The 110,601-nt window shown below is 67.6% G+C and carries 106 protein-coding genes, 3 tRNA genes and 4 pseudogenes (2 of these 113 running past the window's edge); 43 read left to right on the plus strand and 70 right to left on the minus strand.

Annotation, left to right across the window (positions count from 1 at the left end):
• Together ESD82_RS14970 and ESD82_RS14975 are read right to left on the minus strand one after the other, a co-directional pair.
• Positions 1–978, minus strand: partial view of a coiled-coil domain-containing protein gene (locus ESD82_RS14970; RefSeq protein WP_024844552.1) — the 5' portion only. 597 nt of this gene lie to the left of the window's left edge; 978 of the gene's 1,575 nt are visible here — the first part of the coding sequence; it begins with the start codon at positions 976–978; the stop codon falls past the left edge of the window.
• A 74-nt stretch (positions 979–1,052) separates the two neighbouring features.
• Positions 1,053–1,607 (minus strand): gamma-glutamylcyclotransferase, encoded by a 555-nt coding sequence (locus ESD82_RS14975; RefSeq protein ID WP_024844551.1) that lies wholly within the window; start codon positions 1,605–1,607, stop codon positions 1,053–1,055.
• A gap of 92 nt (positions 1,608–1,699) precedes the next feature.
• Between ESD82_RS14975 and ESD82_RS14980 the strand changes: the two genes are divergently transcribed.
• A complete protein-coding gene (locus tag ESD82_RS14980) occupies positions 1,700–2,707 on the plus strand; it encodes a DUF2125 domain-containing protein (RefSeq protein WP_147428001.1) in 1,008 nt (335 codons plus the stop codon).
• Between the two features lie 11 nt (positions 2,708–2,718).
• Here the strand turns inward: ESD82_RS14980 and ESD82_RS14985 are convergent, their stop codons facing one another.
• The 11 genes from ESD82_RS14985 to yajC form a co-directional block, all read right to left on the minus strand.
• Complete coding sequence (locus tag ESD82_RS14985; RefSeq protein WP_147428000.1) at positions 2,719–3,654, minus strand: prephenate/arogenate dehydrogenase family protein; 936 nt, start codon at positions 3,652–3,654, stop codon at positions 2,719–2,721.
• Entirely contained in the window at positions 3,654–4,757 is a 1,104-nt protein-coding gene (hisC, locus tag ESD82_RS14990; RefSeq protein ID WP_024844548.1) for a histidinol-phosphate transaminase, read from the minus strand. Before hisC ends, ESD82_RS14985 begins: the two co-directional genes overlap by 1 nt.
• Before the next feature lie 193 nt (positions 4,758–4,950).
• Entirely contained in the window at positions 4,951–5,469 is a 519-nt protein-coding gene (locus tag ESD82_RS14995) for a DsbE family thiol:disulfide interchange protein (RefSeq protein ID WP_024844547.1), read from the minus strand.
• Between the two features lie 13 nt (positions 5,470–5,482).
• Positions 5,483–5,626, minus strand: a complete 144-nt coding sequence (ccmD, locus tag ESD82_RS15000) for a heme exporter protein CcmD (protein WP_024844546.1) — start codon at positions 5,624–5,626, stop codon at positions 5,483–5,485.
• Positions 5,623–6,348, minus strand: a complete 726-nt coding sequence (locus ESD82_RS15005; protein ID WP_024844545.1) for a heme ABC transporter permease — start codon at positions 6,346–6,348, stop codon at positions 5,623–5,625. The genes ccmD and ESD82_RS15005 overlap by 4 nt, the downstream gene beginning before the upstream one ends.
• Before the next feature lie 52 nt (positions 6,349–6,400).
• A complete protein-coding gene (gene ccmB, locus ESD82_RS15010; RefSeq protein WP_024844544.1) occupies positions 6,401–7,057 on the minus strand; it encodes a heme exporter protein CcmB in 657 nt (218 codons plus the stop codon).
• Between the two features lie 55 nt (positions 7,058–7,112).
• Positions 7,113–7,745 (minus strand): heme ABC exporter ATP-binding protein CcmA, encoded by a 633-nt coding sequence (gene ccmA / locus ESD82_RS15015; protein ID WP_147427999.1) that lies wholly within the window; start codon positions 7,743–7,745, stop codon positions 7,113–7,115.
• Complete coding sequence (locus tag ESD82_RS15020; protein WP_024844542.1) at positions 7,742–8,098, minus strand: Mth938-like domain-containing protein; 357 nt, start codon at positions 8,096–8,098, stop codon at positions 7,742–7,744. The genes ccmA and ESD82_RS15020 overlap by 4 nt, the downstream gene beginning before the upstream one ends.
• Positions 8,098–9,090, minus strand: coding sequence for a protein translocase subunit SecF (gene secF / locus ESD82_RS15025; protein WP_147427998.1), 993 nt, complete (start codon positions 9,088–9,090; stop codon positions 8,098–8,100). The genes ESD82_RS15020 and secF overlap by 1 nt, the downstream gene beginning before the upstream one ends.
• Positions 9,091–9,102: 12 nt before the next feature.
• On the minus strand, positions 9,103–10,767 hold the full coding sequence (gene secD, locus ESD82_RS15030) for a protein translocase subunit SecD (protein ID WP_028710318.1): 1,665 nt from the start codon (positions 10,765–10,767) through the stop codon (positions 9,103–9,105).
• Between the two features lie 16 nt (positions 10,768–10,783).
• Positions 10,784–11,116 (minus strand): preprotein translocase subunit YajC, encoded by a 333-nt coding sequence (yajC, locus tag ESD82_RS15035; protein ID WP_024844539.1) that lies wholly within the window; start codon positions 11,114–11,116, stop codon positions 10,784–10,786.
• 286 nt (positions 11,117–11,402) lie between these two features.
• Between yajC and mazG the strand changes: the two genes are divergently transcribed.
• Both mazG and ESD82_RS15045 read left to right on the plus strand, forming a co-directional pair.
• Positions 11,403–12,158, plus strand: a complete 756-nt coding sequence (mazG, locus tag ESD82_RS15040; RefSeq protein WP_051419631.1) for a nucleoside triphosphate pyrophosphohydrolase — start codon at positions 11,403–11,405, stop codon at positions 12,156–12,158.
• A 46-nt stretch (positions 12,159–12,204) separates the two neighbouring features.
• The gene (locus ESD82_RS15045; protein WP_231486744.1) at positions 12,205–13,071 is read left to right on the plus strand and encodes a phosphotransferase family protein; all 867 of its coding nucleotides are present in this window, start codon (positions 12,205–12,207) and stop codon (positions 13,069–13,071) included.
• Here ESD82_RS15045 and dusA read toward each other — a convergent pair.
• The 3 genes from dusA to ESD82_RS15060 form a co-directional block, all read right to left on the minus strand.
• Positions 13,055–14,065: a tRNA dihydrouridine(20/20a) synthase DusA gene (gene dusA, locus ESD82_RS15050; RefSeq protein ID WP_074990643.1), complete on the minus strand. Its 1,011-nt coding sequence runs from the start codon at positions 14,063–14,065 to the stop codon at positions 13,055–13,057. The two genes, ESD82_RS15045 and dusA, sit on opposite strands and share 17 nt — an antisense overlap.
• A 275-nt stretch (positions 14,066–14,340) precedes the next feature.
• Positions 14,341–14,937, minus strand: a complete 597-nt coding sequence (locus ESD82_RS15055) for an outer membrane protein (RefSeq protein WP_244314588.1) — start codon at positions 14,935–14,937, stop codon at positions 14,341–14,343.
• 341 nt (positions 14,938–15,278) lie between these two features.
• Positions 15,279–15,355, minus strand: a tRNA-His gene (locus ESD82_RS15060).
• A gap of 115 nt (positions 15,356–15,470) precedes the next feature.
• Here ESD82_RS15060 and ESD82_RS15065 point away from each other — a divergent pair.
• A complete protein-coding gene (locus ESD82_RS15065) occupies positions 15,471–15,698 on the plus strand; it encodes a DUF6324 family protein (protein ID WP_024844535.1) in 228 nt (75 codons plus the stop codon).
• Here ESD82_RS15065 and ESD82_RS15070 read toward each other — a convergent pair.
• The 8 genes from ESD82_RS15070 to ESD82_RS15105 form a co-directional block, all read right to left on the minus strand.
• Entirely contained in the window at positions 15,679–16,155 is a 477-nt protein-coding gene (locus tag ESD82_RS15070) for an MmcB family DNA repair protein (protein WP_024844534.1), read from the minus strand. The two genes, ESD82_RS15065 and ESD82_RS15070, sit on opposite strands and share 20 nt — an antisense overlap.
• Before the next feature lie 328 nt (positions 16,156–16,483).
• Positions 16,484–17,395: a DUF481 domain-containing protein gene (locus ESD82_RS15075; RefSeq protein ID WP_024844533.1), complete on the minus strand. Its 912-nt coding sequence runs from the start codon at positions 17,393–17,395 to the stop codon at positions 16,484–16,486.
• Between the two features lie 423 nt (positions 17,396–17,818).
• A complete protein-coding gene (locus ESD82_RS15080; protein ID WP_147427996.1) occupies positions 17,819–18,121 on the minus strand; it encodes a hypothetical protein in 303 nt (100 codons plus the stop codon).
• Positions 18,122–18,203: 82 nt separating this feature from the next.
• The gene (gene nusB, locus ESD82_RS15085; RefSeq protein WP_024844531.1) at positions 18,204–18,704 is read right to left on the minus strand and encodes a transcription antitermination factor NusB; all 501 of its coding nucleotides are present in this window, start codon (positions 18,702–18,704) and stop codon (positions 18,204–18,206) included.
• On the minus strand, positions 18,701–19,252 hold the full coding sequence (locus tag ESD82_RS15090) for a 6,7-dimethyl-8-ribityllumazine synthase (protein WP_024844530.1): 552 nt from the start codon (positions 19,250–19,252) through the stop codon (positions 18,701–18,703). The genes nusB and ESD82_RS15090 overlap by 4 nt, the downstream gene beginning before the upstream one ends.
• Positions 19,253–19,256: 4 nt before the next feature.
• Positions 19,257–20,375, minus strand: coding sequence for a 3,4-dihydroxy-2-butanone-4-phosphate synthase (gene ribB / locus ESD82_RS15095; protein ID WP_024844529.1), 1,119 nt, complete (start codon positions 20,373–20,375; stop codon positions 19,257–19,259).
• Positions 20,365–20,949, minus strand: coding sequence for a hypothetical protein (locus ESD82_RS15100; protein WP_147427995.1), 585 nt, complete (start codon positions 20,947–20,949; stop codon positions 20,365–20,367). The genes ribB and ESD82_RS15100 overlap by 11 nt, the downstream gene beginning before the upstream one ends.
• Complete coding sequence (locus tag ESD82_RS15105) at positions 20,949–21,542, minus strand: riboflavin synthase (protein ID WP_024844527.1); 594 nt, start codon at positions 21,540–21,542, stop codon at positions 20,949–20,951. Before ESD82_RS15105 ends, ESD82_RS15100 begins: the two co-directional genes overlap by 1 nt.
• Before the next feature lie 227 nt (positions 21,543–21,769).
• Here ESD82_RS15105 and ESD82_RS15110 point away from each other — a divergent pair, with 227 nt between their 5' ends.
• From ESD82_RS15110 to ESD82_RS15120, 3 genes and pseudogenes are all read left to right on the plus strand, one after another.
• Positions 21,770–23,188 carry a capsule biosynthesis protein gene (locus tag ESD82_RS15110; protein ID WP_407672830.1) on the plus strand — a complete coding sequence of 473 codons (1,419 nt, stop codon included), beginning with the start codon at positions 21,770–21,772 and terminating at the stop codon, positions 23,186–23,188.
• Between the two features lie 149 nt (positions 23,189–23,337).
• Positions 23,338–24,468, plus strand: coding sequence for a polysaccharide biosynthesis/export family protein (locus ESD82_RS15115; protein WP_177209328.1), 1,131 nt, complete (start codon positions 23,338–23,340; stop codon positions 24,466–24,468).
• Positions 24,469–24,472: 4 nt separating this feature from the next.
• Positions 24,473–26,465 (plus strand): annotated as a pseudogene (locus ESD82_RS15120) (capsular polysaccharide biosynthesis protein).
• A 15-nt stretch (positions 26,466–26,480) separates the two neighbouring features.
• Here the strand turns inward: ESD82_RS15120 and ribD are convergent.
• Together ribD and nrdR are read right to left on the minus strand one after the other, a co-directional pair.
• Positions 26,481–27,473, minus strand: coding sequence for a bifunctional diaminohydroxyphosphoribosylaminopyrimidine deaminase/5-amino-6-(5-phosphoribosylamino)uracil reductase RibD (gene ribD, locus ESD82_RS15125; protein WP_147428309.1), 993 nt, complete (start codon positions 27,471–27,473; stop codon positions 26,481–26,483).
• A gap of 14 nt (positions 27,474–27,487) precedes the next feature.
• Positions 27,488–27,952 carry a transcriptional regulator NrdR gene (nrdR, locus tag ESD82_RS15130; RefSeq protein ID WP_024844522.1) on the minus strand — a complete coding sequence of 155 codons (465 nt, stop codon included), beginning with the start codon at positions 27,950–27,952 and terminating at the stop codon, positions 27,488–27,490.
• Between the two features lie 248 nt (positions 27,953–28,200).
• Here nrdR and ESD82_RS15135 point away from each other — a divergent pair, with 248 nt between their 5' ends.
• Positions 28,201–29,325: a TRAP transporter substrate-binding protein gene (locus tag ESD82_RS15135; protein ID WP_147427994.1), complete on the plus strand. Its 1,125-nt coding sequence runs from the start codon at positions 28,201–28,203 to the stop codon at positions 29,323–29,325.
• Between the two features lie 105 nt (positions 29,326–29,430).
• Here the strand turns inward: ESD82_RS15135 and ESD82_RS15140 are convergent, their stop codons facing one another.
• The 5 genes from ESD82_RS15140 to cobU form a co-directional block, all read right to left on the minus strand.
• Positions 29,431–31,317, minus strand: coding sequence for a TRAP transporter large permease (locus ESD82_RS15140; RefSeq protein WP_147427993.1), 1,887 nt, complete (start codon positions 31,315–31,317; stop codon positions 29,431–29,433).
• Entirely contained in the window at positions 31,314–31,937 is a 624-nt protein-coding gene (locus tag ESD82_RS15145) for a TRAP transporter small permease subunit (protein WP_024844519.1), read from the minus strand. The genes ESD82_RS15140 and ESD82_RS15145 overlap by 4 nt, the downstream gene beginning before the upstream one ends.
• Positions 31,938–32,073: 136 nt before the next feature.
• Positions 32,074–32,841 (minus strand): adenosylcobinamide-GDP ribazoletransferase, encoded by a 768-nt coding sequence (gene cobS / locus ESD82_RS15150; RefSeq protein ID WP_024844518.1) that lies wholly within the window; start codon positions 32,839–32,841, stop codon positions 32,074–32,076.
• Complete coding sequence (gene cobT / locus ESD82_RS15155) at positions 32,834–33,790, minus strand: nicotinate-nucleotide--dimethylbenzimidazole phosphoribosyltransferase (RefSeq protein WP_074990641.1); 957 nt, start codon at positions 33,788–33,790, stop codon at positions 32,834–32,836. The genes cobS and cobT overlap by 8 nt, the downstream gene beginning before the upstream one ends.
• Positions 33,787–34,317 carry a bifunctional adenosylcobinamide kinase/adenosylcobinamide-phosphate guanylyltransferase gene (gene cobU / locus ESD82_RS15160; protein WP_147427992.1) on the minus strand — a complete coding sequence of 177 codons (531 nt, stop codon included), beginning with the start codon at positions 34,315–34,317 and terminating at the stop codon, positions 33,787–33,789. Before cobU ends, cobT begins: the two co-directional genes overlap by 4 nt.
• 116 nt (positions 34,318–34,433) lie before the next feature.
• Here cobU and ESD82_RS15165 point away from each other — a divergent pair, with 116 nt between their 5' ends.
• Entirely contained in the window at positions 34,434–34,934 is a 501-nt protein-coding gene (locus ESD82_RS15165) for a HugZ family pyridoxamine 5'-phosphate oxidase (protein ID WP_024844515.1), read from the plus strand.
• Positions 34,935–34,972: 38 nt separating this feature from the next.
• Here ESD82_RS15165 and ESD82_RS15170 read toward each other — a convergent pair whose 3' ends face one another.
• Together ESD82_RS15170 and ESD82_RS15175 are read right to left on the minus strand one after the other, a co-directional pair.
• Entirely contained in the window at positions 34,973–37,267 is a 2,295-nt protein-coding gene (locus ESD82_RS15170) for a glycosyl hydrolase family 28-related protein (protein ID WP_074990638.1), read from the minus strand.
• Positions 37,268–37,407: 140 nt separating this feature from the next.
• Entirely contained in the window at positions 37,408–39,000 is a 1,593-nt protein-coding gene (locus ESD82_RS15175; protein WP_024844513.1) for a lysine--tRNA ligase, read from the minus strand.
• Between the two features lie 89 nt (positions 39,001–39,089).
• On the opposite strand from ESD82_RS15175, the gene ESD82_RS15180 reads away from it, so the two are divergent.
• Complete coding sequence (locus tag ESD82_RS15180; RefSeq protein WP_024844512.1) at positions 39,090–39,512, plus strand: tellurite resistance TerB family protein; 423 nt, start codon at positions 39,090–39,092, stop codon at positions 39,510–39,512.
• An 11-nt stretch (positions 39,513–39,523) separates the two neighbouring features.
• Here ESD82_RS15180 and ESD82_RS15185 read toward each other — a convergent pair whose 3' ends face one another.
• The 7 genes from ESD82_RS15185 to ESD82_RS15215 form a co-directional block, all read right to left on the minus strand.
• Entirely contained in the window at positions 39,524–40,978 is a 1,455-nt protein-coding gene (locus tag ESD82_RS15185) for a D-alanyl-D-alanine carboxypeptidase (protein ID WP_024844511.1), read from the minus strand.
• Positions 40,975–41,580 (minus strand): nicotinate-nucleotide adenylyltransferase, encoded by a 606-nt coding sequence (locus tag ESD82_RS15190; protein ID WP_024844510.1) that lies wholly within the window; start codon positions 41,578–41,580, stop codon positions 40,975–40,977. The genes ESD82_RS15185 and ESD82_RS15190 overlap by 4 nt, the downstream gene beginning before the upstream one ends.
• Positions 41,581–41,583: 3 nt before the next feature.
• Positions 41,584–43,251: a formate--tetrahydrofolate ligase gene (locus tag ESD82_RS15195; RefSeq protein WP_147427991.1), complete on the minus strand. Its 1,668-nt coding sequence runs from the start codon at positions 43,249–43,251 to the stop codon at positions 41,584–41,586.
• A 76-nt stretch (positions 43,252–43,327) separates the two neighbouring features.
• The gene (locus ESD82_RS15200) at positions 43,328–44,461 is read right to left on the minus strand and encodes an OpgC domain-containing protein (protein WP_024844508.1); all 1,134 of its coding nucleotides are present in this window, start codon (positions 44,459–44,461) and stop codon (positions 43,328–43,330) included.
• On the minus strand, positions 44,458–46,623 hold the full coding sequence (mdoH, locus tag ESD82_RS15205; protein ID WP_231486747.1) for a glucans biosynthesis glucosyltransferase MdoH: 2,166 nt from the start codon (positions 46,621–46,623) through the stop codon (positions 44,458–44,460). Before mdoH ends, ESD82_RS15200 begins: the two co-directional genes overlap by 4 nt.
• A gap of 5 nt (positions 46,624–46,628) precedes the next feature.
• Positions 46,629–48,170, minus strand: a complete 1,542-nt coding sequence (locus tag ESD82_RS15210) for a glucan biosynthesis protein G (RefSeq protein WP_244314589.1) — start codon at positions 48,168–48,170, stop codon at positions 46,629–46,631.
• 225 nt (positions 48,171–48,395) lie between these two features.
• Positions 48,396–49,298 (minus strand): hypothetical protein, encoded by a 903-nt coding sequence (locus tag ESD82_RS15215; RefSeq protein WP_024844505.1) that lies wholly within the window; start codon positions 49,296–49,298, stop codon positions 48,396–48,398.
• A 138-nt stretch (positions 49,299–49,436) separates the two neighbouring features.
• Between ESD82_RS15215 and ESD82_RS15220 the strand changes: the two genes are divergently transcribed.
• From ESD82_RS15220 to ESD82_RS15235, 4 genes are all read left to right on the plus strand, one after another.
• Entirely contained in the window at positions 49,437–49,826 is a 390-nt protein-coding gene (locus ESD82_RS15220) for a hypothetical protein (RefSeq protein WP_231486740.1), read from the plus strand.
• A complete protein-coding gene (locus tag ESD82_RS15225; protein ID WP_147427989.1) occupies positions 49,823–50,485 on the plus strand; it encodes a response regulator transcription factor in 663 nt (220 codons plus the stop codon). The genes ESD82_RS15220 and ESD82_RS15225 overlap by 4 nt, the downstream gene beginning before the upstream one ends.
• The gene (locus tag ESD82_RS15230) at positions 50,482–51,822 is read left to right on the plus strand and encodes an ATP-binding protein (protein WP_147427988.1); all 1,341 of its coding nucleotides are present in this window, start codon (positions 50,482–50,484) and stop codon (positions 51,820–51,822) included. Before ESD82_RS15225 ends, ESD82_RS15230 begins: the two co-directional genes overlap by 4 nt.
• Before the next feature lie 46 nt (positions 51,823–51,868).
• Positions 51,869–51,958 (plus strand) — tRNA-Ser (locus ESD82_RS15235).
• Between the two features lie 139 nt (positions 51,959–52,097).
• Here ESD82_RS15235 and ESD82_RS15240 read toward each other — a convergent pair.
• Positions 52,098–52,370: a MerR family transcriptional regulator gene (locus ESD82_RS15240; protein ID WP_036747541.1), complete on the minus strand. Its 273-nt coding sequence runs from the start codon at positions 52,368–52,370 to the stop codon at positions 52,098–52,100.
• 498 nt (positions 52,371–52,868) lie between these two features.
• On the opposite strand from ESD82_RS15240, the gene ESD82_RS15250 reads away from it, so the two are divergent.
• From ESD82_RS15250 to ESD82_RS15285, 9 genes and pseudogenes are all read left to right on the plus strand, one after another.
• Entirely contained in the window at positions 52,869–53,168 is a 300-nt protein-coding gene (locus ESD82_RS15250) for a hypothetical protein (RefSeq protein WP_036765112.1), read from the plus strand.
• Positions 53,156–53,380 (plus strand): hypothetical protein, encoded by a 225-nt coding sequence (locus ESD82_RS15255; RefSeq protein ID WP_147427987.1) that lies wholly within the window; start codon positions 53,156–53,158, stop codon positions 53,378–53,380. The genes ESD82_RS15250 and ESD82_RS15255 overlap by 13 nt, the downstream gene beginning before the upstream one ends.
• Positions 53,381–53,382: 2 nt before the next feature.
• Positions 53,383–54,112, plus strand: a pseudogene (locus ESD82_RS15260) (DUF3800 domain-containing protein).
• Between the two features lie 679 nt (positions 54,113–54,791).
• Entirely contained in the window at positions 54,792–55,277 is a 486-nt protein-coding gene (gene glmS / locus ESD82_RS15265) for a methylaspartate mutase subunit S (protein WP_051419836.1), read from the plus strand.
• Positions 55,278–55,295: 18 nt separating this feature from the next.
• Positions 55,296–56,747 carry a methylaspartate mutase subunit E gene (locus tag ESD82_RS15270; protein ID WP_147427986.1) on the plus strand — a complete coding sequence of 484 codons (1,452 nt, stop codon included), beginning with the start codon at positions 55,296–55,298 and terminating at the stop codon, positions 56,745–56,747.
• Between the two features lie 27 nt (positions 56,748–56,774).
• Complete coding sequence (locus ESD82_RS15275; protein WP_147427985.1) at positions 56,775–58,022, plus strand: methylaspartate ammonia-lyase; 1,248 nt, start codon at positions 56,775–56,777, stop codon at positions 58,020–58,022.
• Positions 58,022–59,182: a CaiB/BaiF CoA transferase family protein gene (locus tag ESD82_RS21840; RefSeq protein WP_167521772.1), complete on the plus strand. Its 1,161-nt coding sequence runs from the start codon at positions 58,022–58,024 to the stop codon at positions 59,180–59,182. Before ESD82_RS15275 ends, ESD82_RS21840 begins: the two co-directional genes overlap by 1 nt.
• On the plus strand, positions 59,179–60,783 hold the full coding sequence (locus tag ESD82_RS15280) for a FumA C-terminus/TtdB family hydratase beta subunit (protein ID WP_167521773.1): 1,605 nt from the start codon (positions 59,179–59,181) through the stop codon (positions 60,781–60,783). Before ESD82_RS21840 ends, ESD82_RS15280 begins: the two co-directional genes overlap by 4 nt.
• 39 nt (positions 60,784–60,822) lie before the next feature.
• On the plus strand, positions 60,823–61,767 hold the full coding sequence (locus tag ESD82_RS15285; protein WP_051419838.1) for a LysR family transcriptional regulator: 945 nt from the start codon (positions 60,823–60,825) through the stop codon (positions 61,765–61,767).
• Positions 61,768–61,789: 22 nt separating this feature from the next.
• Here ESD82_RS15285 and ESD82_RS15290 read toward each other — a convergent pair whose 3' ends face one another.
• The 6 genes and pseudogenes from ESD82_RS15290 to ESD82_RS15315 form a co-directional block, all read right to left on the minus strand.
• Complete coding sequence (locus tag ESD82_RS15290; RefSeq protein WP_244314590.1) at positions 61,790–62,476, minus strand: GntR family transcriptional regulator; 687 nt, start codon at positions 62,474–62,476, stop codon at positions 61,790–61,792.
• 81 nt (positions 62,477–62,557) lie between these two features.
• A pseudogene (locus ESD82_RS15295) lies at positions 62,558–63,720 on the minus strand (NAD(P)/FAD-dependent oxidoreductase).
• 11 nt (positions 63,721–63,731) lie between these two features.
• Entirely contained in the window at positions 63,732–65,165 is a 1,434-nt protein-coding gene (locus ESD82_RS15300; protein ID WP_147427983.1) for an NAD-dependent succinate-semialdehyde dehydrogenase, read from the minus strand.
• Positions 65,165–66,787, minus strand: a complete 1,623-nt coding sequence (locus tag ESD82_RS15305; RefSeq protein WP_147427982.1) for a GMC family oxidoreductase — start codon at positions 66,785–66,787, stop codon at positions 65,165–65,167. The genes ESD82_RS15300 and ESD82_RS15305 overlap by 1 nt, the downstream gene beginning before the upstream one ends.
• Before the next feature lie 156 nt (positions 66,788–66,943).
• Complete coding sequence (locus tag ESD82_RS15310) at positions 66,944–67,765, minus strand: pyrroline-5-carboxylate reductase family protein (RefSeq protein WP_147427981.1); 822 nt, start codon at positions 67,763–67,765, stop codon at positions 66,944–66,946.
• Positions 67,762–68,472, minus strand: coding sequence for a GntR family transcriptional regulator (locus tag ESD82_RS15315; protein ID WP_244314591.1), 711 nt, complete (start codon positions 68,470–68,472; stop codon positions 67,762–67,764). The genes ESD82_RS15310 and ESD82_RS15315 overlap by 4 nt, the downstream gene beginning before the upstream one ends.
• Positions 68,473–68,526: 54 nt before the next feature.
• Between ESD82_RS15315 and ESD82_RS15320 the strand changes: the two genes are divergently transcribed.
• Genes ESD82_RS15320 through ESD82_RS15330 form a run of 3 tightly spaced genes read left to right on the plus strand, consistent with a single transcriptional unit; the run spans position 68,527 to position 70,891 of the window.
• On the plus strand, positions 68,527–69,888 hold the full coding sequence (locus ESD82_RS15320; protein ID WP_074991211.1) for an NAD(P)/FAD-dependent oxidoreductase: 1,362 nt from the start codon (positions 68,527–68,529) through the stop codon (positions 69,886–69,888).
• 23 nt (positions 69,889–69,911) lie between these two features.
• Entirely contained in the window at positions 69,912–70,670 is a 759-nt protein-coding gene (locus ESD82_RS15325) for an electron transfer flavoprotein subunit beta/FixA family protein (RefSeq protein ID WP_147427980.1), read from the plus strand.
• Positions 70,670–70,891 carry a hypothetical protein gene (locus ESD82_RS15330; RefSeq protein ID WP_147427979.1) on the plus strand — a complete coding sequence of 74 codons (222 nt, stop codon included), beginning with the start codon at positions 70,670–70,672 and terminating at the stop codon, positions 70,889–70,891. Before ESD82_RS15325 ends, ESD82_RS15330 begins: the two co-directional genes overlap by 1 nt.
• A gap of 126 nt (positions 70,892–71,017) precedes the next feature.
• Here ESD82_RS15330 and ESD82_RS15335 read toward each other — a convergent pair whose 3' ends face one another.
• Positions 71,018–71,356 carry a transposase gene (locus tag ESD82_RS15335; protein WP_147427978.1) on the minus strand — a complete coding sequence of 113 codons (339 nt, stop codon included), beginning with the start codon at positions 71,354–71,356 and terminating at the stop codon, positions 71,018–71,020.
• 323 nt (positions 71,357–71,679) lie between these two features.
• Here ESD82_RS15335 and ESD82_RS15340 point away from each other — a divergent pair, with 323 nt between their 5' ends.
• Positions 71,680–72,084 carry a tyrosine-type recombinase/integrase gene (locus ESD82_RS15340; RefSeq protein ID WP_407672833.1) on the plus strand — a complete coding sequence of 135 codons (405 nt, stop codon included), beginning with the start codon at positions 71,680–71,682 and terminating at the stop codon, positions 72,082–72,084.
• 29 nt (positions 72,085–72,113) lie between these two features.
• On the opposite strand, the gene ESD82_RS15345 is transcribed toward ESD82_RS15340, so the two are convergent.
• Both ESD82_RS15345 and ESD82_RS15350 read right to left on the minus strand, forming a co-directional pair.
• Positions 72,114–72,190, minus strand: a tRNA-Arg gene (locus ESD82_RS15345).
• Positions 72,191–72,234: 44 nt separating this feature from the next.
• The gene (locus ESD82_RS15350) at positions 72,235–72,717 is read right to left on the minus strand and encodes a GNAT family N-acetyltransferase (RefSeq protein ID WP_024844414.1); all 483 of its coding nucleotides are present in this window, start codon (positions 72,715–72,717) and stop codon (positions 72,235–72,237) included.
• 277 nt (positions 72,718–72,994) lie between these two features.
• Between ESD82_RS15350 and ESD82_RS15355 the strand changes: the two genes are divergently transcribed.
• From ESD82_RS15355 to ESD82_RS15375, 5 genes are all read left to right on the plus strand, one after another.
• Positions 72,995–74,095, plus strand: a complete 1,101-nt coding sequence (locus tag ESD82_RS15355; RefSeq protein WP_147427976.1) for a sulfate/molybdate ABC transporter ATP-binding protein — start codon at positions 72,995–72,997, stop codon at positions 74,093–74,095.
• Positions 74,092–75,090, plus strand: a complete 999-nt coding sequence (locus ESD82_RS15360) for a sulfate ABC transporter substrate-binding protein (protein ID WP_147427975.1) — start codon at positions 74,092–74,094, stop codon at positions 75,088–75,090. Before ESD82_RS15355 ends, ESD82_RS15360 begins: the two co-directional genes overlap by 4 nt.
• The gene (cysT, locus tag ESD82_RS15365; protein ID WP_024844411.1) at positions 75,087–75,932 is read left to right on the plus strand and encodes a sulfate ABC transporter permease subunit CysT; all 846 of its coding nucleotides are present in this window, start codon (positions 75,087–75,089) and stop codon (positions 75,930–75,932) included. The genes ESD82_RS15360 and cysT overlap by 4 nt, the downstream gene beginning before the upstream one ends.
• Positions 75,932–76,756 (plus strand): sulfate ABC transporter permease subunit CysW, encoded by an 825-nt coding sequence (cysW, locus tag ESD82_RS15370; RefSeq protein ID WP_024844410.1) that lies wholly within the window; start codon positions 75,932–75,934, stop codon positions 76,754–76,756. The genes cysT and cysW overlap by 1 nt, the downstream gene beginning before the upstream one ends.
• Before the next feature lie 62 nt (positions 76,757–76,818).
• Positions 76,819–77,562 (plus strand): molecular chaperone DjiA, encoded by a 744-nt coding sequence (locus tag ESD82_RS15375; protein ID WP_024844409.1) that lies wholly within the window; start codon positions 76,819–76,821, stop codon positions 77,560–77,562.
• A gap of 57 nt (positions 77,563–77,619) precedes the next feature.
• Here ESD82_RS15375 and ESD82_RS15380 read toward each other — a convergent pair whose 3' ends face one another.
• The 10 genes from ESD82_RS15380 to hmpA form a co-directional block, all read right to left on the minus strand.
• On the minus strand, positions 77,620–78,459 hold the full coding sequence (locus ESD82_RS15380) for an ATP-binding cassette domain-containing protein (protein ID WP_024844408.1): 840 nt from the start codon (positions 78,457–78,459) through the stop codon (positions 77,620–77,622).
• A complete protein-coding gene (locus ESD82_RS15385) occupies positions 78,456–79,292 on the minus strand; it encodes an ABC transporter ATP-binding protein (RefSeq protein ID WP_024844407.1) in 837 nt (278 codons plus the stop codon). Before ESD82_RS15385 ends, ESD82_RS15380 begins: the two co-directional genes overlap by 4 nt.
• Before the next feature lie 3 nt (positions 79,293–79,295).
• Positions 79,296–80,198 carry an ABC transporter permease subunit gene (locus ESD82_RS15390; RefSeq protein WP_147427974.1) on the minus strand — a complete coding sequence of 301 codons (903 nt, stop codon included), beginning with the start codon at positions 80,196–80,198 and terminating at the stop codon, positions 79,296–79,298.
• The gene (locus tag ESD82_RS15395) at positions 80,195–81,202 is read right to left on the minus strand and encodes an ABC transporter permease subunit (RefSeq protein ID WP_028710609.1); all 1,008 of its coding nucleotides are present in this window, start codon (positions 81,200–81,202) and stop codon (positions 80,195–80,197) included. The genes ESD82_RS15390 and ESD82_RS15395 overlap by 4 nt, the downstream gene beginning before the upstream one ends.
• Positions 81,203–81,274: 72 nt before the next feature.
• Positions 81,275–82,879 carry an ABC transporter substrate-binding protein gene (locus ESD82_RS15400; protein ID WP_024844404.1) on the minus strand — a complete coding sequence of 535 codons (1,605 nt, stop codon included), beginning with the start codon at positions 82,877–82,879 and terminating at the stop codon, positions 81,275–81,277.
• A gap of 314 nt (positions 82,880–83,193) precedes the next feature.
• On the minus strand, positions 83,194–83,379 hold the full coding sequence (locus tag ESD82_RS15405) for a hypothetical protein (protein ID WP_024844403.1): 186 nt from the start codon (positions 83,377–83,379) through the stop codon (positions 83,194–83,196).
• Between the two features lie 358 nt (positions 83,380–83,737).
• Positions 83,738–84,412, minus strand: a complete 675-nt coding sequence (locus ESD82_RS15410; RefSeq protein ID WP_028710610.1) for a DUF2270 domain-containing protein — start codon at positions 84,410–84,412, stop codon at positions 83,738–83,740.
• Positions 84,413–84,503: 91 nt separating this feature from the next.
• Positions 84,504–85,319 carry a DUF72 domain-containing protein gene (locus ESD82_RS15415; RefSeq protein WP_147427973.1) on the minus strand — a complete coding sequence of 272 codons (816 nt, stop codon included), beginning with the start codon at positions 85,317–85,319 and terminating at the stop codon, positions 84,504–84,506.
• Positions 85,320–85,377: 58 nt separating this feature from the next.
• Positions 85,378–86,415: a GlxA family transcriptional regulator gene (locus ESD82_RS15420; protein WP_024844400.1), complete on the minus strand. Its 1,038-nt coding sequence runs from the start codon at positions 86,413–86,415 to the stop codon at positions 85,378–85,380.
• 119 nt (positions 86,416–86,534) lie between these two features.
• Positions 86,535–87,743, minus strand: coding sequence for an NO-inducible flavohemoprotein (gene hmpA / locus ESD82_RS15425; RefSeq protein ID WP_024844399.1), 1,209 nt, complete (start codon positions 87,741–87,743; stop codon positions 86,535–86,537).
• A 122-nt stretch (positions 87,744–87,865) separates the two neighbouring features.
• On the opposite strand from hmpA, the gene ESD82_RS15430 reads away from it, so the two are divergent.
• On the plus strand, positions 87,866–88,309 hold the full coding sequence (locus tag ESD82_RS15430) for an Rrf2 family transcriptional regulator (RefSeq protein WP_024844398.1): 444 nt from the start codon (positions 87,866–87,868) through the stop codon (positions 88,307–88,309).
• A 6-nt stretch (positions 88,310–88,315) separates the two neighbouring features.
• On the opposite strand, the gene ESD82_RS15435 is transcribed toward ESD82_RS15430, so the two are convergent.
• Complete coding sequence (locus ESD82_RS15435) at positions 88,316–89,221, minus strand: LysR substrate-binding domain-containing protein (protein WP_147427972.1); 906 nt, start codon at positions 89,219–89,221, stop codon at positions 88,316–88,318.
• A gap of 121 nt (positions 89,222–89,342) precedes the next feature.
• Here ESD82_RS15435 and ESD82_RS15440 point away from each other — a divergent pair, with 121 nt between their 5' ends.
• On the plus strand, positions 89,343–90,569 hold the full coding sequence (locus tag ESD82_RS15440; protein ID WP_147427971.1) for an aminopeptidase P family protein: 1,227 nt from the start codon (positions 89,343–89,345) through the stop codon (positions 90,567–90,569).
• A 146-nt stretch (positions 90,570–90,715) separates the two neighbouring features.
• Positions 90,716–92,050, plus strand: a complete 1,335-nt coding sequence (locus tag ESD82_RS15445) for an MFS transporter (RefSeq protein ID WP_147427970.1) — start codon at positions 90,716–90,718, stop codon at positions 92,048–92,050.
• A gap of 47 nt (positions 92,051–92,097) precedes the next feature.
• Here ESD82_RS15445 and cbbR read toward each other — a convergent pair whose 3' ends face one another.
• A complete protein-coding gene (gene cbbR / locus ESD82_RS15450) occupies positions 92,098–93,027 on the minus strand; it encodes a LysR family regulator CbbR (RefSeq protein WP_024844394.1) in 930 nt (309 codons plus the stop codon).
• A gap of 93 nt (positions 93,028–93,120) precedes the next feature.
• Between cbbR and ESD82_RS15455 the strand changes: the two genes are divergently transcribed.
• The 7 genes from ESD82_RS15455 to cbbX all read left to right on the plus strand — a co-directional run bounded on the left by ESD82_RS15455 (position 93,121) and on the right by cbbX (position 100,978).
• On the plus strand, positions 93,121–94,113 hold the full coding sequence (locus tag ESD82_RS15455; RefSeq protein ID WP_024844393.1) for a class 1 fructose-bisphosphatase: 993 nt from the start codon (positions 93,121–93,123) through the stop codon (positions 94,111–94,113).
• A gap of 21 nt (positions 94,114–94,134) precedes the next feature.
• Positions 94,135–95,007: a phosphoribulokinase gene (locus ESD82_RS15460; protein WP_024844392.1), complete on the plus strand. Its 873-nt coding sequence runs from the start codon at positions 94,135–94,137 to the stop codon at positions 95,005–95,007.
• A 15-nt stretch (positions 95,008–95,022) separates the two neighbouring features.
• On the plus strand, positions 95,023–97,026 hold the full coding sequence (gene tkt / locus ESD82_RS15465) for a transketolase (RefSeq protein WP_147427969.1): 2,004 nt from the start codon (positions 95,023–95,025) through the stop codon (positions 97,024–97,026).
• Positions 97,026–98,105 carry a class II fructose-bisphosphate aldolase gene (gene fba / locus ESD82_RS15470; protein ID WP_024844390.1) on the plus strand — a complete coding sequence of 360 codons (1,080 nt, stop codon included), beginning with the start codon at positions 97,026–97,028 and terminating at the stop codon, positions 98,103–98,105. Before tkt ends, fba begins: the two co-directional genes overlap by 1 nt.
• 15 nt (positions 98,106–98,120) lie before the next feature.
• On the plus strand, positions 98,121–99,584 hold the full coding sequence (locus tag ESD82_RS15475; protein ID WP_024844389.1) for a form I ribulose bisphosphate carboxylase large subunit: 1,464 nt from the start codon (positions 98,121–98,123) through the stop codon (positions 99,582–99,584).
• A 12-nt stretch (positions 99,585–99,596) separates the two neighbouring features.
• Positions 99,597–99,986 (plus strand): ribulose bisphosphate carboxylase small subunit, encoded by a 390-nt coding sequence (locus ESD82_RS15480; RefSeq protein ID WP_024844388.1) that lies wholly within the window; start codon positions 99,597–99,599, stop codon positions 99,984–99,986.
• A 71-nt stretch (positions 99,987–100,057) separates the two neighbouring features.
• On the plus strand, positions 100,058–100,978 hold the full coding sequence (gene cbbX, locus ESD82_RS15485; protein WP_167521775.1) for a CbbX protein: 921 nt from the start codon (positions 100,058–100,060) through the stop codon (positions 100,976–100,978).
• On the opposite strand, the pseudogene ESD82_RS22630 reads toward cbbX, so the two are convergent.
• The 7 genes and pseudogenes from ESD82_RS22630 to ESD82_RS15520 all read right to left on the minus strand — a co-directional run bounded on the left by ESD82_RS22630 (position 100,902) and on the right by ESD82_RS15520 (position 107,822).
• Positions 100,902–101,527 (minus strand): annotated as a pseudogene (locus ESD82_RS22630) (DUF3016 domain-containing protein). The gene cbbX and the pseudogene ESD82_RS22630 sit on opposite strands and share 77 nt — an antisense overlap.
• Before the next feature lie 93 nt (positions 101,528–101,620).
• On the minus strand, positions 101,621–103,219 hold the full coding sequence (locus tag ESD82_RS15495; protein WP_147427968.1) for a GMC family oxidoreductase: 1,599 nt from the start codon (positions 103,217–103,219) through the stop codon (positions 101,621–101,623).
• Positions 103,220–103,262: 43 nt separating this feature from the next.
• Positions 103,263–104,261, minus strand: a complete 999-nt coding sequence (locus tag ESD82_RS15500) for a branched-chain amino acid ABC transporter permease (RefSeq protein WP_147427967.1) — start codon at positions 104,259–104,261, stop codon at positions 103,263–103,265.
• Position 104,262: 1 nt separating this feature from the next.
• Positions 104,263–105,150, minus strand: coding sequence for a branched-chain amino acid ABC transporter permease (locus ESD82_RS15505; protein WP_024844384.1), 888 nt, complete (start codon positions 105,148–105,150; stop codon positions 104,263–104,265).
• A 1-nt stretch (position 105,151) separates the two neighbouring features.
• Positions 105,152–105,853 carry an ABC transporter ATP-binding protein gene (locus ESD82_RS15510; RefSeq protein ID WP_024844383.1) on the minus strand — a complete coding sequence of 234 codons (702 nt, stop codon included), beginning with the start codon at positions 105,851–105,853 and terminating at the stop codon, positions 105,152–105,154.
• Positions 105,850–106,623, minus strand: coding sequence for an ABC transporter ATP-binding protein (locus tag ESD82_RS15515; RefSeq protein ID WP_024844382.1), 774 nt, complete (start codon positions 106,621–106,623; stop codon positions 105,850–105,852). Before ESD82_RS15515 ends, ESD82_RS15510 begins: the two co-directional genes overlap by 4 nt.
• On the minus strand, positions 106,623–107,822 hold the full coding sequence (locus ESD82_RS15520; protein WP_147427966.1) for an ABC transporter substrate-binding protein: 1,200 nt from the start codon (positions 107,820–107,822) through the stop codon (positions 106,623–106,625). The genes ESD82_RS15515 and ESD82_RS15520 overlap by 1 nt, the downstream gene beginning before the upstream one ends.
• Before the next feature lie 189 nt (positions 107,823–108,011).
• On the opposite strand from ESD82_RS15520, the gene ESD82_RS15525 reads away from it, so the two are divergent.
• Entirely contained in the window at positions 108,012–108,929 is a 918-nt protein-coding gene (locus ESD82_RS15525; RefSeq protein WP_147427965.1) for a LysR family transcriptional regulator, read from the plus strand.
• A 365-nt stretch (positions 108,930–109,294) separates the two neighbouring features.
• Here the strand turns inward: ESD82_RS15525 and putA are convergent, their stop codons facing one another.
• Positions 109,295–110,601: the 3' portion of a bifunctional proline dehydrogenase/L-glutamate gamma-semialdehyde dehydrogenase PutA gene (putA, locus tag ESD82_RS15530; protein ID WP_024844379.1), read on the minus strand. It continues 2,113 nt past the right edge of the window; only the last 1,307 of its 3,420 coding nucleotides appear in the window; its start codon lies beyond the right edge, outside the window; the stop codon is at positions 109,295–109,297.

The following is a 110,601-nucleotide window of genomic DNA, read 5'->3' on the forward strand; positions in this document are numbered from 1 at the left end:
GTCGCGCAACTCGTCGCGGCTGGCATAGAACGCCTGCAAGCCGGCCATCTGCGCCTCGACCCGCTCGATGAAACCGGCCAGAGCCGCCTCGCCCAGCCCTTGCCCCTCCGCGCCGCCCAGGCCGATGCGGGTGAAACCCGACATCCATTCCTCGAGCTCGCGATAGAAGCGGTTCTGGCCATGGGCGACGAACAGCTCCAGCAGCCCGACCACCAGCGAGCCCGCCAGGCCCAGCAGCGAGCTGGAAAAGGCCGTGGCCATGCCGCCCAGCTGCGATTCCAGCCCGGTCATCAGCTTGTTGAACACCTCGAGCCCGGATTCGCCTTCCTGCGGCGCCAGCGCGCGGATCGTGTCCACCACCGCCGGCACCGTGGTCGCAAGCCCGTAGAACGTGCCCAGCAGGCCCAGGAAGATCAGCAGGTTCGCCAGGTAGCGGGTGATGTCGCGCGCCTCGTCGATTCGCGTCGCCACCGATTCCAGGATCGAGCGCGAGGATTCGGTCGAGATCGCGCCCCCCACCGGCCCGCGCTGCCCCAGAAGCGCGGCCAGGGGCGCCAGCAGCCGCGGTGCGTCATCCGGCCCGGCCGGCTCGGCCGCGCTGACCCCGCGTTCGGCGGCGGCGCGGCGCCGGGCGGCGAAACGCTCGATCCAGCTGACAGATTTCACCAGCTCGGCCACCTGCCAGAAGCAGCCCAGCACGCCCATGACGAAGACCGCCAGGATCAGCCCGTTCAGATATTCGTTCGAATGAAAGATCGAGACGATCCGGCCATAGGCGAACCATGCCCCGGCCACGACCAGCACCAGCACGATCAGCATCAGCACGATCTGCCGGACCGGCTGCGAGAATTGCGGTGGCGCCGGGCCGGCCCCGCCCGCGCCCCCGTCGCGCGTCGCCGCCAGCCGGGCGGCGCGAGAGCGGCGGCCTTCCGACGCGGCGGGCGGCCCCTCGGGCGGTTCGGCGTCAGTTCGGGACAAGTTCCACCCCCTTGCTGTTTTCCGGGCCGACTGTAGAGGCCGGACCCGCGCCTGCCAAGCGCCCTCGCGCCTGTCTATTTCCCGCCGGGCTGCAACAGCCCGCGGACCTGCCGCACCAGTTCGGCCATGGCCCGGTCCTCGATGCCCATCTGCGCCAGATGCCGGGCGGTATTGAACAGGTAATCCGCGTTCGGCCCCCGCCCGCCCTGCGCCAGGGCGATGATGCGAGCCTGTTCGTTCAGTTCCAGCGGGCCGGCATATTGGTCATGGTCGCGCCGGATCACATAGGTGATCGCCTCGACGCCGCGGCCGTCCTCCAGGACCAGCGGCAGGAAAAGCTCGGCATAGGCGTTGGTGGTCAGTTCGCGCGCGCGCAGCCCGGCCAGCGTCTCGTCCCAGTCCGGCTCGGCCACGCGCAGGGCCAGGCCCCGGCAATGCGCCCCCGGATCGGCATCCAGGCCCAGCACCAGGCCCGGCCGCTCGCTTGTGCCGCGATAGACGATCGAGCGCAGGCAGAAGCTGCGGGCATAGCCGTCCAGCCTTGCCGGCACCATCTCGGCCACGGGAAAGCCCGGATCCCACATCAGCGAGCCATAGGCAAAGACCCAATGCTCCGGCCGTTCACCCATTCTTTACCCCGGCACCCTAGATAATTCGGTCAGGAAAAACTTAGGACAGCGGGATCGGCGTTCCAAGACGCCATGACATGCGCGAGGACAGGATGCGCCGATTGCTAGCCCCCCTGATCGTTCTGGCCCTGGTCCTGGGCGGCCTGTGGCTGGGTGCAGAAAGCCTGGCGGCGCAGCAATTGCGCCGGATTGCGGCCGGGCAGCCCGCGGCGAAGCTGGAGACGGTGCAGGAATTGCGCGACCCGCGGCGGCTCGGGGTGCGGGCCCTGGCGGTGGAGATGCAGACCGATCTCGGCCGCGTCGAACTGTCGCAGGCCGAGCTTTGGCTCAGCCCGCTGCGGCCCAGCGAATTGCGGCTGGCGCTGCCGCCCCGCGCGGTGCTCGATCCCGGTTCGGGTCCGCTGGATCTGGGCCTCGGCGATGCCGCCGCCCGGCTGCGCGTGCAGCCGCTGAACGGGCTGGCCATGGCCTCGGCCCGGATCGAGGCCGGCCCCCTGACGGTCGAGGGCGCGGCGCTTGCCACGCGGCTGCGTGCCGACGCGGTGCGGCGCGATCTCGATGCGGATGCGCCGGCGGGTGCCGCGGCGGCCTATGACCTGGATATCAGCCTCGACGATCTGGAGCCCGGCCTGTTCGCGACCCTGCCCCTGCCCGGCCGGCTCAGCCTGGCCGCCACCGGGCGGGTCTGGCTGGATGCCCTGCCCCGTCCGGCGACGTTGGACCCCGACCGGTCGCCGCTGCCTGTGGGCTTGCGGCTCGACGATGCCGAACTGCGCCTGGGCGCGGTGCAGGCACGTATCCTGGGCCGGATCGAGGCGGATGCCCAGGGCCGCGCCCGGGGCCGGCTCGTGGTCTATACCAGCGATGCCGAGTCGCTGTTGCAGGCCGCCGCCACGGCCGGGCTCATCCCGCCCAGGGTGGTGGTGCTGGCCGGCACCATGCTGAAGAACATCTCGGACCTGCCGCTCCCCGAGGATGCCGGCCTGCGCTTCCCCCCCGCGGCCAAGGGCGAACTGCGCCTGCCGCTGAACTTCGCCGATGGCAGGATGAGCCTTGGCCCGATGGTGCTGGGCCCGGCCCCGACCTTCCCGCGGCGCTAGGGCCCCCGCCGCTAGGGTTTCGGCGCCTCGCCCGCGGCCAGGCTGCGGCCGAAATCGGGCGCCGCGGTATCCTGCCCGGCCTCGATGATGCCGCGCCGGATCGCCCGCGTGCGGGTGAAGTAGTCGTGCAGGTGCTGGCCGTCGCCCATGCGGATCGCCCGCTGCAGCACGAAAAGCTCCTCGGTGAAGCGGCCCAGGATGTCCAGCACCGCCTCCTTGTTCTGCAGGAACACGTCGCGCCACATGGTCGGGTCCGAGGCGGCGATGCGGGTGAAATCCCGAAAGCCCGCGGCGGAATACTTGATGACCTCGCTTTCGGTGACGCGCTTGAGGTGATCGGCCACCCCCACCATGGTATAGGCGATCAGGTGCGGCGTATGGCTGGTCACCGCCAGCACCAGGTCGTGATGGGCGGCATCCATCGCCTCGACATTGGCGCCCATGGCACGGATCAGCGCCGACAGCCGCTCGACCGCCGCCGGATCGCTGCCCTCGACCGGGGTCAGCAGCCACCAGCGGTTGCGAAACAGCGAGGCGAAGCCCGAGCGTGGCCCGGAATGCTCGGTCCCGGCCAGCGGATGGCCGGGGATGAAATGTGCGCCCGCGGGGATATGCGGCGCCACCGCCTCGATCACCGCCTGCTTGACCGAGCCTACATCGGTCACGGTCGCGCCCGGCTTCAGATGCGGCGCGATCTCGGCCGCGACCGCGCCCATGGCGCCGACCGGCACCGCCAGCACCACCAGATCGGCACCTTGCACCGCCTCGGCGGCGCTTTCGGCCACGCGGTCGACCAGCCCGATCTCGGCCGCGACGGCACGGGTCTCGGGGCTGCGGGCATGGCCTACCACCTCACCGGCCAGCCCCGCCTCGCGCATGGCAAGCGACATCGAGCCGGCGATCAGCCCCAGCCCGATCAGCGCCACGCGATCATAGATCACGGCCATCAATGGCTTCCCGCCCGCTCGGCCATGAACTGCCCGATGACATGGGCCACGCGCCGGCACGAGGCCTCGTCGCCCACGGTGATACGCAGGCAATGCGGCAGGCCGTAGCCGGCGACGCGGCGCACGATCAGCCCCTGAGCCTTGAGATAGTCGTCGCAGGCCTCGGCCGTCCCCGCATCGGCAAAGCGCGCCAGGACGAAATTCGCGCAGGACGTATCCGAGGGCACCCCCTTCTCGGCCAAGGCCTCGGCCAGCCAGGCGCGCAAGCGGGCGTTCTCGACCTGGCAGCGGGCGATATGCTCGCGGTCGCGCATGGCGGCTTCGGCGCCCTCCAGCGCGACATTGGACAGGTTGAAGGGGCCGCGGATGCGGTTCAGCACATCGACGATCTCGCGCGGGCCATAACCCCAGCCGACGCGCAAGCCCCCAAGCCCGTAGATCTTGGAAAAGGTCCGGGTCATGAACACGTTGGGCAGCCGGCTCGCCAATTCGGCGCCGCCATCGTAATCCTCGACATATTCGGCATAGGCGGCATCGACCACCAGGATCGCCTGCGGCACGGCGCGGGCCAGCCGCTCCAGTTCCGGCAGGCCGATCATGGTGCCGGTCGGGTTGTTCGGATTGGCGACGAAGACCAGCCGCGTGCGCTCGGTAGCGCCCGCGATCAGCGCGTCGATATCGGTGACGCGGTCGCGCTCGGCCACCTGCACCGGGGTCGCGCCGGCGGCATGGGCCGAGATGCGGTACATCAGGAAGCCGTGCTCGGTGAACAGCACCTCGGTCCCCGGCCCGGCATAGGCCTGGCACAGGAAATGGATGATCTCGTCCGAACCCACGCCGCAGATGATACGGTCCGGGTCCAGCCCATGCACCTCGCCGATGGCGGCGCGCAGCCCGGCATGGTCGGTATTGGGATAGCGATGCAGCGCATGGGCGGCGCGGATCACCGCCTCGCGCGCCTTGTCCGACGGCCCGAAGGGGTTCTCGTTCGAGGAAAGCTTCACGACATTCTCGACCCCGGCCACCTTCGAGGCCCCGCCTTCGTAAAGCGAGATCTCCATGATGCCGGGTTGCGGAGCGATGGTCGTCTGGTTTTGCGACATGGCGGCCCTCTTGCAAGCCCGGCCGTCTTAGCGCCCGAAGAAAGGCTTGGAAAGCCTTGTCGGCCCGTGGCCTTCACCGTTTTCCAAATACTTCCGCGACAGTGCGCAGGCTGCGCCGACGGCGCCGCGCGCGCCCCAGGCTTCTTCGTTCCGAAAATACCCCAGCAAGGCCGCAGCCAAGCCGGCGCCGCCGTCACTCGGCCGCCAGCGCCTTTTCCAGCTCGGGCAGGAATCGGTTCGTGTAATCCTCGCGCACCAGCGGCCCGGCATGGCGGTAAAGGATGCGTCCCGAGCCGTCGATGATGAAGGTTTCGGGCGGCGCGGTCACGCCCCAATCGATCGCCACCCGGCCGCGCGGATCGGTGGCCAGCGCGTGATAGGGATCGCCATGTTCGGACAGGAACCCCAGCGCGGCGCCCTCGGGATCCTTCAGGTCGACACCATAGACCGGCAGCCGGGCCGAAAGCTCGGTCAGCGTCGGATGCTCGGCGCGGCAGGGCGGGCACCAGCTGGCCCAGAAGTTGACCAGCTTCACCCCCGGCTGGCGCAGCATCTCGTCGGTCAGCTGCACCTTGCCCGGCAGCGTGGTCTCGCCGACCGCGGGCGCCTCGCGCCCGATCATGGCCGAGGGCAGCGCGTCGGGATCGTCGCGCAACAGCGCCCAGCCGGCAAGAGCGGCGAAACCGGCAAAGACCGCCACCGGCAGCAGCATCATCGGCGATATCCTAGCCACGGCGTTCATGCTCCTGCAATTCGCGGCGGGCGCGGGCATTGGCCAGCACGGTCTGGACGACGATGCCGACCAGCAGCACCAGGCTGGCGCCATAGGCGGCCAGGACGGTCCCGGCATATTTGCCAAGTTCTGTCATGCGCGGTTCTCCCTTGCCAGCAGGGCCGCCAGGCGGCGGCGGCGGATCTCGGTCCGGGTGCGGACCAGCAGCAGCGCCAGGAACAGCAGGAAAAACCCCGCCATGGTCAGGTAGAGCGGATAGCGATAGACCGCCGACATCCGCTCGCCCGGCGCCATGGACAGCGAGGCGCCCTGATGCAGGCCCTGGTTCCAGAAGTTCACCGCATAGCGCGACAAGAGCGCAAAGACCGAGCCGACCAGGCACAGCACCCCGGTCAGGTCGGCGGCGCTGTCGGGATTCTCGACCGCCCCCCACAGCGCCATGTAGCCCAGATAGAACAGGAACAGGATCAGGAACGAGGTCAGCCGCGGATCCCATTCCCACCAGGTGCCCCACATCGGCTGGCCCCAGATCGCCCCGGTGATCAGCGCGATCAGCGTCATCACCGCGCCGACGGGCGCAGCCGCCTTGGCGGCCAGCGCGCTGACATGGTGGCGCCGCACCAGCCAGATCAGCGAAGTCACCAGCATCATCAGCCAGATGTTGATCGCCATCAGCGCCGCGGGCACGTGCAGGAAGATGATCTTGACCGTCGATCCCTGCTTGTAGTCCTGGGGCGTCAGGAAGCCCCAGACCAGCCCCGCCACGGTGCAGACCGCAGCAGCCGCCACCACCCAGGGTAGCACGGCGCCCGAGGTGCGCATGAACTTGACGGGGTTGGCATATTCCCAGATTGACATGTTCGCTTCCTAAATCGGGCGCGGCGCCCGCTCAAGTGGCCAGTGGTCGCGTTCACCGCAGATTGACACGCAGCGCAGCGGCTGCGGCAAAGGGTGCCAGGGCCAATGTGGCCAGCGTGATCGCCGCCAGGAAGACCAAAGGCGTCACCGGATCGGCCCCTGCGGCACCTCGCCGCACCGCCTCGGCCCCGAAGATCAGCGTCGGCACGTAAAGCGGCAGCACCAGGAGCGACATGAGCAGCCCGCCGCGGCGCAGCCCCACCGTTACCGCCGCACCGAAGGCGCCCAGCATCGACAGCGCCGGCGTGCCCAGCATCAGCGAGGCGACCAGCCAGGGATAGGCCGGCCCCGGCAGATGCAGCAGCAGCCCGAAGACCGGCGCCGACAGCGCCAGCGGCAGGCCCGTCACCAGCCAATGCGCGACGGCCTTGATCGCCACCGTCCCCTCCAGCGGCAGGGGCGCGGTGGCCAGCAGGTCCAGGCTGCCATCCTCGAAATCCAGGGCGAAGATGCGGTCCAGAGACAGCAGGCAGGACAGCAGCGCCCCCACCCACAGGATGCCCGGCGCGATGCGGGAAAGCTGGCCGCCCTCGGGGCCGACGCCGAAGGGAACCAGCGTGCAGACGATCAGGAAGAATGCCAGCGCCAGGCCGAAGCCGCCGCCGGCGCGCGTGGCCAGCCGCAGGTCGCGGATCAGCAGCGCCTTCATCCGCCCGCCCCCGTCCGGCCATTGCTCATCCGCCGATCCTCCACCCGCCCGCTCCTTATCCGAATGCTTCGTTGAAGCCGGCCGGCCTGGCTTCGCGGCGGGCCTGGCTGGCGCGATAGGGGCCAAGCTCCAGGATCTCGGCCTCGGGCAGGCCCAGTTCGATATGGGTGGCAATCACCGCCGCCCCGCCCCGGCCCAGATGGGCGCGCAGCATGGCGGCGAACAGCGACACCGAATCGCGGTCCAGCGACACCGTCGGCTCGTCGAGCAGCCAGACCGGGCGGCCCGTCACCATCAGCCGCGCCAGCCCCAGCCGCCGCTTCTGCCCGGCGGACAGCGCATGGGCCGGGCGGTCGGCCAATTCGCGCAGGTTCATCGCGTCGAGCGCCCCGGCAATATCCTCGCCGCCAAAGATCTCGGCCCAGAAGCGCAGGTTCTCGGCCGCACTCAGCGCCGGCTTCAGCCCGTCGGAATGGCCGGCATAGGCAATGGCGTCGGGTGCGGCCTCGATCACTCCCGCCACCGCCGGCTGAAGCCCCGCCAGGCTGCGCAGCAGCGTGGTCTTGCCGATGCCGTTCGGCCCGCGCAGCACCAGTGCCCCGCCGGCGGCAAGGTCGAAGCTGACGCCCTCGACGGCACGCAGCCCGCCGCGCGCCACCGCCAGGTCGCGGACCGCAAGCAGGCTCATAGCGGGACCAGCGCGCAGGCCACGCGCCGGCCCTCGGACAGCGTGACGTTGTAGCTGCGCGCGGCCGAGGGCGAGCTCATCGGCTCGGCCATGATCCCGGCCGCTTCCAGCGCGGCGGCCAGCTCGGGCGGCGGAAAGGCGATCTCGGCCCCCATGCCCAGGAAAAGCACGTCCACCCGCCCGGCCAGCGCCAGCAGGGCGGCACGGTCATCCAGCCCGCCCCAGGGCTGCACGCCCTGGGCGGTGACGATCACCGCGCCGTGATGCGCCACGCCGCCGACGCGAAAGAAGCCGGGGCCGTAGCCGTCCACCGGCACGGCCCCGGAAAATTCCGTCGGCACCATCATGGGCATCAGGGCGCATCCCGGAAGGCGGCGGGAATGTCCTCGCCCGGCGCCTTTTCGCTGGGACCGGGCTTGGACCAGTCGCGCTTGACGCCCAGCCACAGCACGATGTTCTTGGCGACATAGATCGTCGAATAGCAGCCCACGATCACGCCCCAGAGCATGGCGATGACGAAGTCGCGGATCACGTCGCCGCCGAAGATCAGCATCGCGGTCAGCGCGATGGCGGTGGTGACGGCGGTCATGATGGTGCGCGACAGCGTCTCGTTGCAGGTCAGGTTCATCAGGTCGAGCAGCGGCCGCGTCTTGTACTTGATCAGGTTCTCGCGCAGCCGGTCGAAGACCACGACCGTATCGTTGCACGAAAAGCCCAGCGTCGTCAGCAGCGCCGCGATGGTGGTCAGGTCGAAGCGCAGCTGGAACAGCGAGAACAGCCCGACCGTCAGCAGCACGTCATGGATCAGCGAGATCACCGCCCCCAGCGCGAACTGCCATTCGAAGCGCAGCCAGATATAGAACATGATGCCGATGGTCGCCGCGCCCACGGCATAGAGCGCAGTCTTGATCAGCTCGCCCGAAACCTTGGGCCCGACCGATTCCACCGCGGCAAAGACCACCTGCGGATCGACGGTGTGCAGCGCCGCCTCGATCTCGTTCAGCTGCTCGGGCGTGACCGATCCGGTCTCGTCCGTGGTGCCGATGCGGATCATCGCCACATGCTTGGTGGTGCCGAAGGCCGGGTCGAAGACCTCGGTGATCGAGACGTCGCCCAGGTCCAGGTCATTGAGCGCCTGCCGGTAATCGCCGACATCGAAGGCCGTCGGGCTTTCGGTGCGGATGGTGGTGCCGCCCTTGAAGTCGATGCCGAAGTTCAGCCCCATCACCAGCAGCAGCAGGACCGAGCCGACCATGGCCGCGGCCGAGACGCCGAAGGTCAGCCATTGCCAGCGGAAGAAGTTGAAGCTGGTATTGTCGGGAACGAGTTTCAGACGAAATGCCATGGTCCTGCTCCCTTACAAGATCAGTTCTTTGGGCTTGCGCCATTCCAGCCAGAACACGATCATCAACCGCGTCAGGTAGATGGCGGTGAAGACCGAGGTGACAAGGCCGATGGTCAGCGTGACCGCAAAGCCCTTGACCGGACCCGAGCCCAGGAAGAACATCACCGCGGCCGCGATGAAGCTGGTGACGTTGGCGTCGATGATCGCCGACATCGCCTCGCCGAAGCCGTCGTCGATGGCCTTGACGATGCGCTTGCCGGCGCGCAATTCCTCGCGGATGCGTTCGTAGATGATGACGTTGGCATCGACCGCCGTGCCGACGGTCAGCACGATGCCGGCGATGCCCGGCAGGGTCAGCGTCGCCCCCATCATCGACATGACCGACAGGATCAGGATGACGTTGACGATCACCGCGATCGAGGCGAAGACGCCGAACAACCCGTAGCTTGCGACCATATAGGCCACCACGGCGACCGTGGCGATGATCGAGCTGAGCCGGCCGGCGTCGATCGAATCCTGCCCCAGTTCCGGGCCGATGGTGCGTTCCTCCAGGAAGGTCATCTGCGCCGGCAGGGCGCCCGCGCGCAGCAGCACGGCCAGCCGGGTCGATTCGTCCACGTTCATCGCGCCCGAGATCTGGCCCGAGCCGGTGGTGATCGCCTGCCGGATCACCGGCGCCGAGATCACCTGGTTGTCCAGCACGATGGCGAAGGGCTGGCCGATATTGGCCGAAGTATAGGCCCCGAATCGCTTGGCGCCCGACGGGCCGAAGCGGAAATCCACCGCCGGCTGGCCGTTCTGGTCGAAACTGGGCCGGGCGTCGGTCAGTTCCTCGCCGGTGACGACCGGGTTTTCCTCGATGACATAATAGACGCCGGGCTCGTCCATCGAGGGCAGCAGCACGTTGCCGGTGCCGGGACGCGCATTGGCGTCGGCGGTGCGGCTGACCACCGGGTTGAAGGTCAGCTTCGCGGTGGTTCCGATCAACTGCTTGAGTTCCTCGGCCGAGCCGATGCCGGGCACCTGGATCAGGATGCGGTCCTTGCCCTGGCGCATGATCGTCGGCTCGCGCGTGCCGACCTCGTCGATGCGGCGGCGGATGATCTCCAGCGACTGCTGCACGGTGCGGTCGTCGGTCGCGGCCTTTTCCGCGTCCGAAAGCTGCACCGTCAGCCGGTTGCCCGAGGCCGAGATCGCCAGGTCGCTCTGCCCCGCCCCGGTCAGCGAGGTGACGGGCACGGCCAGGCCGCGGGCGATCTCGACCGCCTTCGCCATCTGATCGGGGTTGCCGATCTCGACCGCCAGCTGGCCCTCGGGCGCTTGGACGCGGCGGACGGCGCCGACCACGTCGCGCTGCGCCGCCAGCGCGTCGCGCAGTTCCGGCCAAAGCGCATCCATCCGCGCCTTGTAGACATCCTGGACATGCACCTCGCCCAGAAGATGGGCGCCGCCGCGCAGGTCGAGGCCCAGATTGACCAGCCCCGAGGGCAGCCAGTCCGGCCAACCGGCGCGGGCGGCGGCGTCTTCCTGGGATTCGAACCCGTTGCGTTCGGCGGCGGTGACGGCGTCGTTATGCTGCTCGACCTTGGTATAGAACAGGTTCGGCATGGCATAGAGCAGACCCAGGGCGACGAGCCCCAGGATCAGCAGACGCTTCCAGAATGGGATGTCCAGCATGGCGGGATGCGGTTCTTCAGCTGTTGGCGGCGGCGGGTTGGGTGCGGTTCACCAGCCCGGTCACGGTCGAGCGGATGACGCGGACCTTGACGCCGGGAGCGATCTCGACCTCAAGCTCGTTGTCGCGCACCGAGGTCACCTTGCCGATCATCCCGCCCTGGGTGACGATCTCGTCGCCCTTTTTCAGCGCCTCGACCATGGCGCGATGTTCCTTCACGCGCTTCTGCTGCGGGCGGATCATCAGGAAATACATGATGACGAAGATCAGGATGAGCGGCAGGAACGAGGCGAGTCCTGCAGCGCCGGAAGCGCCTCCGGCGGCCTGGGCATAGGCGGGGGTCACGAGCATTCAGTCTATCCCTGTGCTGACGTTCTCCGGGAGATCCCCCGGCGGAATTGGCGCGCACCCTATCCGCGGCTCGGACCGATGGCAAGAAAGCCCGGACCTTGGCGCGGGGCGGGTGCGACCTGGGCGCGCCGTGGACATGGGGCCGCGCATGTGGCAGGTCAATGCGACGAGCCGACCAAGGGAGATCACGATGGCCGAGGACAAGGCGCCCCACCCCGCGCCGGACCATCCCGCACTGGCGCGCGATGCGACGGACCGCACCGGAATCCGCCGGCTGCTGGCGATCATGGCCGCGCTGCGCGATCCGCAGACCGGCTGTCCCTGGGACATCGAACAGGATTTCGCCTCGATCGCGCCCTATACCATCGAAGAGGCGCATGAGGTCGCCGACGCCATCGCGCGTGAAGCCTGGGACGAATTGCCCGGCGAGCTGGGCGACCTGCTGCTCCAGGTGGTTTTCCACGCGCAGATGGCGGCCGAGGCGGGCATGTTCGACTTTGCCGATGTGGTCGAGAAGATCTCGGACAAGATGATCGACCGCCACCCGCATATCTTCGGCAACGAATCCCGCGACAAGTCGGCCGCCCAGCAGATCAGGGATTGGGAGGCGATCAAGGCCCGCGAACGCGCGGCCAAGGCGGAACGCGGCGTGCTGGACGGTGTGGCGCTTGGCCTGCCGGCGCTGACCCGCGCGGTCAAGCTGCAGAACCGCGCCGCCCGCGTCGGCTTCGACTGGCCGGGCCCCGCCGAGGTGCTGGACAAGATCACCGAGGAAAGCCGCGAGCTGGTCGAGGCCAGGGGCGGCTCCGATCACGCCCATTTGACCGAGGAATTCGGCGACCTGATGTTCGTGATGGCGAATCTGGCCCGGCATCTGGAGATCGACCCCGAGGAGGCGCTGCGGCTGGCCAATGCCAAGTTCACCCGCCGCTTCCGCGCCATCGAGGCCGCGCTGGCCGCCCAGGGCCGCCGCCCCGAGGACAGCGACCTGGCCGAGATGGACGCGCTGTGGAACGAGGCCAAGGCTGCCGAACGCGCCTGATCCCTCGGCCGCCCTGCCGCCGCTGGCCGGGATCGAGCCGCTGCGCGTGGTCCGCAACCGGCCCGACCGGCTGGTGGTGCAGATCCGGCTGGACGGCCGGCCGGCTTGGCTCAGGCAGTTCCGCGGCGCCGATCCGCCCGCCGGCGTGGCACGGGCGCAGGCGCGGCTGCGCCAGGCGGCCGAGGTGCTGGGCCAGGATCTCGACGCCGTCGCCCCGCCCCTGCTGGCGCTGCCCGAACAAGGCATCCTGATCACCGCCCCGGCACCGGGCCGGCCCGTCGCGCATCTGCTGGCCGAGGCCGGCCCGGCAGAGCGCGCCGCGCTGATCGCCCGCATGGGGTCATGGCTGCGCCGCCTGGCCAGCGCGACGCGCAACCGCGGCACGTTCGGGCCGCGCTTCTGGCTCAATGGGCTGGAGGCCCGGATCGCCGCCGCTTCGGGCGACTGGATCGACCGCGACCTGGTGGCAGGCCATATGCAGCGGATGCGGGCCGAGGCCGCCCGGCTGCGCGGCGCCGCGGTCGAACGCGGGCTTTGCCATGGCGACCTGACGCCCGACAACCTATTCGTGGACGAGCCCCGGCCCGGTGCGCTGCGGCTGACCGCCATCGACATGCAAGGCGCGACCGAGATGGCGCTGGCCCGCGACATGGCGCGGCTGCTGGCCTGGCTGGAAAGCCGGCGCGAGCAGCCGCCGGCACTGGTGCGGGACGGCATCGCCCTGCCCGACTGGCAGGCCCTGACCGGCGTGCCCGGCCTGCTGGCACCGGACCAGGCGCCGATCCTGCGCTTCCTGATCGGGGAGGTGATGCTGGCCTATTACCTCGACAGCGCCCGGCAGCGGTTGCGGCGCCGGGCCCTGGTCCGGGCAATGCGGGCCTGGGCCAAGGCCGAGGTCACGCCGGCGCCATGACCTCGGCCAGCGCCGCGTCATAGACCGCCAGCGCCTCGGCCCGGTCGCGGGCCCGCGATGCGCCTTCGGACAATTGCCGCCGCCAGCCGCGCGCGCCGGGCCGGCCATGGAACAGGCCCAGCATGTGCCGCGTCGCCTGATGCAGCCGCCCGCCCGAGGCCAGATGCGCGTCGACCAGCTCGCGCAGCGCCCGCGCCGCCTCCAGCGGATCGGCAAAGCGCGGCTTCTCGCCCCAGAGCCGGTCAGCCTCGCCCAGCATGTCCCATGGCTGGTGATAGGCCGCGCGCCCGACCATCACCCCATCCATCGCCCGCAGGTGATCGCGCACCGCGTCGAGCGAGGCGATGCCGCCATTGATCGACAGGTGCAGGTCGGGAAACGCCTGTTTCATGCGATGCACCAGCGGATAGTCCAGCGGCGGGATCTCGCGATTCTCGCGCGGGGACAGGCCCTGGAGCCAGGCCTTGCGGGCATGGATGGTCATGCGGCGCACGCCCACGTCACGCATGCGGGCGATGAAATCGGGCAGCACCGCCTCGGGCAGCTGATCGTCCACGCCGATACGGCATTTCACCGTGACCTCGACCGGGCTCGCTGCAACCATCGCCGCGACGCATTCGGCGACCAGGTCCGGCCGGGTCATCAGCACGGCGCCGAAACAGCCCGACTGCACCCGGTCGCTGGGGCAGCCGACGTTCAGGTTGATCTCGTCATAGCCCCAATCGGCGCCGATCCGCGCCGCCTCGGCCAGCTGCGCCGGGTCCGAGCCGCCCAGTTGCAGCGCCACCGGATGCTCGGCCGCGTCGAAATCCAGCAGTTTCGCCCGGTCGCCGTAAACCAGCGCCGGGGCGGTCACCATCTCGGTATAAAGCAGCGCGCGGCGCGACAGCAGCCGGTGGATGCGCCGGCACAGGCTGTCAGTCCAGTCCATCATCGGCGCGACGGAAAGCCTTGCGCTGTTGTTTCTGTTGATGAAATCTTCCGTTTCAGCCATTTTTAGCACTTGCTGCGCCGCTTGATCCCGTCTCGTTCCCGCCTGCGCCTGCCAGGAACGCAGGGCCCATGGCAAATCCCAGGGAACCATCACCCGAGCGCCGTTCCTGGGACGGCATCGCCGTCTATACCGCACCGGCACCGGCTGCGCCACCTTGGGGATGCGGCCGCCGAAATCATCAAGAAGGCTTCCTGCATATTGAAAAGCCGCCCATCCGGGCGGCTTTGATTGTCGCGACAACTCTTGGCCGGTCATAAACGGCCGGCCGGGTTTTGTCAGAACCGATACGACGCCCGGATCTGGACCATATCCGCATCAAGGTCGATGTTGGTGCCGTCGATATCCGAGAAATCGGCATGGCTGTACTCCAGGCCGGCCGAGAAACTGTCGGTCAAAAGGAAATCGGCGCCAATGCCATAGGTCAGGCCGGTTTCCTTGGCATCCTCGTCCGAAAGACGCGCGGCACCCAGGGTCACATAGGGCTGGAACTTGCCCATGTCGTAGCCGGCACGGGCGCGCAGGCGCCACAGGTCCGCGCTGCCGTCGAAATCGTCATGCTCGACATTGTTGTAGTCCAGTTCGCCGCCCAGGACGAACTGGCCGAAATCGTGCAGATAACCAGCATGCAGGCCAAGCGCGTCGAAATCGCCCGCATCGACCGTAACGCCGGGGACCGAGGCGTCGAGGCTGCCCTGCCCGTATTGAAGACCGGCATAGAACCCGGTCCAATCGACATCGGCACGGGTTTGAGCGACGGCAACCGGCTGCTCAACGACAGGAGCGACATATCCCCCGGCAAAGGAGGCGCCCGCAATAAGGCTGGCCAAGGCGGCATAGAATGCAGTTTTAAACTTCATATCTCCGTAAGTCATGCGAATGCTCGCCGGCGACGCATACTGGCAAAGCCGTGCCCGGAAAAGCGGCAAGGAAGCGGAGAGGCGCGATGTGATATTTTTATGACACGCGCATTTGCATGCCATGCCTGCGCCGGGGTTTTCAAACCGCGCCCGACGTTTCCGCGCCCATAAAACGAATGCCGGGAACAGGCCATCCTTGCGGCGGCACCGCAGGCCGCCTGCCCCAAGCAACCGAACGGGGCCCTGCCCTCCTGGAGCGGGAATCACGCGGGCGCAAGCCGTACTGCATTCGGGCGGGTCGTCCCCGGCAGGGTTTGCGATCCGTCCGGCTTCTTCTGCTTGGTGCCTGGTTGCGATGGTACCGCCTCCCCGGCTCGAACGGGGGACCCCCAGATCCACAATCTGGTGCTCTAACCAACTGAGCTAAGGCGGCACAGGCGGGTATCTAGCGCCAGCCACCGGGCTGCGCAAGCCCGTCTTGCCGGAAATTCGCATGCGGGTTAAGGAAAATCCCCGGATCCACGAGGCCGGGCGCCAGGAGAGACAGCATGAGCATCAACAGCCAAAGCGACATCGCCGCCAATCTTCAGATCGGCCCCACCGACCGCGGCATGGTCAGGATCTATGTCGAGGCCGAGAATGTCGACCTGCCGCTGGACTTCGACCCCGACGAGGCCGAGGAAATCGCCGAGGAGCTGCTGGCCGCCGCCGAGGCCGCGCGCAGCATCGGCGGCCCCTCGAAACCCGGCAAGGACGTCAGGAAGCCGCGCCGCTGATTCCCATCGGATCGGTCAGCGCCAGCAGCCGCGCGGTCGAGACGCGGGCGATATCGCGCAAAAGCCGGCTGCGCCGCGCCCCGGCCAGCCGCGATTCGGGGGCCATGCGAACCAGCTCGGCCCCCCAGCTGTCGGCGCGGATCAGGCCCGAACCCTCGGGCAGCAGGTCTTCGGGGAAATCGGCATCCACCGCCCAAAAGAAGCGATCGCAGAACTCCAGGTAGCCCTGCCATTTGCGGTCCGAGATGAAATCGGCCCGGCAGCTCTTGCATTCGACGACCCAGATCTCGCCCTTGGGCGTGACCGAGATCACATCGACCCGCAGCCCGCCCGCGGGCACGAATTCCGGCAGCGCGGCATGGCCCAGCCCGGCCAGCATCCGCGTCACCCCGCGCGCCAGCCGCTGACCCGGCAGGGCGGGCAGGACATCGGCGGTCGGATCGGCAAGGCTGGTCATGCACCCACCATGAACGAAAGGGAAACATTGCGCAAGCCCACCCCGGCCTTGCGGCGTGTCGGCCGCCGTCCTATCTATGGGGCTGGCGGGTTTCTGCTCTTCTCGTGTGCGGCCATCTTTCTCACTGGCCTATAACTTCACCGAGGGGGCTGGCTCTGTCGGGGCCCTGGTCCCGTTATCCGGCGCCCACCTGGATATCCAGGCTTTCGGGGAAACCTGCGCCGCCACGGTCGCTGCGGTTCCCGCCACCGCCTTTCCCTGCGTCGCCAATAAAAAAAGGGCGACCCGAAGGCCGCCCCGGAGAGAGGAGGGATCTTCTTCTGCCTGGTCAGAAACCGTAGACCAGCGACACGCCCAGCGTGTTGTCGGTGCGGATCGCGCGGTCCGAGACATATTCGGTCTTGTAGGACACGCGGGTCGCCAGGGCATCCGACATCTTGAAGTTCAGCCCCAGCTCGTTGGTAGCCGTGTCGTTGCTGTCCGAGGTCAGATAGTCGGTGTCGTTGGTCAGGAAGAAATTCTCGTTGATGCGGTGATAGAACCGCGACGACAGGATGTAGCCGACTTCGGTGTCGGAAACGAAGGGATCGTCGGCGGGTTCATCCAGGTCGACCTTCTTGGTGTAGCGCACGCCGACACCGGCCTGCACGCGCCAGGCGGTGGTGTCGCTGTTGATGATCCGATAGCCCGGACCCACGCCGAGGAAGGCGTCGCGCTTCAGCCGGCCCTCCTGGTCTGCGATCTCTTCGGCGGTCAGCCCGTCGAAATCGCCGGCCAGCCCGTCGGTCGCCACGCGACCCAGGGCAAAGGCATAGAAGCGGTCGTTGATGTTGTAGAGACCGTCATAGATGACATAGGTCTTTTCGGTATCGGTATCGCCGTCGTCATCCTCGCCATATTCCAGCAGGATGCCGACCGATTGCGAGAACGCGCCCTGGTTGTGCGACAGGCGGCCGGCCAGGCTGAAGTCCTGGTTCTCGTTGTTGCCGGTGCGGCCGGCATAGGTCAGCGCGACCGAGCCGAAGGTGCCTTCGCGGCGCTCGGGATTGCCGAAGCGATAGGCGTCGGACGAGCGCTCGAAATCGTCGCGCACCGCATCCTCGACATCGCGCATCTGTTCGTTGACTTCCGTGATCCCGGCGGCGTCGGCGCCCGTGGCGATTTCGGATTGCGCGAAGGCGGGGGCCGAAAATGCGGCGGCCAGGGCCGTGGCACCGGCGAGGTAAGCAAGCGTCTTCATTGTATCAGTCCTTTTCCGAACCGTTTCGTGTCCGTGGCGCCGCCCTTGCGGAACCACGAGCATCTCTGCTGGCTCAGAGGTAGAACCGTCATGCCCGACGATAAAGAGGTCCGGAAAACTGCGCCGAACCTCGCAAAAACGTGAAATTCGGCGGGAACCTGCCCATCGGCGGAAAACGGATCATGCGAAATCGTGATGAAACCTTTTCGCCCGCAGGTTGCACGGCAATTTTTGCCCCGGTCTCAGCCGGGTAACAGGACACCACATGGCTCACGAAATATGACAATCTTCCACGTTGCGGCAGCCGGCTCGGATTGCACAAAAAAAAGGCGCCCGATAGGCGCCTTTCCGAGATGGAATTGTTGCGAAAGGTCCACAGTGGCAAGGCAAAAATGCAGCGCCGCTTCCGAGCCGCCGCGGCGATCAGCGCGGGCCTGCGGCGGGGACCGAGGCCGGCGCCGGACGCCGCCGAATCCGCTGCCGCAGGCCGCCGCCGCGGCCTTCCTTGCGGGCCATCAGCATGATCCGGATGCCGAACTGCACCCCCGAAAACAGGATGGTGTGAAAGACGACCAGCATCAGCACCGCCATCCAGCCGCCGCGCGTGGCCGTCACCAGGTGCCGCAGCGTGCCGACATCCAGCGCCAGAAGCAGCGCGGTGAACACCAGCGCCAGCGCGAAGCCGATGGCGATGCTGACGATGTAAAGCCGGACGAGTTGCGGCATCTTCTTTCCCGGAACAGACAAGCCTGGCCATTCTAGCGCGGATCGCGGCAGAGCCCGAGAAGAAAATCCCGCGCGCCCCGCGTCAGAATGCCTCGGGCCGGGCTTCGCGCGCCATATGGTCCAGCACGGCATTGACGAATTTCGACTCGCGCCCCTCGGCGAAGAAGGCCTGCGCCAGGCGGACATATTCGGCGATGACCACCTTGGGCGGGGTCTTGGGCGTCACCAGTTCGGCGCCCGCGGCACGAAAGACCGAGCGCAGCACCGGGTCGATGCGGTCGATGGGCCATTTTGCCACCAGTGCGCGGTCGGTCATCTGGTCGATCCTGGACTGCCAGGTGACGGCATCGTCGACGATTCGGGTGAACAGCGCCTGATCCGCCTCGGCCGAGACGATGTCGTCGTCCTCGTCCTCGCGGCCGATGCGCCAGTTCAGGAACTCGCGCTGCACCCGGTCGGCGGACTGGCCGCCCGCCTCCATCTGGAACAGCGCCTGCACCGCATAAAGCCGCGCGGCCGCGGCGCGGGCCTGCCGCGCCTGCCGGTCGCCGTCGCGGCGCGTCTTGTCGCCCGGCCCGCTCATGCGTTGCCCGGCCCGTCGATCTCGCCGGCCAGCCGGATCACGTCGCGCGGCACCGAGGCATCGCCGCGCGGCGATTGCCCGGCCCAGCCGCGCTTGAGCGCGATCAGATGCAACGCCGCCGCCGCCGCGCCGCCGCCCTTGTTCTGGCCCTGCGGATCGGCGCGGACCTCGGCCTGGGCGGTGTTCTCGACCGTCAGGATGCCGTTGCCGATGCAATGGCCCTGCAGGCCCAGCAGCATCAGCCCGCGCGAGCTGTCGTTGCATACGGTGTCGTAATGCGTCGTCTCGCCCCGGATCACGCAGCCAAGCGCGACATAGCCGTCATAGAGATTGCGCCCGCCCGCCAGGGCGATGGCCGTGGGAATTTCCAGCGCGCCGGGCACCTCGACCAGATCGACGGTGGCGCCGGCGGATTCGGCCACGGCGCGCGCGCCGGCGATCAGCCCGTCGGCGATCTGGCGGTAATAGGGCGCGACCACGATCAGCAGGCGCGCGCCGCCCTCGATCCGGGGCAGCGGCAATTGGTCATGTTCGATGCTGGCGGCCATGGCGTCACTCTTTGGGAATCGAACGGGTGGAATGGATCGAAAGCCCGTAGGCGTCAAGCCCGACCACCTTCACCGGCGCCGAATTGGTCAGCACCACCAGCTCCGACAGCCCCAGCGCCGAGAGGATCTGCGCCCCCAGCCCGTATTGGCGCAGCACATGCGAGGAGACCTCGTCCTGGCGCGGCAGGCGCGGCTCGAGGTCGCGGAACAGCACCACCACGCCCCGGCCCTCTTCGGCGATGATGCGCATGGCGGCGTCCAGGGTGCCGGCATTCTCGCGCCCGATCCCCAGGACGTCGTGCAGCGGGTCCAGCACATGCATGCGCACCGGCACCGGGCCGGGCGCGGTCAGGTCGCCCTTGGTCAGCACGATATGCTCGGCCCCCGAGGTCTCGTCGGCGAAGATGCGCATCATCCAGTCGCCGCCATGGATCGAATGCACGGCGCGCTGGCCACGCTCGGCGATCAGGTTGTCGTGGCGGCGGCGATAGGCGATCAGGTCGCTGATGGTGCCGATCTTCAGCCCGTGCTTTTGCGCGAATGCCACCAGGTCCGGCAACCGCGCCATGGTGCCGTCCTCGTTCATGATCTCGCAGATCACGCCCGAGGGATTCAGCCCCGCCAGCCGCGCCACGTCGACGGCCGCCTCGGTATGGCCGGCGCGCACCAGCACGCCGCCCTCGCGGGCGCGTAGCGGAAACACGTGGCCGGGCGTGGCGATGTCGGCCGCGCCCTTGCTGGGGTCGATGGCCACCGCGACGGTATGGGCGCGGTCATGGGCCGAGATGCCGGTGGTCACGCCCTCGCGCGCCTCGATGGACATGGTGAAGGCGGTTTCGTGCCGGCTGGAGTTCTTGGGGCTCATCAGCTGCAGGCCGAGCGCGTCGATGCGCGCGCCGGGCAGCGACAGGCAGATCAGCCCGCGGCCATGCGTGGCCATGAAATTGATCGCCTCGGGCGTGGCCATCTGCGCGGGGATGACCAGGTCGCCCTCGTTCTCGCGGTCCTCGTGATCGACCAGGATGAACATGCGGCCGTTGCGGGCCTCGTTGATGATCTCCTCGATGGGAGAGATCGCGTCGGACCAGTCGCGCTCGACCGGTCCCGGCTTTTCATATTGCATCCGCCGCTCCTGCAAAGAACTTCCGACCGGTGACGAAACCCGCCAGACCGCCCGCCACCATCATTTCCCGCTCATGTTCGGTCTCGCCGATCATCAGCACCGCATCGCCGGGCAGGCCCTGCGCCCGCAGCCAGCTTTTCATCCTGTCCCGGACCGCCGACCAGCTGTCGCCGAAGGGCGGCAGCCGTTCGGCCGAGACCGCCCCGATCTGCACCGCGATCGCATCCGGCGCAAGCCCCGGCGCGCAGCCCAGATGCGGCACGGCCGCGCTTTCAGCGATGCGCCGGCGCTCGGCCGCGCCGACGGGCTGCCCGTCGCGGAACACCCCCAGCGCATTCGTCGAATAGAGAAAGGCCACCAGGTCGCGCCCGGTCGTCGCCCGCACCCCGGCATAGGTCTTGTAGTCCAGGCCCAGCGCCTTGGCCCGGCGCAGCTGCAGGCGCAGGCGCACCACCTCGACCGGCAACCGCGCGCCCAGCAACTCGCGCCGCGCCACGGACCAGGCATGGGCACGAAAGCCGCGCCCCGCCTCGGGGGACAGCGCCGGGCCGCGGTTATGGCCGATCCCGGCCATCACCCCGCCTCGGCCAGCCGCGCGACATAGCGCGCCAGCGTGTCGATTTCCAGGTTCACCGCGTCGCCCGGCCGCGCCGCGCCCCAGGTGGTCACGGCCTGGGTGTGGGGGATGACGTTCACGCCGAAACGCTCGCCCTCGACCTCGTTCACCGTCAGCGAGGTGCCGTTCAGCGCCACCGAGCCCTTGGGCGCGATGAAGCGCGCCAGCGCCCTGGGCGCGCGCAGGGTGATACGGGTGCTGTCGCCCTCGTCGCGCATCTCCTCGATCAGCGCGACGCCGTCGACATGGCCCGAGACGATATGACCGCCCAGCTCGTCGCCGACGCGCAGCGCGCGTTCCAGGTTCAGCCGCTTGCCGGGCGCCCAGCCGTTCGCACCGATATTGGTCTTCGAGATGGTCTCGGCCGAGATGTCCACGTCGAACCAGTCCGCCCCCTTCTCGACCACGGTCAGGCAGATGCCGTCGCAGGCGATCGAGGCGCCCAGATCGACCCCCGCCATCTCGTAATGGCAGGAAATCCGCGCCCGCATGTCGCCGCGCATCTCGACGCGGGAAACCTCGCCGATATCGGTGATGATGCCGGTAAACATGAACGCTCCCTTCCTGTGGCTGCCAGAGAACTAGAGCCTTGGCGCATGATCTTCAAGCAAAGCCGCAGCCGCGGCGCCACGTCGGTTAAGCAAAATCAGGAAAGGCCGTGACAGCGGCGGGATTTTGGTGCAATCAGGGGGCATATGACCTCGGTGGCTGGGCCCCGCCTGCAGCGAAAAGCCCGAATTCCTGAAAAAAACAACACCAGGCTCATATGCTGAATTCCATGACCGCCCCTCGCCATTTCCGCGATCTGCGCGCCGCCCCGGCGCCCGCGGCTTCCCCGCGCCCGCTTGCCCCGCCCGATCCGCCGCCGCAGCAGCAGCGCAAGCTGGTCCCGGTGGCGGCGACCGCCGCCTTGCCCGCCGGCAAGCGCGTCTTCCTGATGTTGCAGGGGCCGCACGGCCCGTTCTTCGACCGCGTCGGCCGGCTGTTGCGCGATGCCGGCGCCCAGGTCTGGCGCGTCGGCTTCAACGCCGGCGACGAATTCTTCTGGTCCGACGCGCCCCGGTTCATCCGCCACGGCAGCGGGCCCGAGGACTGGCCCGACCACCTGGACCGCATCATCACCGAAAAAGGCGTGACCGACATCGTGCTTTACGGCGACGTCCGCCCGGTCCATGGCGCCGCGCGCGAGGCGGCGCGGCGCCACGACCTGGTGCTGCATGTCTTCGAGGAAGGCTATCTGCGCCCTTTCTGGATCACCTATGAGCGCGGCGGCTCGAACGGGCATTCCGCGCTGATGCGCATCCCCCTGCGCGAGATGCGCAACGCGCTGCGCAACCGCGTGGCCGAGATGCACCGACCGCCGGCGCGCTGGGGCGACATGCGCCAGCACAAGTTCTATGGCGCGCTCTATCATTTCCTGGTGCTGGTGGCGAACCGCCGCTATCCCGGCTACCGCACCCACCGCCAGATCGGCGTGTTCCAGGAGTTCCGGCTGAACCTGCGCCGCTTCCTGCTGACGCCCTTTCATGCCCTGGCCCGCATGCGCGAGGCGGGCGCGGTGCGGCGCGGCGGCTTTCCCTATGTGCTGGTGCTGATGCAGCTGGAACATGATTCCAACTTCGTCGCCCATTCCCCCTATCGCCGCATGTCCGAATTCACCGACGAGGTGCTGACCGCCTTCGCCCGTTCGGCGCCGCGCCATCACCGCATCGTCTTCAAGGCGCATCCACTGGAGGACGGGCGCGGCGGCATCCGCCACGCCATCCTGACCAGGGCCCGCGACCTGGGGATCGAGGACCGGGTCCATTTCGTGCGCGGCGGCAAGCTGGCGCGGCTTCTGAACCAGGCCCATGCGGCGGTGACGGTGAACTCCACCGCCGCGCAGCAGGCGCTGTGGCGCGGGTTGCCGGTCAAGGCCATGGGCAATGCGGTCTTTGACAAGCCCGGCCTGGTTTCGGACCAGAGCCTCGACGAATTCCTGTACGATCCGCGCCCACCCCATGCGCTGGCCTATCGCCGCTATCGCGACTTCCTGTTGGAAAGCAGCCAGGTTCCGGGCGGCTTTTACGCCGCGCGGTCCCGCGCCCACGCGCTGCGCATCGTGGTGGACATGATCCTGGCGCCCGAGGATCCCTATCAGGCGCTTTTCGCCGGGCGCGGCAAATATCGGCAACAGATGGACGGCAAGGACGATTGAGCCGGGTAAAAATATGGAAAACCCCCGGTTGCTGGGTTAACGTGCGGCAAAATACGACCTGCGATCCGGGAATCGCACGAGAGGACAGGAGCAACAGTTTGACGCAAGCCATTTTTTCGCCTCTTCGGTCCGGCGCGGCGCCGGTCCGCATGCGCCGCAACCTTGGCTCGCGCCTGGCACGGGCGGCTATCCTGGGGGGGATGCTTCTCGTCTCGGCTTGCGGCCTGCCGCGCTCGGGCCCGACAAAGGGCCAGATCATGTCCGGCGCGGTGGAAAAGGGCGGCAGCACGCATATCGTGCATGTCGACGACCGGGTGAACCGGGCGGCGAACTATACCCCCGCCTATGGCTTCTCGGCCGATTTCCGCAATGCCGGCACGGTCGCCGCCGACGACATCCGGCCCGGCGACGTGCTGGGGCTGTCGATCTGGGAAAACGTCGATGACGGGCTGCTGGCCTCGATGGGGACAAGCTCGACCCAGCTGACCGAATTGCAGGTGGACAGCGAGGGCTATATCTTCGTGCCCTATGCCGGCCGGGTGCTGGCCGCCGGCAACAGCCCCGAGCAGCTGCGCCGCATCATCACCCAGAAGCTGGAAACCCAGACCCCCGATCCGCAGGTCATGGTCACGCGCGTCGCCGGCGACGGCGCCACCGTCTCGGTCATGGGCAAGGTCACGGCGCAGGGCGTCTATCCGATCGAGCGCCCGACCCGCACGCTTTCGGCCATGCTGTCGCGCTCGGGCGGGGTCTCGATCGAGCCCGAGATCGCCGTGGTCACGGTCAAGCGCGGCAATTCTAGCGGCAAGGTCTGGCTGCGCGACCTGTATTCCAACGCTCGCAACGACATCGCGCTGCGCCCCGGCGACGTGATCCTGGTCGAGGAGGACGAGCGCAGCTTCACCGCGCTCGGCGCGCTTGGCGGCCAGACCAAGGTGCCGCTGGGCAATGAACAGATCAACGCCATCGAGGCGGTGGCGATGGTCGGCGGGCTCAGCACCTCGCTGGCCGATCCAAAGGGCGTCTTCGTGCTGCGCGATGAGCCGCCGGCGGTGGCCCGCGCCGTGCTGGGCCGCGGCGACATCCAGGGCAGCCAGCGCGTCGCCTATGTGCTGGACCTGACCAAGCCCGACGGCATGTTCCTGGCACGCGATTTCGTCATCCGCGACGGCGACACCGTCTATGTGACCGAGGCGCCCTTCGTGCAATGGCGCAAGACGCTGCAGTCGATCCTGGGCACCGCCACCGAGGTCAGCGCGGTGGACAGCGCCTTCGAGTAAGGGCGTGGAGCAGAATGACCATGCCGCCGGGGATTCCCGGCGGCTTTTCATATGCAACGGCGGTTTCCTAACCCGGCCGCGCCTGCGCCGCATCCTGCAGCTGGCCGGCTGGTCGCTGCGCATCGGCCTGCCCGGCCCCGGCGATCATGTCGGCATCTGGGGCGACAGCCCGACTGCCTGGCGCGGCAAGGCCCTGGCCGCCCGCCGCGGCGCCCGGCTGGTGCGGATCGAGGATGCCTTCCTGCGCTCGGTCCTGCCGGGGCGGGCGCGCGGCCCGGTGGCGGGGCGCGGGCCCATCGGGTTGCTGATCGACCCCTCGGGACTGCATTTCGACCCCGATACCCCTTCGCTGATCGAAACCCTGGTGCATGCGCCCGCCACACAGGCGCAACTGGACCGCGCGCGACAGGGAATCGCGCGGCTCATCGCCGCCGACCTGTCGAAATACAACGCGCATCTGCCCCAGGTCGCACCGCCCGCCGGCGGCTACGCGCTGGTCATCGACCAGACCCGCGGCGACGCCTCGCTGCGCGGGGCCGGCCAGGCGGATTTCCGGGCCATGCTGGAGGCCGCGCGCGACGAGAATCCCGGCCTGCCGCTGGTGGTTCGCAGCCACCCCGAGACCGCGCGCGGCCTGCGTCCCGGCCATTTCAGCCCCGCCGACCTGCGCCCCGGCGAGATCCTTTGCGACAGCGCCGTCTCGCCCTGGGCGCTGCTTCGGGGCGCGGCGCGGGTCTATGCCTATTCCTCGCAGCTGGGCTACGAGGCGATGCTGGCCGGCCACCGGCCGCGCATCTTCGGCCGCCCCTTCTATGCCGGCTGGGGCCTGACGGATGACCAGCACCCGATTCCGCGCCGCCGCCCCGCCAGCATCGAGCAGCTTTTTGCCGCCAGCCACCTGCTTGCCCCGGTCTGGTATGATCCCTGCCGGGACCGGCTGACGGATTTCGAGGGCGCGCTGGCGCAGATCGAGGCCGAGGCCCGCGCCTGGCGCCAGGACCATGCCGGACACCTGGCCCATGGCATCCGGCTGTGGAAACGGCCCTTCATGGCACGGTTCTTTGGCAGCGGCCGTGGGGTGCGCTTTGCCGCCAAACCGGGGCCGGGGGTGACGATGGCCTGGGCGGGGCGGGCTGACCAGGTGCCCGGCGCGCTGCGCATCGAGGACGGCTTCCTGCGCTCGCGCGGGCTGGGGGCGGCGCTGGTCCCGCCGCTGTCGCTGGTCGCCGACGACCTGGGCATCTATTACGACCCCGGCCGCGAAAGCCGGTTCGAGCGGCTGATGGCCGAGCCCCTGCCCCCCTGGCGGGGGCGAGCGGGCGCTGCACCTGGCCCGGCTGCTGGTCGAGGCCGGGATCACCAAATACAACCTGTCCGGCGAGCCGCCCGACCTGCCGCCCGGCCGCCGCATCCTGGTGCCGGGCCAGGTCGAGGACGATGCCTCGATCCGCCTGGGCGCGGGGCGCGAGCGCAGCAACCTGGCCCTGCTGGAACGCACCCGGGCCGAGAATCCCAACGCGGTGCTGGTCTACAAGCCGCATCCCGATGTCGAGGCCGGGCTGCGTCCCGGCCTGGTCCCCGAGGCCGAATTGCGCCGGCTGGCCGATGTCGTCGCCCGCAACAGCGCCGCCGACGCGCTGATGGGCCAGGTCGACGAGGTCTGGACCATGACCTCGACCCTGGGGTTCGAGGCGCTTCTGCGCGGCCTGCCCGTCACCACCTTGGGCGCGCCCTTCTATGCCGGCTGGGGGCTGACCCGCGACCTGGGGCCGGTGCCGGCGCGCCGGCAGGTGCGGGCCGATCTGGCCAGGCTGGCCCATGCCGCGCTGATCGCCTATCCGCGCTATTACGACCCGGTCAGCCGCCTGCCCTGCCCGCCCGAGGTGGCGCTGGACCGGCTGCGCGACCCGGCATTCGGTGCAGGCGGCCCGACGCTGCGGCTGCTTGCCAAGGCGCAGGGCGTGCTGGCCGGCCATGCCTGGATCTGGCGGCGCTAGGCCGTGATCAATTGATCAACAGCCCACCGCTTCATCGCGCAGCCAGCGATGCATGACATCGAGCCCGATCCGGCGCGTCTCGGCCAGCCGGAAGCGCGGCGCGTCGGCCAGGCGCTCCAGCCCCAGCACGCCGATGCCGGCGCGGCCGTCGCCGCCCAGCACCAGCCCGGCGCTGTAGCCGATCAGCTGGTCCACCAGCCCCGCGCGCAGCAAGGCGGCCGCCAGCACCCCGCCGCCTTCGCACAGCACGCGGGTCAGGCCGCGGGCGCCGAGTTCGGCCATGACATCCTCGGGCCGGCCGGCGAGTTGCCAGAGCGGGCCATGCCGCAGCCCCTCGGCCGGCAGATCGGGCAAGGGGCGCGACGAGAGCACGATCCGCACCGGCTGCCGCACCGGGCCGAAGCCGCGCACGTTCAGCCCCGGCCGATCGGCGCGCGCCGTCTCGCCGCCGACCATCACCGCGTCATGGGCCAGGCGCAGGGCGTGGACATGGCGGCGGGCCTCTGCCCCGGTGATCCATTGGCTTTCGCCCGCTGCGGTGGCGATGCGGCCGTCGAAACTGGCGGCGAGCTTCAGCGTCAGCATCGGCCGGCCGCGCTGGATGCGGCTCAGGAAGCCCTGCTGCACCGCGCGCGCCTCGGCCTCGCAGACCCCTTCGCTCACCTCGATCCCGGCGGCGCGCAGGATGGCATGGCCGCGGCCGGCCACGCGCGGGTCGGGATCGGTCAGCGCGGTGACGACGCGGGCGACACCCGAACGCAGCAGCGCCTCGGCGCAGGGCGGGGTCTTGCCGTGATGGGCACAGGGCTCCAGCGTGACATAGGCAGTGGCGCCTTGCGCCGCCTCGCCGGCCTGGGCCAGCGCCATTGCCTCGGCATGCGGACGCCCGCCGGGCTGGGTCCAGCCGCGCCCGACCACCACGCCGCCCCGCACCAGCACGCAGCCCACGGCCGGGTTGGGCCAGACATTGCCCAGGCCGCGCCGGGCCAAGGCCAGCGCGTGCCGCATGTGGCGCCGGTCGATCACTCCTCGGCCGTTTGCGGGCGCAGTTCCGAGACGAACTTGTCGAAATCGTCCGCCGCCTGGAAGTTCTTGTAGACGCTGGCAAAGCGCACATAGGAAACCGTGTCGATCCGGGCCAGCGTCTCCATCACGATCTCGCCGATGACCTTCGAGGGGATGTCGGTGTCGCCCATGCTTTCCAGCCGGCGCACGATGCCCGAGATCATCTGGTCGATGCGCTCGGGTTCGATCGGGCGCTTCTGCATGGCGATGCGGATCGAGCGTTCCAGCTTGGCGCGGTCGAAATCCTCGCGCCTGCCGTTGGACTTGACCACGACCAGATCGCGCAGCTGCACCCGCTCATAGGTGGTGAAGCGGCCGCCGCAGGCCGGGCAGAAGCGGCGCCGGCGGATCGCCACATTGTCTTCGGCCGGACGCGAATCCTTGACCTGCGTATCGACATTTCCACAGAAAGGACAGCGCATCCCTTGTTCCCCCAAAGCCCCGGACCCCTGCCAGTATAGGCAAGCCCAAACCGCTTGGGTAGTGCGTTGAACGTCCCACAAGATCGGCGATGCCACGCACCCGCCGGCCTGACGCTGCGGCAATTGCGCAAGCGCGGTGCAGAAGCGGCAAAAACCCGGCACTGGCGTCTCGACAGGCTGTTCGGTCGCATGCAACATTCGCCGCGATATCGGCCGCCAGGAGAGGGCCGATCAACGCGGAGGAACCCATGAAGACAACCAACCAGTTCGGCCGGCGCGCCTTTCTGACCCGCGCCACGGTTGGCGGCGCGACTGCAGCGGCCGGGGCTGCGCTTGCCGCGCCCGCCATCGCGCAGGAGATGCCCGAGGTGAAATGGCGCCTGACCTCGGCCTTCCCCAAGTCGCTGGACACGATCTATGGCGGGGCCGAGGTGCTGTCGAGATACCTGTCCGAGGCCACGGGCGGCAAGTTCCAGCTCCAGGTCTTTGCCGGCGGCGAGATCGTGCCCGGCCTGCAGGCCCAGGACGCCGTCACCGACGGCACGGTCGAGGCCTGCCACACCGTCGGCTATTACAGCTGGGGCAAGGATCCGACCTTTGCGCTGGGTTCGGCCGTGCCCTTCGCCCTGTCGGCCCGCGCCATGAACGCCTGGCAGTATCACGGCGGCGGCATCGATCTTTACAACGAGTTCCTGGCCAACCATAATATTTTCGGCCTGCCGGGCGGCAATACCGGCGTGCAGATGGGCGGCTGGTTCCGCAAGGAAATCAACGCCGTGAGCGATCTTCAGGGCCTGAAGATCCGCGTCGGCGGCTTTGCCGGCCGGGTGCTGGAGCGCCTGGGCGCCGTGCCGCAGCAGATCGCCGGCGGCGACATCTATCCGGCGCTGGAAAAGGGCACCATCGACGCCTCGGAATGGGTCGGCCCCTATGACGACCTGAAGCTGGGCTTCTTCAAGGTGGCGCCCTATTACTATTACCCCGGCTGGTGGGAAGGCGGCCCGACGGTGCATTTCTTCTTTGCCAAGGAGAAATACGAATCGCTGCCCGAGAACTACAAGTCGCTGCTGCATACCGCCTGCCGGGCGGTCGATGCCGACATGCTGCAGAAATACGACCACCTGAACCCCACGGCGCTGAAGGAACTGGTGGCCTCGGGTGCGCAGCTGCGCCCGTTCAGCGCCGAGATCCTGGATGCCTGCTACAAGGCCGCGAACGAGGTCTATGCCGAGCTGGAGGCCTCGAACGCGCCCTTCAAGAAGATCTGGGATTCGATCAAGGTGGCGCGGGGCGAGTGGTATCTCTACAACCAGACGTCCGAATATACCTATGACACCTTCATGATGATCCAGCAGCGCAACGGCACGCTCTGAACCGGTGCCGGGTTGCAATCGGGCCGCCGCGAGAAATCGCGGCGGCCCTTTTCGTTTCAGGCAGCGACAAAGGAAAAAGGCGGCCCCAAGGCCGCCTTTCCCCTGTCAGTTTCCTGCCGGTTGCTGCGGGGCCGTCAGACCCGGCGGCGGACCGGAAAGGCCGCCCAGCCCACCCAGGTCGGGCGCGGCGGGGGCTGGCGCCGTGGCGCCATCCGCCGGGGCGGGCGTAGCCGGAGCCGGGGTTGCGGGCGTGCCGAAATCCGGCGGACTGTCTAGCCCGCCCGGGGCGGGAATGCCGCCCGGCGCAGGGCCTCCGGGCGCGGCCGGCTGGCCGAAGGGATCGCCCAGACCGCCAAGCCCGCCCAGGCCCCCAAGCCCGCCGCCGCCCGAGGGGATCTCGATGCGGACATTCGAAGTGTCGACCACCGCGCCCTTGTAATGCATGACCAGCCCGGGGAAGGCCATGACGACGGCGACCATGACCAGCTGGATGCAGACATAGGGCACCGCGCCCCAATAGATCTGCCCGGTGGTCACCGGCTGCATCATCTGCCCGGTGACCTTGTCGCGATAGGGCGATTTCGGCGCCACCGAGCGCAGGAAGAACAGCGAGAAGCCGAAGGGCGGGTGCATGAAGCTGGTCTGCATGTTCACCCCCAGCAGTACGCCGAACCAGATCAGGTCGATGCCCATCGCCTGCGCCGCCGGGGCCAGCAGCGGCACGATGATGAACGCGAGCTCGAAGAAGTCGAGGAAGAAGGCCAGCAAAAAGACCAGCACCGACACCGCGATCAGGAAGCCGTATTCGCCGCCGGGCAGCGAGGTCAGCAGATGTTCGACCCAGATATGCCCGTTCACGCCGTAGAAGGTCAGCGAGAACACCCGCGCCCCGATCAGGATGAACATGACAAAGGCCGACAGCCGCGTGGTCGCCAGCAGCGCCTGGCGGATCACGTCATAGCTGAGCCGGTTCTTGACCCCTGCCAGCAGCAGCGCGCCGACCGCGCCCATGGCCCCGCCCTCGGTCGGCGTGGCGATGCCCAGGAAGATCGTGCCCAGCACCAGGAAGATCAGCGCCAGCGGCGGGATCAGCACGATGATGACCTGCTGCGCCAGCCGCGACATCAGGTTGATCCTCAGCGCCCGGTCCAGCAGCGCCAGCACATAGATCACGATCACTGCCAGCGCCGGCGCCAGGATGTCGGCATCGCGCCCATGCGTCGGGTAGAGCCAGCGGAAGGCCAGCCAGGCCCCGCCGACGGTCAGTGCCAGCGCCACGAAAAGCGAGGTCACGCCCGAGCCCAGCGTCCGCGCCTCTTTCGGCAGGGCCGGCAGGCTGCTCGGGCGGATCAGCGACATCACGAAGATGTAGGACAGGTAGATCCCGGTCAGCACCAGGCCGGGGATCAGCGCGCCCTTGTACATGTCGCCCACCGACCGGCCGAGCTGGTCGGCCAGCACGATCAGCACCAGCGAGGGCGGGATGATCTGCGCCAGCGTCCCCGAAGCGGCGATGGTGCCCGAGGCGATGCGCCGGTCATAGCCATAGCGCAGCATGATCGGCAGCGAGATCAGCCCCATGGCGATGACCGAGGCCGCGACCACGCCGGTCGTCGCCGCCAGGAGCGCGCCGACGATGATCACCGCATAGGCCAGGCCGCCGCGGATCGGGCCGAAAAGCTGGCCCACCGTGTCCAGCAGATCCTCGGCCATGCCGGATTTCTCCAGCACGATGCCCATGAAGGTGAAGAAGGGGATGGCCAGCAATGTCTCGTTCGACATCACCCCCCATAACCGCTCGGGCATGGCGTTCAGCAAGGGCCAGCTGAGGTTGATGTTGCCGCCCGACAGCGGCGCCAGTTCGACGCCGATGACGAAGAACAACAGCCCGTTCGCCGCCAGCGCGAAGGCCACCGGATAGCCGAAGAGCAGGAAGATCACCAGCGAGGCAAACATGATCGGCGCCATGTTCTGCGCGATGAAGACCATCATTTGCGAGTCTCCTCGCCCGGTTTCTCGTCCTCGATCGCCGCCTGCATCTCGCGCACCATGATGTCGCCCTCCATGGCGGCGGCCTCATGGGCCGAGACGAAGGGGGTGGGATCCTCGATCAGGCCGCGCATGACGGCGATCTTCTTGATGATCTCGGAAATGCCCTGGAAGAACAGCATGATGAAGCCGGCCAGCAACAGCATCTTGGCCGGCCACAGCACCAGCCCCCCGGCATTGGTCGAGACCTCGCCCCGGTAATAGGAGCGCATCGCCCAGGGGTAGAGATACCAGATCATCAGCGTGACGAAGGGCATCAGGAAGAACACATGCCCGATCAGGTCAATCCAGTGCTGCCGGCGCCGCCGCCAGAGGCCGTAGATGATGTCGATGCGGATATGCTCGTTCTCCTTCAGCGTATAGGCCGCGGCGCCCAGGAAGGCGGCGCCATAGAGATACCATTGCAACTCCAGCCAGGCATTGGACGAGGTGTTCAGCACCTTGCGGATGACTGCATTCCCGGCGCTGACCAGCACGGCGACCAGGATCAGCCAGCTTGCGCTGCGGCCGATGGCCGAATTGACGCGGTCGATGCCGCGAGAAAGCCCCAGCAGGGCACCCATATGAAAAACCTCCCCCAAAACTATGGCCGCCTCTTGCCGTGGCGGGCGGCGGATAATCCCGACCTTTCATGTAGCCGTTTGGTATGAGTGAAGTGCGAAAACCCGTCAAGAAAAAGGCGACGCGACGTAACGGCGCTTAGGCCAGGGCGGTCATGGCCACCAGCCCGGCCGCCTCGCCCGCCTGCTGCATGGCCCCCAGCACGTCTCCGGTCTGCCCGCCAAGCGCCCGCATGGCCCGGCGCGCCAGCCAGAACTGCGCCGCCGCCACCGCCGCGGCTGGCACCAGCCAGCCCGCCGCCGGATGCGGCAGGCAAAGCGCCGGCGGCAGCAACGCGGCGGCCCCCAGCACCAGGGCGGCGAGCATCGCGCCGCGCGTCGGCCGCCCGGCCGCATGGCCCAGCCCGTCGCGCCGCGCGGGCGGCATCAGCCCCAGCCCAAGCGCCATTCCCGCGCGCGAGGCCGCCGCCAGCCCGGCCAGGGCCGTCGCCGCCAGCCAGGGATCGCCCAGCAGCGCCGCAATCGCCGCCACCCGCAGCCCCGTGACCAGGACCAGCGCCAGCACGCCATAGCTGCCGATGCGGGAATCGCGCATGATCTCCAGCCGCCGCTCGCGGGTCGCACCGCCGCTGCCATCGGCGCAATCGGCCAGCCCGTCCTCGTGCAGCCCGCCGGTGGCCAGGATCATGGCGCCGACCGCCAGCAGCGCCGCGACCATCCCCGGCAGCCCGGCGAAGGACGCCAGCCCCAGCACGGCGGCACCGACCAGCCCGACCGCCAGCCCCACCAGCGGAAAGGCCCAGGCGGCCCGCGCCAGCGTCGGCGGCGAGGCGGGCAGAAGCCGCCCCACCGGCAGCCGGGTCAGCCAGACCAGTGCCAGCGCCGCCTCGGCCAGCAGCCTAGCCAATCCCGGCCTCGGCAAAAGTGGCCATGCCGTTGTGGCATTCCAGCGCCGCGCGCAGGATCATCAACGCCACCGCCGCGCCCGTGCCCTCGCCCAGGCGCATGTCCAGCGTCACCACCGGCTTTTTCTGCATCACCGCGATCAGCCGGCGATGGCCCGGTTCGGCGCTTTCATGGCCGATCAGGCAATGGTCCAGCGCATTGCGGTCGTTGACCAGAAGCACGCCCGCCGCCGCCGAGCAGATGAAGCCGTCCAGGATCACCGGGATCCCCAACTCGCGCGCGCGGATCACCGCGCCGCAAATCGCCGCCTGCTCGCGCCCGCCATAGCTGCCCAGGATCGAGGCCGCCGTCGCCGCGCCCTTGTGGCGCCTGAGCCCGGCCTCGACGGCACGCAGCTTGTTGGCCAGAACCTCGTCATCAGCGCCGGTGCCGCGCCCGACCCAATCCTCGGCGCTGCCGCCGAAGGTCGCCGCCGCCAGCGCCGCCGCGACTGTGGAATTGCCGATCCCCATCTCGCCCAGCAGGATCACGTCGGCCTCGGGGTCGACGGCGTTCTTGCCGGTCTGGATGGCGGCGACCAACTCGTCGACCTCCATCGCCATGCCTTCGGTGAAATCCCCGGTCGGCCGGTCCAGGTCCAGCGCGATCACCTGCAACCCGGCGCCGGCCAGCCGGCACAGCTGGTTGATCGCCGCGCCGCCCTGACGGAAATTCTCGACCATCTGGGCGGTGACTTCGACCGGGAACGGGTTCACGCCCTGCCGGGTGACGCCGTGATTGCCGGCAAAGACCAACGCCTGCGCGCGCTCGATCTTTGGCCGCTCGCGCCCCTGCCAGCCGGCCATGAACACCGCCAACTCCTCGAGCCGGCCCAGAGAGCCGGGGGGCTTGGTCAGCTGGTCCTGGCGGTCGCGGGCAGCTTGGGCGGCGGTTTGGTCGAACTCTTTCACGATGTCCCTCTTTGCGGTTTAAGGCGCAGCGGCAGGCCGCTGACGGCCATCCAGACCTCGTCGGCGATCGCGACCACGGCCTGGTTCATCCAGCCATGCTCGTCGCGGAAGCGGCGGGCAAGCGCGTTTTCGGGCACGATGCCCAGCCCCAGCTCGTTCGTCACCAGCACCACCGGGTCCTGCTGGGCGTCCAGCGCCCGGCACAGGGCGCGGATATGCGGGTCGGGCTGGCCCTCGGCCATGAGATTGGACAGCCACAGCGTCAGGCAATCGACCAGCCGCACCCCCTGCCCGTCCGTTCGCGCCAGCGCGCCGGCCAGGTCGCGCGGCTCCTCGACCGTCTGCCAGCCGCTGCCGCGCCGGTCGCGATGCAGGCCGATGCGCTGCGTCATCTCGTCGTCCCAGGCCTCGGCCGTGGCGATGTAGATGCGCGTGCCCTCATGCGCGGCGGCAAGGCTTTCGGCCAGGGCGGACTTGCCCGAGCGGGCGCCGCCGGTGACCAGAGTGATGCGCGGGTGCTTGCTCATGACGCCGTTGTTTCACAAGGCCGGGCGCTGCGAAAGCCGGAAAGCGCCGCCAAAACGCCGCATTGCCTTGCAGGTTGCGGTTGCCTGGCGGGCCGCGGCCGGCGCAGCATGCCGCCATGAAGATCGACCCGATTCGAGAAACCACCGACGAGGCCCGCGCCCTTGCCCGGCAATTGCTGGGGTGTGCGCGCCATGCCAGCCTGGGCACGCTCGACCCCGAAACGGGCGGGCCGCTGGTCACGCGCATTGCGCTGCAAACCGATGCGGATGGCGCGCCGCTCGCGCTGCTTTCGGGGCTTGCCGCGCATACGCGCGCGCTGGCGGCCGATCCGCGCGCCGGGCTGCTGATCGCCGCCGAGACCGCCAAGGGCGACGCCATGACCCATGCGCGGCTGTCGATCCTGGGCCGTGCCGCGCCGGTCGCGCCGGACGAGGCGCGCCGCGCCCGCTGGCTGGCGCGCGATCCCAAGGCCAAGGTCTATCTGGACCTGCCGGACTTCCGCTTCTGGCGGATCGAGCCGGTCTCGGCCCTGTTGAACGCGGGCTTCGGCCAGGCGTTCCGGCTGCGACCTGCCGACCTGCTGGAACCGGACATGCCGAAACCCCCGGCAGAATGATCCGCCGGGGGCCAAGGGCTTGCGTTCTGGGCGCGCGCCTAGTCCGGGTTGTCCATGCGCAGCCGCAGGCTGACCGAGCCGCGCACCGCCGCGCCCCAGTTCAGCGCCACCTGTTGCCGCGTCGTTCCCTGCGCGGTCTGCACCCAGGGCATCTCGGCCACGCGGGCATTGGCGGCATTGGTGATCTGGCTGGTGGCAATGATCGACTGGACGTTGCGCACCCAGCCATTGAAGGGCAGCGCCTGGTCCACCGTCACCAGCCAGCGGTTCGAGGCGCTGGCCTGGTTGTGCGCCACGTCGACCGGATTGGCGACATAGCTGTTCACGCCGTTGAACATGTTGCCCTGGAACTGGATGTTGCGCATGCGCTGATAGTTCAGGTCGGAGAATGTGGTGTCCACCTTCTCGATCCGGGCGATCTTGTTGAACAGCGACTTGAACACATTGCCCATCACCGCCAGCCCATGGATGAAATGGCCACTGCCATAGGGCTTGACCACCAGCCAGTTGAATCCCAGCGTCGTGTTCGAGGCCAGGAAGGTGTTGCCGGTGATCGTCAGCCCGCCAAAGGAATACTCGCCGCCGTCGAAATTCGGATAGGCGTCGTGTTCGTTCGTCCACTCGATCGAGCAATTGTCGATATAGTTCCCGGTCACGGTCGTCTGCACATTGGTCTGGGTCAGCACCAGCCCGCCGAAACGCACGCCGTTCTGGGCATTGTCGCCCTGGAACCAATGGTTGCCCTCGATCATGTGGCCACCGCCGTTCATCACCGCGAAATGCGCGAAGCGGATGAAGCGGCTGTGGCGGATCTTGGCATCGTTGTTGTTGACGTTCAGCGCGACGGTGGTGCGGTTCTGCGCCAGGTCGCCCATCTCGTTTGACAGGAACTCGCAGCGGTCCACCAGCATGCCCTGGCAGGCCGAGCCGATCGAGGTGATGCCGCGATCCCTGGGCCGGGTGAAATAGCAATCGCGGAAGCAGTTCATGTTGCCGGTCTTGGCCAGCATCACGCCGCTGGCATTGCCCTCCAGCAGGAATTCGATGTCGTCGAAGTTGAAGCGGCTCAGATGCTCCATCCCCGAGAAATCGAAGGCATAGCGATAGCGGCTGAAGCTATAGCTGCGCGTCCCCGCCCCGCCGTAAAGCGGCAGCGACAGCGTCAGCGTCCCGGCGGCGACGTTCCGGGCCAGGACATAGACTTCACGCCCGACGCCGTTGCCGCTGACGCGGGCGCCGACCTCGATATTGGCGATATTGGCGACCGCCGAAAGCACCTGCGGCTGTGCCGGATTATAGGTCGCGGCCGATGTCACCACCCGCGTATCCCAGGCCGGGCCGGCCAAGATGCTGACCTGGCCGTTGGCGATGACGCGGCGGTTGGCAAAGCTGGTCATGCCCGGCACCGCATCGGCGATGGTGATCGGCTCGGACAGGTGCACGTTGCGGCCGCAGAGGTCCAGCACCGCATGGTCGGTAAAGCCCAGCAGCGCCTGAAGCGCGCGCTTCATCCCCTCGGTCTCGTCGCCGAAGGCGGCGGCATAGGTCGGAAAGTCGAAGCTGCGCATCAATGCCAGCCGCGCCGTGCGCGGCATGCTCAGCGTGCCGACGAATCGGACTGGCGAAGACAGGCTCAGGTCCGAGCCGATGCGATAGCTGCCCTCGGGCACCAGCACCTGCCGCCCGGCCGCGGCCTGGTCGGCGGCGATGAAGGCGGCGCGGTCGTCGGTGGTCCCGTCGCCCATGGCGCCGAAATCGCGCACGTCGACCCAGTCCAGCATTCCCGGCACGAAAGCCGCCGTCACGTCCTCGATCATCACGCTCTCGATGCGGATCGAGCCGTTGTTGTCGCCGGTCAGGTCCAGGCCGAAATGGCCGAAGGTGGCGGCGCGTCCCCAGGCCATGTCCACGCCCTCGCGCCGGCCGGTGCCGACGATGGCCGAGACCTCGACCACCTGCCCATAGCCCGGCAGCGTGACCGAAGGGCCGGTCTGCGGCACGCCCGCCACGTTGTTGCCGGCGGCATTGCCGGCGAAGGCGGCGATGCGGACCTGGGGCAGGTTGCCCGCGACGGCCTTGACGCGCGCCGAGATGCGCAGATAGCTGCCGGGATTGATCGGCGTGCGCTGCATGTAGCGAACCTGCGTCACCGCCTCTTGCTTGAGGATTTCCAGGCAGCTGCCGAAATCCTCGTCCGCCGGCACGATGGCCGCGTTCGCCGCCCCCGCCCAGGTCGGTGATCCCGCCCTGCCATCCGTCCGGGACCACTGATCCAGGCCCAGCCGGAAGGCGCGCGGCATCAACGACTGGTTGCCGATAATCGCAATGGTCATGCCAATTCTCCCCTAATCCAGAACGTGCAAGGCGGTTGCCCGCGCGGTCCGTCAGGAATTTGGCAATCTCGCGTTAACCGGTCGTTAACCATGCGCGCGCGGCAACGAGGCCGCGCGCAACATGAAATTCCCGCGCCGGTTCAGGCGGTTGGCTCTGCCGCCAGCTCGCCGGCCAGGGCCCGCTCGATCAGGGCGCGGGTTTCATCCACGCCGTAAAGCGCGATGAAGCCGCCGAAGCGCGGTCCCTGGTCGGCACCCAGCAGCACCTGGTAAAGCGCCTGGAACCAGTCCTTCATCGGCTCGAAGCCATGTTCGCGGCCGATGGCAAAGACCATGGTCTGCAAGGTCTCGGCATCGGCGGGCTGGTTCCATGCCGCCAGCCGCCCGGCCAGATCCTCCAGCGCCCGCCGCTCGACCTCGGTGGGCGCGCGGTAAGTCCGCGTCGGCGCCACGAAATCGTTGAAATAGCGCACCGCGAATGCGGCCGCCTGGTCCAGCGTCGGGTTGGTCTCGGGGCTGGCCTCGGGCGCATAGCGGCGGATGAAGCCCCAGAGCCCCTCCTTGTCCTTGGCGCCGGCCACCGAGGCGAGGTTGAGCAGCATCTGGAACGGCACCACCATGTCCGATTCCGGCACCTTCCCGCCATGGATGTGCCAGACCGGGTTGGCCAGCTGCTGCTCGACCGTCTGGTCGGGATAGGCGCGCAGCTGCTGGTGGTATTCGTCCACCGCCTTGGGGATGACGTCGAAATACATCCGCTTCGCGGTCTTTGGCTTCTGGAACATGAAATAGCTCAGGCTCTCGGTCGCCGCATAGGTCAGCCACTCGTCGATGGACAGGCCATTGCCCTTGGACTTGCTGATCTTCTGGCCGTGCTGATCCAGGAACAGCTCATAGGTGAAATGCTCGGGCGGCCGCCCGCCCAGGATCTTGCAGATGCCGTCATAGATCGGGGTGTTGGTGGAGTGATCCTTGCCATACATCTCGAAATCGACATCCAGCGCCGCCCAGCGGGCGCCGAAATCCGGCTTCCATTGCAGCTTCACATGGCCGCCAGTGACCGGCAGGGTCAGCTCCTCGCCGTCCTCGTCGTCGAAGGTGATGGTGCCGGCTTTCGCATCGACATGCTTGATCGGCACGTAAAGCACCTTGCCGGTCCTGGGGCTGATCGGCAGGAAGCAGGAATAGGTCTGCTGGCGTTCCTCGCGCAAGGACGCCAGCATGACCTCCATGATGGCGTCGTATTTCTCGGCCGCCTTCAGCAGCGTCTCGTCGAACCGGCCCGCCTTGTAGAACTCGGTCGCGCTGATGAATTCGTATTCGAAGCCGAAAGTGTCCAGGAACCGGCGCAGCATGGCGTTGTTATGCCCGCCGAAGCTGTCATATTCGCCGAACGGGTCGGGCACCGTGGTCAGCGGCTCTTGCAGGTGCTGGCGCAGCATCTCCTGCTGGGGCACGTTGTCGGGCACCTTGCGCATGCCGTCCATGTCGTCGGAAAAGCAGAACAGCCGCGTCGGGATGTCCGAGATGATCTCGAAGGCGCGGCGGATCATGGTCGTGCGCGCCACCTCGCCGAAGGTGCCGATATGCGGCAGGCCCGAGGGGCCATAGCCGGTCTCGAACAGCACATAGCCCTTTTCGGGATCCTTCTTCTCATAGCGTTTCAGCACGCGGCGGGCCTCCTCGAAGGGCCAGGCCTTGGATTTCATCGCGGCGTCACGCAGGGCGGTCATTTTCGGGTCTCCATTGGCTCGGAACTTCCCCGTATTGAAACGCCGCCGGATGGTCAATAATTACCCCCGGAAACGCAAGGAGAAATGCCATGACCGACAGCCTGCCCTCGTTCTCGCCCTGCGACGCGCTGGTCGCGGTCATGGTGGCGGTCTCGGCCTCGGACCAGAACCCGCGCACGGCCGAGCTGGTCGCCATCGAGCGCGCGGTGAACCACACGCCCGTCTTCGCCGATTACGACATCGACCGCATCCGTGCAGTGTCGCAGACCGTGGTGACGCTGTTCGAGGAGGAGGACGGGCTGGACGCGCTTTTCGGCCTGGTGCGCGCGGCGCTGCCGGAAAAGCTCTATGACACCGCCTATGTCCTGGCCTGCGACGTCGCCGCCTCCGACGGCCGGCTGGGCGAGATCGAGGCCGAGATGCTGGCCGAGATCCGCGACCAGCTGGACATCGAGCGCCTGCACGCCGCCGCCATCGAACTGGCCGCCCGCGCACGCCACCGCCTGCTTTAAAGCGGCCTGCTTTAAAGCGTCGCCCCCTGCGCCGAGGCGACGGGGGGCTGCGCGGCGAACTCGCCCAGCCAGCCCTCGATCAGCGCCTGTTGCAGCGCCTTGGAGCGTTTGGTCCAGCCCGTGACGCCCTCGGGCAGTTCCTGGCCTTCGCTGGCGGCGCGGCGCGGCTCGTCACCGGTCAGGATGGCGAAGGCCAGTTCCCGCCTCCCGGGCCTCTGCGCATAGCCCGCCAGGTTCGAGACGAAGTTCAGCGTCCCGGTCTTGGCCTCGATGGCGATGTCGCTGTCCTTGCGCTTGCCGCGCGCATCGCGCAGCGGGATCGGCTTCATCAGCCCGCGCAGGTTGCGCCTCTGCCCCGGCCCCGCCATCAGCGCGGCCAGCATCCGCGCATCGACCCGATTCAAGGGCGACAGGCCCGAATGGTCGTGAAAGGCGAAATCGCCGCCGATCCCCTGCCCGCGCAACCATTCCGCCATGGCCGCGGCCGAGGCGGCCGGGTCGTCCGCCCGGCTGGCGGCAAGGCCGATGGCCTCGGCGGTCAGGTTGGTGGAATATTCCAGCATACCCTGCACGATCTGGCGCAGGGGCGGGCTGTCATGGCGAGCGGTCTCGGCCCCCTCGGGCAGGATCTCGATCACCTCGGGATTGGGCAGCGCCAGCCCGCGCGCGCGGCACAGCGTCTGGAACACGTCGCCCGCGTAAAGCTCGGGGCGGCGGACAGGCAACCAGCGGCTGCCGGACTTGCCCAGGCTGCGGCGCGCGATGGTCCAGCTTTCCAGCTTGCCCGCCTCATAGGTGAACAGCGGCAGCCCGCGGTCCACCGCCGCGATCGCGGCCGTATAGGCCCTGGGCGACAGCTTGCGGCCCCGCGCCTGCAGGGACAGCCGATAGCCCTGTTCGCCCTGCCGCCAGTCCAGGTGCACGCGGTTGAAGTTCAGGATCATCCCCGAGATCGAGGGGTTGTAGGGCAGATGCTCGTCCTGCGCCGGGTCCAGCCGGCCGATCCGCGGCAGCGCGCCGCCCCAGACGGCGAATGCGGTCGGCGCCGGCCGGCCGGCGGCCTTTTCATCGGCGACGGTTGCGGCGGCCAACTCGTCCAGCGCATCGGTATCCAGCACCGGATCGCCGCCCCCGGCCAGGATCAGCATGTTGCCGGCCCGGATGACGCGGGTCGCAAAGCGATGCCCCTCGCCCAGCCGGTCCAGCGCGTAAAGCGCCGTCACCGCCTTGAGCGTGCTGGCGGGCGCCATGGGCTGATCGGCCTGACGCTGGGCCAGCACCTGCCCCGAGACCGGGTCGACCACCGCATAGGCCACCGCGCCGCCCAGCCCCGCGGCGGCGATCAGCGCCTCGGGGTCAAACCCCCTGGGCCGCATCGCCGGCCTTTGCTGCGCCGACGCCATGCGGGGTGCCAGGGCCAGCAGCCCCAGCCCCGCCACGAAGCCACGTCGCGTCCATCCGTTCATGCGCGTCCTTTCGGCCCCAGCGCGCGGATCGCGCTGGAACTCAGCTTGTTCAGCGGCAGGTTTATCATCGCCCAGGCCGGCGGCCTAGCGCGGGCGAGTTCACGGGCGCGCGACTCGGGCAGCCGCGCGCGCCACAGCAGCCGCGCCGCGCGCGAGAACCGCGCCGGCATCCGCCAGCCCGGCCGCGCGATGACGCCGATCGGCACCCGCACCGCAATGTCCTGCCAGCGGTCCCAGCGGTCGAACTGCACCAGGTTGTCGGCCCCCATCAGCCAGACGAAGCGCACGCCGGGGTAAAGCCGTTGCAGGGCGGCGATGGTGTCGCGGGTCATGCGGGTACCCAGTTTCGCCTCGATGCCGGTGATCGCGACCCTGGGGTCGCGCATGATCCGCCGCGCCCGCGCGATGCGCTGGTCCAGCGGCGCCGGGCCGTGGGGCTTCAGCGGATTGCCGGGGCTGACCAGCCACCAGATCCGGTCGAGGCCGAAGCGGCGCAGCGCCTCATCGGTGATATGCACATGGCCTTCATGCGCCGGATCGAAAGAGCCGCCCAGCAGACCCACGGTCATGCCGGGCCGCGCGATGGGAAATCCCGCCCGCATACCCTAGAACAGGCCCTGCACATGGCCGTCGCCGTCCAGCCCCACGCGCAGCGCCGAGGGCTCGCGCGGCAGGCCGGGCATGGTCATGATGTCGCCGCAGATCGCCACCACGAATCCCGCGCCGGCCGACAGCCGCACCTCGCGCACCGGGATGGCAAAGCCCTCGGGCGCGCCAAGCGCCGCCGGGTCGGCGGAAAAGGAATATTGCGTCTTGGCCATGCAGACCGGCAGATGGCCATGGCCCGCCCGCTGCCATTCCTCCAGCCGCTCGACGATATGGGGCAGGAACTCGACTTCGGCAGCGCGATAGATGCGCTTGCAGATGGTCTCGATCTTTTCGGCCAGCGGCATCTCGTCGGGATAGAGCGGCGCGAAATCCGCGCCGCCCTCGGCCAGTTCGACCACGGCGCGGGCCAGATCCTCGGCACCCCGACCACCCTCGGCCCAGTGCCGGCACAGCACCGCCTGCACGCCATGCGCGCGGCAATAATCGGTCAGCGCCGCGATTTCGGCCTCGGTATCGCCCGAGAAATGGTTGATCGCCACCACCACCGGCAGGCCAAAGCGGCGCAGGTTCTCGATATGGCGGCCCAGGTTGGCGCAGCCTGCCCGCAGCGCCGCGACATTCTCGGCCCCCAGGTCGGCGCGGGCCACGCCGCCGTTCATCTTCAGCGCCCGCACAGTCGCCACCAGCACCGCCGCGTCAGGTTGCAGCCCGGCCAGCCGGCACTTGATGTTGAGAAACTTCTCGGCCCCCAGGTCGGCGCCGAAACCGGCCTCGGTCACGACATAATCCGACAGCGCCAGCGCCGTGCGCGTCGCCATGACCGAGTTGCAGCCATGCGCGATATTGGCGAAGGGCCCACCATGGACGAAGGCGGGATTGTTCTCCAGCGTCTGCACCAGGTTCGGCTGCAGGGCGTCGCGCAAGAGCACGGTCATGGCGCCCTCGGCGCCCAGGTCGCGCGCCGTCACCGGCCTGCGGTCGAAGGTCTGGCCGATGACGATGCGGCCCAGCCGCGCCTGCAGGTCGGCCAGATCCGAGGCCAGGCACAGGATCGCCATCACCTCGGAGGCGACGGTGATGTCGAAACCGCATTCGCGCGGCACGCCGTTGGCCGGCCCGCCAAGCGCGACCACCACCTGCCGCAGCACCCGGTCGTTCATGTCCATGACCCGCCGCCAGGTCACGCGGCGCGGATCGATGCGCAGCGCGTTGCCCCAGTGGATATGGTTGTCGATCATCGCCGCCAGCAGGTTATGCGCGCTGGTGACGGCGTGAAAGTCGCCGGTGAAATGCAGGTTCATGTCTTCCATCGGCACGACCTGCGCATGACCGCCACCCGCGGCCCCGCCCTTCATGCCGAAATTCGGCCCCAGCGAGGCCTCGCGGATGCAGACCGTGGCCCGCTTGCCGATGCGGTTCAGCGCGTCGCCCAGGCCCACGGTGGTCGTGGTCTTGCCCTCGCCCGCCGGGGTCGGGTTGATGGCGGTCACCAGGATCAGCCGGCCCTGAGGCCGCCCGGCCAGCGCGGCGATGGTCTCATGCGCGATCTTGGCCTTGTCGTGGCCATAGGGCAGGAAATCGGCCTCGGTCAGGCCCAGCCGGCCGGCGACCTGCGCGATGGGCAGCTTCTGCGCCTCGCGGGCGATCTGGATGTCCGATTTCATGATTCCTCATTCCTCCTCGGTCTGCGGCGGACAGTTGAGCGGTTGGGGGCGGCCAAGGCAAGCCGCGCGGCACGCCCTAGCCCAGCCCGAGCCTTGCCCGCAACGGCGGCAGCCAGGTTTCCCGCCGCATCCAGACCGCCGATATGGTCCAGAAGGCCACGACCAGCCAGAGGTCGATGGCCAGCCGCAGCCAGAAGTTCAGCGGCCCCGCCGGCGCCGACATGTCCAGCGCATCGCCCCAGATCGACAGCATCACGCAGGCGATAAACGAGAAAAGCCCGCCGCGCCCGATCTCGGCCAGCGCCTCGCCCGGCGCGGTGGCGGCCATCCAGGCAAAGGGCCGCGCCAGGGGCACCGCGACGATCCAGCTTGCCGCAAGAATGGCGGTGAAACGCATGAAATCCAACGACCATTTGTCGATGCCGCCGGTGATCTGGCGCAGGAACTGGCTGACGGGCTTGGCCGGCGCGCCGATCTTCCAGGCGATCACGATGGTCAGACCGAACAGCAGCACGCCGACCGACACCCAGGTCAGCAATGCCGAGTGGCGCCGCAGGACCGGCATGATCCGCTCGCGAAACGCGCCCATGGCGACGCCGGCAAAGAACAGCATCTGCCAGCCGAAGGGGTTGAACAGCAGCCCCGGCCCCGGCCGCTGGTTGGGGATCAGCGCGTTCAGCGGCAAGGCAAAGATCCAGACCACCACCGAAACCGCCATGGCAAGCCAGGGCCAGCGCAGCATGAAGGGCACCGTCACCGGCACGGTGGCGATCAGCAGCACGTAAAGCGCCAGCACGTCGAGCAGGTTGGGCTGCATCCACATCAGCGCCACGGTGGCGACATAGCCGATGGGATGCTCGACGATCCAGCGCGCATATTGGAACCAGACCGCGGTATGGTTCATCTGCAGCTTGAACAGCAGCGCCGAGAACAGCGCCAGCAGGATCGCCCCGGCGATCAGCGCCAGCCAGACCTGCGCGGCGCGGCGCAGGAAGCGGATCTGCGCGGCCCGGCGTCCCTCGCGCGCCTCGACCTTGACCCAGACCATGCCGACCAGGAATCCCGACAGCAGCACGAACAGCTCGGCCGCGTCGAAGACGGCGAAATTGGTCAGCGTCAGCTTGCGCAGCACGCCGATCGGCATGTGGTCCAGCATGATGCAGACCAGCGCATAGCCGCGCAGCATGTCCAGGGCGACGATACGGTTCATTGTGGCAACTTCGCGAAGGCTTCGATCAGTGCGCGGTTCTCGATCAGCGCCAGCTGCTCGGCCGGGCCGAGGAAGCGCAGCGCCTGCGCCTGCGAGGCGGCATGGCCGATCTTGGCCTCGGCCGAGATGGCATCCAGCCGCTCCTCGACCGGGACGCGCGGGGCTTCGGGCAAAAGCGCCAGGATGTGCGCGCGCAGCGCCGCATCCCGCCCCAGCGCCCCCAGGCCGTCGCGCGGCAGCCCGCCGGCAATGCGGAAATCCAGCATGTTTGCGGCGGTCAGCAGCTCGGGCGGCTCGCGCTCCTCGGGGGTGACAAGCAGGCCCTGCCGGCGTGCCCAGCGGCCGAAGACCGGGCTGGCCGACCAGCGCGAGGTCAGCGGCGACAGGATCAGCCCGGCCAGGATCGGCGACAGCCAGACCAGTTGCCAGGGCGACAGAAAGGCCAGCACCACCAGCGTTGCGATCCCCAGCGCGACATGCAGCGCATGGCGGCGCAGCACGACATGCCAAGGCGGCATCTGCCCGGCGCGGACCTGCGCCTCCCAGCCGGAATCGCGGCCGCGCAGGATCTCGATGATCTGCCGGGTCTGGATCAGCATCTGCACCGGCGCGATCAGCGCCGAAAGCACGATCTCGAACATGGCCGAGGCCAGAAGCCGCACATTGCCGCCCGAATCCTTGGCCAAAGGCCGCAGCCAGGCGCGGAAGATGGCGATGAACTTGGGCACCAGCAGGAAGGACATGGCGGCGACGAACAGCCACAGCATCCGCACCGGGTCGAAGGTCGGCCAGGTCGGGAACAGCTGGTAGGTCTGCGGGAAATAATCCGGCCGCGACAGCAGCACATTGGCCGACAGCGCCAACCCGACCAGGATCATCATCAGCCAGATCGGCGACATCAGGAAGCCCAGGATGCCGATGACGAAATGCACCCGGCTGATCCAGGCGAAGCCGCGCGAAAAGATCAGCCGCGCATGCTGCAGGTTGCCCTGCGCCCAGCGGCGCTCGCGCACGGCCATGTCCAGCAGCGTCGGCGGGCAGCCTTCGAAGCTCTGGCGCAGGTCGTGGTCCAGCCGCACCTTCCAGCCGGCGCGCCGCAGCAGCGCGGCCTCGACGAAGTCGTGGCTCAGGATGGTGCCGCCAAAGGGCGGCCTGCCCGGCAGTTCCGGCAGCCCGCAGCATTGCGCGAAGGCCTCGACGCGGATGATGGCGTTATGGCCCCAGAAATTGCCGCTGTCGCCCGACCAGGCGGCGACGCCGCGGGCAATGGCGGGCCCATAGATGCGGCCGGCGAATTGCGTCAGCCGGGCGAAGATGGTCTGGCCGCCGACCAGCATCGGCATGGTCTGGATCAACCCGACCGCCGGATCGGCATTCATCCGCGCCGACAGCGCCCTGATCGTCGCGGCCCCGACCACGCTGTCGGCGTCCAGCACCACCATCTGGTCGTAGCGCCCGCCCCAGCGGCGCACGAAATCGCCGACATTGCCGGCCTTGCGCCCCTTGTTCGAACGGCGGCGGCGATACCAGACCGGCACCGGCGAGATGTCGCGCAGCCGGCTGATCGCCGCCATCTCCTCGAAGACGGCCCGTGGCTCGTAGCTGTCCGACAGCACGAAGATCTCGGCCCGATCGCCCAGCCCCTCGCGATGGAGGTCGCGCGCCAGCGCCGCCAGCAGGCCCGCCGTCGCCGCCGCATTCTCGTGATAGACCGGCATGACCACGGCGAGGCGCGCCTGGTTCGGCCCCTCCGGGGTGCGCAGCCGCCGCGCGAAGATGCCCGAGACCATCGAGGTAAAGGAAAACCCGACCCAGGTGAAGGTCAGCGCGAACAGCACCAGCAGCACCGATTGCAGCCAGGTCATGTTCGCGCCGAAGGTCAGCATCATCTGCCGCCAGCCCAGCCAGGCGATCGCCGCCGCGCCGCCAAAGGCCGTCAGCCGCGCCGCAATGGCACCAGGCGAGGGCCAGCGGCTGTCCGGTCCCAAAGGCGGGCGGCCGCGGAAATCCTGCTCGGGCATGTCCAGCGGCGCCTCGGGCGGCGTCGCCGGGCCTTGGAATTGCGGCAGGTCCAGCGCCTCCCAGCCGTCATCCGCGGACAGAGGCAGGGACCGGGTCCGGCTGGCCGGATACCGGTCCGGCTTACTGTGGGGCGCGCCCATGTCGCTCACTCGCGCGTCCAGCGGGCGATCCAGGTCTCGCTGAGCGGGCCTTCGGGGCCGTTCAGCACCGCCGAAAGATCGGCCAGCTTGGCGCCTTCGGGCAGGTATTCGAAGGCCAGCCGCATCCGGCCCTGCTCGGGCAGGCGCAGCAGATAGCTGTGCCCGATCCGCCCGGCCGAGGCGCGCAGCTGCGGCACCGGATCGTCCGAGCCGAACAGCCCCAGGTCGAAATCGACGATATAGGTGCGGCCGTTGGGATTGTTGATCGCCTTGCCGGACATGGTTTCGACAACGCGGGAAATCGGTGCGCTGTCAGGGACTTCCGCTGCAAATGTCAAAATGTAGTTGAAGTCGTAGCGATTGCCCTTGCGCAGCGTGTCGGCCGGCTGCCAGAACGAGACGATATTGTCGTTGAACTCGTTCTCGACCGGGATCTCGATCAGGGTGACGGTGCCCTTGCCCCAGTTGTCCTGCGGCGCGATCCAGGCCGATGGCCGTTTTTCATAGCGCGCCTCGGCATCCTTGTAGGATTCGAAGTCCCGCGCCCGCTGTGCCAGGCCGAAGCCCAGCGGATCATTGTCCATGAAGGCCGAGACCTGCAATGTCCTGTGTCCCGACAACACCCGCCAGAGCCGCTGCTCGCCCCCGGTCAGCATCTGCAAGCCGTCGCTGTCATGCACGGCGGGTCGATAATCGTCCACGCGCGAGCGGTCGGCCGGCCCGAACCAGTACATCGAGGTCAGCGGCGCGATGCCGGCGTTGCGCATGTCCTGGCGCGGGAACAGCGCGACGCGGGTGTCGAAGACGGTCTCGGCGCCGGGCGTGATGCGGAACTCGAAAGCGCCCGAGACCGAGCGGCTGTCCAGCAGCGCATGAACCAGCACGGAACGGTCCTGGGGTCCGGGCTTGTGGATCCAGAAGCCGCGGAACAGCGGGAATTCCTCGCCCTCGGCGCTGCCGGTGCCGATGGCCAGACCGCGTGCCGACAGGCCGTAAAGGGTGCCCCGCGACACGGCGCGGAAATAGCTGGCGCCCTGGAACACGGCGATCTCGTCCATGACATCGGGCCGGTTCAGCGGCGCGCGGATGCGAAACCCCGACCAGCCCATGTCGCCCAGCGTCTCGTAATCGACCCCGTCGGGGAATTGCGCCGGGTCGAAGTCGAACATGTGCGGATCGAAGCGGACCGGGATCACCACCCCCTCCTCGACCAGCGCGATGTCCACCGGCTCGTGGAAGATCGCGCCGGGCGGCAGCAGGTCCAGCGCGAAATCGCGGCTGCCGGCCCAGGGATCGCGATCGCGGCGGAACCGGATGCCGCGATACTGGTCATAGGTCAGGTTGGCGAAGCTGCCGACCAGTTCGGCATCGCGGTATTCGTAGGGTTTGGCGGCCAGTTCCCTGGCCATCGCGGCGACATCCTCGAAGCCGAAGGGCTGGGGCGCGGCCTCCTCGGCCGGCGCGGCGGCGGCTTCCGGCTGGGCTTCGGGGCCTTCCTGCGCCAGGGCCGCCCCCAGCGAGGCAGAAAGCGCGCTGACAGCCGTCATGGCCGCACCGGCAGAAAGGACAAATTCACGACGACGCATCGACCGACCCCAATGTTTCGGGCAGGAAAGCCCGGAAATTCCGGGGGGATTTCGCATTGCCGCGCGCATCAGGCAAGCCTTTTCGCGCCGAAAGGCAGGGTCTTGCCGAGAGTTGATCGGAATCGCCGCGCCAAAGGGCCGCGCCGGCTGGAAAGCCCGCGCGGCCCGATGCGCCTGCAACCTGCCTCAGCGGTTGATTTCCCGCGTGACCTGCCCCTTGGGGTTCAGTTCGACCGCGACCGGCTCGCCCTCGGGGTTGACCGCCTGGGCCACGACGCGCGGCCCGTCCTGCATGATCTCGCCGATGCGGCTGTAGCCGGCCGAGGTCAGCGCCATGCGCACCTCGCCCCGGTCAAGCTGGACCGGCGCCAGCGCCCCCTGGCGCTGCGGCGCGGGCGCCTCGGGTGCCTGGGGCGCGGCGCCGGCGGGCGGCGGCGGCATGTCGCGCCCCGGCCCGCGATCCCAGCCGCGCTCGGCCCCGCGATCCCCGCGCGGCCCATGATCCCAGCCCCGCGGGCCGTCGCCGCGGTGATGGCCGCGGCGCTTGTCTGCGCGGTCATGGTCGCGCTTGCCGTGCCAGCCCTTGCCGCGCTCGGCATCGCCGCGGCCAAAGCGCATCAGCGTGCCGTCCTGGGTAAAGGCCGCCCGCGCCCCCAGCTTGCCGTCGCCCTGCCCGGCCAGCATCACCCCGCGCTCGCCCGAAAACACCGCCTTCAGGCCGCCCAGCTCGCCGAAAACCGCGCTGTCGCGCACGGGCTGCGGCACCAGCTGATCGACCAGTGCCTGCGGCAGCACGCCCTCGCCCTTGGCGCGCAGGCCGCGCAGCTGGCCCTTGTCGTCCAGCATGGCGTCGATCTGCGTGCCGTCGGGCAGCTTGCCCTCCAGCCGGGTGGCGCCGCGCGGGCCGCGCTTGCTGGTCACGTCGGTCAGCCCGGCATCCTGCAAGGCCCGCGGCAGCGCGACCGGCGCCTGGGCCTGGGCTTCGGCCGCGGGCGGGGGCGCGGCGGGCGTCTCTTGCGCCAGCACGGGGGCCGAGAACGCCGCCAGCAGGGCCGAAAGCGCGATCGAGGTCGAGAGTTTTCTGCTCATCTCTGGTTCCTTCCTTATCGGGGCATCCTGATCGGCCCCGGACGAATCGGGTGATAGCCCCAGTCGCGCCAACCAAAGACCAACGACCCGTTTGGCTTTCGTTTGGATTTCCCCCATTACATAGGGCCGATGAACCGCATGCGCATCATATCCCTGTCGTTGCCCGTCGCGCTGGCGCTGGCGCTGAACGCGCTGGCCGAGGATCGCGGCCACGACCGCGGCCCGCCCTGGCCCGAGGATTGGGCGCCCGAGTTCGAAAGCCTCCAGCGCCACGATTCCCGCATCCTGCCGCTCAACCGCGCCGCCGAAATCGTCGCGGAACGGTTCCGCGGCCGGCTGATCGCGGCGCGCATCGTGCCGCCCACCCCCGACGAGCGGGCGAAGGGCGTGATCCTGGTGCATGAGCTGCGCCTGCTGACGCCGAAACGGGACGTGCTGCTGATCCGGCTGGACGCGCATGGCGGCGATTTCCTGGAGGTCGCGGGCGCGGGCCTGACCGATGCCCGGCGAAAGGGGACGAAGCCATGAAATGCCTGATCGTCGAGGATGACCCGACGCTGTCCTCGCAGCTGGCAGCCGCCATGCGCGACGGCGGCTTTGCCTGCGACATCGCCGCCGACGGCACCCAGGGCGAGTTCCTGGGCTCGACCGAGACCTACGACCTGGCGATCCTGGACCTGGGCCTGCCCGGCCTGCCGGGGATCGAGGTGCTGACCCGCTGGCGCGAGGGCGGCGTGACCATGCCGGTGCTGATCCTGACCGCGCGCGGCGACTGGACCGACAAGGTGGCGGGGTTCCGCGCCGGCGCGGACGATTACGCGGTGAAGCCCTTCCGGCTGGAAGAGGTGGTGATCCGCGCCCAGACCCTGGTGCGCCGTGCCGCCGGCCATGCCCAGGCGGTGATCAAGGCCGGGCCGTTGCGGCTTGACACCCAGCTGGGCGTCATCACCCGCAACGGGCTGGCGTTGAAGCTGACGGCGTTCGAGACCCGCATCCTCGCCTATCTGATCCATCACCAGAACCGCGTGGTCAGCCGCAGCGAATTGTCCGACCACCTTTACGATTCCGCCGCCGACCGCGACTTCAAGTCCATCGAGGTGGTGATTGGCCGGTTGCGCAGGAAGATCGGCGAGGGCCTGATCGAGACCCGGCGCGGCGAGGGCTATGTGCTGAGGACCGCCGCTTGATCCTGCCGCGCGATTCGATCCGCGCCCGGCTGATCGGGCTGGCGGCGCTGCTGACCGGGGTGGCGCTGGTCGCGGGCTATCTTGCCATCGCCGCGATCCTCGAGGATTTCATCACCGGCCGCTTCGACGCCGAGACCGGGGCGGTGGCCGATGCCTTGATCGCCGGCGCCGGGATCGACGCGGACGGCCGGCTGGTTGCCGGCCCCGCCCCGACCGATCCGCGTTTCCAGATGCCGCTGTCGGGCTGGTTCTGGCAATTGACGCAGGACGGCCAGGTGGCGGCGAAATCGCCCTCGCTCTTCGACAACGTGCTGAACCCGCCCGAGGCGGATTTCCAGGGCGGCCCCGGCCTTGGCCCGGCCGGCGAGCCCTTGCGGGTCGCGCGCCATGTCTTCACCCTGCCCGGCTCGGCCTCGGTCCTGGCCGTGACCGTGACCGCGCCGCGGGCCGAGATTGATGCCGCCATGGCACGGCTGCGCCGGCCGCTGGCGATCTCGCTGGCCGTGCTGGGGCTGGCGCTGGCCGCGGCAAGCCTGCTGCAAGTGGCTGCGGGGCTGCGCAGCCTGGACCGGCTCGGCCGCGACCTGCGCCGCATTCGCGCCGGCCAGGCCGAGGCGCTGCCCCTGCCCGCCGTGGCCGAATTGCGCCCCGTCGCCGCCGAGATCAACGCGCTGCTTGAGCAGAACCGCGCCGTCCTCGCCCGCGCGCGCGAGCATGTCGGCAACCTGGCGCATTCGCTGAAGACGCCGCTGGCGGCGCTGGACAATGCGCTGCCGCCCGACCATCCCGGCCACGCGTTGATCGCGCGCATGGACCGCCAGATCGGCTGGCACCTGCGGCGCGCGCGCAGCTCGGCCGCGCCGCGGCTGCTGGGCCAGCGCACCCCGGCCGCACCGGTCATCCAGGACATCCTGCTGGTGCTGGGCGGCCCGATCCGCGAGGCCGGCCTGCGGGTCGATATCTGCGCCGATGCCGATGCCGGCTTCGCCGGCGAGCGGCAGGATCTCGAGGAGATGATCGGCAACCTGGTCGAAAACGCGGTGAAATGGGCCTCCTCGGCGATCCGCATCACCGCGCGGGTCGACGGCGACCAGCTGCACATCCTGATCGAGGACGACGGCCCCGGCATGTCTGATCAGGATCATGCCCTGGCGCTGACCCGCGGCGCCCGGTTGGACGAGGCCGGCCCGCCCGGCACCGGCCTTGGCCTGGCCATCGTCGCCGACCTGGCGGCGCTGCATGGCGGCGCGCTGATGCTGGATCGCTCGGCGCTGGGGGGATTGTGTGCGGGGTTGCGGCTGCCGGCGGCTGTCGCTCCGACGGCGCGGCGCGGCTAGATTCCGCTTGCCTCGCCCCTTGCACCAGCCTATCCCGGCGCGGCCTGGAAGCGTGGCCGAGTGGTTTAAGGCTCTGGTCTTGAAAACCAGCGTGGGGGAGACCCCACCGTGGGTTCGAATCCCACCGCTTCCGCCATTTCCAGTTGATATTTATAAGAAAAATTGCCATTCAGGCGATATACCCGCCATAAAGCCCGCCTTTATATTTGCGGTTGGCTGCTACCGATTGCGGTCGTGAGTGATGCGGATGGGCCACGCCTTGGGATGGATTGGGGCTAGCCTCTTCCCCGCCCGCGCGATCTGTCGCTGGGCCGTGAGCGCACCAGGACGGTTGCCCCGTGGCGGCTGCTTTCGATCTGCCCGGCGGCGATCCAGTTCATCACCGTGCGGCGCGTCACGCCCACTTGCTCGGCATATTCGTGGGCCGTCACCCATTCAGGCATGGGCGACATGCGCACGGCGCGGATCTCGTTGCGAAGTGCAACCAGTTCGGCCTTTATCTCGGCAAGCGCGTCGGGATCGACAGCGATCAGGATTCGTTCGGACATTTGCGGCCCTTTCCGCAAGGATTTCTGCATCTGGGGGCTGAGCGCCCGAGAACGCCCATTCAGAGATGCGCGGGGCGTCATTATAGCGAAGCCAAGGTCGCCATCCAGCGCGCTCATCTTGGACACAGGTAGGGTGAGGCATAAGCCGCCGCCCCGCCCTGTAGGCTTGACGGTCATCTGGCCATCGCTCAGATTGTGGGAGCTAGGGCAGTCAGAGCGAGAAAATGGCGAGACGAGGCAATGTTCAGCCGATATTCGTGCGGCTCGAAACTGCTGCAAAGCTCCTTGATATGACGCCAAAGGAGTTCGCCGACCTTGTTAATCATGGGTCTTTGCCCGGTCCCTGCAAGATAGGGACTCATCAGCGATGGTCCGTCGAGCAAATCAAGGCAATCGTTGACGGCACGGCCATCCGGCTTGAGGATGAGTTTGAGGCGTAGGAACGGCCAGCAACCCCATCAGAGGGCCCGCCGCTCCCCCGGCCGAGAGGAACAGAACATGCGTTTCACGACAAGCTTGATCATCGCGTCGGCGCTGATGGCGCCAGCCCTTCCAGCGTCCGCTGCACTGAGCGGCTACTGGGACAGTTCGAAAATCCTGCATGCGGTGCTGGGCGACAACCGGCTGGCCGACGCCCTCAAGCAGCAGCCCATCGAGCGCATCGAAAAGACAGCCGAGGGATACGAGGTCAGCAGCCGGGATTGCACGGTGCAGGTCAGGGTCACATCCAGCGTGCCTGACCATCCGGGACCGACCCGCCACACCCTCAGCATTGGCAAGGGGCGGTGCCAGCAGTAATGCCCGAGTTGAGCACCGAGGACGCTGAACAGATCGAGGACGCCCTGCGCGCTGCGCTGCTGGACGTGCTGGTGAACATGGGAAAGGTGCTGCTGACGACGCCGGAAGGGCGGGCCGAGGCGGCACGGTCGATGCTGGACCAAGCCGAGCGAGCGCACCCTGCCGTGGCCGCGGTGTTCAGGGAGGCGGCGGAGAAGGTGAGGGGCGCATAGTCGTGGAATATTCTGATTACATTGTATTTGTTGACGAGAGCGGCGACCACAGCCTCACCTCCATCGACCCGGAGTTCCCGGCCTTCTCGCTGGCATTTTGTGTAATCAAGAAGAAGGACTATTGCGAGAAAATCATCCCAGCGGTTCAGGGGCTCAAATTCAAGTATTGGGGCCACGACTCCATCGTTCTTCACGAGCACGAAATTCGGAAAACTAAGGGCGACTTCGCTTTTCTGCGCACGGATCCAAACGTCAGAGCGGCCTTTATGTCTGATCTGTCCCAGATCATGGCCGATGCCCCATTCCAGATCATCGCATCGGTGATCGACAAGCACGGGCTTGTGGCGCGGTATCCTCGACCGTGGAGCCCATATAGGCTCGCCTTACAATTCTGCCTTGAGCGGCTCTTGCTGTTTTGTAGGGAGATTCAGCAGACCAACAAGACAACGCACGTGGTATTCGAGTGCAGGGGCCCGTCCGAAGATCGGGATCTGGAACTGGAGTTCCGCAGGGTTGTCGCCGGAGAACGAGACTGGGGTTGGGTTCAATCGAAACTTTGGAGATGTTGATTTTCAACCAATTTTCTCAAAGAAATCAGAGAACTCAGTTGGCTTGCAACTCGCAGACCTGACGGCCAGACCTATAGCGATAAATGTGCTGCGCCCTCAGCAAGCCAACAGGGCTTTCGATATCATCGCCCCGAAAATCAGGAATCGGAAGACATTCCCATGAACGAGGAGGCCCCAGACATGCCGGAGCCCCCTAGTCGACCGGGAAAAGCCCAATCCTTGCCATCAACATAGTGATTGGCACTATGGATTGCAACGATTCTGGGGGCCTTCTAGGAACGCAGTTGAACATGCGGTAACGACACCGCCCCGCTCCGGCGGGGCTTCTTCGTTCTGGGCCTGTGGAAGGCCAACATATATCAACGCCGAATCGCATCCCATGATGGCCCTGCAGCGAAGCAGGAGCACATCATGGGCAAGAAGCGAGCAACAACAGATCTGTGGCTGGCAAGGATGGTAGCGGTCCTTGCCATCATAAGGCAAGTCATCTGGATAGCCGACAGGGTTCTGTGACAGAGTGCAGTGATAGGGCTTCGTGCTGCGCGCACCGTCAGGCTGTTGATCGATGCCGGCGCCGATGTCGAGCATGCTGGCCGAAAAGCTCGAACAGCTGCCCGAGGCCGCCTGCCAGCCCGGCGATCACCGGCAACATCATGTCGGTGGATGGAAATGGCCAGCATTTCACGGATCGGTCCCATGCCTGCGATGCAGGCCTGCATAAGCGGCCGGCACGAAAAAGATAAATATTTATTACCTGTCAATAATGTTCATTCACAAAACTTGACCCAACGGGGGTGATTCCCCTACCCCTCGGCGCAGGTTCATTGCGAAGGGGAGGAACCATGCTGGAGGCGGTCTCGGAATACCGGGTCATCCTGGGGGTCATCGGCGCCGATTGCCATGCGGTCGGCAACAAGATCATCACCGCCGTGCTGAGCCGGAACGGTATCGAGGTGGTGAACCTGGGCGTCATGGTCAGCCAGGACGAGTTCATCCAGGCTGCCATCGAGGAAAGGGCCGATGCCATCCTCGTCTCGTCGATCTATGGCCATGGCGAGATCGACTGCCAGGGCTTGCGCGATCGCTGCGAGGAGCGCGGGCTGGGCGAGATCCTGCTTTATGTCGGCGGCAACCTGGTGATCGGCAAGCGCGCCTTCGCCGAGGTCGAGCAGCGTTTCCTCGAGATGGGCTTCGACCGGGTGTTTCCGCCGACCGTGCGGCTCGAGGATGTGGTCGAGCTGCTCAAGACCGACATCCAGAGCCGCCGCCCGCTGGCCTATGGCCACAACTCCGCCGCCTTCGGCATCACCGAACGCCTGTCGGCCTGATCCAGCATTTCCGAACCCATGACCGAGATCACCAATACCCGCCTGGACGACGCCACATTCGACGCCGAGCGCCGCGAGGTGCTGCAGACCTGGTCCACCGGCCCCGATGTCGATTTCGACGCCGGCGTGCGCCTGCAGGAGGCGCTGCCCGAGGCCAAGCGCTTCCCGCTGGCGCTCAGCCGCGCCGATGCCGAGAACCGCACCCTGCTGCAACCCCGCGCCGGGGTGGCCCTGCTGCGCGAACATATCGTGCTGCTGAACGGGCTTGCCCCCCATTGCGACGTGCTGCCGACGACCATCGACGCCTATACCCGCCACAACCGCTATGCCGAGGCGCAGGAAGGCATCGACCGCTCGCGCGCGGCAGGCACCTCGCTGCTGAACGGCTTTCCGGCGGTCAACCATGGCGTCGACGGCTGCCGGCGGCTGGTCGAGGCGGTGGAAAAGCCGGTGCAGGTCCGGCACGGCACGCCCGATGCCCGGCTGCTGGCCGAGATCACGCTTTGCGCCGGGTTTTCCAGCTATGAGGGCGGCGGGATCTCCTACAACATCCCCTATGCCAAGCGCGTGCCGCTGGAACGCTCGATCCGGCACTGGCAATATTGCGACCGGCTGGTCGGCCGCTACGAAGAGGCCGGCATCCGCATCAACCGCGAGCCCTTCGGCCCGCTGACCGGTACCTTGGTGCCGCCCTTCGTCTCGCATGTGGTGGCGATCCTCGAAGGACTTCTGGCGCTGGAACAGGGGGTCAGGTGCCTGACGCTGGGGTACGGCCAGGCCGGCAACCTGGTGCAGGACATCGCCGCGCTGCGGTCCTTGCGCAAGCTGGCGCATCACTACTTCCTGAACGCGGGCTATGGCGATTACCAGCTGACCACCGTCTTCCACCAATGGATGGGCGGTTTCCCCGAGGACGAGGCGCAGGCGACGGCGGTGATCTGCCTGGGGGCGCTGGTCGCCAAGCAGGCCCGCGCCACCAAGATCATCGTCAAGACCCCGCACGAAGCCAGCGGCGTGCCGACCATGGAGGCCAACCAGGCCGGGCTGAAGGCGACGCGGCAGATGGTCAACATGATCGCCGACCAGAACCGCGTCGATGGCCCCGAGATCAATGCCGAGGTCGAGATCATCGAGGCCGAGGTCCATGCCGTCATGCGCCAGATCCTGAAGCTGGGTCGCGGCGACATCGCCCGCGGCGCGGTCGAGGCCTTCCGCGTGGGCGTCATGGACATCCCCTTCGCGCCCGCCGCCGCCAATCTGGGCAAGCTGACGCCGGTGCGCGACAATCACGGCGCCATCCGCATCTATGACGCGGGCAACGTGCCCCTGCCCCGCGACGTGCTGGCCTGGCACCGCGACAAGATCGCCGAACGCGCCCGCGCCGAGGGCCGCGAGGCCTCGTTCAACATGGTGGTGGACGATGTCCGCGCCATCTCTGCCAGCAAGCTGGTCGGCCGCCCCGCCGCCTGACACTCCAGACAAGCCGAGAGACATCACATGCACATCAGGAAAGTCCATTTCGCGCCGGGCTTCGCCTCGTTCTATTTCGACGACCAGGCGGCCATCAAGGCCGGCGCGCCCATGGACGGGTTCGTCTATAGCGGCGCGCCGCTGACCGGCGGCTTCGACGGCATCCGCCAGCGCGGCGAAAGCATCTCGATCCTGCTGGAGCTGGAGAACGGCCAGATCGCCGAGGGCGATTGCGCCGCCGTGCAATATTCCGGCGCCGGCGGACGCGATCCGCTGTTCACCGCCGCCCGCTTCATCCCGCTGCTGCGCCGGCATCTGGCGCCGCTGCTGGAAGGGCGCGCGGTCGGCAGCTTTCGCGACAATGCCGCCTTCTTCGATGCACTCGAGGTCGAGGGCCGGCCGCTGCATACCGCGATCCGCTACGGCCTGTCGCAGGCGCTGCTGGACGCGACCGCCAGGGCCACGGGACGGATGAAGTTCCAGGTCATCTGCGACGAATGGGATCTGCCGGTGGTGGCGGCGCCGCTGTCGCTGTTCGGGCAAAGCGGCGACGACCGCTATGCGGCGGTGGACAAGATGATCCTGAAGCGCGTCGATGCGCTGCCGCACGGGCTGATCAACAACGTGGAAAAGAAACTGGGCGAGACCGGCGCCAAGCTCGCCGAATATGTCGGCTGGCTGTCGCAGCGCATCCGCAGCCTGCGCTCTGACGCCTCCTACAACCCGGTGCTGCATATCGATGTCTATGGCACCGTCGGGCTGATCTTCCAGAACGACGCCGAACGCATCGCGGATTATCTGGCCTCGCTGGAAAAGCGCGCCGCACCCTTCCGGCTTTATATCGAGGGGCCGGCGGATGCGGGCTCGAAGCCGGGGCAGATCGCGCTGCTCGCCGCGATCCGCAAGGCGCTGGCGGCGCGGCGAAGCAATGTCAGGATCGTCGCCGACGAATGGTGCAACACCTATCAGGATGTGGTCGATTTCGTCGATTCCGGCTGCTGCGACATGGTGCAGATCAAGACCCCCGACCTGGGCGGCATCCACAACACCATCGATGCGGTGCTTTATTGCAAGGCCCGCGGCGTCGAAGCCTATCAGGGCGGCACCTGCAACGAGACCGACATCTCGGCCCGCGCCTGCCTGCATGCCGCGCTCGCCACCCGGCCCGACCGGGTGCTGGTCAAGCCCGGCATGGGCTTCGACGAAGGCATGACCATCGTCGCCAACGAGATGAACCGCGTCCTCGCGGTGCTGGAAACGAGGCGCGCAAGCTGATGACGGCCACACCTCTGCAACCCTATGCCGGCCTGCTGGTCGTCTCGCTGGAACAGGCGGTGGCGGCACCGCTGGCCTCGTGCCATTTCGCCCGGGGCGGCGCGCGGGTCATCAAGATCGAGCGCGAGACCGGCGATTTCGCCCGCCAATACGACAGCGCGGTCAAGGGCACGGCCTCTTATTTCGCCTGGGCCAACCACGGCAAGGAAAGCCTGTGCCTGGACATCAAGGACACGCGGGACGCGGCGCTGCTGCACGACATCCTCGACCGGGCGGATGTGTTCATCCAGAACCTCGCCCCCGGCGCCGTCGCCCGCGCGGGCTTCGGATCCGAGGCGCTGCGCCGGCGCAATCCGCGGCTGATCATCTGCGACATCAGCGGCTATGGCGAGGACGGCGCATACCGCGACATGAAGGCCTATGACTTCCTGGTGCAATGCGAAAGCGGGCTGGTGGCGGTCAACGGCGCGCCGGGCCATCCCGGCCGCATCGGCGTCTCGGTCTGCGACATCGGCGCCGGCATGAACGCGGTCATCGGCATCCAGAAGGCGCTTTACGCCCGCAGCATCACCGGCGAGGGCAGCGCGGTGAAGCTGTCGCTCTTCGACACCGCCGCCGACTGGATGACCGTGCCGCTGATGCATGCGGTCTATGCTGGCAAGGCGCCGCAGCCGGCCGGGCTGCACCATCCCTCGATCGCGCCCTATGGCGGCTTTCGCACCGCCGATGGCGAGGTGCTGGCGATCTCGGTCCAGAACGAGCGCGAATGGGCCAGCCTCTGCGAGGGCGTCTTCGGCCGGCCCGAGCTGGCCCGCGACCCGCGTTTCTGCGACGCCGCGCGGCGGGTCGCGAACCGCGCCGCGCTGGACGCCATCGTCGCCGGATTCTTCGCCGCCCGCAGCCGGGCCGAGCTGGAATCCCTGCTGCGCGAAGCCGCCATCGCCTATGGCGCGGTCAATTCGGTGGAGCGCTTCGCCCAGCATCCGCAACTGCGCCGCGCCCCGGTCACGCTGGAGGACGGGGCCGAGGCGCATCTGGTCGCCCCGCCCGTCCGCCACAGCTTCGAGCCCGAGACCCCGCATCTGGGCCGCGTCCCGGGCTTGGGCGAGCACAGCGCCGCCATCCGCGCCGAATTCGCCCGGATCGGAGAGACGGCATGACCCGGATGGTCCAGCTTGCCGAGACACCCTTCCGCCACCTCGGCACCGACGGGCTGACGGAGATGCGGGTCGGCGACGAGTGCTTCCTGCGCGTCTCGGCCGAGGCGATCCGCCGGCTGACCGTCGCCGCCTTCGGCGATGTCTCGCACCTGCTGCGCCCCGGCCACCTGGCGCAGCTGTGCGCCATCCTCGACGATCCCGAGGCGTCGCAGAACGACCGCTACGTGGCGCTGGAGCTGATCAAGAACGCGGTGATCGCGGCCGGGCGGGAATTTCCCAGCTGCCAGGACACCGGCACCGCCATCGTCACCGGCAAGAAGGGTCAGAACCTGCTGGTCCGGGGCGACTTGCACCAGGCGCTCAGCGACGGCATCCGCGACACCTGGGCCAGCCGCAACCTGCGGTTTTCGCAGATGGCGCCGCTGACCATGTATGAGGAGAAGAACACCGGCACCAACCTGCCCGCGCAGATCGACATCGAGGCCGTGGGCGGGGACGCGCTGGAACTGCTGTTCATGGCCAAGGGCGGCGGCTCGGCCAACAAGACCTTCCTGTTCCAGCAGACCCGCCGCCTGCTGGAGCCCGAGCGGCTGCTGGCCTTTTTCGACGAAAGGATCCGCACACTGGGGACCACGGCCTGCCCGCCCTATCACCTGGCCATCGTCATCGGCGGGCTGTCGGCCGAGCAATGCCTCAAGACCGTCAAGCTGGCCTCGGCGCGCGAACTCGACGGCCTGCCGACGACCGGCAGCCCGGACGGCCGCGCCTTCCGCGACCTGGAACTGGAGGGCCAGATCCTCGGCCTGACCCGCGCCATGGGGCTGGGCGCACAATTCGGCGGCAAGTATTTCTGCCATGACGTGCGGGTGATCCGCCTGCCCCGCCATGGCGGCAGCCTGCCGGTCGGCATGGGGGTCAGCTGCTCGGCCGACCGGCAGATCCGCGGCCGCATCGACCGCGACGGGCTCTGGCTGGAGGCGCTGGAGCGCGACCCGGCCCGCTTCCTGCCCGAGGGCGGCACGGGCGGGGCGGCGCCCGCGCGCATCGACCTTGACCAGCCGATGGATGCGATCTGCGCGGCGCTGTCGCAGCTCACGGTCGGCACGCCGGTGCTGATGTCGGGCACGATGATCGTGGCCCGCGACCTGGTCCATGCCGAACTGGCGCGATTGATGCGCGAGGGCAAGCCATTGCCCGGCTATCTGCGCGACCATCCGGTCTATTACGCCGGCCCGGCCCGGACGCCGCAGGGCCATGCCTCGGGTTCCTTCGGGCCGACCACGGCGGCGCGCATGGACCCCTATGTGCCCGAGCTTCAGGCGCAGGGCGCGTCAAGGGTGATGATCGCCAAGGGCAACCGCGCCCCCGAGGTGGTGGCCAGCTGCAAGCGGCATGGCGGCTTCTACCTGGGATCGGTCGGCGGCGCCGCGGCGGTGCTGGGCCGCGACGTGATCAAAAGCGTGGAGGTGCTCGATTTTGCCGAGTTCGGCATGGAGGCGGTCTGGCGCATCCGGGTCGAGGATTTCCCCGCCTTCGTCGTCACCGACGACAAGGGCAACGACTTCTTTACCCGCAAGCCGGACTTGACCGCGCCCGGCTGACGCGCCACCAGTTCAACCGGGGCAATACGGGGATGCGGATTGGACGAGGCCGGCGAAAAGATCACCTTGCGGCAGATGCAGATCTTCCTGGCCGCCGTCGAAAGCCGCAGCTTCAACCGCGCGGCCGAAAAGCTGTCGCTGTCGCCTCCCGCGGTCTCGATGCAGATGAGCCGGCTGGCCGAGGCGCTTGGCGCCACGCTGTTCGTCAAGGACGGCCGCTCGGTGCAGCCGACCCAGACCGCCACCGCCCTGGTTCCCTATGCCGAGCGGCTGGCCGAGACCCTGCGCGAGGCGGTGCATGTCGTCGAGCAGATGCAGGGCCGGCTGGACAACCAGGTGCGGGTGGCGATGGTCTCGACGGCGCGGAACTTCGGCCCGCAGCTGGTGCAGCAATTCCTGCGCCAGCGCCCCGCGGCGCAGGTCGAGATCAGCATCGCCAACCGCGACGGCGTGATCGCCCAGTTGCAGGAGGACCGGGCCGACCTGGCGCTGATGGGCCGCCCGCCGCGGCGGATCGAGGTCACGGCCCACCAATTCGCCAAGCACCCTTACGTGCTGATCAGCAATCCCGAGCATCCGCTGACCCGCTTTCGCCGCATCCGCCGCGCCGATCTGGTCATGCACCGCTTCCTGGTGCGCGAAAGCGGCTCGGGCACCCGCATGGTGCATGAGCATTTCTTCCGCGAGGCCGGCCTGCCGCTGCCGCCGGCGCAGGAGATGGACAGCAACGCCAACATCAAGCAGGCGGTGATGGCGAACATGGGGCTGGCCTTCCTCTCCGCCCACACCATCGCGCTGGAGCGGCAGGCCGGCAAGCTGAGCGTCTTGAGCGTCGACGGCATGCCGCAGCTGCGCGACTGGTTCGTGGTCTATCCGCGCCGCAAGACGCTCGGCCCGGCCGCGCGCGAGTTCCGCGACTTCGTCACAACAGACGGCCCCGCCTTCATGCGCCAGTTCTTCGGAGAGGATTACGGCGCGGAATAGCGCCGGAAAAGCGGGCAGAAGTTCACCTGCGGCGCAATCGCGCGGCGGTTTCCTTCTTCGTCGTCTCGATATGCTGGCGCATCAGATCGACGGCTTTCTCGACCTCGCCGGCCTTGCAGGCATCCAGAATCCGGTGATGTTCCTGATGCGGCCTTTCTAGACCAGAGGTCTCGGTAACCAGCAGGCGGGTCACGGGGCCGATACGGGCGCGCAGATCGTCGATCATCTGAAGCAGCAGCGGGTTGTCGCAGGGGTCGTAAAGCGCCTGATGAAAGCGGACATTCAGATCGCTCCAGGTCGAGATATCCGTGCTTTCCCCATATTCGGCAAGGATCCTGTCCGCCTTGTCGAAATCCGAATGGACCATGTGCGGGATGGCGAGTTCCAGCGCCTTGCATTCCAGCGCCACACGGATGTCCAGCAGGTTGAGGATTTCGTGCGGCGTCAATTCCCGCACCGTCGCCCCCTTGTTCTTGCGAAAGGTCACGAAACCATCGACCTCCAGGCGCAGCAGCGCCTCGCGCACCGGGATCTTGCTGACTCCGTGGTTGCGGGCAATCTCATCCTGGCGCAAAGGTTCTCCCGGCAGCAGATCCCCTGCCATGATCGCGGATTTGAGCGCGTCGTAAATGGGCTCTGCCGTCACCTGCGTCGCCTTGTTGCCTGACATCCAATCGCTCCTACCTATGAACGTATAATATTTCTCCAAATATGATGCGTTCTGCCGAAATAAACAACATCCCGGATGGGTCCAAGGCCATCCGGGATGTGCATTCGCGCAAGTGTGCGATCAGATGATGCCGCGTTCCGGCAGAGGCTTGTTGTCGAGCAGTCGCTGCCAGCCCAGACGGGACAGGTCGATGGTCTCGTATCGCCCCTTCAGGATCAGTTCGGCCATCGCCCGGCCACAGCCCGGAGCATGCATCAGCCCGTGACCGGAGAACCCGGCCAGCATGTGAAAGTTGCCCAATCCGTCGGCACCGGGACCGATGATGACATTGCCGTCGAAATCGTTCTGGTCATACAGGCCCGGCAACGTCGCCTTGCATTTCGTCTTCTCGAATTGCGGGAAACGGTGGGCGAGCGCCGGCCAGACCACGTTCTCGAAATAGTCGTGATCGGGCTCCATATTGTAGCCGCGCGGCTCCAGCAGGGTCGGCACGCCGCCGGAATAGCCCTTGCCCTCTGGGCGGAAGGCCAGCCGTTCGGGATCCTTGAGATAAGGCAGCGGCTCGATGGGGTCTTCGGATTCGAAATAATGCTCGAAGCGGCGCAGCGGCTCGATCGGCACGCTGAAGCCCAGCATGGCACAAGGTTCCTTGGCCCAGGCACCGGCGGCGTTCACGACATGCCCGGCCTCGATCCGCAGGCCGGATGCGCAGGTGATCGCGGTGACCTGCGCCCCCTGCCGTTCCAGCCCCGTCACTTCCTCGGCCAGAAACTCGGCGCCGAGCGATTGGGCCTTCTTGCGAAAGCCCATCAGCACGGAATGCGGGTCCAGCCATCCGTCATCGGGCGAAAGTACGGCGGCGCCAAGGTCGCCGACATACATGGACGGGAAACGGTGCTTGATCTCGTCCGGCTCCAGCCAGATCACGTTGCAGCCGAGGCTCTGCTCGGTATCGTAATTCTCCTTCAGCATATCGGTCGCCGACGGGGGACGATGAAGATATAGCCGCCCTTCTTGAAACCGATCTCGGCGGGTTGCCCATCGATCGCCATGGTCTGCGAGAAATTCTCGAAGAAGGGAATGGAATAGTTTGACAACTCTATATTTTCAGGAAGAGAGAACAGCCGCCGAACCCCGCCCGAGGCACGCGGCGTCGAGGCGATCTCGTAGGTCGGGTCGCGTTCGATCACCGTGACGCGAACGCTCGGGTCCATCGTCCTGATGTAATAGGCGACTGCCGAGCCCATGGCGCCGCCACCAATGATTGCCACATCCGTTTTCATCTTGTCGGTCCTTAGAGAAATTTTTCCGAAACCATCTTGGTGCGCAGATAGGCGTCGAGGCCTTCCATGCCGCTTTCGGCGCCGTAGCCGGATTCCTTGATGCCGCCGAAGGGCGTTTCCGCCTCGTGGACCGAGGTGTGGTTGATCCCCACGGCCCCGGCCTCCAGTGCCGCCGAGGCGCGCGCGATGGTGCCGGGCGATTGCGAGAACACATAGGCGGCCAACCCATAAGGCAGCGCATTCGCGCGCGCGATCACGGCGTCGACGTCGTCGAAGGGCACGAAGGCCGCCACCGGGCCGAACGGCTCCTCATGCATCAGCCGCGCGTCATCGGGCACGTTGGCCAGCACCGTCGGCGCATAGAAATACCCCGGCCCCTCGAGGGCCTCGCCACCCAGACGCAGTTCAGCGCCGCGTTCGACGGCATCGGCCACCAGCGAGGCGATCGCCTCGCGGCGCTTTTCGGTGATCATCGGCCCCATCTGCGCCCCCTCGGCGCCATTGCCGACGGTGACCTGCCTGCTGCGCTCAACAAACGCGTCAACAAAGCGGTCGAAGATGTCGCGATGCACGAAGAAGCGGGTGGGCGAGGTGCAGACCTGCCCGGCATTGCGGAATTTCGCCGCCACCAGCCGCTCGACCGCATTGTCGAGATCGGCATCGGCAAAGACCAGGACCGGGGCATGACCGCCAAGCTCCATCGTGCAGCGTTTCATCGTATCCGCCGCCATGCGCTGCAGCAGCTTGCCCACCGGGGTCGAGCCGGTCAGCGAGACCTTGCGGGGGATGGGCGAGGCGATCAGGTGTTCAGAGACCTCGGACGGCACGCCATGCACGATATTCAGCGCCCCCGCCGGCACACCCGCATCGACGAAGCAGCGGCCGATGGCGATGGCCGTGGCCGGGGTTTCGTCCGAGGGCTTGACGATGATGCTGCAGCCGGCCGCCAGCGCCGCCGCCATCTTCAGCGCCACATTGCCGCCGGGGAAGTTCCAGGCCGCAAAGCCGAGCGCGACACCCACCGGCTCGCGCAGCACCAGCTGGCGCACATCGGTCGCCCGCGCCGGAACCACGCGGCCATAGGCGCGCTTGGCCTCTTCGGCATACCATAGCACCGCATCGGCGCAGAAGCCGACCTCTCCCGCCGCTTCCGCCAGGCTCTTGCCGTTCTCGGCGGTCAGGATGCGGGCGATCTCGTCCTGCCGCTCCCGGATCAGTTGCGCGGCGCGGGCCAGGACTTCGGCGCGATGGGCGGCAGTGGTATCCTTCCACGAGCGCCAGGCGCGGTCGGCGGCATCCAGCGCCCGGTCCAGATCGGCAGGCGCCGCATGGGCCAGGTTCGCGATGACCTCTTCCGTCGCCGGATTGATCACAGGAATGGTCGCGCCGGTGGCGCCCTCGACCCATTCGCCACCGATCAGCATGGGGATGGTTTCGACTGTCATCACTGCTCCTTTGCCGCCGGGCGGCCTTGGGATTGAAACGGGGCCCGGCCGCGAATCGCATCGGCGAGCTTCTCGGCGATCATGTAGGTGGGGGCGCTGAGATTGCCCGTCGTCACCCGCGGCATGATCGCGGTGCAGACGATGCGCAGGCCGGACAGTCCGTGAACCAGCCCGCAGGCATCGACCACGCCGTCCGCAGGCGATGCGCTCATGCGGCATGTGCCCGAGGGATGATAGCTGGTGCCGATGGCGCGCTTCGCCCAATCGAGGATCTCGGCATCGGTTTGGGCCGAGGCGCCGGGACTGACCTCCTCGCCGCGGATTCCCTCCCAGGCGGGTTGCGAGAACAGATCGCGCGCCAGCCTGACCGAGCGGATCAGATCCTTGCGGTCCGCCTCGGTCTGCATGTGGTTGAAGACGATCTCGGGCGCGGCGTGCGGATCGGCCGAGCGCAGCCGGACATAGCCGCGCGAAGTCGGACGGGACAGGTCCATCCACAACTGGAAGCCGGGAAAGACCTTGACCTTGCCGTTCACCACGCGCCGCGCCAATGGCAGGAATTCCAGCTGGAGATTGGCGTAATCTGCCCCGTCATGGGTCTTGAGGAAGGCGCCCGCCTCGAAGAAGTTCGAGGCCCCCAGCCCGCGCCGGAACAGCAGCCATTCCAGCCCCAGCCGCGCCTGGCCGATCAGCCCCAGTTCGGCGACCAGCGTGTCCTCGCGCCGGGCCGCATATTGCAGGTTCACGCCGGGATGGTTTTCCAGATTGCGCCCGACATTGGGCTGATCCAGCACCACCGGCAGTCCAAGCTGGCGCAGCTCGTCCGCCGGACCCACGCCCGACAGCAGCAGCAGCTTGGCCGCGCCCACGGTGCTGGCCGCAACGATGACCTCCTTGCCGGCCATCAGCGTCTCGCCATTCGTCAGCTCGACGCCGACGGCGCGGTCGCCGCGAAACAGGATGCGCGCGACATGGGCGCCGGTGCGCAGGTGCAGGTTGCGCCGGTTCTGCGCGGGCTTCAGATAGGCATCGCTGGCGCTGCAGCGGCGGCCCTTGCCGATCAGCACCTGCGCGATATGCATGCCTTCCTGCTCGCCCGAATTGTGATCGGCCGGGCGCGGATAGCCCGCCTGTTCGCCCGAGCGCATGTAGACGTCGAACAGCGGATGCCGGGCCGGTGCCCGGCTGATCTGCAGCGGCCCGTCGCCGCCGCGCGTCTCATTGGCGCCCTCGGCGAAGGTTTCCATCTTGCGGAAATAAGGCAGGACATCGCCCCAGCCCCAGCCCGGCAGGCCCTGGTCGCGCCAGCCGTCGAAGTCGCGCGGGTTGCCGCGGTTGAAGATCATCGCATTGATCGAGGTCGATCCACCCACCACCCGGCCGCGCTTCTCGTCGATCATCAGCCCGTCCAGCCAGGGCTCGGGCCCGGCCTGCTCGCCCCAGTTCAGCGCCTTGTTCTGGTAGACGAAGGGAATGGCGGCAGGCATCGCGATCAGCAGACCGCGATCCGAACCGCCTGCCTCGAGAAGCAGCACCTCGGTGCCCGCGTCCTCGGTCAGCCGAGAAGCGAGAACGCAGCCCGCGGCCCCTGCCCCAACGATGATGTAATCAGCCGTGTCCACTTTTCCCTCTGATCCTGGGCATCATCATTTGGTCCGCAGCCTCGCTAGCCCCGGCGTGCACTTTCAACAGATTCTTCTGAAAAGACTCGCATAATATTATCTGTTCTTTCAAGATTGTATACTATCATCGGAAATATAATTCCACCTCCCTCCCCGTCATGCTTCCGCTGCCAGCTCCAGGGCGCGCGCATGCGCCCGGCGCAGGGTTTCGGGAACGACCGCGGGCAAGGCGGAGGGATCCTCCAGCGCGGTCAGACCGGCCTGTGTAGTGCCATTGGGGCTGGTGACGGCGCGCTTGAGCGCAGCGGCGTCGCGATCATCCTCCGACAACATCCGGGCCGCGCCCAGGAACGTCTGGCGCACCAGCCGGTCGGCCAGCTGCGGATCGACCCCGGACCGCTCTGCAGCAAGGATCATTTGCTCTGCAAAGGCAAAGATGAAACCCGGCCCGCAGGCGAATACGGGATTGGCCAATTCGAAGCTTGCCTCGTCCTCTACCCAGTCGAACAGACCAAGCGCGCCGAACAGGTCTTCGACAAGTTTGCGTGTCGCCGGACTGACGCTTTCCGGCCTGACACAGCCAAGGGTGGCGCCGGCAGCAAGCATGGCGGGCAAGTTGGGCATGGTCCGCGCGATCCGCTCGTGCCCGATTACCGAGACGAGTCGTTCCAGGGGGATGCCCGCCATGATCGAAACCACATCGCTTTGCGCCATGATCTGCATCAGCGCCGGATCGAGCGCGCCGAAGACCTGAGGCTTTACCCCAAGAATGACCAGATCCGGTTTCAGCTCCGCGATCTCATCGGCAGTTGCGTGCAACGCGACCGGCGCCCCTGCGGGCAGCAGGCTGCGAGCGCGCTCCAGATCCGGGTCCAGCGCCACCAGACGGGCCTGCGGCACATGGGTGACGGCGCCGCCGATGATCGACGCCCCCATATTGCCACAGCCGATGAACAGAAGCGTGGGTGCGTTAGTCATTTTGTATCTCCTTGCAGGGGGATGGCGCCGAAGCCGCGGCGGCGCAGCCGGGCGGCCATTTCCCGTTTCGTTGTCTCGATATGCCGGCGCAGCAGGGATACGGCGCGATCGGCGTCCTGCGCCTCGCAGGCCAGAAGGATCTCGAGATGCTCGTCCTGAGGCCGCACATGGCCGGTGGCACGGGTCATCTCGTGCTGGATATACGGCCCGATACGGTGCTGCAGGTCCGAGATCATGCGCAGCAGCTCGGCATTGTCCGAGGGCGCGTAAAGCGCCTGATGAAACGCCAGGTTCAGAGCACTCAGCCGCACAACATCCGTAGCTTGCGCATACTGGTCGAGCACGCGGCGCGCCTCGGCCAGATCCGAGGGCCCCATCTGCGGAATCGCCAGCCCCAGCGCCAGACACTCCAGGGCGACGCGGATGTCCATGATGTTGAGGATTTCGGGGGCCGACAGACCCCGCACCGTCGCGCCGCGATTCTTTCTCAGCAGCACATAACCATCGATCTCCAGCCGCAACAGCGCCTCCCGGACCGGGATCTTCGACACGCCATGCAGTCGCGCGATCTCGTCCTGCCGCAAAGGCTGGCCCGGCGCCAGTTCGCCGGAAAGGATCCCGGTCTTCAGGGCCTGATAGATCGGTTCCGCAGCAGAGCGAATCTCGGTTTGCATAATTACATCCGCTCCTGTGATTTCGTCTTGCATAGTAATCCTGATCGTATACGATAAAGTCAAGACGAATAATATTCCGGAGACCACATGACTGCAACCGAATCATCTGTCGCAATCGTCGGAACAGGCATCATCGGAATCGCCTCAGCCTATTACCTGTGGAAAAATCACGGCATTCAGGACATCGTCCTGATCGATCAGGGGCAGCCGTTGGGTTTCACCTCGGCTCAGTCGGGCGACAACTATCGCAACTGGTGGCCCTCGACCCTGATGATGAACTTCACCGATCGCTCCATCGACCTGATGGAGCAGCTTGCGGATGAGACCGACAACCGCTTCGCCATGACCAGGCGGGGTTACATCCTGGCGACAAGGCAGCCGGGCATGCAACCCATCCTGGATCAACTCACCGCCTGCCTGGGCGACAAGTCCGATTCGCAGATCCGGTATCACGACCGCAACAGCAGAAGCTATTTTCCGCCCGTCAGTGCAGACTGGCGGGAAGCGCCGGACGGCTTCGACTTGCTCAGCGATCCGGCCCTGATCCGGGGCTGCTTTCCGTCGCTGGACAGCGATGTGAAGACGATCCTGCACGTCAGGCGCGGCGGCGATATCTCGGGCCAGCAACTCGGCCAGGTCATGCTGGAGCAGTTGCAGCGGGCCGGTGTCCGACGGGTCGCCGGCATGGTCGCCGGAATCGGCCAGGACAAAGGCTTCGTGATCCAGTTGAACGCGGAAGGCGAAGCCACGTCCATTCGCGCCGAGCGCATCGTCAACGCGGCTGGCCCCTTTGCGGGCGAAATCGCCGAGATGCTGGGCGTCTCGCTGCCACTCTACAACGTGATGCAGCAGAAGATCGCTTTTCCCGATACAGAAGGGGCAATTCCCCGCGACCTGCCCTTCACCATCGACATGGATCGGCAGTCGATCGACTGGGATCCGGAAGACCGCGCAATTCTGGCCGAGGATCCCTCGACCGCGCATCTTGCCCTGGAGATGCCCGGCGCGATCCATTGCCGTCCCGAAGGCGGCATGAACAGCAACTGGCTCAAGCTGGGCTGGGCCTATAACGAGACGGCGCAACCCGCGGATTGGACGATCCCGCTGGACCCGCGCTTCCCTGAAATCGTGCTGCGCGGTGCTGCGCGCCTGAACCCCGGCCTCAAGGCCTATTACGGTAAGCTGCCGCGCCAGATGTCGCATTATGGCGGCTGGTATACCCGCACCCGGGACAACTGGCCGCTGATCGGCCCGATGGGACCGGAAGGCGCTTTCATGGCCTGCGGTCTTTCGGGTCACGGCACGATGGCGGCCTGCGCCACCGGAGAACTGCTCGCCTCCTGGCTCACTGGGGCGGCCTTGCCAGACTATGCGCAGCCTTTCTCCATGCAACGCTTCACCGAATCCGGTTTGCGGCAGACCGCCGAGCTGGAAACCGGCCTGCTCTAATTCTTTGAATCGGAAAGAGGATCATGAAAATACTTGTCCCCGTGAAGCGGGTGATCGACTACAACGTGAAGGCGCGGGTTCGCGCGGATGGCACGGGTGTCGATCTGGCGAATGTGAAGATGTCGATGAACCCGTTCGACGAGATCGCGGTGGAGAAGGCGATCCGTCTGAAGGAGGCCGGCCAGGCCGAGGAGATCATCGCCGTCAGCATCGGCGTGAAGCAGGCGGCCGAGACGCTGCGCACCGCGCTGGCGATGGGCGCCGACCGGGCCATTCTCGTCACCGCCGCCGATGACGTGCATCAGGACATCGAGCCCTTGGCGGTGGCGAAGATCCTGGCCAAGGTCGCCGAAGCCGAGGGCACCGAGCTCGTCATCGCCGGCAAGCAGGCCATCGACAACGACATGAACGCCACCGGCCAGATGCTGGCGGCGATCCTGGGCTGGGCGCAGGCCACCTTCGCCTCGAAAGTCGAGATCGAGGGCGGCAAGGCCAAGGTGACGCGCGAGGTCGACGGCGGCCTCCAGACCATCGCGGTGGCGCTGCCGGCGGTGGTCACCGCCGACCTGCGGCTGAACGAGCCGCGCTATGCGAGCCTGCCGAACATCATGAAGGCCAAGAAGAAGCCCTTGGAGGAAAAGACCGCCGGCGATTACGGCGTCGACGTCGCGCCGCGTCTCGAGGTGGTCTCGGTGCGCGAGCCCGAGGGCCGCAAGGCCGGCATCAAGGTCGGCTCGGTGGACGAGCTGCTGGGCAAGCTGAAAGAAGCGGGGGTGATCTGATGGCTGTTCTGCTGCTTGGGGAAGTGACGAACGGGGTGCTGAACCGCGATGCGACGGCGAAGGCGGTGCAGGCGGTCATGAGCCGCATCAGCCGCCGGCTGCGCGTGACGTTCACGGCATGGCCTTCGTTGTGCAGGGGCCGGGTCATCTGCTGCACGCCGGCATCTGCTGCACGCCGTAGCAGGGCGTTTCCGGAAATTGCCGGTCGATCAGCCGCATAGGGGCGAGGTTCATCCCGGTCTCGTCCCTTGCTGCGCAACAGGACGCGGACCGCGAAATCGAGGACCGCGGGATCGACAGCAGGCGGCATGGCGCCCCGAGCGACAGCGCGGGACGGGAGCGTTCAATCATCGCGTTCGGGATCGGCCTTGAACCGGTGGCGGCTTCGATCCCTCGTCACTGGCCGGTCCAGGGCCTGGGCTTTCCGGACAGGAAGCGTTGGCGCCGGCCGGCTCCCCGATCCGGGCGTGCAGCGACCGCATCGTGGCCTCATCGATCTCGGCCTTCTTCCCGCCGCGTTCGAAGATGTCCGACGCCCCTTCGAGCAGCGCCTTCTTCCATTGATGGATCATCGTCGGGCGCACGCGGTATTCCGCGGCCAGCTCCGGCACGATGCGCCCGCCCTTCACGGCTTCCGGCGCCACCCGAGCCTTGAAGCCCGCGTCATGGTTCCTGCCTTTCGGCATCGTCCGATCCCCTCGTCCCTGGAGACCAGAAGACGGCGGATCGCAGCTTGCCTCACTGGCCGATTCTCGGCGGATGGCTCATAATCCCAACGACGGGATCAAGAGGCTAAAAGCGACGGTCATATCCCTTGGGATGAAGATCAGATCGCGAAATTCCGGGAATACCGGGCCGTCGGCACCATGAAGCGGCTGGCCTTTGAGTTGATCTACTGGACCGGTGTCCGCGTGTCGGACGCGATCCGGCTGGGGCCGCGCAATCACGCAATATAGACAACGACGGCTGGCTTTTCTTTTCCCAGGGCAAGACCGGCCGGGATGCGGTCATCCCGTTCAACAGAAAACTGCCCGAGTTCGCGGAACCGACGGCTGGCGATCTGGCTTTGCTTCACTCATCGATCAGCGCCCGCAACAAGCGGCGCATCACCTATCTTCACGCCCGGCGAGGTGCGTCCCGCTCGTCCAAGTCCATTTCGCAATGGTTTGCCGCCAAGGCACGCAAGGCAGGCATCGAGGATCGCACCGCTCACGGGCTACGGAAAAGCCGGGCCGAAGCCCTGTTCGAGAACGGTGCGACCATGGCCCAAGCACAGACATGGACCGGCCGTAAAGACCCCCGGATGCTCCAGCACTACGCCGATAAATACGACAAGCGGCGTGCGCTGTCGCGGACGGATGGGGAACGGAAAGTTCCAACTTCCGAGATCAGGTTCAAAAAAGGAAGAAAATAATGTGAGTTATCAACGCCAAAATGAGGCGATGGCGACCCCGCCAGGACTTGAACCCGGAACCTAGCGCTTAGAAGGCGCTTGCTCTATCCAGTTGAGCTACGGGGCCGCATGGCGGCAGTCATGGCGCAGGATGGCGGCTGAATCAACCGCTCAATCCGTACCACGCAGGTCAATCGTCATGAAGACGCTGTTCGGATCGGGCCGGTATTCGCCAAAGGGCGGGCATTCCACGAAACCCGCCCGCGCATAAAGCCCGCGTGCAGCGATGAAGGTGGGCTGCACCCCGGTTTCCAGGCTCAGCCGCGCCATGCCCTCGGACCGGGCATGGTCGACCAGCGCCTGAAGCATGCGGTGCGAATGGCCGCGGCCGCGCGCCTCGGCCAGCACATGCATCGACTTGATCTCGCCATGATCCGGGGCGATGAGCTTGACCGCGCCCATGGCCAGGGCCACGCCGCTCTCGCGCAGCACGAAAAAGGCGATCTCGGGGCCCTCCAGCGCCGCACGCGGCAGCATGTGGATCGATTCCGGCGGCGTGTCGGCATGCATGTCGGCGGTGTGGCGCTGAAACAGCAGCGCCAGATCCTCGCCCAGGGGGCTTTCCCGCCCGATCACCAGATCCCCGCCATCCATCGCGCCATCCCTTTGCTGCTGCGCACCGGACCCTAGCAGCGGCCGGCGCGATTGCGAAGCCCCGCGCGGCCCGGCGGCATGAAAAATAAGGAAGAATACGCGCGCCAGCCCCTTGCGGCCCGGACGCTTTCCGCGCCGGGCCGGCGGCAGGGGAACAGCGGTCCGCCGCCCGGCCAGCCTTGGGAAAACATTCGCCGCCCGCCGGGGCGGCCGGGGCCCGCCCGGCTTGCCCGGCCCCGGCCCGCCCGCTACCTCTGGCGCGGAAACGGAGGCGCCCATGTCCATCGTCATCGAGCACATGACCAAGAGCTTCGACGGCACCGCGGTGCTGCGCGGCATCGACCTGACCATCGAATCGGGCGAGCTGGTGGCGCTGCTCGGCCCTTCGGGCTCGGGCAAGACCACGCTGCTGAAGATCATCGCCGGGCTGGAATGGCCGAATTCGGGCGGGCTGGTGGTGCATGGCGCGGACTGGCTGCACCTGGCGGCGCAGGACCGCCGCATCGGCTTCGTCTTTCAGCATTACGCGCTGTTTCCGCATATGAGCGTGCGCGACAACATCGCCTTCGGCCTGACCGTGCGGCCGCGCGCGCAGCGGCCGGGCAAGGCGGTGATCGCGGCCAAGGTGGATCAGCTGCTGGAGTTCCTGCAGATCGCGCATCTGGGCGACCGCTACCCGGCGCAGCTTTCGGGCGGGCAGCGGCAGCGGGTGGCGCTGGGGCGCGCGCTGGCCATCGAGCCCACGGTGCTGCTGCTGGACGAGCCCTTCGGCGCGCTGGACGCCGCCGTGCGCCGCGACCTGCGCGCCTGGCTGCGCCAGGTGCATGACGAGACCGGCTCGACCACGATCTTCGTCACCCATGACCAGGAGGAAGCCTTCGAACTGGCCGACCGCGTGGTGGTGATGGGCGAGGGCCGGATCGAGCAGATCGGCAATGCCGACCAGATCCACGACCACCCCGCCAGCCCCTTCGTCGCCCGCTTCATGGGCGCGACCATCGAATTGCCGGTGGTGCTGCAGGCCGGCCGGGCCGAGGCGCAGGGGCTGGATAGCAGCCGCCTGCCGCGCCGCGCCCTGCCCGATGGGCCGGCCACGCTGTTCCTGCGCCCAGCCGACGTGACGCCCCTGGCCGATCCCGCCGGGCGCTGGCAGATCACGCATCGCACCAGCAACGGCGCCCTGCTGCGGCTGGAGCTGACCGACGGCACCGGCCAGTTCGGCATCGACCTGCCCCGCCGCGCGCCCGAGGCGCAGGGGCTGATCGCCGGCACCCGCGTCAACCTGCGCCCCGAGGCGGGCACGATCTTTCCCGGCCCGCGCGCCCTGGCTCCCCAGGCGGCCGCCACCGCATTCCCCCGCAAGGAGAAAAGCCTATGACGATCCGCAAGCTTCATGTCGCCGCGCTGGCGCTTTTGCTGGGCACCACCCCGGCGCTGGCCCAGGACAAGATCCTGAATGTCAGCTATGACATCGCCCGCGAGCTGTTCGAGGCGCTGAACCCCGAATTCCAGGCGCATTGGAAGGACAAGACCGGCCGCGATGTGACCATCGACCAAAGCCATGGCGGCTCGTCGAAACAGGCGCGCGCCATCCTCGAGGGGCTGCCGGCCGATGTCGTCACCTTCAACCAGGAAACCGACGTGGACGTACTGGCGCAGAACGGCCTGGTGGCCGAGAACTGGCGCGAGGCGCTGCCGAACGGCGCCTCGCCCTATTTCTCGCTGCCCGCCTTCCTGGTGCGCGAGGGCAATCCCAAGGGCATCAAGGACTGGTCGGACCTGGCGCGCGACGACGTGCAGGCGGTGTTCCCCAATCCCAAGACCAGCGGCAACGGACGCTATACCTATCTGGCCGCCTATGCCTATGCCCTGACGCAAGAGGGCGGCACGCCCGAAAAGGCGCAGGAATTCGTGGGCAAGATCTTTGCCAATGTGCCGGTCTTCGACACCGGCGGCCGCGCCGCCACCCAGACCTTCGCCGAGCGCAACATCGGCGACGTGCTGATCACCTTCGAGGCCGAGACCAAGGGCATCGCCAAGCAATACGAGCCCCAGGGCCTCGAGGCCGTGACCCCGGCGACCAGCCTTTTCGCCGCCTTCCCGGTCGCCGTGGTGGCCGAGAACGCCGAAAAGAACGGTTCGGCCGAGGTCGCGACGGAATATCTCAACTGGCTCTACTCGCCCGAGGCGCAGGAGACGCTGGCCGAGAACCACTATCGCACCACCGACGAGGCGGTGACGGCGAAATACGCCGGCGAGTTCCCCGAGGTGAAGCTCTTGACCGTGGACGAGGTCTTTGGCGGCTGGCAGAAGGTGCAGGAAGAGCACCTGGCCGAGGGCGGCATCCTCGACAAGGTCTTCGTCAACCAATGAGCGCCGCCGCCGCGCCCATCCGCGCGAAACGCGTCTTGCCGGGGTTCTCGCTGAGCCTCGGCACGACGCTGCTTTACGTCGCGCTGGTGATCCTGATCCCGGTGGTGGCGCTGGTGCTGAAGGGGGCCGAGATCGGGCCGGCGCGGTTCTGGGCCATCGTCACCGCGCCGCGCACGCTGGCGGCGCTGCGGGTGACGCTGACCGCCGCCGCCGCGGCCACCGTCTTCAACGCCTTCTACGGCCTGCTGATGGCCTGGGTGCTGACGCGCTACGACTTTCCCGGCAAGCGCATCCTGGATGCATTGATGGACATCCCCTTCGCCCTGCCGACCGCGGTCGCAGGCATCTCGCTGACCGCGCTCTATTCGGCGAACGGCTGGTTCGGCGCGCCGCTGACCGGCGCCGGCATCGAGTTGGTCTATACGCTGGGCGGCGTGATCCTGGCGATGACCTTCACCTCGATCCCCTTCGTGGTGCGCGCCATCCAGCCGGTGCTGGAGGATCTGGACCCGGCGCTGGAACAGGCGGCGATGACGCTGGGCGCCCGGCCCTTTGCCATCTTCCGCCGCGTGGTGCTGCCGGCGATCCTGCCCGCGTGGCTGGCAGGCTCGACCGTGGCCTTCGCCCGATCCCTGGGCGAGTTCGGCGCGGTGGTCTTCATCGCCGGCAACCTGCCCTTCAAGACCGAGATCGCGGCGCTGCTGGCCTTCATCCGGCTGGAGGAATACGACTACCAGGGCGCCGCCGCCATCGCGCTGGTGCTGCTGATGTTCGCGCTGGTCCTGCTGGCGGTCTCGAACCTGATCCAGTTCCGCGCCGCCCGCCACCTGGAGGCCCGGTGATGACCACCGTCGCGCTGACCCACGCTCCCGGCCAGAGCCGCGCGGTGCCGCGGCTGCTGATCGCCCTCGCCTTCGCGCTGACCGCGATCTTCGTCGTGGCGCCCCTGGCCTTTATCTTCTGGCGCGCCTTCGCCGAGGGCTGGGCGGTCTATCTGGCAAACATCGCCGACCCGCTGGTCCTGCATGCGATCTGGCTGACGGCGCTGGTCGCGGTGATCGTGGTTCCGGTCAACATCGCCTTTGGCATCGCCGCCGCCTGGGCCATCGCCCGCTTCCGCTTTCCGGGGCGCAAGCTGTTGATGGTGCTGATCGAGATCCCCTTCTCGATCTCGCCGATCATCGCCGGCATCTGCTACCTGCTGCTTTACGGCCGGCAGGGCCTCTTGGGCCCCTGGCTGGCCGCGCATGACCTGAAGGTGATGTTCGCCCTGCCCGGCATCGTGCTGGTCACCATGTTCGTCACCGCCCCCTTCGTGGTGCGCGAGGTGCTGCCGCTGATGCAGGCGCAAGGCTCGGAACAGGAACAGGCGGCGGTCACGCTGGGCGCACGCGGCTGGCAGGTGTTTTCCCGCGTCACCCTGCCCAATATCCGCTGGGCGCTGCTTTACGGCGCCGTGCTGTGCACGGCCCGCGCGGTGGGCGAGTTCGGCGGCGTCTCGGTCGTTTCCGGCTCGATCCGCGGCCAGACCAACACCCTGCCCCTGCAGATCGAGCTGATGTTCAACGACCTCAACACCACCGGCGCCTTTGCCGCCGCCTCGACCCTGACCGTCATCGCGCTGGTGGTGCTGGTCGTCAAGGCGGCGCTGGAAAGCCGCAGATGACAGCCCGTAACTGGCGGGAATGTCAGTGGACTTGACCCGCCAGCCCGCCTAGGCTGCAGCCCATGGACGCCGCGATCAAGGACCAGAAACAACCCTGCCCCGAACTGCCGAAGCCCCGCAGCTTCTGGCAGCGCATCGCCGACCGGCTGGCGGCGATCGTCGGCGCGCGCCGCCCGGCCACCCCGCCCGAGAGATCGGTGGCCTTCACCATCGCCGTGATCGCGCTGGGGGCCAAGCTCGCCAAGGCCGACGGCGCCGTGGCCCGCTCCGAGGTGGCGGCCTTTCGCCGCGTCTTCATCATCCCGCGATCCGAGGAAAAGAACGCCGCCCGCGTCTTCGACCTGGCGCGCCAGGATGTCGCCGGCTTCGACGCCTGGGCCCGGCGCATCGCCCGCATGTTCCCGCCGGGCGACCCGGTCCTGGCCGATGTGATCGAGGGGCTGTTCATCATCGCCGTCGCCGACAGCGACCTGCATGAGGCCGAGATCGTCTTCATCGACGAGGTGGCGCGCATCTTCGGCCTGCCCGCCGCGCAGGTGGCGGCGATCCGCGCCCGCCACGACCGCCGGCAGGGCTGCCCCTCATGCGAGGTTCTGGGCGTGACCCCCGACACGCCCTTGCCCGAGGTGCGCCGGCGCTGGCGCGAACTGGTGCGCGAAAGCCATCCCGACCGCGCCCTGGCCCGCGGCCTGCCGCCCGAGGCGATCCGCCTGGCCGAGGCCCGCACCCGCGCGCTGAACGAGGCATGGGAAAACTTCCGCAACATGCACCCGAAGGGCTGCGCCGGCCCCAGCCTGTCGGCCTAGGGACAAGGCATTGGCCGGGGTGCGCGCATGGCCTGCGCGCACCCCGGCCCAGTCGCCTCAGGCATGCGCAGCGCGCAGCGCCTTGCGACGCGCCACGCGCTCGCGGATCGCCTCGATATCGGTGACCGGGGTCGCGGCAAAGAGTTCGCGCGTATAGGGGTGCCTGGGATCTGCGAAGACCTCGTCGCGGCTGCCCTGCTCGACCGCCTCGCCCTTGTGCATCACCAGCACGTCGTCGGCGATGTAGCGCACCACCGACAGGTCGTGGCTGATGAACACATAGGCCAGGTTGAACTCCTCCTGCAAGTCGGCCAGCAGGTTCAGCACCTGCGCCTGCACCGACAGGTCCAGCGCCGAGACCGGCTCGTCCAGCACCAGCAGCGTCGGGTTCAGCATCAAGGCGCGGGCAATGGCGATGCGCTGGCGCTGCCCGCCCGAGAACATGTGCGGATAGCGGTTGAACACTTCGGGCGGCAGGCCGACCTTGGCCAGCATCTCCTCGGCGCGGCGGCGGCGCTCGGCGGCGGGGGTATCGGTGTTCAGAAGCAGGGGCTCCATCAGCACGTCGCCGATCTTCTGGCGCGGGTTCAGGCTGCCATAGGGGTTCTGGAACACCATCTGCACCTTAGAGCGCATCTCGCGCGTCAGCCGCGCCTTGCCGATGTCCACGGGCTTGCCGTCGATCATGAGCTCGCCGCCCGAGGCCGGATCGATCAGCGCGATGATCCGCGCCAGCGTCGACTTGCCCGAGCCGGATTCGCCGACGATGGCCAGCGTCTTGCCGCGATCGACCGAAAAGCTGATGCCCTTGACCGCGCGCACCGTCTTGGCGGCGCGGGTCAACGATCCGGGAACGTGATAGTCGCGGATCAGGTTGCGGCCTTCGACGACACTCATTGCGGGGCCTCCTCAAGGAAGCTGCCGACGGTGGGCAGCCGGTCGCCCGTCGCATTCTCGGGCAGGGCCGAGAGCAGCGCGCGGGTATAGGGATGCGAAGGCGCCTCGAACAGCGTCAGCACCTCGGCCTCTTCCATCTTCTTGCCCTTGTATTGCACCTGGACGCGGTCGGCTGTCTCGGCCACCACGCCCATGTCGTGGGTGATCAGGATCAGCGCCATGCCCGTCTGTTCCTGCAACTGCATCAGCAGATCCAGGATCTGCTTCTGGATGGTCACGTCCAGCGCCGTCGTCGGCTCGTCCGCGATCAAGAGGCGCGGCCCGGTGGCGATGGCCATGGCGATCATCACCCGCTGGCACTGGCCGCCCGACATCTGGTGCGGATAGCTGCGCAGCTTTTCCTCGGGCTCGGGGATGCCGACCTGGCGGAACAGTTCCAGTGCCCTGGCCCGCGCCGCGCGTTTCGACAACCCCGCGTTGAAGCGCAGCACTTCCTCGATCTGGTAGCCGGTGGTGAAGCTGGGGTTCAGCGAGGCGATGGGTTCCTGGAAGATCATGGTGATCTCGCGCCCGATGATGCGGCGGCGCTGGCGCGGGGTCATGCGCAGCAGGTCTTGCCCGTCGAAGCTCATCTCGTCGGCGGTGACGGTGGCGGTATCGGGCAAAAGCCCCATCGCCGCCAGCATCGACACCGACTTGCCCGAGCCCGATTCCCCGACGATGGCCAGCACCTCGCCCTTGTCCACGGTCACGTCGATGCCGTCCACGGCGGTGAAGCTGCCGGTCGAGGTAGCAAAGCGCACGGTCAGGTTGCGGATTGTCAGCAAGGCCATGGCTCAGCTCCGCTTCAGTTTCGGGTCGAGCGCGTCGCGCAGCCCGTCGCCCATCAGGTTGATCGCCAGCACCGAGACCAGGATGGCGAGGCCGGGGAAGGTGACCACCCACCAGGCGCGCAGGATGAACTCGCGCGCCTCGGCCAGCATGGTGCCCCATTCCGAGGCCGGCGGCTGCGCCCCCATGCCGAGGAAGCCGAGCGCGGCGGAGTCGAGCACCGCCGAGGAGAAGCTCAGCGTTGCCTGCACGATCAGGGGCGCCAGGCAATTGGGCAGGATGGTCTTGAACATCAGCCGCAGGTTGCCCGCGCCCGCCACCTTGGCGGCGGTGACATATTCGCGTGCCTTTTCCCCCATCACCGCGGCGCGGGTCAGGCGGGCGAAATGCGGCTGGTAGACGATGGCGATGGCGATCATCGCATTGGTCAGCCCCGGCCCCAGCACCGCGACCAGCACCAGCGCCAGCAGCAGCGAGGGAAAGGCCAGCACCACGTCCATGACCCGCATGATGACGGTGTCCACCCAGCCGCCGAAAAAGCCGGCGACCAGCCCGATGATGATGCCGCCGGTGAGCGCGATGGCGACGACGACAATGCCGATGAACAGCGAATATTGCGCGCCGTGGATCAGCCGCGACAGCATGTCCCGGCCCACCGCATCGGTGCCCAAGAGGAAGCCCGCGCGCCCGCCATCCTGCCAGATCGGAGGCACCAAGAGCGCGTCGCGATATTGCTGCGTCGGGTCATGCGGCGCGATCAGCGGTGCGAAGATCGCCGTCAGCACCAGCAGGATAAAGACCACGAGCCCGATCACCGCGCCGCGGTTCTGGCTGAAATAGAACCAGAACTCGCGCAGCATCCGGCGGCGGATGGCCGCGTCCGAAATCTTGACGGTGGTATCGGTCATTTGTGCCGGATCCTCGGGTTGATGAGACCATAGGTCAGGTCAACGATCAGGTTCACGATCATCACGATGGCGGCGATCAGGAGCAGGCCCGACTGCACCACCGGATAGTCGCGGCGGCTGATGGAATCGATCATCCACTTGCCGATGCCCGGCCAGGAAAAGATCGTCTCGGTCAGAATGGCGCCGGCCATCAGCACGCCGACCTGCAAGCCGATGGTGGTGATGACCGGGATCATGGCATTGCGCAGCGCATGGACGCCGATCACCCGGCGCGACGACAGGCCCTTGGCGCGGGCGGTGCGCACGTAATCCTCGCCCATCACCTCCAGCATGGCGGATCGGGTCTGGCGCGCGATCACCGCCAGCGGGATGGTCGCCAGCACGATCGAGGGCAGGATCAGGTGGCTCAGCGCCGAGGCGAAGGCGCCCTTCTGCCCCGAGAGCAGGCTGTCGACCAGCATGAAGCCCGTCACCTGCGGAAAGAAATACATCAGCGAGATGCGGCCCGAGACCGGAGTCCAGCCCAGCACGCCCGAAAACAGGATGATGAGCAAAAGCCCCCACCAGAAGATCGGCATCGAAAACCCGACCAGCGCCGCGGTCATCGATATCTGGTCGAACCAGCTGCCGCGCTTGATCGCCGCGATCACGCCCACCGGCACGCCGATCACCGTGGCGATGATGATGGCCACCAGCGCCAGCTCGACCGTGGCCGGAAACAGCGCCAGGAACTCGGTCAGCACCGGCTTTTTCGTCACCAGCGAATTGCCCAGGTCGCCCTGGAGCAGGTTGCCGAGATAATGCAGATATTGCTGCCAGACCGGCTTGTCATAGCCAAGCTGCGCCGCGATCTGGGCGTAACGCTCGGGCGAGACGCCGCGCTCGCCGGCCATCAACAGCACCGGGTCGCCGGGCAGCAGCCGGATGAAGCCAAAGGCCACCAGCGTGATCCCGATCATCGTCGGAACCAGGTAAAGCAGTTTCTTGAGGATGAATCTGAGCATCGAACCCTAACCTAAGGGCCGTGCAAGGAGGTTTCCCTGCACGGCCGCGAGAGTTTCAATCCGGGCGCGACCTTATTCGGTCAGGTCCACGGTGTCGAAGGCATAGTCGCCCAGCGGCGATTGCACGAAGCCGGTCACGTTCTTGGCCATCGGCACATATTGCGTCGAATGTGCCAGCGTGGCCCAGGGCGCCTCGCGCTTGAAGATGACCTGCGCCTCTTCGTAAAGCTTGACCCGCTCGTCATGGTCCGAGGTCGCCTTGGCCTTGGCCAGCAGGTCCGAGAACTCCTGGTTGCACCAGAAGGCGCGGTTCGCGCCGCCCGGATTGGCCGCGGCGCAGCTGAGCAGCACCGACAGGAAGTTGTCGGGGTCGCCGTTGTCGCCGGTCCAGCCCAGGATGACGGCGCCCTTGCGGCCTTCCTCCATCGACTTCTTCAGGTACTCGCCCCATTCGTAGCTCACGATCTCGACCTTGACGCCGACCTTGGCGAAATCGCTCTGGATCAGCTCGGCGGTGCGGCGGGCATTGGGCATGTAGGGGCGCTGCACCGGCATGGCCCAGACTTCCATGGTCAGATCCTTGACGCCGGCTTCCTCCAGCATCGCCTTGGCGGCCTCGGGGTCGTATTTGTCGTCCTCGATGGCGTCGTTATAGGACCACATGGTCGGCGGGATCGGGTTCTTGGCGACCTCGGCATTGCCTTGATAGACGGCGTCGATCAGGGCCTGCTTGTCCATCGCCATGTTCAGCGCCTTGCGGACCTGCGGGTTGTCGAAGGGCGCGACGGTGGTGTTATAGGCCAGATAGCCCACGTTCAGGCCGGGCTGCTCGTCCAGCTTGAGGTTCGGGTCGGCGCGGATCTCGTCCAGGTCGGCGGGCGCCGGATAGGGCATCAGGTGGCATTCGCCGGCCTTGAGCTTTTGCAGCCGCACCGAGGCGTCGGGGGTGATGGCAAAGACCAGGTCGTCGATCTTGGGTGCCTCGCCCCAGTAATCGGCGTTCTTCTGGTAACGGATCACCGCGTCCTTCTGATAGGCGACGAAGCGGAAGGGGCCGGTGCCGATCGGGGCGTTGTTCAGGTCTTCGCGGGTGCCGGCGGCGTCCAGCGCGTCGGCATATTCCTTGGAGACGATCGAGACGAAGGGCATCGCCACATTGGCCAGGAACGGCGCCTCGGGCTGGTTCAGGGTGAATTTCACCGTGTGGTCATCGACCTTCTCGATGGACTTGATCAGCTTGTCCATCTCCATCGAGGAATAATACTCGTAGGTGATGCCGGGGATGTATTCGTGCCAGGGATGGTCGGCGCTGGCCTGGCGCTCGAAGGTGAAGATCACGTCGTCGGCGTTGAAATCGCGCGAGGGCGTGAACTTGTCGTTGGAATGGAACTTCACCCCCTGGCGCAGGTGGAAGGTGTATTCCAGCCCGTCCTCGGACACGTCCCAGCTTTCGGCCAGGGCCGGCTCGATCTCGGTGGTGCCCGGCTTGAACTGCACGAGGCGGTTGTAGATCGCATGGCCCGAGGCATCGAAGGTGGTGCCCGAGGTATAGGGCGCGGCGTCGAAACCCTCCGGCGAGCCCTCCGAGCAATAGACGAAGGTCTTGGCATGCAGCGGCGCCGCAGCCATCAGGGCAAAAGCCGATGCCGCAAGCATCCGGGTGGAGAAGAGTGACATAATGCCTCCCATGTCTAGAGATATTCCCTGATCCTGATGCAAACGAATCTGCCTGACAGGTCAAGTGCTTTGCCGGGCATGATCGTCGTTTTGCCGCGATGACGCTGCGAAACGCCGAAAGCATCGGGCAAATCTTGGCGTTCAGCCGGCCAGGCACCGGGCAGGAGGGGCCGGCCCCGGACGTGAAAACAGACAGAACCGGACTGTTCAGGCATTGCCGCCCCGCCGTATCGGGACGGGGACGGGATGATTCTCGGCGCACCATTCGCGGATCGGCAAGACACGAGGGGCAGGTCCGCGCCGGCGCCGGGACATCACCCGTCGTCGCTGCGTTTCAAGAAAAGCGCCGCGAAAAGATAGATCCCTGCCGCACCGAACAGGAAGGCCCAGAAGAACGCGCCACTGGTTGCCTCGAACCCCGCCCAAAGCAGGGGCAGCAGGACGCAGAGGACACGGACCCAGAGCGGGCGGAAGAACGGGTGTTCGGGATCGACCAGCATTCCGCCAACCTAGCCGGGCCGGGCAGGATGCGCCATATCCTTCGGCGCCTCGGAGCCGGTGGATTGACATTGTGCCGGGTGGCGCCTCTCGGGATCCAGCCCCATGGCGCCTGCCCTTCTTTCTTGCCCAAATATCCCGGGGGGACGTTTCCTGCGCCCCGTCGAGGGGCGCAGGAAACGCGGGGGGCAGCGCCCCCGAAGGCCAGCGGCGCAGCAGATCCATCCGGCAGCCGGCCGCACGGTCGGGACATGGATGGTGGCGGCCTTGGCCATCTCCTCGATTTCGGGCGCTTCGTCCTGCATTCCGGCGAGGGGATGCGTGACCAAACCCGTGTGGCCTTGCATCAGCCCGCCGGGTTCACCCCATGCCCAGCGGATCCTGGCGCCAGCGGGCGCGCTTGCGGTCCTCGCCCAGGCTCCACAGCGCAATGGCGCCCCAGGACAGGCAATAGGCCAGCCCGATGCCCAGCACCAGCCAGCCCGGAATCGGGCCGATGGCGGCGCGCTCCAGCAATTCGGCCGCCGATTGCAGCGGGGTCGGATGCACCCCCAGCTTGCCCAGATAGGCCACGGTCTGGATCAACAGGATCCAGAAATAGTTGCGCCGGATGCGCCGGCCGATGGCGGTGCGCAGGCTGACGTGATAGGCGGGGCGGCGATAATCCTCGGCCAGCCGGTCCTGCCAGCCTGTGTCCAGCCGCAGGTCGCCGTCGCGCAGCATCGGCGCCATGAAGTTCAGCTCCATCCAGCGGCAGCGCGCGCGCCAGACGTTGAAATAGCGATAGCGCCGGGCCTCGAGCATCAGGAAGAAGATGATGAGGATGCCGACCAGCACCAGCGGCAGGGGCGATGCCTGGGGCGAGGAAAAGGTGATCGACAGCGCCACCCCCAGCGTCACCACCGACCAGTTCGTCGTGGTGTCGAGCCGCGTGCGCCAGATGGTCGAGCGATAGATTTCGGCCCGGTAAAGATGCGCAAGCGCGCCGATTTCCGCCGTGTCCAGCGGCTTGCGGCCGTTCTGCTGTCCGTCCATGCGCGTTCTCCCTGCCTTGCAGCTTGGCAGGGGCGGATCGCACGGGCAAGCCCCTTGGCCGCGCCGAAAGCGGAACGGGATCGCGGCGGCTTCAGCCCAGCCGCTCGATCAGCGCCATGGCGGCTTGCGGATTATGCGCCTTGTGGCCGCCGATGACGTAAAGATAGACGTCGCGCGGCCCCGAGACCGGGTTCGGCCCGACATGCTCCAGCCCCTCGGGCAGTCCGCCCGCCGCCCAGATCCGCACCCTTTCCGCCCAAAGATCCAGCGCCGCCGGCGCATAGCCCAGGGCCTTCTCGGCGCTGGTGCCCATGATGCGCACATAGACGAAGGGCGCGGTCGGATCGGCGATCTGCGGATATTTGCCATCCGCCGCGACCACCGCCGCCACGCCATGCTCGCGCAGCATCTCGGTGAAGACGGGCGTGCGGAAGCTCTGGTGGCGCACCTCGACCACGTGGCGCAGCGCCCTGCCCCCGGCCGCGGCCGCGGCCGGCAACAGCTTCAGGAAGGCCCGGAAATCGTCGGGCTCGAATGTCTTCGTCGCCATGAACTGCCAGTTGATCGGTCCCAGCTTGTCGCCCAAGAGCATGACCCCGCCCGACAGGAACCGCGCGATGGTTTCGCCCGCCTCGGCCAGCACCTTGCGATTGGTGGCATAGCGCGGCGCCTTCAGCGAAAAGACGAAATCCTCGGGCGTCTCGTCATGCCATTTGCGAAAGCTCTCGGGCTTTTGCGCGCCGTAATAGGTGCCGTTGATCTCGATCGAGGTCAGCCGGCGGCTGGCATGTTCCAGCTCGCGCCGCTGCGCCAGCCCCGCGGGATAGAAGCTGCCGCGCCAGGGCTCGTAGGTCCAGCCGCCGATGCCGATGCGGATGCGTCCCGCCGCCACCCTGCCCTTGTCCATCCGATACCCTCCTGCGCTGGCGATTCGGCCGATCATAGCGCAGGGCGCGGGCCGCGCCCTAACCCGGCCGCTTGCGCGTCAGCGAGAACTTGTGGGGCGAGATGCCGTATTGCCCCCGGAACACCTTGGAGAAATACGAGGACGAGCCGAAACCGCAGGCCACCGCCACCTGCATGACGCTGAGATTGGTCTCGGTCAGCAGCGAGCGGGCATGTTGCAGCCGCACCTTGTTGAGATATTGCAGCGGCGTCGTGTCCAGGTAGCGCTGGAACAATCGCTCCAGCTGGCGGCGCGAGATGCCCAGGTGGCTGGCGCATTCGCCCAGGTCGATCTCGTCCTCGACATGGGCCTCGATATAGGCCACGGCGCGGATCAGGTGGTCGTTTCGCGTGCCCAGGCGGACGGAAAGCGAGCTCAGCTGTTCGTCCTCGCCGCGGCGGATCTGGCCCAGCAGGCACATGTTCATCACCGCCTGGCCCAGTTCGGCGCCGTAGTAATCCTCGATCAGCTTCAGTGCCAGCTCGGCCGAAGCGACGCCGCCGGCGCAGGTGACGATGCGGTCGTCGATGCAGAAGATGCGCCGCTCGGGCGCCAGGTCCGGATATTTCTCGGTGAAGTTCGGAATGTTTTCCCAATGCAGGGTAAAGCGGCGGCCGTTGAGGATGCCGGCGCGGGCCAGCGCATAGGCGCCGGTGCAAAGCCCGCCCACCGTGCCGCCGTGGCGCCATTGCTTGCGCAGCCAGTCGGTCAGTTCGGCGCTGCATCCCGCATCCGGCTCGACCCCGCCGCAGACCAGCACGTAATCCGAGGCCAGGGCCTCGGACAGCGGCGCGTCGGGCAGAAGCGGCACCCCGTTCGAGCAGGCGATCGGCGCGCCCGTCTCGCTGTGGATGCGCCATTTGAACAGCACCTGCTCGGTCAGCTGGTTGGCCACCCGCAAGGGCTCGATCGCCGAGGTGAAGGCCAGCATGGTAAAGCGCGGCATCAGCACGAAGGACACGGTGATCGGCGCCCGGGCCGGCGTCGAAAGCTTCACATGGGCAATGCCCCGCGCGATATAGCGTTCCCTGTCGTCAGCAGCAGATTGCGGCACCATGGTTTCCCGAATGCTGCGCCCGGCCGGAGGACCGGGCGTCCGTTCCGCATTGCCACAAGCCACGGCGCGCTGCCAAGCCCCTTGGCAAGCGGCCGGGCCATCGGCGTCCGGACCCCGCCTCAGGCAACCAGCAATTCGTCGGCCGGGCCGAAGAACTCGTAATGGATGCGGTCCGAGGGCACGCCGGCCAGCGACAGGGCGGCCACCGCCGCCCGCAGGAAGGGGCGCGGGCCGCAGATATAGTAATCCGCATCGCCCGAAGGGGTGTTGGCCAGCAGCCATTCCTCGGTGATCAGCCCGGCATGGTCGTAGTCGCGGCCGGCGACCTCATCCGCCAGCGGCGTCTGGTGGAAATCGGTGACGGTGATCTGCCCCCGTCCCTTGGCCAGCGCGCGGACATGGGCGCGCATCGCATGGGTCTCGCGGTCATGGGTGCCGTGGATGTAATGCACCGGCACCGGCGCGTCCGATTGCACCAGCGCCTCCAGCATGGCGACCATCGGCGTCAGGCCCACACCGCCCGACAGCAGCACCACCGGCCGCTTGGGCCGTTCGGGCAGGAAGAACTCGCCCGCGGGCGCGGCCACCTTCAGCACCGTGCCCGGCCTTTGCTGGTGCAGCCAGCCCGAGACCAGCCCCTGCGGCTCGCGCTTGACCGAGATGCGATAGGTCTGGCCGTTCGGCGCAGCCGAGATCGAATAGTTGCGCTTGGCCGGGGCATGGCCGGGGATCTCCAGCCAGAAGGTCAGGTACTGGCCCGGCTTGTGCGCCATCACCGGCCCGCCATCGACCGGGCGCAGGATAAACGAGGCGATGGTGCTGCTTTCGCGGATCACCTCGTCGATGCGGAACTCGCGCCAGCCGTTCCAGCCGCCCGCGACCGCCAGCTGCTCGTCATAGATCCGCCGCTCGCGCGCGATCAGGATATTGGCAAGGAACCAATAGGCCTCGCCCCAGGCATCCAGCACCTCGTCGGTGGCCGCATCGCCCAGCACCGCCTGGATGGCGCCCAAGAGCGCCTCGGCGACATGGGGGTAATGCTCGGGCAGGATCTGCAGGCCCACGTGTTTCTGGGCGATGCGCTCGACCGCGGGGACCAGCGCCGTGACGTTGTCGATATTGTTGGCATAGGCCAGGATCGCCCCGGTCAGCGCGCGCGGCTGCGCTTCCGAACCGCCCTGGTGCGACTGGTTGAACAGGTCGCGGATCTCGGGGTTCTGGAACATGCGCGCATACATTTCGCGCACGATGTCAAGGCCATGCGCCTCGAGCCCAGGGACAGTGGCTTTGACCAGGGCGATGGTCTGCGCGCTCAGCGGCTGCGGCATCGGGCTTCTCCTGCTAGGTTGCGCGGCGGGGGTCGGCCGCGACTCAAAACATGTATTGCGGATACATGTATCTTTGCCGCCAGAAACATGCAATCAGGATACATGTTTTATCGGAGGCCGCGATGCGCCTGACGCGCTATACCGATTACGCCATGCGCGTGCTCTTGTATCTGGGCCGCGAGCCCGAACGGCTGTGCTCGATCGGCGAGATCGCGCAAGCCTATGGCATCTCGCAGAACCACCTGATGAAGGTCATCAACGACCTGGTGCATGCGGGCTTTCTGGCCAGCCTGCGCGGCCGCAACGGCGGCATCCGGCTGGCGCGGCCGCCGGCCGAGATCAATATCGGCGCGCTGGTGCGCCATACCGAGGACGATTTCGACCTGGTCGGCTGCACCAGCTGCATCATCGCGCCGGCCTGCGGGCTGACCTCGGTGCTGGACGAGGCGATGGCGGGCTTCATGGCGGTTCTGGACGGCTACAGCCTGGCCGATGTGCTGGCGCGGCGGCCGGATTTCTCGCATCTGCTGCACCCGGTGGCGCCGCGCGAGCCGGCGCGGTCCTGACCCGGATCAGCCGCCCGGCCCGGCATCCCTTTCGTGGAACGCCCAGTCCTGGAAGGCCTGGGCGTTCTCGGCCAGGTCGGCAGGCTGCGGATCGTTGGCCAGCAGGTAGTAGCCATAGTTTTCCTGCACCGTCACCGGCGACAGCTGCACCAGCCGGCCGCTGTCGAGGTCGTCGCGGATCATCGCCAGCGGGCACAGCGCCACGCCCTGCCCGGCCAGCGCGGCAGCGCGCAGCAGGTTGAAATCCTCGAAGACCGGCCCGGCCTCGTCCGGGTCGATGCCCTCGCCCGCCCGCGAAAGCCAGGCGCGCCAGGCCGAGGTGTCGGTATCGTGCAAAAGCCCCGCCGCCTTGATCGCGGCGGCCGGGGGCGGCGCCTTGCCGAAAGCGGGCAGCAGCGCGGGGTTGCAGACCGGCGCGCTTGCCCCCGGCAGGAAGCCCAGCACCCGCACCCCCGGCACGGCCGGCGGGCCATCCGAGAAGACGAAGGCGAAATGCGTGCTGCGAAAGTCGATCTCCTGACCGTGCATGGCATAGACCACCCGCAGCGCCACCTCGGGATGCGCCTGCCGAAAGCGCGAGAGCCGCGGGATCAGCCAGCAGATCGCCACCGAGGGGATGGCGGCGATCACCAGCGGCTGCGTGCCGCCGGCCATGCGCACCCGCTTGCAGGCAGCCTCGATCTCGGCCAGCGACAGGCTCAGCGTCCGCGCCAGTTCCTGCCCGCGGGGCAGGATGCGCGGCCGCGGCCCCGAGCGGTCGAACAGCGCGACCCCCAGGAATTCCTCAAGGTGGCGGACCTGATGGCTGACCGCCGACTGGGTGACGAACAGCGCCTTCGCCGCCTCCTTGAAGCTTTTCAGCCGGGCCACCGCCTCGAAGGCGCGCAGGGCGTTCAGCGGCAGAAGCGACATCGGCGTTCCAAAACTGTTTGAGATTTTCTCAAGTGAAGCATGAGAAACCGTCTTTTGACAAGCGGCCTTGCGGAACCGATCCTGCCGCCATCCGAACCCCCAAAAGACAAAAGGACATCCCATGCAACGCGACAGGCTCCAGAGTTTCGTCGGCAATGGCGAGAAGGCGGTCCCGACCTTCTCGGCCACGGAAATGCAGCGCCGCCAGGATGCAATCCGGGCGCATATGGCGCAGGCAGGCATCGATGCGGCGCTGTTCACCTCGTATCACAACATCAATTATTACGCCGATTTCCTCTATTGCCAGTTCGGCCGCCGCTACGGGCTGGTGATCGACCATGACAAGGCGACCACCATCAGCGCCGGCATCGACGGCGGCCAGCCCTGGCGGCGCAGCTTCGGCGGAAACGTCACCTATACCGACTGGCAGAAGGACAATTATTTTCATGCGCTGCGCCAACTGGCCGGCCAGGCCCGACGCATCGGCATCGAGTTCGACCATGTCAACATCGACCTGCTCGACCTGCTGAAGGCGGAGTTTCCCGGCGTCGCGTTCGTCGATATCGCAGCGCCTGCCATGCGGCTGCGCATGATCAAATCGGCCGAGGAGATCGCCCATATCACCGAGATGGCCCGTATCGCCGATCTGGGCGGCGCGGCCTGCGTCGAGGCGGTGGCCGTGGGCGTGCCCGAGCATGAGGTGGCGCTGCATTCCACCGCCGCCATGGTGCGCGAGATCGCGAAAACCTGGCCCCATGCCGAACTGCTGGACAGCTGGACCTGGTTCCAGTCCGGCGTGAACACCGACGGCGCCCACAACCCGGTGACGAGCCGCAAGATCCAGCGCGGCGACATCCTGTCGCTGAACTGCTTCCCCATGGTCGCGGGCTATTACGTCGCGCTGGAGCGCACGCTCTTCGCCGAGCAGGCCAGCGACGAACATGTCCGGCTGTGGGAGTTCAACTGCAAGGTCCATGACCGCGGCAAGGAATTGCTGGTGCCGGGCAAGAAATGCTCGGAGATCGCGGCCGAGCTGAACGAGATGTATGCGGCCGAGAACCTGCTGCAATACCGCAGCTTCGGCTATGGCCACAGCTTCGGGGTGCTGTGCCACTATTACGGCCGCGAGGCGGGGCTGGAGCTGCGCGAGGATTGCGACACGGTGCTGGAGCCCGGCATGGTCGTCTCGATGGAGCCGATGATCACCATCCCCGAGGGCATGCCCGGCGCCGGCGGCTATCGCGAACACGACATCCTGGTGATCGAGGAAGGCGGGAACCGCAACATCACCGGCTTCCCCTATGGACCCGAGCATCTGATCGTCAGGGGCAAGGCCAAGGCCGCCTGATCCCCCGCCGCCCGCCGGACCATCCGGCGGGCGGATCGCGTAACGGCGGTTGCGACCGCCGCCACCGGCCCGCATCCCCCGCGGGCCGGGCCGAAAGGCCATTGCCGGCAGAGGAGGCCGGCAGGAACACCCAAGGGAGGGTAACAATGTCCAATCCAACGCTCGCCGCGGCGGCCGACATGCCGCAGGATGCGGCGCAAGACACCGAGGTTTCGCCCGACGTGGTGAAGAAGGTGCTGGGCGCCAGCTTCGTCGGCAATTTCGTCGAATGGTTCGACTATGCCTCATACGGCTATTTCGCCACCGTCATCGCCCATGCCTTCTTCCCCGAGATCGCGCCGACCAGCGCGCTGCTGGCGACCTTCGCGGTCTTTGCCATCTCGTTCATCATCCGCCCGGTCGGCGGCATCATCTGGGGCGCGATCGGCGACCGGGTCGGCCGGCGCACCGCGCTGTCCTGGTCGATCCTGATCATGTCGGGCGCCACCACCGTCATCGCGCTCTTGCCGTCCTATCACCAGATCGGCCTGCTGGCGCCGGTGCTTCTGCTGCTGGTGCGCATGGTGCAGGGCTTTTCGGCGGCGGGCGAATATGCCGGCGCCACCTCGTTCATCGCCGAATATTCCCCGACCCATCGCCGCGGCCTTTACACCAGCATCGTACCGGCCTCGACCGCAGCGGGGCTGCTGGCCGGTTCGCTGATGTCGGCGGGGCTCTTCGCCTTCCTGGACGAGGCGCAGATGCAAAGCTTCGGCTGGCGCATCCCCTTCCTGCTGGCGCTGCCTCTGGGCTTCATCGGCCTTTATATTCGGCTGCGGCTGGAGGACACGCCGAAATTCCGCGAGCTGGAAAAGACCCATCACGTCGAGGCCACCCCGGTGCGCGAGCTGTTTCGCAACCATCGCCGGCAGATCGCCATCGCCTTCGGCGTCACCTGCCTCAACGCCGTGGGCTTCTACCTGATCCTCAGCTACATGCCCACCTATCTCTCGACCGAGATGGGCATGGGCAAGGCCCAGGCCTTTCTGGCCACCAGCATCTCGCTGGCCAGCTACATCTTCCTGATCTTCCTGATGGGCATGCTGTCGGACCGGCTGGGGCGCAAAACGGCGCTGATCACCGCCTCGGTGCTGTTCATGGGCCTGACCGTGCCGCTGTTCAGCATGCTCGACGGCGCGAGCTTCGCCACCATCGTGCTGATCCAGATCGCCTTCGGCGCACTGCTGACCATTAACGACGGCACCCTGCCCTGCTTCCTGTCCGAGATCTTTCCGACCCGCGTGCGCTATTCCGGCTTCGCCTTCAGCTTCAACACCGCGAATGCGCTGTTTGGCGGCACCGCGCCCTTCGTCGCGACCTGGCTGATCAGCGTGACCGGCAGCAAGCTGGCCCCGGCCTGGTATCTGGTCGGCGCCGCCGGTCTGGCGCTGGTCGCCATGCTGATGGCGCGCGAGACCGCCGGCAAGCCGCTGGAGGACTGACCCCGCAAGGCAAGCGCCGGCCGCAGGCGATCCGCCGCGGCCGGCGCTTACGATTCGACCGTGGGCAGGAAGCCGCCCTTCAGCCCCAGGACATGATCATGCACGCGCCGTCCCGCCGGCGACAGCGCCATGTCCTCGCGCCGGATCAGGAACCAGTTGCGCTGGATCGGCAGCCCCTCGGCCTTCAGCGCCACCAGCCGGCCGGCGCGCAATTCCTCGGTCACCGTGTGCTGCGAGATCAGCGCGATGCCCAAGCCCGCGATCACCGCCTGCTTGATGGTCTCGTTCGTGCCCATCTCGACCATGCGCCAGGGCGTGCCGTCGCCGATCCGGTCCAGGAAGCGCGTCATCAGGATGCGCGTGCCCGAGCCGGGCTCGCGCGCCAGATAGGTCTCGGCCAGGAGATCGCGCGGCGTCGCCGGATCGGCGGCGGCCAGCGGGTGATCGGGGGGCGCCACGATGATATGGGGATGCGGGCCGATGGGCTCGGCCACCACCGCCGGGCTGCGCGGCGGCCGGCCCATGATCGCCAGGTCCAGCGCCCGCGAGGTCAGCCACTGGATTACCGCGTCGCGGTTGCCGATGCGCAGCGTCACCTCGACCTCGGGCAACGCGCGGCGCAGGTCGGCGACGAGGCGCGGCGCGAAATACTTGCCGGTCGAGACCACCCCCAGCGAGACATTGCCGGTATGGCCGCTTTGCAGCGCCGCCACCCGCCGCGCGCAGGTTTCAAGCGCGATGGCGATCTGCGCCTCGGCTTCCAGCACCGCCCGCCCCTCTTCGGTGGCAAGGAAGGCGCCATGCTCGCCCCGGATCACCATGGGGGCGCCGAGCAGATCCTCCAGCGCACGCAGCTGGCTGTGGATCGCGGGCGGGCTGAGGCTCAGCAGCCCCGCCGCCCCGGTCAGCGAGCCGCTGTCGATGACGGCGCGCAGCACGCGCAGCTGGCGCAGGGTTATGGCACTGATCCGCTTCATTCAGAATTTCCGAAATACATTTTTGTATTATTAAATGTTCCTTAAAATCTGGACATGTCAACAAGAAGACGGGACGCGCCAGAGGAGGGGCAGATGACCGCCGAGACAATCCAGACCGACCGCATTCCCGAGGAGTTGCGCCCCGTGATGCGGGCGATGGCCGAGGCCGGGGCCCGGCTTGCCGCGATCATCCGCCGGGGTGGCGACCTTGCCTCGCCGGTCGGGACCAATGCGGATGGCGACGGGCAGAAGGCGCTGGACGTGATGGCGGACGACCTGTTCCGCCAGGCGCTGGCCGGCGCGGGGGTGCGCTGGCTCGCCTCGGAGGAACAGGACGAGGCCGTGGCGCTGGACCCCGCGGGCCGGCTGGCCGTCGCCATCGACCCGCTGGACGGCTCCTCGAACATCGACACCAATGTCTCGATCGGCACGATCTTTTCGATCTATCCCGCCGAGGCGACGGCCGAGGCCAGCTTCCTGCGCCCGGCGCGCCAGCAGATCGGCGGGGGCTACATCATCTACGGCCCGCGCTGCGCCATGATGGTCACGTTCGGCGACGGCGTGCAGCATTACGCGCTGGACCCCGACAGCGACGGCTTCCGGCTGGTGACGGCCCGGCAGGAGATGCCCGAAAGCGCCCTGGAATTCGCCATCAACGCCTCGAACTACCGGCACTGGCCGCAGCCGATCCGCGCCTATATCGACGATTGCCTGGCCGGCAGCGACGGCCCGCGCGAACAGAACTTCAACATGCGCTGGATCGCCTCGCTGGTGGCGGAAACCCACCGCATCCTGATCCGGGGCGGCGTGTTCCTGTATCCCGGCGACGCGCGCGAGGGCTACGGCTCGGGCCGGCTGCGCATGCTTTACGAATGCGCGCCCATCGCCTTGCTGGTCGAACAGGCCGGCGGTCGCGCCACCGACGGGCTGGTCCCGATCCTCGACCAGGGCGCGGCGCGCCTGCACCAGCGCACGCCCTTCGTCTTCGGCTCGGCCGAGAAGGTCGCCCGCATCGCCGCCTATCACGAACTGCCCCAGACCGAGGTCTCGGCGCTGTTCGGCCATCGCGGCCTGTTCCGGGCCTGATCTGGAAAAAGAAGGGACACCATGAGCAAGAAACACCCGATCATTTCCGTCACCGGCTCGTCGGGCGCGGGCACCACCACGATCAAGAACACCTTCGACCAGATCTTCCGCCGCGAGAAGATCACCGCCGTCAGCATCGAGGGCGACGCCTTCCACCGCTTCGACCGCGCGGCGATGAAGGCCGAACTGGCGCGCCGGACCGAGGCGGGCGACCACACCTTCAGCCATTTCAGCATCGAGGCCAACGAGCTGGAGCGCCTGGAACAGGTGTTTCGCCATTACGGCCAGACCGGCACCGGCCAGACCCGGCATTACGTCCACGACGACCGCGAGGCCGAGAAATACGGCACGCCCCCCGGCCAGTTCACGGCATGGGAGGATTTCGCCCCCGGCTCGGACCTGCTGTTCTACGAGGGGCTGCATGGCGCGGTCCGCTCGGACGGCATCGACATCGCCGGCCAGGCCGACCTGAAGATCGGCGTGGTGCCGGTCATCAACCTGGAATGGATCCAGAAGATCCACCGCGACAAGGCCAGCCGCGGCTATTCGACCGAGGCCGTGACCGACGTGATCCTGCGCCGCATGCATGCCTATGTGCATGTGATCTGCCCGCAGTTCACCGAAACCGACATCAACTTCCAGCGCGTCCCGGTGGTCGATACCTCGGACCCGTTCATCGCGCGCTGGATCCCCACGGCGGACGAAAGCCTGGTGGTGATCCGCTTCAAGAACCCGCGCGGCATCGATTTTCCCTATCTGACCTCGATGATCCAGGGCTCGTGGATGAGCCGCGCCAATTCCATCGTCATTCCGGGGCCGAAGCTGGACCTCGCCATGCAGCTGATCCTGACGCCGATGATCCTGCGTCTGGTCAACGAATCGAAACGGGCCTGAAGGGAGGGAAAGAGGATGAACCAGATGGCAAGGATCGACACCGGTATGGAGGCGCAGATGGCCAATGCCATCCGCGCGCTGGCGATGGATGCGGTCGAGGCCGCGAAATCCGGCCATCCGGGCGCGCCCATGGGCATGGCCGACGTGGCCGCGGTGCTGTTCAACCGCTTCATGAAGATCGACCCGGCGGATGCCGCCTGGCCCGACCGCGACCGCTTCGTGATGTCGGCGGGCCATGGCTCGATGCTGGTCTATGCGATCAACCACATGCTGGGCTATGACGACATGGACATGGACCAACTGCGGAATTTCCGCCAGCTGGGCGCGCGCACCGCCGGCCATCCCGAATACGGCCATGCCAAGGGGATCGAGACCACCACCGGCCCGCTGGGCCAGGGGCTAGCCACCGCCGTCGGCATGGCGCTGGCCGAGCGGATGATGAACGCCCGCTTCGGCGACGGGCTGGTCGATCACTGGACCTATGTCATCTCGGGCGACGGCTGCCTGATGGAGGGCATCAGCCACGAGGCCATCGACTTTGCCGGCCACCAGCGGCTGGGCCGGCTGATCCTGATGTGGGATGACAACGGCATCACCATCGACGGCCATACCGACCTGTCCACCTCGACCGACCAGATGGCGCGCTTTGCCGCCGCGAGCTGGCATGTGCAGGCGGTGGACGGCCATGACCGCGAGGCGGTGGCCGCCGCGATCGAGGCCGCGCGGGCGGATGAGCGCCCCTCGCTCATCGCCTGCAAGACGGTGATCGGCTATGGCGCGCCCAACAAGCAGGGCAGCCACGACGTGCATGGCGCGCCGCTGGGCGCCGACGAGATCGCGGCGGCGCGCGCGCATCTGGGCTGGAACCATTCGCCCTTCGAAATACCCCAAGACATCCTGGACTCCTGGCGCTGTGTCTCCGCGCGAGGGGCCGAGGCGCGGTCAGCATGGCAGAAGCGGCTGGAAACGTCCCCAGATCAGGGCCGTTTCAACGCCATGCTGGCCGCGCCCGATGCGGCGGCGCTGCGTAGCGCCATCCGCGACTATACGGCAAAGCTGGCCGCCGACCGGCCCAAGGTGGCGACCCGCAAGGCCTCGGAAATGGCGCTGGAGGTGGTGAACGCCACGCTGCCGAACACGGTGGGCGGCTCGGCCGACCTGACCGGCTCGAACAACACCCGCAGCAAGGGCATGGTCTCGGTGACGCCGGCCGAGCGGCTGGGCCGCTATGTCCATTACGGCATCCGCGAACACGGCATGGCCGCGATCATGAACGGCCTGGCGCTGCACGGGGGCTTTGTCCCCTATGGCGGCACCTTCCTGGCCTTTTCCGACTATTCCCGCCCGGCGATCCGGCTGGGCGCGCTGATGGGGGTGCCGGTCGTCCATGTCATGACCCATGACAGCATCGGCCTGGGCGAGGACGGGCCGACCCACCAGCCGGTCGAGCATGTCGCGGCGCTGCGGGCGATCCCGAACCTGATGGTCTTCCGCCCCGCCGATGCGGTCGAGACCGCCGAGGCCTGGGAGATCGCGCTGACCGCGCCCGCCAGCCCCTCGGTCCTGTGCCTGTCGCGCCAGAACCTGCCCGCCGTGCGGCTTAAGGCCGATGACGAGAACCTGAGCCGCCAGGGCGCCTATGTCCTGCGCGAGACCGAGGGCGCGCGCGACGCGACGCTGATCGCCACCGGCTCGGAGGTCGAGATCGCGCTGGAGGCCGCCGATCTGCTGGCCGCGCAGGGCGTGCGCGCCGCCGTCGTCTCGGCCCCCTGCTTCGAGCTGTTCGCCCAGCGCCCGCAGGCCGAACGCGAAGCGGTGCTGGGCCGCGCCCCGCGCATCGGCATCGAGGCGCTGATCCGCCAGGGCTGGGACGGGCTTTTCCTGCGCCCCGGCGACGGTTTCATCGGCATGGCCGGCTTTGGCGCCTCGGCCCCCGCCCCCGCGCTTTACCGGCATTTCGGCATCACCGCCGAACGTGCCGCCGACCTTGCCAACCAGCTTATCCAGGGAGGAAAGTGATGGCCCTCATCACGCTGCGACAGCTTCTGGACCACGCCGCCGAGCATGGCTACGGCGTGCCCGCCTTCAACATCAACAACATGGAACAGGGGCTGGCCATCGTGAAGGCGGCGGCCGAGGTCGATGCGCCGGTGATCCTGCAGGCCAGCCGCGGCGCCCGTTCCTATGCCGGCGACATCATGCTGCGGCGCATGGTCGAGGCGCTGGCCGAGATGAACCCGACCATCCCGATCTGCCTGCACCAGGACCACGGCAACAACCTGGCCACCTGCATGTCGGCGATCCGGCACGGATTCACCAGCGTGATGATGGACGGCTCGCTGCATGAGGACATGAAGACGCCCGCCGATTACGACTATAACGTCGCGGTGACGGCCAAGGTCTCCGAGGCCGCCCATGCCGTCGGCGCCTCGGTCGAGGGCGAGCTGGGCGTGCTGGGCAGCCTGGAGACCGGCGAAGCCGCGGCCGAGGACGGCTCGGGCGCCGAGGGCAAGCTGGACCACAGCCAGCTTCTGACCGACCCCGATCAGGCGGTGGATTTCGTCGCCCGCACCCATTGCGACGCGCTGGCCATCGCCTGCGGCACCAGCCATGGCGCCTACAAGTTCAGCCGCAAGCCCGATGGCGACATCCTGGCCATGCATGTGATCGAGGCGATCCACGAGCGCCTGCCCGGCACGCATCTGGTCATGCACGGCTCCAGCTCGGTGCCGCAATATCTGCAAGACCTGATCAACGAGGCCGGCGGCCAGATGCCGCAGACCTATGGCGTCCCGGTCGAGGAGATCGAGCGCGGCATCCGCCACGGCGTGCGCAAGGTGAATATCGACACCGATTGCCGCATGGCGATGACCGGGCAGTTCCGCAAGATCGCCCGCGACAAGCCCGATGAATTCGACCCCCGCAAGTTCCTGATCCCGGCGATGAAGGAGCTGACGGCCCTGTGCCGCGACCGCTTCGAACGCTTCGGCACCGCGGGCCATGCCAGCAAGATCAGGGTCATCCCGATGGACGAGATGGCCAAACGCTACGCGTCGGGGGCGCTGGACCCGGCAATCACTGGCGCGAAAGCCGCCTGAGGAGGAGGAAGCCCGATGAACGAGATGAGCAAGTCGGAAATCACCGACAAGAAGAAGCGCTATGCGGCCGGCGTGCTGAAATACGCCCAGATGGGCTATTGGGACGGCGACTACCAGCCCAAGGACACTGACATCCTGGCCCTGTTCCGCATCACCCCGCAAGAGGGCGTGGACCCGATCGAGGCAGCGGCGGCGGTGGCCGGCGAAAGCTCGACCGCGACCTGGACCGTGGTCTGGACCGACCGGCTGACCGCCTGCGACCAGTATCGCGCGAAAGCCTATAAGGTCGAGCCGGTGCCGGGCACGCCGGGGCAGTATTTCTGCTATGTCGCCTATGACCTGATCCTGTTCGAGGAAGGCTCGATCGCCAACGTCACCGCCTCGATCATCGGCAACGTCTTCAGCTTCAAGCCGCTGAAGGCCGCCCGGCTGGAGGACATGCGCTTCCCGGTCGCCTACATGAAGACCTTTGCCGGCCCGCCCACCGGCATCGTGGTCGAGCGCGAGCGGCTGGACAAGTTCGGCCGTCCCCTGCTGGGCGCCACCACCAAGCCCAAGCTGGGGCTGTCGGGCAAGAACTACGGCCGCGTGGTCTATGAGGGGCTGAAGGGCGGGCTCGACTTCATGAAGGACGACGAGAACATCAACTCGCAACCCTTCATGCATTGGCGCGACCGCTTCCTCTACTGCATGGAGGCGGTGAACAAGGCCACGGCCGCCACCGGCGAGGTCAAGGGGCACTATCTCAACATCACCGCCGGCACCATGGAAGAGATGTATCGCCGCGCCGAACTGGCCAAGGAGCTGGGCTCGGTCATCGTCATGGTGGACCTGATCGTCGGCTGGACCGCGATCCAGTCGATCTCGAACTGGTGCCGGCAGAACGACATGATCCTGCACATGCACCGCGCCGGCCACGGCACCTATACCCGGCAGAAGAACCACGGCATCAGCTTCCGCGTGATCGCCAAGTGGCTGCGCATGGCCGGGGTCGATCACCTGCATACCGGCACCGCCGTCGGCAAGCTGGAAGGCGATCCGATGACCGTGCAGGGCTATTACAACGTCTGCCGCGAGACGGTGAACGCGGTCGACCTGCCGCGCGGCATCTTCTTCGAGCAGGACTGGGCCAACCTGAAAAAGACCATGCCGGTCGCCTCGGGCGGCATCCATGCCGGGCAGATGCACCAGCTGCTGGACCTGTTCGGCGACGACGTGGTGCTGCAATTCGGCGGCGGCACCATCGGCCACCCGATGGGCATCCAGGCCGGCGCGACCGCGAACCGCGTGGCGCTGGAGGCCATGGTCCTGGCGCGCAACGAAGGCGTCGACATCGCAAACGAAGGCCCGGAAGTCCTGCGCAAGGCCGCCAAATGGTGCAAGCCGCTGGAGGCGGCGCTGGATACCTGGGGCAACATCACCTTCAACTATACCTCGACCGACACCTCGGACTTCGTTCCGACCGCGTCCGTCAGCTAAGGGAGAGATCACATGCGTATCACTCAGGGCTGCTTTTCCTTCCTGCCCGATCTGACGGACGAGCAGATCCGCGACCAGGTGGAATACATCCTGTCGCGCGACTGGGCGGTCGGGATCGAGTGGACCTCCGAGCCGCATCCCCGCAACACCTATTGGGAGATGTGGGGCAACCCGATGTTCGACCTGAAAGACGCCAAGGGCGTGATGATGGAGCTGGACGACTGCCGCAAGGCGCATGGCGACAAGTATATCCGCATCAACGCCTTCGACAGCACGCGGGGATGGGAGACGGTGATGATGTCCTTTATCGTCAACCGCCCGGAAAGCGAGCCGAGCTTCAGAACCTGGCGCATGGAGGCCGATGGCCGGCACATCCGCTACACGCATGAGATGGTCGGCTGACACCACTGCCGGACCGGGGGGCCGTCTGCCCCCCGGACCCCCGAGAGTATTTGCGAAACGGAGAAAGGCTGATGGACGGCGATATGGGCGAGACGCTGGCGACCGTGGATCTGAAGGCCGAGTATGAAACCTCGGGCGTGCGCGAGATCCTGGACGAGCTGGACCGCGAGTTGATCGGGCTGGCGCCGGTGAAGCAGAGGATCCGCGAGACGGCGGCCCTGCTCTTGGTGGACCGGGCGCGGCGCGACCTGGGGCTGGCCCATGAGACCCCCACCCTGCACATGAGCTTTACCGGCAATCCGGGCACCGGCAAGACCACGGTGGCCTTGAAGATGGCCGGGCTGCTGCATCGCCTGGGCTATGTGCGCAAGGGCCACCTGGTCAGCGTCACCCGCGACGACCTGGTCGGGCAATATATCGGCCATACCGCGCCCAAGACCAAGGAAGTCCTGAAGAAGGCCATGGGCGGCGTTCTGTTCATCGACGAGGCCTATTACCTCTACAAGCCCGACAACGAGCGCGACTATGGCCAGGAGGCGATCGAGATCCTGCTGCAGGTGATGGAGAACAACCGCGACGACCTGGTGGTCATCATGGCCGGCTATGCCGACCGGATGGACCGTTTCTTCGCCGCCAATCCGGGTTTCCGCTCGCGCATCGCCCATCACATCGAATTTCCCGATTATACTGACGAAGAGCTGGGGCGGATCTCGGCCGCGATGCTGGAGAACCAGGGCTATGTTTTCGACGAGGCCGGGCGGGCGGCGATGGAGGACTATATCCGCCTGCGCCGTGACCAGCCGCATTTCGCCAATGCCCGCTCGATCCGCAATGCGCTGGACAGGGCCCGGCTGCGCCAGGCGAACCGGCTGTTTTCCGGCGATGCGCCGGTCGATGCGCGCACCCTGTCCACCATCACCGAGGCCGATATCCGCGCAAGCCGGGTTTTCTCGGGCGGGCTGGATGTCGATGGCGGGCGCATCGAGGGTTGAACGCCTGCCGGGGCTTGCCGGTCAGCCGGAAAGGCAGGCGCCGGCGGGTCGCTGCGGCGCGGCGAAGGCCTTGCAGAACCAGTCCTGCACCATCCGCACGGACGAAGCGCCGGCTGCCGCCATGCCCGCGCGGGTCCGAAAGACAGTTCATGTCGGTCAGCCGTTCTTCAACCGCGCGGATGGTGGCGCCGTCCTGCATCAGCCGGTAGCGCAGGTGGATGCGCGGCGGGGTGGCGGCGCGCAGGATGCGCACGTCGTCAAAGCCGGTGCGCCTGGGTTCGAACTCGCCCGCCAGTCGATGTCCAGCACCTCGATGGCAAGGCTCTGGCCGGGGAGAAGGCAGCGCGCGCCCAGTTCGGCGAACCAGCGGTCGAACTCGGCCAGCGCCGAGGCGCGGCTGCGGGCGCGGCGGAACTCGCGGTCGCGAAAGGTTTCGGGCGCGACATAGGTGACGGTGACGCGCCCCTCGGCCGGTGGTGCGGCCGGCCCGGCCAGGGCGGCGGGTGCCGCCAGCGCCAGGGAAAGGGACAGGCGGGTCTTCCTGAGCATGGCTTTGCCTTTCGCATGTCCAGCCCTGCAAGGGCCTATGGGCAGGCGGCGGGAAAAGTCAAAGCCGGGCTTGGGCCGCCCCAGCCCGCCGCCTCAGCCCCTGGCATCCTCCAGCATCATCCGCGCGGCCTTTTCGGCGATCATCATCACCGGGGCATTGGTATTGCCGCTGGTGATCGTCGGCATGACCGAGGCATCGGCGATGCGCAGCCGGCCGAGCGCGCGCATCCGCAGCCTGGGATCGACCACCGCGCCCTCGTCGGCGCCCATGCGGCAGGTGCCGACCGGGTGGAAGATCGTGGTGCCGATATTGCCGGCCGCCTTGACCAGATCCTCATCGCTCTGGAAGGCGATGCCGGGGATATGCTCCTCGGGGTCGAAGCGGTTGAAGGCGGGCTGCGCGGCGATCCTGCGGGTCAGGCGGATGGCGCGAATGGCAACCTCGCGGTCGGCTTCGGTGGACAGGTAGTTCGGCCGGATCGCCGGATGGGCGCGGAAATCCGGCCCGGTAACATGGACCGAACCGCGGCTTTCCGGCCGCAGGTTGCAGACCGAGGCGGTCATGGCCGGGAAGGGATGCACCGGGTCGCCGAACTTGTCGAGGCTGACCGGCTGGACGTGGAACTCCAGGTCCGGCGTCGCCTTGTCCGGCCCCGAGCGGGTGAAGATGCCAAGCTGGCTCGGCGCCATCGACATCGGGCCCGAGCGTTTCAGCAGGTATTCCAGCCCGATCGACGCCTTGCCCATCAGCCGCGAGGCCTTTTCGTTCAGCGTCGGCACGCCGCGGACCTTGTAGACCAGCCGCAATTGCAGGTGGTCCTGCAGGTTCTCGCCCAGCGAGGACACCTCGACCTGCGGCGCGATACCGGCGGCCTGCAGGACATCGCCGCGGCCGATGCCGGAATGTTCGAGGATCTGCACCGAGCCGATGGCGCCCGCGGCCAGCACCGTCTCGCGCGCGGCGCGGACCTCGCGCCGCTGGCCCTGGTGGTGAAAGACCACGCCCGCGACCTCGCCCGCCTCGATCACCAGCCGCTCGACCTCGGCCCCGGTCAGGATGCGCAGGTTCGGGCGGTGGCGCACCGGGCGCAGAAAGGCCTTGGCCGCGCTCCAGCGCCAGCCACGGCGCTGGGTCACGTCGAAATAGCCGCCGCCCTCGTTGTCACCGCGGTTGAAGTCCTCGGTGCGCGGGATGCCGGCCTGCTCGGCCGCCGCCATGAAGGCGTCGAGCACCGCCCAGCGGACCCGCGCGGTTTCCACCCGCAATTCGCCGCCGGCGCCATGCATGGCGTCGGCGCCGCGATAATGGTCCTCTTGCGCCTTGAACAGCGGCAGCACGTCGTCCCAGCCCCAGCCGGTGCAGCCAAGCTGGCGCCAATGGTCGTAATCCGCCGCCTGCCCGCGCATGTAGATCATGCCGTTGATCGAGGAACAGCCGCCCAGCACCCGGCCGCGCGGGTAAAGCAGCGCGCGGCCGTTCAGCCCCGGCTCGGGCTGGGTGCGAAAGCCCCAGTCGGTACGCGGGTTGCCGATGCAATAAAGATAGCCGACCGGGATATGGATCCAGTGGTAGTTGTCGCGCCCCCCGGCCTCGAGCAGCAGCACCCGGTTGCCGGGATCGGCGCTGAGGCGGTTGGCCAGCACGCAGCCGGCGCTGCCCGCGCCGATCACGATATAGTCGTAGCTTTCCATCGGACACTCCATGATGGCCCCCGCCGGCGCGGGGGCCGCACCATCACGATTCGGAACGGAACCCGAGTTTTCTGCCCAGCCTGGTTGCGAAGAACTCTCCGACGAGTCCTCTGCGGAACAGCAGGACGCAGACCATGAAGACGACGCCGGTGATGATCGTCACCGGGAAGTCGGATGTGGCCAGGTAGTTCTGCAAGCTGACCACCAGGCCGGCGCCGACGATGGGGCCCAGCAGCGAGCCGATGCCGCCCAAGAGCGTCATCAGGATCACCTCGCCCGACATCTGCCAGGTCACGTCGGTCAGCGTCGCGAACTGGAAGATCAGCGCCTTGACGCCGCCCGCGAGCCCGGCCAGCGCCGCCGACATCACGAAGGCGCCCAGCTTGTAGCGCTGCACCGAATAGCCCAGCGAGATCGCGCGGCTCTCGTTTTCCCGGATCGACTTCAGGATCATGCCGAAGGGCGAGTTCACGAAGCGCCGGATGATCAGCAGGCCCAGGACAAAGACCGCCAGCACGAAGTAATACATGTTCATCGGCCGGTTCAGGTCGATCAGCCCGAAGAGATGCCCCCGCGGCACCGACTGGATGCCGTCCTCGCCATGGGTGAAGGGCGCCTGCAGGCAGAAGAAGAAGAACATCTGCGACAAGGCCAGGGTGATCATGGCGAAATAGATGCCCTGGCGGCGGATGGCGATGGCGCCCATCACCAGCCCCAGCAGGGCGGCGCCGGCGACGCCCAGCAGGATGCCGGCCTCGGGCGACCAGCCCCAGACCTTGACCGCATGGGCGGTGAAATAGGCCGCGCCCCCGAAGAAGGTGGCATGGCCGAAGGACAGAAGGCCGGTATAGCCCAAGAGCAGGTTGAAGGCCGAGGCGAAGAGCGCGAAGGCCAGCAGCTTCATCAGGAAGATCGGGTAGAGAAACATCGGCGCCACCACGAGCCCGGCCAGCGCCAGGGCGACCAGCAGCAGCTGGGCCTGCCCGGCGCGCGGATGGGCGGCGACATGGTCGGTGGGGATGGGTCCGGATTTCGCGGCCATCTCAGGCATCCTTTCCGAAAAGGCCCGCGGGCCGCAGGATCAAGACGATCGCCATGATGACGAAGATCACGATGTTCGAGGCCTCGGGGTAGAAGACCTTGGTCAGCCCCTCGACCACGCCCAGCATGTAGCCGGTGACGATGGCGCCCAGGATCGAGCCCATGCCGCCGACCACCACCACCGCGAAGACGATGATGATCAGGTTCGAGCCCATCAGGGGCGAGACCTGGTAGACCGGCGCCGCCAGCACCCCCGCGAAACCCGCGAGGCCCGCGCCGAGCGCATAGGTCAGGGTCAGGAGCAGCGGCACATTGACGCCGAAGGCCTGAACCAGCGTGGGGTTCTCGGTCGCGGCGCGCAGGTAGGCGCCGAGCTTGGTCTTCTCGATCAAGAGCCAGACCGCGATGCAGACCGCCAGCGAGGCGATGACCACCCAGCCGCGATAGATCGGCAGGAACATGAAGCCCAGGTTCACCGCCCCGGTCAGCTGCGCGGGCGGCGCATAGGGCTTGCCCGAGGCGCCGAAGAAATAGCGGAAGGTGCCCTCGATCGCCAGGGCCAGGCCGAAGGTGAAGAGAAGCCCGTAGAGCGGGTCGAGCTTGTAGAGCCGCGACAGCATGGTCTTTTCCACCAGCGCCGCGAACAGGCCGACGAAAAGCGGCGCCAGGATCAGCGCCAGCCAGTAGTTGATGCCGCCCACGGTCAGCAGCAGCAGCGCCGCGAAGGCGCCCAGCATGTATTGCGCGCCATGGGCGAAGTTGATGACCCGCAAGAGGCCGAAGATCACCGCCAGGCCCAGCGACAGCAGCGCGTAGAACGAGCCGTTGATGAGCCCGACCAGCAATTGCCCCATCAGCGCCTGGACGGGAATGCCGAAGATCATGGTCATGTCACACCCCCAGTTCGCGATGCAGCATGTCCATCTGCTGCGGCAGCTCGGCCACGGGGAATTCCGCCGTCATCCGGCCGTGGTCCATCAGGTAGAAGCGGTCGGCGACCTTGGCGGCGAAGCGGAAGTTCTGCTCGACCAGCACCACGGTCATGCCGCGGCCCTTCAGCTTCTGCAGCACCTCGCCGATGGCCTGGATGATGACCGGGGCCAGCCCCTCGGTCGGCTCGTCCAGCAAAAGGCAGCGCGCCCCGGTGCGCAGGATGCGCGCCATGGCCAGCATCTGCTGCTCGCCGCCCGACAGCTTGGTGCCCTGGCTGTTTCGCCGCTCCTTGAGGTTCGGGAACAGCGCGTAGATCTCCTCGACCGACATGCCGCCCTCGGCGACCCGGGGCGGCAGCATCAGGTTCTCCTCGACCGAGAGGCTGGCGAAGATGCCGCGCTCCTCGGGCACGAAGCCCAGGCCCGCCCGCGCGGTCTGGTGCAGGGGCAGCGCCATCATGTCGCGCCCGGCGAATGCGATCCGGCCCGTGCGCTTGCGCAGGATGCCCATGATCGTGCGCAGCGTCGTGGTCTTGCCCATGCCGTTGCGGCCCAGGATGCAGATGGTCTCGCCCTCGGCGACCGAGAGGTTCACGCCGTGCAGGACATGGCTTTCGCCATACCAGGCCTGCAGGTTCTCGACTTGCAGCAGCGCGCTCATGCCTCGGACCCCATATAGGCGCTGCGCACGCGCGGATCGGCCGAGACGGTGGCATAGTCGCCCGCCGCGATGATCTCGCCGCGCTGCAGCACGGTGACGTGGTGGCAGATATCGGCCACGACGCTCAGGTTGTGCTCGACCATCAGCACCGCGCGCTCGGCGGCGAGGTCGCGGATGATGCCCGCGACCATGGCCACGTCCTCCTGGCCCATGCCGGCCATCGGCTCGTCCAGAAGCAGCACCTCGGGATCCAGCGCCAGCGTGGTGGCGATCTCCAGCACGCGCTTGCGGCCATAGGACAGGTCGGCGGCGCGGTGGTCGCGGTATGGCGCCAGGCCGAGCCGGTCGATCAGCGCGTCGGCGCGCGGGTTCAGCCGGTCGAGCGCCGACAGCGGCAGCCAGAACTGCGTCGAGAGCCCGTTGGGCCGCTGCAAGGCGACCTTGACGTTCTCGCGCACCGTCAGGTGCGGGAACACCGCCGAGATCTGGAAGCTGCGCACCAGCCCCATCCGCGCCACCTTGTCGGGCCGGGTATTGGTGATGTCCTGGCCCAGCAGCGTGATCGAGCCCCGCGTCGGTTGCAGGAACTTGGTCAAAAGGTTGAAGACCGTGGTCTTGCCGGCGCCATTGGGCCCGATCAGCGCATGGATGCGCGCATGCGCCACGTCCAGGTCGACATCGTTCACCGCCGTGAAACCCGCGAAATCCCGCCCAAGGCCGCGGGCGGACAAAACCACCCGCGGCTCGGATTGCATAGCAAGCGCCGCCATCACTGGACCAGCGGGCAGCCGCTTTCGGCGGGGTCCAGGAAGGCCTCGTCGCCCGGAATGGTGGCCAGGACGTTGTAATAGTCCCAATCCTCGGTCACGTCGCCGGGGGCCTTGACCTCCATCAGGTAGACATCCTTGATCAGCCGCCCGTTGGGCCCGACCTTGCCGCCCTGGGCAAAGACGTCGTCGACCGGCATCTCGTGCATCTTGGCGGCGACGGCCTCGGTCTCGTCTGTGCCCGCCGCCTCGATCGCCTTGAGATATTGGGTGACGGCCGAATAGGTGCCGGCATGGACCATGTTCGGCATGACGCCGGTGCGTTCCTTGAAGCGTTCACCGAACTCGCGCGATTCCGGCGTGCGGTTCCAGTAGAAGCTTTCGGTCAGCGTCAGTCCCTGCGCGGCATCGAGCCCGATGCCATGCACCTCGGCCAGGGTGAAGAGCAGCGCCGCAAGGCGCTGGCCGCCGGCGGTGATGCCGAACTCGGCCGCCTGCTTAATGGCGTTCTGCGTGTCCATGCCGGCATTGGCTAGGCCGATCACCTTGGCGCCCGAGGATTGCGCCTGGAGCAGGAACGAGGAATAATCCGTCGTCGCCAGCGGGTGGCGCACCGCGCCCGCGACCGTGCCGCCCTGCGACTTGACGAAATTGCCGGTCTGCTCTTCCAGCGAATAGCCGAAGGCATAGTCGGCCGTCAGGAAGAACCAGCTGTCGCCGCCCTCTTTCACCAGCGCGCCGCCGGTGCCCACGGCCAGCGCATGGGTGTCATAGGCCCAGTGGAAGCCATAGGGGGTGCATTGCACCCCGGTCAGTTCCGTCGTGGCGGCGCCGGTATTGACGGTGATCTTCTTCTTTTCCTGGCTCAGCGCCTGCACCGCCAGGCCGACCGAGGAGGTGGTCAGCTCCATGATCGCATCGACCTGCTCGGTGTCATACCATTGCCGGGCGATGTTCGAGGCGATGTCGGGCTTGTTCTGGTGGTCGGCGGTGACGACCTCGATCGGCGCGTCCAGCACCGTGCCGCCGAAATCCTCGACCGCCATCCGCGCGGCCTCATAGGAATACTTGCCGCCGAAATCGGCATAGACGCCCGACTGGTCGTTCAGGATGCCGATCTTGACCTTGCCGTCCGAAATTTCGGCCAGGGCAGGCGTGGCAATAAGGCCGACCGCGGCGGTCGACAGCAGAATCTTTCGCATTATGTCCTCCCAAAGGCGCATCCCTTCCGCCGGCCGCCTCTGCCTGCCGGGTGGGAATGCTGTCCTGTTACCCGCGAGGGGGCGACTCTCGCCTTGCCCCTCTCGCATCGAACGATGCCGACAATTCCGCTTTGACACAAGTGTTCAGAGAGGTTTAATTTCTTACAGGGTGTGTGCGTTTTCGAACAGATGGCCAATCTCAGCTGGGACGACCTGCAATTCTTTCTCGCGGTTGTGCGCGAAGGCCAGCTTTCGCGGGCCGCGCGGCATCTGGGCACTTCGCATGTCACCGTCTCGCGCCGCATCGACCGGCTGGAGCAGGCGCTGAATACCCGCCTGTTCGAGCGCAATCCCCGCGGCTACGAGCCGACCCCGGCCGGGCAGCGCCTGATCGAGGCGGCCGAGCGGATGGAGGAAGCCGCCGGGCTGATCCCGCTGGAGCAATCCGCCGCCACCGGCCAGACGCGGCCGCTGCGGCTGGCCATGCCCGAGGGCTTCGACAGCCTGTTTTCCACCCATCTGCTGCCGGCCTTTGCCGCGGAGTTTCCGCTGATCTCGCTGGAACTCATCACCATGCCGCAGGTGCTGTCGCTGTCGCGGCGCGAGGCGGACATCTCGATCACGCTGGACCCGGTGACGAGCGGCCCCTATCGCTCCGAGCGGCTGGTGGATTATACGCTGCATCTTTACGCCACGCGCGAGCATCTGCGCAGCCTGCCGCCGATCGCCAGCCCCGAGGATCTGCCCCGGCTGCGCTTCGTCGGCTATATCGAGGAGATGATCTTCGCCCCCGGCCTGGACTATCTGGGCGAGATCCATCCCGCGATCCGGGCCGGGGTGAAAAGCTCCAGCATCTTCAACCAGCTGGCGGCGGTGCGGGGCGGGCTGGGGATCGGTGTGCTGCCCTGGTACATCGCCGCGAAATATCCCGAATTGCAGATCGTCCTGCCCGACCGGGTCCGCCTGACCCGGACCTATTGGCTGACTTGCCACCGCGACCTGCGGGTGATGCAATGGGTGCGGGCGGTGATCGGCTTTCTGTCGGCAAGGCTGGCCGAGCGCGGCCATGAACTGTCCCGCCCCCTCGGCCATGCCGGTCCGGGCTGAGGCCCGCCGGCGCGATCGCGTCCCCAGTTCGGGCCGCCGCGTCCTGCGCTGCATGGGCGGTTTATTCTCTGGAAGCGGTCGCGCAATCCGGGGCGGAGCAAAGCCCCTGCCCTGCCCGGCGGCCATCGCCACGGCCGCCCCGGCCTGGGTTGATGCCCTGCGGGCGGGCGCGGCGGTATTCGTCGGTGATCCGCGTCATGTTCGGCTCGCCCCTTCCCTTCGTCCCCGGCAGCGCGGCCAAGCGGAGGCGCTCATGCGCCATCCGGTGCCGGGCGAAGCGGCGGGCGGTCCTTTCCGGCCCGGCCTCGGCCCCGCCGGCGGGGCCGATGGCTCAGGGAACGGCCGCAGCGGCCCCCCGCGAACCGTCAGCCGGCCAGCAGCGCGGCGTTGCCGCCTGCTGCGGTGGTGTCGACGCAAAGGTGGCGCTCATGCGCGACATGGGCAAGGTCGGGCATCGCGGTGATCAACTGCACGATCTCGCCCTCGCGCGCCGCCAGGGCCTGGGCATAGGCGCGACCCTGCGCCTCGTCGCCCCACCACAGCACGGCGGAAAGCTGCGGCAGCCGGGTCAGGGCCTCGGGGGGCAGCGCGCCATCGGCACCGACGGCCTGCCCGCCAAGCGCCTGGACCGCCGCCACCTGCGCCGCCACGGCCTGCGGGCCGGGGCCGAGGCACAGCACCGGCGGGCGGCTATGCGCCGTCAGGCGGTTCAGCTCGCCCGTGGGGCCGGGCATCAGTTGTTCCTCGATCTTCTTCGGGGCCGCGCCGGCCAGCGCGCCGCGCAGCCGGGCCTCGTCGGCCTGGCCCTGCCAGGTGCCGGCAGAGGCCGCAGGCGCGGCGGGCGTAAAGAAGCGCGGCACATAGCGTGGCCCGCCGGCCTTGGGCCCGGTGCCCGACAGCCCCTCGCCGCCGAAGGGCTGGCTGCCGACCACGGCGCCGATCTGGTTGCGGTTGACGTAGATATTGCCGACATGAATCGCATCCGAGACCTCCTGCACGCGCGAGTCGATGCGGGTGTGCAGCCCGAAGGTCAGGCCGAAGCCGCGGGCGTTGATCTCGGCGATCACCTGGTCCAGCTGGTCGCCCCTGAAGGTCGCGACATGCAGGACCGGGCCGAAGATCTCGCGTTCTAGGTCATTGATGCCCGAGACCTTCAGCAGGGTCGGCGGGATGAAATAGCCCCGCGACGGCGCGGCCAGCCTGTGCAGCACGCGGTTTGCATTGGCGGCGATGTAATCGGCGATTTCCTTTTGCGCGCCGGGGTCGATGACCGGGCCGACATCGGTGGTCAGATCCCAGGGGTCGCCGACACGCAGCTCGTCCATGGCGCCCTTGATCATCTCGATCAGATGCGGGGCCACGTCCTCCTGCACATAAAGGCAGCGCAGCGCAGAACACCGCTGGCCGGCCGAGCGGAAGGCCGAGTTCACGATGTCGCGCACCGCCTGTTCCGGCAGCGCGGTGGAATCCACCACCATCGCGTTCAGCCCGCCGGTCTCGGCAATCAGCGGCGTGCCGGGCGCCAGGTTCGCGGCCATGGTGCGAGCGATGGTCTGCGCGGTCTCGGTCGAGCCGGTAAAGACCAGCCCCGCGACGCGCGCATCCGAGGTCATCGCCGTGCCGACCACGCTGCCGCGGCCGGGCAGCAGTTGCAGCGCGGTTTTCGGAACCC

Origin of the sequence: Paracoccus pantotrophus (genome assembly GCF_008824185.1) — a bacterium.
In the GTDB taxonomy this organism is placed as follows: domain Bacteria; phylum Pseudomonadota; class Alphaproteobacteria; order Rhodobacterales; family Rhodobacteraceae; genus Paracoccus; species Paracoccus pantotrophus.

Bases quoted from the DNA above. Each gene is read 5' to 3' on its own strand.
- ESD82_RS14975 (WP_024844551.1), bottom strand. From the start codon at position 1,607: ATGGGTGAACGGCCGGAGCATTGGGTCTTTGCCTATGGCTCGCTGATG.
- ESD82_RS14980 (WP_147428001.1), top strand. From the start codon at position 1,700: ATGCGCCGATTGCTAGCCCCCCTGATCGTTCTGGCCCTGGTCCTGGGC.
- ESD82_RS14985 (WP_147428000.1), bottom strand. From the start codon at position 3,654: ATGGCCGTGATCTATGATCGCGTGGCGCTGATCGGGCTGGGGCTGATC.
- hisC (WP_024844548.1), bottom strand. From the start codon at position 4,757: ATGTCGCAAAACCAGACGACCATCGCTCCGCAACCCGGCATCATGGAG.
- ESD82_RS14995 (WP_024844547.1), bottom strand. From the start codon at position 5,469: ATGCTGCTGCCGGTGGCGGTCTTTGCCGGTTTCGCCGCTCTTGCCGGC.
- ccmD (WP_024844546.1), bottom strand. From the start codon at position 5,626: ATGACAGAACTTGGCAAATATGCCGGGACCGTCCTGGCCGCCTATGGC.
- ESD82_RS15005 (WP_024844545.1), bottom strand. From the start codon at position 6,348: ATGTCAATCTGGGAATATGCCAACCCCGTCAAGTTCATGCGCACCTCG.
- ccmB (WP_024844544.1), bottom strand. From the start codon at position 7,057: ATGAAGGCGCTGCTGATCCGCGACCTGCGGCTGGCCACGCGCGCCGGC.
- ccmA (WP_147427999.1), bottom strand. From the start codon at position 7,745: ATGAGCCTGCTTGCGGTCCGCGACCTGGCGGTGGCGCGCGGCGGGCTG.
- ESD82_RS15020 (WP_024844542.1), bottom strand. From the start codon at position 8,098: ATGCCCATGATGGTGCCGACGGAATTTTCCGGGGCCGTGCCGGTGGAC.
- secF (WP_147427998.1), bottom strand. From the start codon at position 9,090: ATGGCATTTCGTCTGAAACTCGTTCCCGACAATACCAGCTTCAACTTC.
- secD (WP_028710318.1), bottom strand. From the start codon at position 10,767: ATGCTGGACATCCCATTCTGGAAGCGTCTGCTGATCCTGGGGCTCGTC.
- yajC (WP_024844539.1), bottom strand. From the start codon at position 11,116: ATGCTCGTGACCCCCGCCTATGCCCAGGCCGCCGGAGGCGCTTCCGGC.
- mazG (WP_051419631.1), top strand. From the start codon at position 11,403: ATGGCCGCGCTGCGCGATCCGCAGACCGGCTGTCCCTGGGACATCGAA.
- dusA (WP_074990643.1), bottom strand. From the start codon at position 14,065: ATGGCTGAAACGGAAGATTTCATCAACAGAAACAACAGCGCAAGGCTT.
- ESD82_RS15055 (WP_244314588.1), bottom strand. From the start codon at position 14,937: ATGACTTACGGAGATATGAAGTTTAAAACTGCATTCTATGCCGCCTTG.
- ESD82_RS15065 (WP_024844535.1), top strand. From the start codon at position 15,471: ATGAGCATCAACAGCCAAAGCGACATCGCCGCCAATCTTCAGATCGGC.
- ESD82_RS15070 (WP_024844534.1), bottom strand. From the start codon at position 16,155: ATGACCAGCCTTGCCGATCCGACCGCCGATGTCCTGCCCGCCCTGCCG.
- ESD82_RS15075 (WP_024844533.1), bottom strand. From the start codon at position 17,395: ATGAAGACGCTTGCTTACCTCGCCGGTGCCACGGCCCTGGCCGCCGCA.
- ESD82_RS15080 (WP_147427996.1), bottom strand. From the start codon at position 18,121: ATGCCGCAACTCGTCCGGCTTTACATCGTCAGCATCGCCATCGGCTTC.
- nusB (WP_024844531.1), bottom strand. From the start codon at position 18,704: ATGAGCGGGCCGGGCGACAAGACGCGCCGCGACGGCGACCGGCAGGCG.
- ESD82_RS15090 (WP_024844530.1), bottom strand. From the start codon at position 19,252: ATGGCCGCCAGCATCGAACATGACCAATTGCCGCTGCCCCGGATCGAG.
- ribB (WP_024844529.1), bottom strand. From the start codon at position 20,375: ATGCAATATGAAAAGCCGGGACCGGTCGAGCGCGACTGGTCCGACGCG.
- ESD82_RS15100 (WP_147427995.1), bottom strand. From the start codon at position 20,949: ATGGCCGGGATCGGCCATAACCGCGGCCCGGCGCTGTCCCCCGAGGCG.
- ESD82_RS15105 (WP_024844527.1), bottom strand. From the start codon at position 21,542: ATGTTTACCGGCATCATCACCGATATCGGCGAGGTTTCCCGCGTCGAG.
- ESD82_RS15110 (WP_407672830.1), top strand. From the start codon at position 21,770: ATGACCGCCCCTCGCCATTTCCGCGATCTGCGCGCCGCCCCGGCGCCC.
- ESD82_RS15115 (WP_177209328.1), top strand. From the start codon at position 23,338: ATGCGCCGCAACCTTGGCTCGCGCCTGGCACGGGCGGCTATCCTGGGG.
- ribD (WP_147428309.1), bottom strand. From the start codon at position 27,473: ATGCGGCACGCGCTGGCCTTGGCCCGGCGCGGCCTGGGCAATGTCTGG.
- nrdR (WP_024844522.1), bottom strand. From the start codon at position 27,952: ATGCGCTGTCCTTTCTGTGGAAATGTCGATACGCAGGTCAAGGATTCG.
- ESD82_RS15135 (WP_147427994.1), top strand. From the start codon at position 28,201: ATGAAGACAACCAACCAGTTCGGCCGGCGCGCCTTTCTGACCCGCGCC.
- ESD82_RS15140 (WP_147427993.1), bottom strand. From the start codon at position 31,317: ATGATGGTCTTCATCGCGCAGAACATGGCGCCGATCATGTTTGCCTCG.
- ESD82_RS15145 (WP_024844519.1), bottom strand. From the start codon at position 31,937: ATGGGTGCCCTGCTGGGGCTTTCTCGCGGCATCGACCGCGTCAATTCG.
- cobU (WP_147427992.1), bottom strand. From the start codon at position 34,317: ATGAGCAAGCACCCGCGCATCACTCTGGTCACCGGCGGCGCCCGCTCG.
- ESD82_RS15165 (WP_024844515.1), top strand. From the start codon at position 34,434: ATGAAGATCGACCCGATTCGAGAAACCACCGACGAGGCCCGCGCCCTT.
- ESD82_RS15170 (WP_074990638.1), bottom strand. From the start codon at position 37,267: ATGACCATTGCGATTATCGGCAACCAGTCGTTGATGCCGCGCGCCTTC.
- ESD82_RS15175 (WP_024844513.1), bottom strand. From the start codon at position 39,000: ATGACCGCCCTGCGTGACGCCGCGATGAAATCCAAGGCCTGGCCCTTC.
- ESD82_RS15180 (WP_024844512.1), top strand. From the start codon at position 39,090: ATGACCGACAGCCTGCCCTCGTTCTCGCCCTGCGACGCGCTGGTCGCG.
- ESD82_RS15185 (WP_024844511.1), bottom strand. From the start codon at position 40,978: ATGAACGGATGGACGCGACGTGGCTTCGTGGCGGGGCTGGGGCTGCTG.
- ESD82_RS15190 (WP_024844510.1), bottom strand. From the start codon at position 41,580: ATGCGGGCGGGATTTCCCATCGCGCGGCCCGGCATGACCGTGGGTCTG.
- ESD82_RS15195 (WP_147427991.1), bottom strand. From the start codon at position 43,251: ATGAAATCGGACATCCAGATCGCCCGCGAGGCGCAGAAGCTGCCCATC.
- ESD82_RS15200 (WP_024844508.1), bottom strand. From the start codon at position 44,461: ATGAACCGTATCGTCGCCCTGGACATGCTGCGCGGCTATGCGCTGGTC.
- mdoH (WP_231486747.1), bottom strand. From the start codon at position 46,623: ATGGGCGCGCCCCACAGTAAGCCGGACCGGTATCCGGCCAGCCGGACC.
- ESD82_RS15210 (WP_244314589.1), bottom strand. From the start codon at position 48,170: ATGACGGCTGTCAGCGCGCTTTCTGCCTCGCTGGGGGCGGCCCTGGCG.
- ESD82_RS15215 (WP_024844505.1), bottom strand. From the start codon at position 49,298: ATGAGCAGAAAACTCTCGACCTCGATCGCGCTTTCGGCCCTGCTGGCG.
- ESD82_RS15220 (WP_231486740.1), top strand. From the start codon at position 49,437: ATGCGCATCATATCCCTGTCGTTGCCCGTCGCGCTGGCGCTGGCGCTG.
- ESD82_RS15225 (WP_147427989.1), top strand. From the start codon at position 49,823: ATGAAATGCCTGATCGTCGAGGATGACCCGACGCTGTCCTCGCAGCTG.
- ESD82_RS15240 (WP_036747541.1), bottom strand. From the start codon at position 52,370: ATGTCCGAACGAATCCTGATCGCTGTCGATCCCGACGCGCTTGCCGAG.
- ESD82_RS15250 (WP_036765112.1), top strand. From the start codon at position 52,869: ATGCGTTTCACGACAAGCTTGATCATCGCGTCGGCGCTGATGGCGCCA.
- glmS (WP_051419836.1), top strand. From the start codon at position 54,792: ATGCTGGAGGCGGTCTCGGAATACCGGGTCATCCTGGGGGTCATCGGC.
- ESD82_RS15270 (WP_147427986.1), top strand. From the start codon at position 55,296: ATGACCGAGATCACCAATACCCGCCTGGACGACGCCACATTCGACGCC.
- ESD82_RS15275 (WP_147427985.1), top strand. From the start codon at position 56,775: ATGCACATCAGGAAAGTCCATTTCGCGCCGGGCTTCGCCTCGTTCTAT.
- ESD82_RS21840 (WP_167521772.1), top strand. From the start codon at position 58,022: ATGACGGCCACACCTCTGCAACCCTATGCCGGCCTGCTGGTCGTCTCG.
- ESD82_RS15280 (WP_167521773.1), top strand. From the start codon at position 59,179: ATGACCCGGATGGTCCAGCTTGCCGAGACACCCTTCCGCCACCTCGGC.
- ESD82_RS15300 (WP_147427983.1), bottom strand. From the start codon at position 65,165: ATGACAGTCGAAACCATCCCCATGCTGATCGGTGGCGAATGGGTCGAG.
- ESD82_RS15310 (WP_147427981.1), bottom strand. From the start codon at position 67,765: ATGACTAACGCACCCACGCTTCTGTTCATCGGCTGTGGCAATATGGGG.
- ESD82_RS15315 (WP_244314591.1), bottom strand. From the start codon at position 68,472: ATGCAAGACGAAATCACAGGAGCGGATGTAATTATGCAAACCGAGATT.
- ESD82_RS15320 (WP_074991211.1), top strand. From the start codon at position 68,527: ATGACTGCAACCGAATCATCTGTCGCAATCGTCGGAACAGGCATCATC.
- ESD82_RS15325 (WP_147427980.1), top strand. From the start codon at position 69,912: ATGAAAATACTTGTCCCCGTGAAGCGGGTGATCGACTACAACGTGAAG.
- ESD82_RS15330 (WP_147427979.1), top strand. From the start codon at position 70,670: ATGGCTGTTCTGCTGCTTGGGGAAGTGACGAACGGGGTGCTGAACCGC.
- ESD82_RS15335 (WP_147427978.1), bottom strand. From the start codon at position 71,356: ATGCCGAAAGGCAGGAACCATGACGCGGGCTTCAAGGCTCGGGTGGCG.
- ESD82_RS15350 (WP_024844414.1), bottom strand. From the start codon at position 72,717: ATGGATGGCGGGGATCTGGTGATCGGGCGGGAAAGCCCCCTGGGCGAG.
- ESD82_RS15355 (WP_147427976.1), top strand. From the start codon at position 72,995: ATGTCCATCGTCATCGAGCACATGACCAAGAGCTTCGACGGCACCGCG.
- ESD82_RS15360 (WP_147427975.1), top strand. From the start codon at position 74,092: ATGACGATCCGCAAGCTTCATGTCGCCGCGCTGGCGCTTTTGCTGGGC.
- cysT (WP_024844411.1), top strand. From the start codon at position 75,087: ATGAGCGCCGCCGCCGCGCCCATCCGCGCGAAACGCGTCTTGCCGGGG.
- cysW (WP_024844410.1), top strand. From the start codon at position 75,932: ATGACCACCGTCGCGCTGACCCACGCTCCCGGCCAGAGCCGCGCGGTG.
- ESD82_RS15375 (WP_024844409.1), top strand. From the start codon at position 76,819: ATGGACGCCGCGATCAAGGACCAGAAACAACCCTGCCCCGAACTGCCG.
- ESD82_RS15380 (WP_024844408.1), bottom strand. From the start codon at position 78,459: ATGAGTGTCGTCGAAGGCCGCAACCTGATCCGCGACTATCACGTTCCC.
- ESD82_RS15385 (WP_024844407.1), bottom strand. From the start codon at position 79,292: ATGGCCTTGCTGACAATCCGCAACCTGACCGTGCGCTTTGCTACCTCG.
- ESD82_RS15390 (WP_147427974.1), bottom strand. From the start codon at position 80,198: ATGACCGATACCACCGTCAAGATTTCGGACGCGGCCATCCGCCGCCGG.
- ESD82_RS15395 (WP_028710609.1), bottom strand. From the start codon at position 81,202: ATGCTCAGATTCATCCTCAAGAAACTGCTTTACCTGGTTCCGACGATG.
- ESD82_RS15400 (WP_024844404.1), bottom strand. From the start codon at position 82,879: ATGTCACTCTTCTCCACCCGGATGCTTGCGGCATCGGCTTTTGCCCTG.
- ESD82_RS15405 (WP_024844403.1), bottom strand. From the start codon at position 83,379: ATGCTGGTCGATCCCGAACACCCGTTCTTCCGCCCGCTCTGGGTCCGT.
- ESD82_RS15410 (WP_028710610.1), bottom strand. From the start codon at position 84,412: ATGGACGGACAGCAGAACGGCCGCAAGCCGCTGGACACGGCGGAAATC.
- ESD82_RS15415 (WP_147427973.1), bottom strand. From the start codon at position 85,319: ATGGACAAGGGCAGGGTGGCGGCGGGACGCATCCGCATCGGCATCGGC.
- ESD82_RS15420 (WP_024844400.1), bottom strand. From the start codon at position 86,415: ATGGTGCCGCAATCTGCTGCTGACGACAGGGAACGCTATATCGCGCGG.
- hmpA (WP_024844399.1), bottom strand. From the start codon at position 87,743: ATGCCGCAGCCGCTGAGCGCGCAGACCATCGCCCTGGTCAAAGCCACT.
- ESD82_RS15430 (WP_024844398.1), top strand. From the start codon at position 87,866: ATGCGCCTGACGCGCTATACCGATTACGCCATGCGCGTGCTCTTGTAT.
- ESD82_RS15435 (WP_147427972.1), bottom strand. From the start codon at position 89,221: ATGTCGCTTCTGCCGCTGAACGCCCTGCGCGCCTTCGAGGCGGTGGCC.
- ESD82_RS15440 (WP_147427971.1), top strand. From the start codon at position 89,343: ATGCAACGCGACAGGCTCCAGAGTTTCGTCGGCAATGGCGAGAAGGCG.
- ESD82_RS15445 (WP_147427970.1), top strand. From the start codon at position 90,716: ATGTCCAATCCAACGCTCGCCGCGGCGGCCGACATGCCGCAGGATGCG.
- cbbR (WP_024844394.1), bottom strand. From the start codon at position 93,027: ATGAAGCGGATCAGTGCCATAACCCTGCGCCAGCTGCGCGTGCTGCGC.
- ESD82_RS15455 (WP_024844393.1), top strand. From the start codon at position 93,121: ATGACCGCCGAGACAATCCAGACCGACCGCATTCCCGAGGAGTTGCGC.
- ESD82_RS15460 (WP_024844392.1), top strand. From the start codon at position 94,135: ATGAGCAAGAAACACCCGATCATTTCCGTCACCGGCTCGTCGGGCGCG.
- tkt (WP_147427969.1), top strand. From the start codon at position 95,023: ATGAACCAGATGGCAAGGATCGACACCGGTATGGAGGCGCAGATGGCC.
- fba (WP_024844390.1), top strand. From the start codon at position 97,026: ATGGCCCTCATCACGCTGCGACAGCTTCTGGACCACGCCGCCGAGCAT.
- ESD82_RS15475 (WP_024844389.1), top strand. From the start codon at position 98,121: ATGAACGAGATGAGCAAGTCGGAAATCACCGACAAGAAGAAGCGCTAT.
- ESD82_RS15480 (WP_024844388.1), top strand. From the start codon at position 99,597: ATGCGTATCACTCAGGGCTGCTTTTCCTTCCTGCCCGATCTGACGGAC.
- cbbX (WP_167521775.1), top strand. From the start codon at position 100,058: ATGGACGGCGATATGGGCGAGACGCTGGCGACCGTGGATCTGAAGGCC.
- ESD82_RS15495 (WP_147427968.1), bottom strand. From the start codon at position 103,219: ATGGAAAGCTACGACTATATCGTGATCGGCGCGGGCAGCGCCGGCTGC.
- ESD82_RS15500 (WP_147427967.1), bottom strand. From the start codon at position 104,261: ATGGCCGCGAAATCCGGACCCATCCCCACCGACCATGTCGCCGCCCAT.
- ESD82_RS15505 (WP_024844384.1), bottom strand. From the start codon at position 105,150: ATGACCATGATCTTCGGCATTCCCGTCCAGGCGCTGATGGGGCAATTG.
- ESD82_RS15510 (WP_024844383.1), bottom strand. From the start codon at position 105,853: ATGAGCGCGCTGCTGCAAGTCGAGAACCTGCAGGCCTGGTATGGCGAA.
- ESD82_RS15515 (WP_024844382.1), bottom strand. From the start codon at position 106,623: ATGGCGGCGCTTGCTATGCAATCCGAGCCGCGGGTGGTTTTGTCCGCC.
- ESD82_RS15520 (WP_147427966.1), bottom strand. From the start codon at position 107,822: ATGCGAAAGATTCTGCTGTCGACCGCCGCGGTCGGCCTTATTGCCACG.
- ESD82_RS15525 (WP_147427965.1), top strand. From the start codon at position 108,012: ATGGCCAATCTCAGCTGGGACGACCTGCAATTCTTTCTCGCGGTTGTG.